86 protein-coding genes and 1 riboswitch (2 of these 87 only partly in view) are annotated in these 115,343 nt (G+C 51.0%); of the genes, 44 read left to right on the top strand and 42 right to left on the bottom strand.

Translation table 11 applies throughout. The annotated features are described in order from the left end of the window. Positions 1–305, bottom strand: the 5' portion of a protein-coding gene (locus CLV60_RS18090) for a 5'-methylthioadenosine/adenosylhomocysteine nucleosidase (protein WP_106596778.1). 502 nt of this gene lie to the left of the window's left edge; 305 of the gene's 807 nt are visible here — the first part of the coding sequence; the start codon lies at positions 303–305; the stop codon falls past the left edge of the window. 7 nt (positions 306–312) lie between these two features. Beyond that, a complete protein-coding gene (locus CLV60_RS18085; RefSeq protein ID WP_106596777.1) occupies positions 313–1,605 on the bottom strand; it encodes an NCS2 family permease in 1,293 nt (430 codons plus the stop codon). 158 nt (positions 1,606–1,763) lie between these two features. Here CLV60_RS18085 and CLV60_RS18080 point away from each other — a divergent pair, with 158 nt between their 5' ends. After that, on the top strand, positions 1,764–4,526 hold the full coding sequence (locus CLV60_RS18080; protein WP_106596776.1) for a DUF6797 domain-containing protein: 2,763 nt from the start codon (positions 1,764–1,766) through the stop codon (positions 4,524–4,526). A 2-nt stretch (positions 4,527–4,528) separates the two neighbouring features. On the opposite strand, the gene CLV60_RS18075 is transcribed toward CLV60_RS18080, so the two are convergent. Both CLV60_RS18075 and CLV60_RS18070 read right to left on the bottom strand, forming a co-directional pair. Next, positions 4,529–6,700: a xanthine dehydrogenase family protein molybdopterin-binding subunit gene (locus CLV60_RS18075; protein WP_106596872.1), complete on the bottom strand. Its 2,172-nt coding sequence runs from the start codon at positions 6,698–6,700 to the stop codon at positions 4,529–4,531. 8 nt (positions 6,701–6,708) lie between these two features. Beyond that, positions 6,709–7,170 (bottom strand): (2Fe-2S)-binding protein, encoded by a 462-nt coding sequence (locus CLV60_RS18070; protein ID WP_106596775.1) that lies wholly within the window; start codon positions 7,168–7,170, stop codon positions 6,709–6,711. A 326-nt stretch (positions 7,171–7,496) separates the two neighbouring features. On the opposite strand from CLV60_RS18070, the gene CLV60_RS18065 reads away from it, so the two are divergent. Further along, positions 7,497–7,937 (top strand): DUF6934 family protein, encoded by a 441-nt coding sequence (locus CLV60_RS18065; protein WP_106596774.1) that lies wholly within the window; start codon positions 7,497–7,499, stop codon positions 7,935–7,937. Positions 7,938–8,213: 276 nt separating this feature from the next. Here CLV60_RS18065 and CLV60_RS18055 read toward each other — a convergent pair whose 3' ends face one another. Continuing rightward, on the bottom strand, positions 8,214–8,654 hold the full coding sequence (locus CLV60_RS18055) for a methyltransferase family protein (protein ID WP_106596772.1): 441 nt from the start codon (positions 8,652–8,654) through the stop codon (positions 8,214–8,216). A gap of 263 nt (positions 8,655–8,917) precedes the next feature. Here CLV60_RS18055 and CLV60_RS18050 point away from each other — a divergent pair, with 263 nt between their 5' ends. From CLV60_RS18050 to CLV60_RS18040, 3 genes are all read left to right on the top strand, one after another. After that, positions 8,918–9,427 carry an RNA polymerase sigma-70 factor gene (locus CLV60_RS18050; protein ID WP_106596771.1) on the top strand — a complete coding sequence of 170 codons (510 nt, stop codon included), beginning with the start codon at positions 8,918–8,920 and terminating at the stop codon, positions 9,425–9,427. 90 nt (positions 9,428–9,517) lie between these two features. Further along, entirely contained in the window at positions 9,518–10,480 is a 963-nt protein-coding gene (locus tag CLV60_RS18045) for a FecR family protein (RefSeq protein WP_106596770.1), read from the top strand. Between the two features lie 159 nt (positions 10,481–10,639). Next, positions 10,640–13,228 carry a TonB-dependent receptor gene (locus CLV60_RS18040; RefSeq protein WP_106596769.1) on the top strand — a complete coding sequence of 863 codons (2,589 nt, stop codon included), beginning with the start codon at positions 10,640–10,642 and terminating at the stop codon, positions 13,226–13,228. Between the two features lie 82 nt (positions 13,229–13,310). Here CLV60_RS18040 and CLV60_RS18035 read toward each other — a convergent pair whose 3' ends face one another. Continuing rightward, positions 13,311–16,520, bottom strand: coding sequence for a TonB-dependent receptor (locus CLV60_RS18035; protein WP_510185972.1), 3,210 nt, complete (start codon positions 16,518–16,520; stop codon positions 13,311–13,313). Between the two features lie 349 nt (positions 16,521–16,869). Between CLV60_RS18035 and CLV60_RS18030 the strand changes: the two genes are divergently transcribed. After that, the gene (locus CLV60_RS18030; RefSeq protein ID WP_106596767.1) at positions 16,870–17,337 is read left to right on the top strand and encodes a carboxymuconolactone decarboxylase family protein; all 468 of its coding nucleotides are present in this window, start codon (positions 16,870–16,872) and stop codon (positions 17,335–17,337) included. 85 nt (positions 17,338–17,422) lie between these two features. Here the strand turns inward: CLV60_RS18030 and CLV60_RS18025 are convergent, their stop codons facing one another. Together CLV60_RS18025 and CLV60_RS18020 are read right to left on the bottom strand one after the other, a co-directional pair. Continuing rightward, positions 17,423–20,674, bottom strand: a complete 3,252-nt coding sequence (locus CLV60_RS18025; protein WP_106596766.1) for a choice-of-anchor tandem repeat GloVer-containing protein — start codon at positions 20,672–20,674, stop codon at positions 17,423–17,425. A gap of 99 nt (positions 20,675–20,773) precedes the next feature. Then, on the bottom strand, positions 20,774–21,808 hold the full coding sequence (locus CLV60_RS18020; protein ID WP_106596765.1) for a GntR family transcriptional regulator: 1,035 nt from the start codon (positions 21,806–21,808) through the stop codon (positions 20,774–20,776). Positions 21,809–22,087: 279 nt separating this feature from the next. On the opposite strand from CLV60_RS18020, the gene CLV60_RS18015 reads away from it, so the two are divergent. Together CLV60_RS18015 and CLV60_RS18010 are read left to right on the top strand one after the other, a co-directional pair. After that, positions 22,088–23,170 carry a sensor histidine kinase gene (locus CLV60_RS18015; RefSeq protein WP_106596764.1) on the top strand — a complete coding sequence of 361 codons (1,083 nt, stop codon included), beginning with the start codon at positions 22,088–22,090 and terminating at the stop codon, positions 23,168–23,170. Beyond that, positions 23,167–23,892: a LytR/AlgR family response regulator transcription factor gene (locus CLV60_RS18010; protein ID WP_106596763.1), complete on the top strand. Its 726-nt coding sequence runs from the start codon at positions 23,167–23,169 to the stop codon at positions 23,890–23,892. Before CLV60_RS18015 ends, CLV60_RS18010 begins: the two co-directional genes overlap by 4 nt. 29 nt (positions 23,893–23,921) lie before the next feature. On the opposite strand, the gene CLV60_RS18005 is transcribed toward CLV60_RS18010, so the two are convergent. Beyond that, positions 23,922–24,785, bottom strand: coding sequence for an NAD(P)-dependent oxidoreductase (locus tag CLV60_RS18005; protein WP_106596762.1), 864 nt, complete (start codon positions 24,783–24,785; stop codon positions 23,922–23,924). Between the two features lie 152 nt (positions 24,786–24,937). Here CLV60_RS18005 and CLV60_RS18000 point away from each other — a divergent pair, with 152 nt between their 5' ends. Further along, entirely contained in the window at positions 24,938–25,297 is a 360-nt protein-coding gene (locus tag CLV60_RS18000; protein ID WP_106596761.1) for a winged helix-turn-helix transcriptional regulator, read from the top strand. On the opposite strand, the gene CLV60_RS17995 is transcribed toward CLV60_RS18000, so the two are convergent. The 3 genes from CLV60_RS17995 to CLV60_RS17985 all read right to left on the bottom strand — a co-directional run bounded on the left by CLV60_RS17995 (position 25,279) and on the right by CLV60_RS17985 (position 28,286). Beyond that, positions 25,279–25,917 carry a response regulator transcription factor gene (locus tag CLV60_RS17995; RefSeq protein WP_106596760.1) on the bottom strand — a complete coding sequence of 213 codons (639 nt, stop codon included), beginning with the start codon at positions 25,915–25,917 and terminating at the stop codon, positions 25,279–25,281. The two genes, CLV60_RS18000 and CLV60_RS17995, sit on opposite strands and share 19 nt — an antisense overlap. Positions 25,918–26,261: 344 nt before the next feature. Next, on the bottom strand, positions 26,262–27,485 hold the full coding sequence (locus CLV60_RS17990) for a sensor histidine kinase (protein WP_106596759.1): 1,224 nt from the start codon (positions 27,483–27,485) through the stop codon (positions 26,262–26,264). Between the two features lie 6 nt (positions 27,486–27,491). After that, on the bottom strand, positions 27,492–28,286 hold the full coding sequence (locus tag CLV60_RS17985) for a LytR/AlgR family response regulator transcription factor (protein WP_106596758.1): 795 nt from the start codon (positions 28,284–28,286) through the stop codon (positions 27,492–27,494). Positions 28,287–29,040: 754 nt separating this feature from the next. On the opposite strand from CLV60_RS17985, the gene CLV60_RS17980 reads away from it, so the two are divergent. Continuing rightward, positions 29,041–30,303 carry a YdcF family protein gene (locus CLV60_RS17980; RefSeq protein ID WP_106596757.1) on the top strand — a complete coding sequence of 421 codons (1,263 nt, stop codon included), beginning with the start codon at positions 29,041–29,043 and terminating at the stop codon, positions 30,301–30,303. A 3-nt stretch (positions 30,304–30,306) separates the two neighbouring features. Here CLV60_RS17980 and CLV60_RS17975 read toward each other — a convergent pair whose 3' ends face one another. After that, entirely contained in the window at positions 30,307–32,751 is a 2,445-nt protein-coding gene (locus CLV60_RS17975) for a TonB-dependent receptor (protein ID WP_106596756.1), read from the bottom strand. A 78-nt stretch (positions 32,752–32,829) separates the two neighbouring features. Continuing rightward, entirely contained in the window at positions 32,830–33,987 is a 1,158-nt protein-coding gene (locus tag CLV60_RS17970; protein ID WP_106596755.1) for a PepSY-associated TM helix domain-containing protein, read from the bottom strand. Positions 33,988–34,181: 194 nt separating this feature from the next. Here CLV60_RS17970 and CLV60_RS17965 point away from each other — a divergent pair, with 194 nt between their 5' ends. Both CLV60_RS17965 and CLV60_RS35195 read left to right on the top strand, forming a co-directional pair. Further along, positions 34,182–35,000: an Rpn family recombination-promoting nuclease/putative transposase gene (locus CLV60_RS17965; RefSeq protein WP_229211026.1), complete on the top strand. Its 819-nt coding sequence runs from the start codon at positions 34,182–34,184 to the stop codon at positions 34,998–35,000. A gap of 1 nt (position 35,001) precedes the next feature. Then, a complete protein-coding gene (locus CLV60_RS35195) occupies positions 35,002–35,079 on the top strand; it encodes a hypothetical protein (protein WP_510185973.1) in 78 nt (25 codons plus the stop codon). A gap of 7 nt (positions 35,080–35,086) precedes the next feature. On the opposite strand, the gene CLV60_RS17960 is transcribed toward CLV60_RS35195, so the two are convergent. The 3 genes from CLV60_RS17960 to CLV60_RS17950 all read right to left on the bottom strand — a co-directional run bounded on the left by CLV60_RS17960 (position 35,087) and on the right by CLV60_RS17950 (position 37,624). After that, complete coding sequence (locus CLV60_RS17960; RefSeq protein WP_106596754.1) at positions 35,087–36,313, bottom strand: DUF4374 domain-containing protein; 1,227 nt, start codon at positions 36,311–36,313, stop codon at positions 35,087–35,089. A gap of 8 nt (positions 36,314–36,321) precedes the next feature. Continuing rightward, on the bottom strand, positions 36,322–36,999 hold the full coding sequence (locus CLV60_RS17955) for a hypothetical protein (RefSeq protein WP_106596753.1): 678 nt from the start codon (positions 36,997–36,999) through the stop codon (positions 36,322–36,324). A gap of 85 nt (positions 37,000–37,084) precedes the next feature. Then, a complete protein-coding gene (locus CLV60_RS17950) occupies positions 37,085–37,624 on the bottom strand; it encodes an RNA polymerase sigma-70 factor (RefSeq protein ID WP_106596752.1) in 540 nt (179 codons plus the stop codon). A 216-nt stretch (positions 37,625–37,840) separates the two neighbouring features. On the opposite strand from CLV60_RS17950, the gene CLV60_RS17945 reads away from it, so the two are divergent. The 4 genes from CLV60_RS17945 (at position 37,841) to CLV60_RS17930 (ending at position 44,388) form a co-directional block, all read left to right on the top strand. Then, complete coding sequence (locus tag CLV60_RS17945; protein ID WP_106596751.1) at positions 37,841–40,216, top strand: TonB-dependent receptor; 2,376 nt, start codon at positions 37,841–37,843, stop codon at positions 40,214–40,216. Between the two features lie 50 nt (positions 40,217–40,266). Continuing rightward, entirely contained in the window at positions 40,267–41,295 is a 1,029-nt protein-coding gene (locus CLV60_RS17940; protein WP_106596750.1) for a sensor histidine kinase, read from the top strand. 35 nt (positions 41,296–41,330) lie between these two features. Then, positions 41,331–42,098: a LytR/AlgR family response regulator transcription factor gene (locus tag CLV60_RS17935; protein WP_106596749.1), complete on the top strand. Its 768-nt coding sequence runs from the start codon at positions 41,331–41,333 to the stop codon at positions 42,096–42,098. Positions 42,099–42,261: 163 nt separating this feature from the next. Then, on the top strand, positions 42,262–44,388 hold the full coding sequence (locus CLV60_RS17930) for a hybrid sensor histidine kinase/response regulator (protein WP_229211025.1): 2,127 nt from the start codon (positions 42,262–42,264) through the stop codon (positions 44,386–44,388). A gap of 3 nt (positions 44,389–44,391) precedes the next feature. On the opposite strand, the gene CLV60_RS17925 is transcribed toward CLV60_RS17930, so the two are convergent. Next, on the bottom strand, positions 44,392–45,774 hold the full coding sequence (locus CLV60_RS17925; protein ID WP_106596747.1) for a hypothetical protein: 1,383 nt from the start codon (positions 45,772–45,774) through the stop codon (positions 44,392–44,394). Between the two features lie 152 nt (positions 45,775–45,926). On the opposite strand from CLV60_RS17925, the gene CLV60_RS17920 reads away from it, so the two are divergent. Together CLV60_RS17920 and CLV60_RS17915 are read left to right on the top strand one after the other, a co-directional pair. After that, positions 45,927–46,322 (top strand): iron chaperone, encoded by a 396-nt coding sequence (locus CLV60_RS17920; RefSeq protein WP_106596746.1) that lies wholly within the window; start codon positions 45,927–45,929, stop codon positions 46,320–46,322. Between the two features lie 108 nt (positions 46,323–46,430). Then, the gene (locus CLV60_RS17915; RefSeq protein ID WP_106596745.1) at positions 46,431–48,203 is read left to right on the top strand and encodes a hypothetical protein; all 1,773 of its coding nucleotides are present in this window, start codon (positions 46,431–46,433) and stop codon (positions 48,201–48,203) included. Here CLV60_RS17915 and CLV60_RS17910 read toward each other — a convergent pair. The 13 genes from CLV60_RS17910 to CLV60_RS17845 form a co-directional block, all read right to left on the bottom strand. After that, entirely contained in the window at positions 48,198–48,707 is a 510-nt protein-coding gene (locus CLV60_RS17910; RefSeq protein WP_106596744.1) for a DUF6169 family protein, read from the bottom strand. The two genes, CLV60_RS17915 and CLV60_RS17910, sit on opposite strands and share 6 nt — an antisense overlap. A gap of 301 nt (positions 48,708–49,008) precedes the next feature. Continuing rightward, a complete protein-coding gene (locus CLV60_RS17900; RefSeq protein WP_106596742.1) occupies positions 49,009–50,073 on the bottom strand; it encodes a response regulator in 1,065 nt (354 codons plus the stop codon). A 17-nt stretch (positions 50,074–50,090) separates the two neighbouring features. Continuing rightward, positions 50,091–51,326 carry a PAS domain-containing sensor histidine kinase gene (locus CLV60_RS17895; RefSeq protein WP_229211024.1) on the bottom strand — a complete coding sequence of 412 codons (1,236 nt, stop codon included), beginning with the start codon at positions 51,324–51,326 and terminating at the stop codon, positions 50,091–50,093. A 78-nt stretch (positions 51,327–51,404) separates the two neighbouring features. Further along, positions 51,405–52,769 (bottom strand): oxygen-independent coproporphyrinogen III oxidase, encoded by a 1,365-nt coding sequence (gene hemN / locus CLV60_RS17890; protein ID WP_106596740.1) that lies wholly within the window; start codon positions 52,767–52,769, stop codon positions 51,405–51,407. An 88-nt stretch (positions 52,770–52,857) separates the two neighbouring features. After that, entirely contained in the window at positions 52,858–53,208 is a 351-nt protein-coding gene (locus CLV60_RS17885; RefSeq protein ID WP_170118810.1) for a DsrE family protein, read from the bottom strand. 40 nt (positions 53,209–53,248) lie between these two features. Beyond that, positions 53,249–53,947, bottom strand: a complete 699-nt coding sequence (locus CLV60_RS17880; protein WP_229211023.1) for a sulfite exporter TauE/SafE family protein — start codon at positions 53,945–53,947, stop codon at positions 53,249–53,251. Positions 53,948–53,950: 3 nt separating this feature from the next. Beyond that, positions 53,951–54,403, bottom strand: coding sequence for a FixH family protein (locus tag CLV60_RS17875; protein WP_106596738.1), 453 nt, complete (start codon positions 54,401–54,403; stop codon positions 53,951–53,953). A gap of 25 nt (positions 54,404–54,428) precedes the next feature. Continuing rightward, a complete protein-coding gene (ccoG, locus tag CLV60_RS17870) occupies positions 54,429–55,778 on the bottom strand; it encodes a cytochrome c oxidase accessory protein CcoG (protein WP_106596737.1) in 1,350 nt (449 codons plus the stop codon). A gap of 6 nt (positions 55,779–55,784) precedes the next feature. Further along, positions 55,785–56,807, bottom strand: a complete 1,023-nt coding sequence (locus tag CLV60_RS17865) for a cbb3-type cytochrome c oxidase N-terminal domain-containing protein (protein ID WP_106596736.1) — start codon at positions 56,805–56,807, stop codon at positions 55,785–55,787. A 156-nt stretch (positions 56,808–56,963) separates the two neighbouring features. Continuing rightward, positions 56,964–59,123, bottom strand: coding sequence for a cytochrome-c oxidase, cbb3-type subunit I (ccoN, locus tag CLV60_RS17860; protein ID WP_106596735.1), 2,160 nt, complete (start codon positions 59,121–59,123; stop codon positions 56,964–56,966). 45 nt (positions 59,124–59,168) lie between these two features. Next, positions 59,169–59,318, bottom strand: a complete 150-nt coding sequence (gene ccoS, locus CLV60_RS17855) for a cbb3-type cytochrome oxidase assembly protein CcoS (protein WP_106596734.1) — start codon at positions 59,316–59,318, stop codon at positions 59,169–59,171. 72 nt (positions 59,319–59,390) lie between these two features. Then, positions 59,391–61,859 carry a heavy metal translocating P-type ATPase gene (locus CLV60_RS17850; protein WP_229211022.1) on the bottom strand — a complete coding sequence of 823 codons (2,469 nt, stop codon included), beginning with the start codon at positions 61,857–61,859 and terminating at the stop codon, positions 59,391–59,393. Between the two features lie 124 nt (positions 61,860–61,983). After that, entirely contained in the window at positions 61,984–62,577 is a 594-nt protein-coding gene (locus CLV60_RS17845) for an OmpH/Skp family outer membrane protein (protein WP_106596732.1), read from the bottom strand. Between the two features lie 186 nt (positions 62,578–62,763). Between CLV60_RS17845 and CLV60_RS17840 the strand changes: the two genes are divergently transcribed. The 8 genes from CLV60_RS17840 to CLV60_RS17805 all read left to right on the top strand — a co-directional run bounded on the left by CLV60_RS17840 (position 62,764) and on the right by CLV60_RS17805 (position 76,523). Beyond that, complete coding sequence (locus CLV60_RS17840) at positions 62,764–63,324, top strand: RNA polymerase sigma-70 factor (protein WP_170118809.1); 561 nt, start codon at positions 62,764–62,766, stop codon at positions 63,322–63,324. A gap of 77 nt (positions 63,325–63,401) precedes the next feature. Next, positions 63,402–64,373 carry a FecR family protein gene (locus tag CLV60_RS17835; protein WP_106596730.1) on the top strand — a complete coding sequence of 324 codons (972 nt, stop codon included), beginning with the start codon at positions 63,402–63,404 and terminating at the stop codon, positions 64,371–64,373. Positions 64,374–64,653: 280 nt separating this feature from the next. After that, positions 64,654–68,220, top strand: a complete 3,567-nt coding sequence (locus CLV60_RS17830; RefSeq protein ID WP_106596729.1) for a SusC/RagA family TonB-linked outer membrane protein — start codon at positions 64,654–64,656, stop codon at positions 68,218–68,220. 10 nt (positions 68,221–68,230) lie between these two features. Then, entirely contained in the window at positions 68,231–69,835 is a 1,605-nt protein-coding gene (locus CLV60_RS17825) for a RagB/SusD family nutrient uptake outer membrane protein (RefSeq protein WP_229211021.1), read from the top strand. Between the two features lie 250 nt (positions 69,836–70,085). After that, positions 70,086–72,803, top strand: a complete 2,718-nt coding sequence (locus CLV60_RS17820) for a PQQ-dependent sugar dehydrogenase (RefSeq protein WP_229211020.1) — start codon at positions 70,086–70,088, stop codon at positions 72,801–72,803. A 44-nt stretch (positions 72,804–72,847) separates the two neighbouring features. Further along, the gene (locus CLV60_RS17815) at positions 72,848–74,050 is read left to right on the top strand and encodes a n-acyl-d-glucosamine 2-epimerase (RefSeq protein ID WP_106596727.1); all 1,203 of its coding nucleotides are present in this window, start codon (positions 72,848–72,850) and stop codon (positions 74,048–74,050) included. Between the two features lie 2 nt (positions 74,051–74,052). Further along, entirely contained in the window at positions 74,053–75,276 is a 1,224-nt protein-coding gene (locus CLV60_RS17810) for a sugar MFS transporter (protein ID WP_106596726.1), read from the top strand. A gap of 41 nt (positions 75,277–75,317) precedes the next feature. Then, positions 75,318–76,523, top strand: coding sequence for an ROK family transcriptional regulator (locus CLV60_RS17805; protein WP_106596725.1), 1,206 nt, complete (start codon positions 75,318–75,320; stop codon positions 76,521–76,523). A gap of 131 nt (positions 76,524–76,654) precedes the next feature. Here the strand turns inward: CLV60_RS17805 and CLV60_RS17800 are convergent, their stop codons facing one another. Beyond that, positions 76,655–79,021, bottom strand: coding sequence for a PDZ domain-containing protein (locus CLV60_RS17800; RefSeq protein WP_106596724.1), 2,367 nt, complete (start codon positions 79,019–79,021; stop codon positions 76,655–76,657). 263 nt (positions 79,022–79,284) lie between these two features. On the opposite strand from CLV60_RS17800, the gene CLV60_RS17795 reads away from it, so the two are divergent. After that, complete coding sequence (locus CLV60_RS17795; RefSeq protein WP_106596723.1) at positions 79,285–80,091, top strand: hypothetical protein; 807 nt, start codon at positions 79,285–79,287, stop codon at positions 80,089–80,091. A 12-nt stretch (positions 80,092–80,103) separates the two neighbouring features. After that, entirely contained in the window at positions 80,104–81,636 is a 1,533-nt protein-coding gene (locus CLV60_RS17790; RefSeq protein WP_106596722.1) for an alkaline phosphatase family protein, read from the top strand. 34 nt (positions 81,637–81,670) lie between these two features. Here the strand turns inward: CLV60_RS17790 and CLV60_RS17785 are convergent, their stop codons facing one another. From CLV60_RS17785 to CLV60_RS17770, 4 genes are all read right to left on the bottom strand, one after another. Beyond that, a complete protein-coding gene (locus CLV60_RS17785; protein WP_310589347.1) occupies positions 81,671–82,027 on the bottom strand; it encodes a molybdopterin-dependent oxidoreductase in 357 nt (118 codons plus the stop codon). After that, the gene (locus CLV60_RS17780; RefSeq protein WP_229211018.1) at positions 82,008–83,318 is read right to left on the bottom strand and encodes a cytochrome-c peroxidase; all 1,311 of its coding nucleotides are present in this window, start codon (positions 83,316–83,318) and stop codon (positions 82,008–82,010) included. The genes CLV60_RS17785 and CLV60_RS17780 overlap by 20 nt, the downstream gene beginning before the upstream one ends. A gap of 3 nt (positions 83,319–83,321) precedes the next feature. Further along, positions 83,322–85,295, bottom strand: coding sequence for a TonB-dependent receptor plug domain-containing protein (locus CLV60_RS17775; protein WP_106596720.1), 1,974 nt, complete (start codon positions 85,293–85,295; stop codon positions 83,322–83,324). A gap of 81 nt (positions 85,296–85,376) precedes the next feature. After that, complete coding sequence (locus CLV60_RS17770) at positions 85,377–85,721, bottom strand: winged helix-turn-helix domain-containing protein (RefSeq protein ID WP_106596719.1); 345 nt, start codon at positions 85,719–85,721, stop codon at positions 85,377–85,379. Between the two features lie 92 nt (positions 85,722–85,813). Beyond that, positions 85,814–86,084: riboswitch (cobalamin riboswitch) on the top strand. Between the two features lie 20 nt (positions 86,085–86,104). Between CLV60_RS17770 and CLV60_RS17765 the strand changes: the two genes are divergently transcribed. The 3 genes from CLV60_RS17765 to CLV60_RS17755 all read left to right on the top strand — a co-directional run bounded on the left by CLV60_RS17765 (position 86,105) and on the right by CLV60_RS17755 (position 91,421). Next, the gene (locus CLV60_RS17765) at positions 86,105–88,306 is read left to right on the top strand and encodes a TonB-dependent receptor (protein ID WP_106596718.1); all 2,202 of its coding nucleotides are present in this window, start codon (positions 86,105–86,107) and stop codon (positions 88,304–88,306) included. A gap of 42 nt (positions 88,307–88,348) precedes the next feature. Continuing rightward, on the top strand, positions 88,349–89,833 hold the full coding sequence (locus CLV60_RS17760) for a PepSY domain-containing protein (RefSeq protein ID WP_106596717.1): 1,485 nt from the start codon (positions 88,349–88,351) through the stop codon (positions 89,831–89,833). A gap of 325 nt (positions 89,834–90,158) precedes the next feature. Beyond that, positions 90,159–91,421 carry a T9SS type A sorting domain-containing protein gene (locus CLV60_RS17755; protein ID WP_106596716.1) on the top strand — a complete coding sequence of 421 codons (1,263 nt, stop codon included), beginning with the start codon at positions 90,159–90,161 and terminating at the stop codon, positions 91,419–91,421. A gap of 2 nt (positions 91,422–91,423) precedes the next feature. On the opposite strand, the gene CLV60_RS17750 is transcribed toward CLV60_RS17755, so the two are convergent. After that, a complete protein-coding gene (locus CLV60_RS17750) occupies positions 91,424–94,213 on the bottom strand; it encodes a TonB-dependent receptor (RefSeq protein ID WP_106596715.1) in 2,790 nt (929 codons plus the stop codon). Continuing rightward, positions 94,200–94,976, bottom strand: coding sequence for a GLPGLI family protein (locus tag CLV60_RS17745; protein ID WP_106596714.1), 777 nt, complete (start codon positions 94,974–94,976; stop codon positions 94,200–94,202). The genes CLV60_RS17750 and CLV60_RS17745 overlap by 14 nt, the downstream gene beginning before the upstream one ends. A gap of 234 nt (positions 94,977–95,210) precedes the next feature. Between CLV60_RS17745 and CLV60_RS17740 the strand changes: the two genes are divergently transcribed. From CLV60_RS17740 to CLV60_RS17725, 4 genes are all read left to right on the top strand, one after another. Then, positions 95,211–96,854, top strand: a complete 1,644-nt coding sequence (locus CLV60_RS17740; RefSeq protein ID WP_106596713.1) for a hypothetical protein — start codon at positions 95,211–95,213, stop codon at positions 96,852–96,854. Positions 96,855–96,938: 84 nt separating this feature from the next. Next, the gene (locus CLV60_RS17735; protein WP_106596712.1) at positions 96,939–98,399 is read left to right on the top strand and encodes a sensor histidine kinase; all 1,461 of its coding nucleotides are present in this window, start codon (positions 96,939–96,941) and stop codon (positions 98,397–98,399) included. Positions 98,400–98,402: 3 nt separating this feature from the next. Then, on the top strand, positions 98,403–99,077 hold the full coding sequence (locus CLV60_RS17730) for a response regulator transcription factor (protein WP_106596711.1): 675 nt from the start codon (positions 98,403–98,405) through the stop codon (positions 99,075–99,077). A gap of 100 nt (positions 99,078–99,177) precedes the next feature. Further along, positions 99,178–100,710, top strand: a complete 1,533-nt coding sequence (locus CLV60_RS17725; RefSeq protein WP_106596710.1) for a carbohydrate-binding domain-containing protein — start codon at positions 99,178–99,180, stop codon at positions 100,708–100,710. Between the two features lie 7 nt (positions 100,711–100,717). Here CLV60_RS17725 and CLV60_RS17720 read toward each other — a convergent pair whose 3' ends face one another. Beyond that, positions 100,718–102,433: an arylsulfatase gene (locus tag CLV60_RS17720; RefSeq protein WP_106596709.1), complete on the bottom strand. Its 1,716-nt coding sequence runs from the start codon at positions 102,431–102,433 to the stop codon at positions 100,718–100,720. A gap of 52 nt (positions 102,434–102,485) precedes the next feature. Between CLV60_RS17720 and CLV60_RS17715 the strand changes: the two genes are divergently transcribed. Beyond that, on the top strand, positions 102,486–102,866 hold the full coding sequence (locus CLV60_RS17715) for an iron chaperone (protein WP_106596708.1): 381 nt from the start codon (positions 102,486–102,488) through the stop codon (positions 102,864–102,866). On the opposite strand, the gene CLV60_RS17710 is transcribed toward CLV60_RS17715, so the two are convergent. Together CLV60_RS17710 and CLV60_RS17705 are read right to left on the bottom strand one after the other, a co-directional pair. After that, positions 102,863–103,345, bottom strand: a complete 483-nt coding sequence (locus CLV60_RS17710) for an RES family NAD+ phosphorylase (protein WP_106596707.1) — start codon at positions 103,343–103,345, stop codon at positions 102,863–102,865. The genes CLV60_RS17715 and CLV60_RS17710 overlap by 4 nt on opposite strands. A gap of 3 nt (positions 103,346–103,348) precedes the next feature. Then, positions 103,349–103,723 (bottom strand): Xre family toxin-antitoxin system antitoxin, encoded by a 375-nt coding sequence (locus tag CLV60_RS17705; RefSeq protein ID WP_211302252.1) that lies wholly within the window; start codon positions 103,721–103,723, stop codon positions 103,349–103,351. A 233-nt stretch (positions 103,724–103,956) separates the two neighbouring features. Between CLV60_RS17705 and CLV60_RS17700 the strand changes: the two genes are divergently transcribed. Both CLV60_RS17700 and CLV60_RS17695 read left to right on the top strand, forming a co-directional pair. Next, complete coding sequence (locus CLV60_RS17700; RefSeq protein ID WP_374755651.1) at positions 103,957–106,770, top strand: PVC-type heme-binding CxxCH protein; 2,814 nt, start codon at positions 103,957–103,959, stop codon at positions 106,768–106,770. 303 nt (positions 106,771–107,073) lie between these two features. Continuing rightward, entirely contained in the window at positions 107,074–107,556 is a 483-nt protein-coding gene (locus CLV60_RS17695; protein ID WP_106596705.1) for a low affinity iron permease family protein, read from the top strand. A gap of 3 nt (positions 107,557–107,559) precedes the next feature. Here the strand turns inward: CLV60_RS17695 and CLV60_RS17690 are convergent, their stop codons facing one another. Beyond that, on the bottom strand, positions 107,560–108,750 hold the full coding sequence (locus CLV60_RS17690) for a DUF748 domain-containing protein (RefSeq protein WP_106596704.1): 1,191 nt from the start codon (positions 108,748–108,750) through the stop codon (positions 107,560–107,562). Between the two features lie 181 nt (positions 108,751–108,931). On the opposite strand from CLV60_RS17690, the gene CLV60_RS17685 reads away from it, so the two are divergent. The 6 genes from CLV60_RS17685 to CLV60_RS17650 all read left to right on the top strand — a co-directional run. Beyond that, the gene (locus CLV60_RS17685; RefSeq protein ID WP_106596703.1) at positions 108,932–109,273 is read left to right on the top strand and encodes a YciI family protein; all 342 of its coding nucleotides are present in this window, start codon (positions 108,932–108,934) and stop codon (positions 109,271–109,273) included. Positions 109,274–109,355: 82 nt separating this feature from the next. After that, positions 109,356–109,697: a YciI family protein gene (locus tag CLV60_RS17680; RefSeq protein ID WP_106596702.1), complete on the top strand. Its 342-nt coding sequence runs from the start codon at positions 109,356–109,358 to the stop codon at positions 109,695–109,697. A gap of 60 nt (positions 109,698–109,757) precedes the next feature. After that, positions 109,758–110,996 carry an RNA polymerase sigma factor gene (locus tag CLV60_RS17675; protein ID WP_106596701.1) on the top strand — a complete coding sequence of 413 codons (1,239 nt, stop codon included), beginning with the start codon at positions 109,758–109,760 and terminating at the stop codon, positions 110,994–110,996. Positions 110,997–111,267: 271 nt separating this feature from the next. Continuing rightward, positions 111,268–111,771 (top strand): DUF6169 family protein, encoded by a 504-nt coding sequence (locus CLV60_RS17665; protein WP_146151569.1) that lies wholly within the window; start codon positions 111,268–111,270, stop codon positions 111,769–111,771. A gap of 222 nt (positions 111,772–111,993) precedes the next feature. Then, positions 111,994–114,471, top strand: a complete 2,478-nt coding sequence (locus CLV60_RS17655; RefSeq protein ID WP_106596697.1) for a glycoside hydrolase family 95 protein — start codon at positions 111,994–111,996, stop codon at positions 114,469–114,471. Positions 114,472–114,496: 25 nt separating this feature from the next. After that, positions 114,497–115,343, top strand: the beginning of a protein-coding gene (locus CLV60_RS17650) for a DUF7133 domain-containing protein (RefSeq protein WP_106596696.1). Its footprint extends 1,385 nt past the window's final position; the window shows 847 of its 2,232 coding nt (coding positions 1–847); its start codon is at positions 114,497–114,499; the stop codon falls past the right edge of the window.

The following is a 115,343-nucleotide window of genomic DNA, read 5'->3' as shown; positions in this document are numbered from 1 at the left end:
TCAACGCCTCCCGCAATCCCGGAAAATACGATTTCGCGCGGTTTGAAATGCTGGATCATCATCACGGTGGTAATGGCCGCATTGACTTTCCCAACGCCGGTTTCGGCAAGGACTACACGCCTGCCGCGCAGTTCTCCGGTGATGAACCGGATCTGGCTGATAATGGTATCTTTTTTCTGGCTCATTTCGCTTTCCAGCAACACCAGTTCAGGCGGGAATGCGCCGAGAATGCCGGTAATGCTTTGGGATTTTACAGAAAGAACGGTGAGTAGAAAGAGGAATGTGAGTAGTGAATTTTTCTTCATGTTGAGTTTAAAAAATCAGCGCCAGAATGGCGAAAATGTCAATGATAATGAGGGCTAAACTAATGTCGCGAGCCCGCCCGGTGAGCAATTTCAGGGCAGTCCAGCTCAGAAATCCCCAGATAATACCCTGGGTAATGGAATAGGTAAATGGGATCAGTACCATTGCCAGGAATGCCGGAAACGCTTCCGAAAGGTCATTCCATTTAATGCGTATCACGGGTTTCATCATAAAAACACCTACCAATACCAACGCAGGTGCCGTGGCGATGGAAGGCACCGCGCTCAGCAATGGCGAAAGAAACAGAAACGGCACGAACAAAATGGCTCCCGTGACAGCCGTCAGGCCTGTTTTTCCACCTTGTTCGATTCCTACGGCCGATTCAATGTAGGCGGTACCCGGACTGCTGCCGGTGAGCCCTGCGATGGTGGTAGAAATGGCGTCCACCATCAGCGAACGGCGGATATTGCGCGGTTCCCCGTTTTCATCCAGCAGGTTGGAAGCCTCGGCTAGCCCGACGAACGTGGAAAGGGAGTCGAACATGTCGGTAAATACAAATGCAAGAATGATCGGCGCGAGGCTCCATTTCAGGGAGTTGACGAAATCGAGCTGGAAAAGCAGGCTGAAATCGGGTTTCGCAACAATGTGATCAATGGTAATGACCGTTTCCGGTCCGCCCCACCACCGTCCGATCGGCCACGCAAGCAGGCTGGTGACGACGATACCGATCAGAATGCTGCCTTTGACATTGCGGATCAGCAGAATGACTGTCACGAGCAATCCCGCAATGAATGTCAGTGCCGGCGCATTAAGATTTCCCAGACTGATCATCGTCGCCGGATTAGGCACGATGAATTTAGCATTCGCAAAGCCGATGAGCGTGATAAACAGCCCGATCCCCGCCGCAATGCCGAAACGCAACGGTTTTGGAATAGCCTTGACAATGTAGGAGCGGATATTGAATGCGGATAGAATCAGAAAGAATACTCCTGACCAGAATACCGTTCCGAGCGCTACTTGCCAGGAAAGTCCGTTGGTAAGCACGGCGGTATAGGTGAAAAATGCATTGAGACCCATTCCGGGAGCGACCAGGATAGGGTTATTCGCATAAAGACCCATCATCAGACTGCTGAAAAATGACACCAGTATCGTAGCCGTGAGCACCGCGGAGAATGGCATGCCGGTTTGGCTGAGGATCGACGGGTTGACGACGATGATATACGCCGTTGCCAGGAATGAGGAAATCCCGGCCAGGATTTCGGTGGAGATTTGCTCTTTGCGAAGCCCGGAGAATAAGGTCATATCGTTCAGGTTTATTTCAAATATATTGATTTAGTTTCAATGGGAAGGCTTTTTCGTCGGGTGTAAGGGATACAGTGCCGAAAATTGGTCATTAGTAATCCAGTAAGTTGCTATTTTGCATTACTTTAAAAATTGTTCTTTTATCACCTGAACCATACATGCTTAACATTTCAAAGTACCAGGGCAAACGGTGGGGCCTCGCTCTGCTGGGCGGCATTACACTGGCGTCCGTGCTGATGACGGGCTACACCTACACCCGCAACACCGCTTCCGATCGTCCCGATTCACTGCAACTGGCTTCATTTGTCGAACCCGGGTTTCCTTACATTTCAACCTCTGTGGACGCCCGTAAACTGGGTGGAGGTTTCCCGAAAGACAATCAGGCTGCGCGCACACTCGCATTGCAGCTGGGCGACAGCGCTTACGCATGCTTCGATACTGATTTGCTGCGCTGGTCGGTGGCGTGGACGGGCAAGTTTCTGCCGATGGTACTGATGGCGCAGGTTTCGTACAAGGATTTTTTTAATAAAAACAATAATATCGCCACCGTCCCCAGCGCACCCGTGCTTGCCACAGGCGCCTATGCGGGCTGGTCGACCGGGAAGCCGCAATACCGCACCGATCAGTCGCTGCCGCCTACCTGGAAGCCGCTTGCGGCAGAACAGGGGCGTTATAATGGCGTGTATGTTTACGGGAAACAATCCATACTCGATTATTCAGTAGGGAAAGCGCGAATTTATGAACTTCCCGGAAGCGCCAAATTCGATGGCGGCGTGGCATTTACCCGTACTATTCAAGCCGGCGAGGTTTCCACCGGTTTGTTTCTGACCGCCGCTGAAATAGACAATGCTACCGGCAGTGAAGTGAAGGGGCGCATTGCCTACGTGTATCAGGGTGCGAATAAGGATACTGTTACCGCCGTAGCGATTTTGGGCAAAGGCAAGCCGAGCTGGCAGCCGGGTGTGGCGGAAGGGAAATACCTGACTGTAAACGTACCGGCATCCGGTGAAGCGACAATTGCTATCTGGAAAGGACTTTCCAAAAATAAAAAGGCATTTGAGAAGTTTGCCAAAACCAAACAGATGCCATTGCCAGATTTCAAAGAGGGCGGACCTGCATTGTGGAAGGAAACGGTGGTGACACAAGGAAAACTTGCCCCCGATACCGCCGCATTCGTGACCGATCAGCTTACATTGCCTCTGAACAATCCATGGAAAAGGAATGTGCGTGTGGCTGATGTCGCTTTTTTTAAGGATGGGAGAGCGGCTGTTGTTACTTTCGAGGGAGACGTTTGGACGGTTGAGGGTATTGACAAAAACCTCCAAAATTTGAAATGGCGGCGCTTTGCCTCGGGGTTGCACGAGCCGATGAGCATCGAGATCGTGAAGGAACAAATTTATGTTTTTGACAGAAACGGCATTGTTCATTTCCATGATCTGAACAACGATGGCGTGGCCGACTACTACGAGAACTTTTCGAACGTCATGGGGCAGTCGGCCGAGTCGCGCGAGTGGGCGGGGGACCTGGTTACCGCGCCGGACGGCCGTTTTTACATTGCGAAGGGCGGTAGTTTGAGTAATGGGCCTGGTATGACGAAGGTTACAGGTAAAGGTTTCCGTGCAGGCTCGGATGAAAACGGTACTGTTATGAAAATTTCATTGGACGGGCGCAGTGCCGAAGTAGTGGCAACCGGTTTACGCGGGCCCTATCTGGGAATGCATCCTACCAAAGGCATTCTTACAGCCTCCGACCAGCAAGGTAACTTCGTGCCCTCCACACCGATTTTTGTAATTCATCAAGGTGATTATTTCGGAGTGGAGCCCACATTGCATCGCAAGGATAATCCGACCGTAACCCCGCCATTGACCTGGATACCTCACAGCGTCGACCGCTCGGCGATCAGCCAGGTTTGGGCTACCAGTTCCAAAATGGGACCATTGAATGGTAACCTGATTCACTTTTCTTTCGGCCGGCCCGGCTTATTCCGCGTGTTGATCGACAGTACTACCAGCGTCGTTCAAGGCGGCGTGTCGGTGATTAATGCGCATTACCCGGCGCCTACTTCGAAAGGAGCAATGAATCCGGTAGATGAGCAACTGTATGTGGCTGGTTTCAATCTCTGGGGTTCGAGCTCGAATGGTATCAGCGCATTACTAAGGCTCCGCTATACCGGCAAGCCGAGCTATCTGCCCAACCATTTCCGGGCTGGTAAGCAGGGGATTGTACTGCGGTTCGATTCGCCGCTGGACAAAGCCGTTGCGAGCGATCCGAAGAACTTTGAAGTGAAGAGATGGAATTACAAGCGCACCGAGGAATATGGCTCAGGGCATTTCAAGCTCGACGGCTCAACGGGGCAGGAAATTATGCATGTGGCGGCCTCTTATTTGTCCGCCGACCGTAAAAGCGTGTTGCTGCTTGTACCCGAAATGACGGAGGTTATGCAAATGGAAGTAACCTACCATTTGCAGGCTGCGGACGGTAAAAAGGTGAACGACCAGTTTTGGTTTACTATCAATCAATCGACTGACGTGGATTTGAAAGGCTTCGACGGTGTCGATCTTGCATTGCTGAATGCCAAACGTCCTGAAACGCCCACCGTTGCCGTGGCGGAAACGGCTGCTTCGGCCGAGAAAGGTCGTGAAATATTCCAGAAAATGGCCTGCGCCGGTTGCCATTCGGAGGGTACCCGCACAAAAGGCATGTACGGCCCGCCGTTCCAGAATTTGTACAAATCGGAGCGCACTTTTGACGACGGTACCAAGGTAATCGCCGACGAGGCATACCTGCGCGAGTCGATCCTGACGCCATCGAAACGCATTATCAAAGGTTACAATGAAGAAATGCCGTCGTTTGTGGGCGTGCTTTCGGATAATGATATAGAATCGGTGATTCTGTATATCAAATCCCTTTCGGGAAAATAGGGTTACGAGATTTCATCGAGGCTGAATGGAAGCCGGCGGATACGCCGGCCCGTGAGGTCGAAAATAGCATTGGCAAGGGCCGGGGCAAACGTAGGCAGCCCCGGCTCACCCACACCGCCGGGTTTCTCGTCGTTCTCCATGATGTGTACCTCAATAGGCGGGATGTCGGCGATGCGTGGCATAGGGTAGGTGTCGAAATTCTGCTGAATGGCCTTCCCATCTTCGAATGTCGTCGCATGCATAGTGGCGGCGCCTAGGGCCATGACAATACTGCCTTCGACCTGCGCACGGATAATGTCGGGGTTTACGTACCACCCGCAGTCTATCAGCGCTATCACTTTTTCAATCCTTACTTTCCCTTCCGTGTTCCGCGTTACTTTCACGGCGTGGCCGCATAGGCCGGTGAAGCATTCTGTAAATGCGACGCCCCATCCCTGGTTTTTGCCCCGGGACTGCCAACTGGTTAACTCCACCATGCGGTCAATCAACGCCTGATACCGCGGGTCGGGCAAATGGGCTCGTCGGAACGCCATGGGATCTTTGCGTGCCAAATGGGCCATTTCATCGATAAAGCTCTCGCACGCGAATCCGTGCGTGGACGCGTACACGGAGCGCCACCACATCACGGGTATAGGCGAGTGTATGCCCGCGCCTCCGAAGCTGTAATGCGGGATTCCCTGCCGGTAGGGATGCAGTAATCCCTCAAAATCACCGGTGTTGTAGCCAGCAGCCTCCGGGGCGGAAGGTGGGCTCGCGGACCATTCCTGTCCGATCCATTGGGTTGCGGTATTAGCCTGGAAAGCGTGGATGTTGCCCCCGGCGTCGAGGCCACCTTTTAATGTGTAAAATGCGCCGGGGCGGAAGGGACCCACTGTCATGTCGTCTTCGCGCGTCCATACCACCTGTACGGGCGCTTGTATTTCTTTCGAAATGAATGCAGCCTCGTAAGGGTAATCCGGGAAAGCCTTTCGGCCGAACCCACCGCCAAGAAATGTCATATGCACAGCCACGCGTTCAGCGGGTATGTTAAATCGTTGGCTTAAATCGGCCTGGATCCAGTTGGCTTCCTGTATCGGCCCCCATATTTCGATGCCGTCGGCGCGTACGTCGGCAATGCAATTGAGCGGCTCCATGCAGCTGTGCGACTGGTAAGGCGTCTCATAGGAGGCTTCCAGTTTTTGCGTGCACTGCTCGTATTCCGTTTCGAATTTGGGGTGGTTACCGATCATCTGAAGATTTTCGCGCATTTGATTTTCGAGCGATGCGGTGTTGGGGAGTACAAAATCAGGATCATTCCAATCTACTTTCAACACTTTTCGCCCCTGCATGGCTGCCCAAAGCGAATCGGCAACGACCGCGACACCTTCGCAGTATTGAGAAAACACGGGCCTTTTTACCTTGAAAACATGCAAGACACCCGGCACTTTTCGCGTTTCCGAATCGTCGAAGCCCTTTACAGTTTCCCTGAACCGCCTGCTGCGCTCGATTACGGCATATCGCATTCCCGGTAGTTTTTTGTCTAATCCAAATAAGGAAGATCCATTGGTTTTCAATGGGATATCCTTTCGGGGGGGAGATTTGCCGATAATTTTATAATCAGATCGCTTTTTAAGAATTACTTCGGCGGGCGGTTTAAGTTTCGCCGCTTTTTCCACCAATGCGCCGTAGGTGAGCTTCTTTTGGGTTTTCCGGCTGATAACCATCCCATTTTCGGCATAACATTCATTTTTCGAAATATTCCATTCTGTTGCAGCCGCTTCGACCAGCATTTCACGTGCGCATGCACCCGCGCGCAGAAGCCGGGGCGCCCATCCGCGGACTGAAAAACTGCCTTCTTGCGGCTGCGGGCCGTATTTTTCGGGATTAGCCGGTGCAAAAACGATCTCAACATCGTCCAGCACTACTTCCAGTTCTTCGGCGAGCATTTGTGGTAATGCCTGAAACGTCCCCTGGCCCATTTCGGAACGATTGCACATCAGTGTTACTTTGCCTGCCGGGCTGATCGAAATCCAGGACATCAGTTCTGTACCTGAAACGAATTCTTCGGCAACGGGATTAATAATCAACGGGTGCGTTTGACCATTCGCAGGCAAATACGCAGCAAGCGTCAGTCCAGCGCCCGACCAGCTGGCCTGGCGAAGGAAATCACGACGGGAAATATCCTGTGGTTTCATAGTGTCGATCAATGCGAATAGCCGGCGGCGGTTTTGATCGCCTTGCGGATGCGGGGATACGTCCCGCACCGGCATATGTTACCATTCATGGCCGCGTTAATGGCTTCGTCATCGGGGTTGGCGTTGTCCGCGAGCAGCGCCACTGCCGACATGATCTGGCCGCTCTGGCAATAGCCGCATTGCGGTACCTGCTCGGCGATCCACGCGCGTTGCACCGGATGTGAATTGTCCTCTGAAAGCCCCTCGATCGTCGTCACCGGTTGCTCACCCACTGCCGATACCGGAAAAGAGCAAGACCGCACCGGTGCCCCACTCAGATGCACCGTACAAGCCCCGCATTGCGCAATGCCGCAGCCGTATTTAGTCCCTGTCAGCCCGATCAAATCGCGGATAACCCAAAGCAGCGGCATTTGCTCTTCGGCTTCGACAGTATAGGTCTTACCGTTCACAGAAAGCTTGTAGGAAGGCATAGGCGATGGATTTGAAGTTTTAAACACTTCGAATGTAAATCAAGCGCTAGCCGTCCGCAAATCAGATTGACGAGGGGCCGGTTTGGAGGGACGAAATGCGGGTTTTGGATCATTCGCCGGTGCCGGTTAGACATTGGATGAGGGAAAAGGGAATTGCTGTTGATAAATTGGTACGAATACCTATGAAGTGCCTCATGATTTTGAGAAAAGGGCTTGGAGATTGCATGTTATAGCGCTTGAGAATCCGTTGCCGCCATTTGGACATTGAATTAGCGGAAGGGCTTTCGGTTGTTACAAATTGAGAGGGAACTAACCCGGTTTTTCCAATGGATAGACTATTGTATCAGTATTTGCTTGACAACTCGGGACGAATGTTTAGCTTTTCCAGCGCGGGAGATAAAGTGATGGATAAGGTTGTGCTTTTTACGCCAATGGAGACCCAGGATTCCTACGCAGTCATTCTTGGCGATCTGCAAAATGATGGAAGTATTGATTTGGATATTACGAGTAGTGATGGCAATACAGAGCTTGTACTAACGACTGTGGCAAAAGATATTATGTTTTTTCTGAGCGACCATCCCAAGGCCGAAGTGCTGATAAAAGGTTCCACACAAGCCCGAACCCGTTTGTATCAGATGGCGATTGTGCGAGAGCTTAGTGACATTGGTCGCTATTTTGATATCCATGGTTTGACGACCGATGGTCTAGAAGTTTTTCAGCAAGGAAGGAACTATTGGGGCTTTACAATATCGATTAAGGATAATTAGTTTAACCAAAACCAAGCTATGATGAAGGAGCCGAATGTTAATAACAGGGTAAATCTTGCAGAGAATTGGATAACAGAGGAGGAATTAAAGGAGCGTTACCCCAAACTTTGGAAGGCTGCAAAAGAGAAAGTACAGCTCATAGAGGCCGACTGGACTCCAGAGTTACGGGAAGAGTTAAGTAGACTTCGAGGGCGCTGAGAACAATCATATGCTCCCTTAAAAAAAGTGCGGGAGTGGTAAAGGCCGCTCCCGGTAATAAGTATAGTTGGTATTCGATCAGGCAACCATGGTGAACAGCCTGTTCAGGTCCCAGGAATTGCGGGCACCCGACTCACTGACCACTTCTTTAAGATTGCCGGCCAGCGGAGATTTTTCGTCATTGACCATTTCGAGCAAGTTACCGAGGTAATCGGGTTTGCGACGATTCAGGAAGGCATTGGCTGCTGGTGAATTGTGGTAAATGGCGGTGAAACCCTTGCCGTGGCGTTCGATGATGCCCCAGTTTACGAGGGCGTCGAGGAAGTCGAGAGAGCTGTGGCTTTCGAGTCTCAGTTTTTGACGAATTTCGGATACAAACAGCGGGCCGGCAGCAAGCTCGGTGAAAAGGCCCAGCCTGATGGCCGTCAGTAATGGCTTAGCAGACCAGAATCCTGTTCCGATCCGGATGATGTTCACTGGAGTGATTTCCTGCTCTTGTTCAATTTCAATTGTACTCATGGCTAAATGAAGTTAATGTTCCGGAGGACGTGCCTCCAACTGATTGAAACATGCTCTAAATTAGTGTTGAAGATTCAACATACAGAACACCATTGTGATGAACTGCCCAAACCAGGGGTTAAAACGGTCCAAAACTGGTGTAGTCTGTTCCCCGTTAACGACCATTTCGCAGAAATCTGTCAATAAGTTGCAGGAAATTTGATTTTAAACGCTTTAAGAATCATTTTTGCATTTAGAATAGGTCTAAATAAGATTACTGTCTAATGCGACTGATTGATGAAAGCGTCTTTGAACGGATTTTCCTGGAACACTGGGAAAGGATGTACAATATATGCTTCCATTTTGTGGGCGACACCGCCGTGGCGGAAGAACTGGTACAAGATATCTTCCGTTCATTGTGGGAGCGCCGCGATAACCTGCTTATAGAGACAGGGGTTGAAAACTACCTGGTGAGGGCCGCACGGCTTAAAGCTTTCGAATATTTACGGAACACCGCCATGGAAGCCCGTAACCTCCGCGAAATTTCCTTCGCTGCACCCGCTCCGGAGAACCACACCGAGAACCTGGTTTATTACAATGCGCTCACCGAGCAGGTGGGCCGCATAGTGGGCGCGTTGCCCGAGCAATGCCAGAAGGTATTCAGGATGAGTCGGGAAAACGGGATGAATAATAAACAGATCGCCCATTCGCTGGCGATTTCTGAAAAGACGGTCGAGAACCAGATCACCAAGGCGCTGCGGGTTTTGAGGCTGCACCTTGGGGTTGACCGTTAATTATTTTCAAAATCTTCTGGGCAGCAATAGGGGATTTACAGGGGCTCTGCAACTGTGAATAGGGAACACTCCCTGTTTTAAACAGATCTTATGCAGGTAACCCCTGAACTCATTCGGAAATATCACCTGGGGCAATGCAGTCCGGAGGAGGAAAATGCCGTGCTGCAATGGCTCGCCGGCGACGGGACCGACCAGGTACCGTCCTATTTGAAGGGCAACGAACGCAAGGCCATCCAGTCACGAATTTGGAATGCGCTTGGCGATGGGCAGCGACATGGGGAAGATTCGGGCAAGGCAACGCGTAATACGGTATGCTGGAAATGGTCGCGTATAGCGGCGGGTGTTGCGATGGTCGCGGGCTTATCGTGGCTGGCCTATGACCGGTTAGCGATGAGGAAAAACGCGATGCAAATCGCACCCATCCATTATCAGGAAATCAGGGCCGCATTCGGTGAAAAGAAGAAGTTTTATCTGCCCGACAGCTCGCTCGTGTACCTGAATGCGGGAAGCCATTTGCGTTTCCCCGACCATTTTACGGATACTTCAAGAAACGTTCAACTCACAGGGGAGGCATTCTTTGAAATCAGCAAAGACCCATCGCGGCCATTTACTATTCATACCCAAAACACTGAAACCCGGGTACTGGGGACTGTTTTTAACCTCAAAGCCTATCCCGGAGAGTTAACGGAATTGGTGGTAACGGAGGGAAAAGTGCGGTTCGGTAAGGCGCAAAAGCAGGTTGTCCTGACGGCGAATCAAATGGCGTCGTTCGACGTGGTTTCGGGTGAATTGTCCAACCGCAATGTGTATGCAGGAGCATATGCCGGCTGGAAACAAAACAGGCTCGTTTTCCGAGATAATCGCTTATCGGAAATAGCCGTGATACTGGAACGCTGGTATCGTATCGATATTGAGATCCGTGGCCCGGGCCTGGAAAGAGTCATTTTTACGGGTACCTACGAAAATCCTTCCTTGCAAACCATCCTGCACGATATGTCGTCGGCTATGAAATTCACCTATACCCAACAAGGAAAGCAACTTATCATTCAATAAATCAATTGTTATCCAGCTTATTATGAAAGTAAATCCTCCCTGATCGCGCGCAGGACAGCATATAAAAAAGGCCAGGGTGTTCCGTCTCGCAAACTTGCACCCAGGCCGGTGTCCAACAACTCTCACTGAAAGAATTAATTAAACATTGAAACAAAATTAATGAAAACCCTATTCAAACTGGCTGTGCTTATGCTGGCCATTCCACTGACGCTGCATGCGCAAGTCAAATCTGTGCTCGAAAAGCGCATTACCATTTCACTCGATCAGATTGCCCTGGGCGATGCCCTGGCTGCCGCAGGGGAGCAAGCGCAATGCACGTTTTCTTACAGTGGTACTTACCTGGATGTCCATCGCAAAGTTTCCCTGAATGTGAAGGATGTTGCTGTGAAAGAGGTGCTTGTGCAGCTGATTGGAGAAGCCGCCGATCGCTTGAAAGTGCAGGGAAATAAAATCCTGATCCTGGCCAAAACCGAAGGACGTGGAAATGTGAAAGGAGCGGTGCGAACATCGGACGGGCAGGCGGCAGAGTTTGTAAATGTTTTGGTAAAACGAACAGGAAAAGGGGCACAAACGGATGCCCGCGGTGAATACCAGGTGAAAAATGTACCTGTCGGGAAGCAGATTGTCGTGATACAACTGCTGGGTTATGAGGCGATTGAGCAGGAGGTAGAAGTACTGCCTGACCAGACGGTCACGTTGCAGGAGGTTTCGCTGCATGAAGACAGCAAAACCTTGCAAGAGCTGGTTGTGACTGGCAGCGCCAACAAATTCGGGAACAAGGAAAGCGATTATGTGGCGCGGCTGCCGCTCAAAAACCTTGAAAACCCACAGGTTTACAGCGTGGTAGGCAAGGATCTGATGAACGAGCAGATGATTACGCGGCTGGAAGAGTCGTTTCGGAATGTGCCTGGTGCGACATCCACGCGTACAGGCGCGGGTATGCCCGTATTCATTTCACGCGGGTTTCAGTCGGGGGATAATTTGCGGAACGGAATGGCGACCTTTTTGAAAACCGGCATCGATCCTGCGATCGTTGAGCGTGTGGAAGTGATCCGCGGTCCTTCGAGCACGTTGTTCGGATCGGCGATGGTGTCGTTCAACGGATTGGTCAACTATGTTACCAAAAAGCCTTTCGAAAAATTGGGGGGCGAGGTGTCCTATTCGACGGGGAGCAATGACCTTAGCCGGTTTACTGTGGATGTGAATACGCCTGTAGACCGGGATAAGACTTTGCTTTTCCGTTTCAATGCGGCGGCGCAGAAAGAGAATTCCTTTCAGGATCAGGGTTTTTCGCATACAATCGCGATTGCGCCAAGTTTTACCTATAAGGCTTCCGACCGTCTGACACTGAACCTGAATGCAGATATTCAGACCGCCAGAGCTACTTCCGCGACATTGCTGACGATCGGCAGCGGAGTGAAGGCCAAGTCATTCAATGATTTGAAAATAGGGTATAAACGCTCGCTGATAGACAACTCCGCAAGCTCGATCCAGGCGTCCAACAACGTGTATTTTCAGGCTGAATATAAATTGTCTGGAAACTGGACTTCGCAAACCAACTATGCATGGTCGCTCGGGACTTATGACCATTTCAACCAGTTCAACTATACCTGGATGACCGATTCGACCGTCCGTCGTCAGGTGAGCGTGTGGTTTCCTGATAAATGGGGCCGGAAGCAGATCCAGCAGAATTTTGTCGGTGATTTCAATGTCGGCCCGATCCGTAACAGACTGCTGCTAGGGGTGGACTACCTGACACAATACCGCCACATGCATTATGGCGTCGTGACGCTCGACACCGTCAATATCAACAAGGCAAGCCGCTCACTGGATAACGATCAGATCCAGACTTTGTTTACCAAACTGAACGCACCGGAATCTATCAACAAGCAATATTCATACAGTGCTTATGCGTCGGACATGATCAATTTCACCCGGCAGCTCATGGTATTGCTTAGCTTGCGTGTCGACCGGTTTGTTAACAGTGGTACATTGAACAGCTTGACCGGGTTAACGACAGGTGATTACAAACAAACAGCGCTTTCACCCAAACTGGGCATTGTGTACCAACCAGTGCCGGACCGCATTTCGCTCTTTGCAAACTATATGAATGGTTTTAAAAACATTCCTGCCGCCAGCCAGCCGGATGGAACCGTCTCTAACTTCAAGCCGCAGCAGGCTAACCAATGGGAAGTGGGGGCGAAGGTTAATCTGTTGGGTAACAGACTAAGCGCTACGATCAGTTATTATGATATTGCTGTCAAAAACTCGACTTATCTGCGAACGGTCAATAATCAGAACTTTACCGTGCAGGACGGGACCCAGCAGAGCAAAGGTATTGAAGCAGAACTGATCGCAAGTCCGGTAAGAGGACTGAACATCGTGGTAGGTTATGGTTATAACGACAACGAATACCGTCGCGCAGCCGAGGCGATTGCGGGCAAACGCGCCATTTCCACACCTAAAAACACGGCTAATCTGTGGGTGAGCTACCAAATTTCAGGCGGAGGTTTGCGAGGTTTCGGGATTGGGGGAGGTGGCTATCGTGTTTCCGAATCTTATTTTAATTCCGCAAACACATTTACAATACCTTCCTACACGCTGGTAAATGCCACATTATTTTATGATCAGCCAAGGTTTCGGATCAGCCTGAAAGGCGATAACCTGTTGAACGAAAAATACTGGCTCAGCGATGGCAGCCCACAGAAACCCGCGAATGTGATGGCGGGTGTGGCGTTGAAGTTCTAAAAAAGTCAATAGCAGTTCAAACGTAAAAAGCCCCTCTTCCATTTTCCGGAAGAGGGGCTTTGATTTTTAACAATGCAAATCATCAGAAGCTATACCGCAAACCAATCTGCACCTGGTAAGGGTTACCCGAAGGTGTCACCACACCGGCGGTATTTACACGGTAAACAAACTGGTTTTTCGTTCTGTCGAATGCGGCTTGCGCAGGTTTGCCGTTGGCGGCAGGGACGCCCAGTGCATAAAGTGCCTGGGTACCGAGCGACTTGTTGCGGCCCCAATCCTTGTTCAGGAAGTTGGCAAAGTTGAAAATGTCGGCAGAAACTTCGATAGCATGTGTGCCGGCGATTCTGATGCGTTTCGACGCACGAACGTCGAACACGCCATAGAAACCATTGATACCGCCGTTTCTTTCAGCGATTTTACCCGAGTTTTTAGTGATGTAATCCTTAATGCTCTGGCTTGCGTCTTTGTTGTCCAGGATTGCCTGAAGGCCTGTACGCACGTTCTCAGGTACGCTTGGATCGTTTCTGTCGAAAACAAATGCGAGGTCGTTCGTACCCACGAAGTCACCGTTGGTGTTACCGCCCGAGAGCAGGGTATAACGCGTACCGCCGATTCCCGAATAGCGAACACCCACATTCACGCCCCAGAAGCTAGGCAGCGAGCCGTAGAATACGATTTTGTGGCGGAACTGGTTGTCGGAATATGACATCAGGCTCAGGTTACGCGGATCGTCCCTTACCGGTAGGGAGAGCGTGGCGCTGTTCGCTACGTTACCATTGAAAGAGGTGTTGTCTTTCACATCATTGTAAGTGTAGCTCAAAGTGATCTCGCCGTCGCGGAAATACTGGTATTTCACATCCGCTACAACCGAGAATGCATTCACTTTCCCTTCGCTGTTCAGTTCCAGTACGCGGCCGAATTGCGTCGATTTACGTCCCTGCAACCAGTCGCCGGCACCGTTGGTAGGCATTTTGTCGCCGCCTGGTACGAACACGCCGCGGTTGCCTTCATTGGCAAGGCGGAAGAATGGCTCATCGACCATGTTTCTGTCCACATACATATAGTTATTGCGGCCAAGGCTCATATAACCCGCGATACCCACTTTCAGTTTGTCAGTCAGGTATTTGTTGTAGGAAATGTTAGCCTTGTAAATGATCGGCACCCGGGCGTCTTTGGCATTGGTATTAATTGTCGGCAACTGGAATTGCGACAAGGTCGGAATGCTGTTGTAATTGGCGCGGTAAGCTGCAAAATCCGGGGTAGGGATGTTCGGGCTGCGTACATCGACTGTCGCGAGGTGTTTTCCATCGAATGTCAGGTTGTTGATCACCACGTAGTTGTTAATATCGGAAGCGAACACACCCGCGCCGAGACGGAAAATATCAGTATGCTTGTCGTTCACATCCCAGGTGAATTGTACGCGCGGCTGTACGACAAACGACTTGATCTTATTGTCGGTGCGGATCTTCAGGGCGTCGTACAAAGTCTGGTTCAGGGGCGAGCTCGGGTAATGTGCGTAGTCGAGGCGCAAACCTGCCACAACGTCCAGGCCGGTAGCCAGGCTTGTTTTTAACTGACCATAAACACCTGCATTCCAGATCGTACCTTTCACTGACCAGTCGTCCATCAAAGGTACTTCGCGGTAGTAGCGGTAAGGTTTCAGGTCATTGAACTGGTCGAGGGACGTTTTCCCCGCAGCAGCGTCCACGTTGTAGTGGAAGCGGCCGTTTACTTCCGAACCATATGTAGAATTCGAATGAGTCATCATGATGTCCGCGCCCAAAGTGTACTCCACCTTATCGGTGTTGTAATACAGGTTATCCACCAGTTGAACCACATGGTTGGTAAAACGCTCCTGCGCGAAACGGTGGCCGCCCATCTGGATGTTGGTCGAACGTGAATTGCCATCGCTCAACACGGAGTTTACATTCTCTACGATCGCTCTCGGGATATTGGCTGCCGGAAGCTGATCGCCGGGCGCACTTTTCTGTTTCACGAACAAATGCTGCACTTTCAACTCATTGGTCACTTTCGAATTGAGTGTCGAGCGGAGCGAGGCCAGCAAGCTATTGTCCTGGTTGAAGTCGTTTCCGTAAGATTCGTAGGCGTTGATCGTCGTGTTATCAGCCAGACCGAGCTTGTTGCGGTCGTTGGTGTAGTTGTTGCGGATCGTCAAAAGGTTCCTGTTGTTCAACTGCCAGTCGAGACGCAGGAATGCTGCATCCGAGCCACGTTTTTTGTCAAATGTTCCAAACTGCTGGGTGTCTGACATGCCGTATTTGCTGCGGGCGATGTTGACGAATTGGTCGAGCGTAGCGCGGGTTACATTAAAACGGTTTTCATCTACCGGGCTGAGGATGTCGGCGATGATCAATGGACGGCTGTCCTGCTGGTGATCCCAGGCTACAAAGAAATGCAGCTTGTCTTTCAGGATCGGTCCGCCCAACGAGAAGCCAAACTGGTTGGTAGCGAATTTGTTATTGATTTTGTTACCGCGAATGTCGTAAGGGCTCGACAACCAGTCGGCGCGCGTATAGTTGAATGCGCTACCGCTCAGCTGGTTGGTTCCCGATTTCGTAACAGCGCTGATCGTACCACCGCCGCTGCGTCCGTAAGTAACGTCATATTGGTTGGTAACCACCTGAAACTCGCGTACTGCTTCAATCGAAATCGAATAGGGAGCGCCGCTTCGGCTGGTGGTGGCACCTGCTGAGGTCGGGTTTTTAGAACTCATACCATCGATGGTATAGCCCGTAGACGAACCCAGCTGACCGGAAATGTTACCTCCGCGGCTCAATGGCGAGAGGTCCATCAACGAGGTGAAGTTACGTCCGTTCACGGGCAGACGCGTAATGTCCCGTGCTGAAATAGCCGTTGAAGCGCCCAGGTTTTCAATTTTGTTCTTGATACCCGATGCTACAACGCTCACAACTTCAAGCGTTTGGCCGGCGTCCTTCATACTCATCTTAACTTTCACCGCATCGCCCTGGTGGAGGAGATAACCGGTCAGTTTTTGTTCGCCAAAACCGACGTAAGTAGCAGTAACCGTGTAAGGACCGCCCAATGGAAGTTCTTTAAAGGCATATTCCCCTTTTGCGTTGGTAATGGTTCCTGTCGTAAAGCCTGTTGATTCGTTTTTCACCTGAACGGTAGCGCCCGCCAGTGATGCATTCTGGTCGTCGGTTACCGTACCGGAGATTGACGCCTGCGTAGTTTGAGCCCTCAACACCACGATGTTACCGAAGCAGCAAAGCAATGTCAGGATAATAGGAAGTAGAAATCTCTTATGCATGAGCATGTTGTTGGTTAAACAAAATTTGCCGCAAAAGAAGAGGATCTACTTGTCCAGGGTATTATTGAAATGTTATGTTATTGTAAAGTCGCGGTAACATCCGGTTCTACCGCCTGTCTGTTCTTAAAAAAGTAAGATTTTTTTATAGCGTTGTCCAATCCATCTGCACTCGTTCGTCATGGATATGAATTTTGAATGAGTGAATGTAGTCATTGGGTCAGAAGTAGTCATGAATTGTCAATATTAAATAAATGCGACTCCCGACCATAACTGACAACACTTGACCACACCTGACCTTTCATGCACTCATTCACTCATTCAATCATTCAATCATTCAAAACTATTATCAATGGAACAACGAATCAATTTTCAGGAGAAGGGACAAAAAGCATTGAAAGCCATGTACGGACTGGGTGGTTACCTGGCTAAATCTCAGGTAGAAAGAGGTCTTTTGAACCTGATTTATCTGCGTGTATCTCAAATCAACGGTTGTGCATTCTGTATCGATATGCATTCCAAAGACCTGCGTTTCGAAGGCGAAACCGAGCAGCGGCTATACCTCCTGAATGCATGGCGGGAGGCACCTTTTTACTCCGAACGCGAGCGTGCCGCGTTGGCCTACGCCGAAGCCGTAACCGTGCTGAAAGACCGGGAAGTTAGCGACGAAGTATTTAATGCCGTCAACGGACAATTCACAGATGAGGAAATCATCGACCTGACGCTCGCGATCACGACCATCAACTCCTACAACCGCTTCAACATCGCATTCCGCACCGAAGCCGGAAGCTATGAGCCGGGGCAGTTTGCAGTTCATTAAGCACTTCATCAATACGCAGCCCAGGGCGCACGTCGGTATTTCGAATACGTGACGTTACGCCTGGGCTCTTGTTTTACTCCAATGTTCATTCTTTGATCAATTTAAAGTTGTCGTGCAGTTGGTCCGAGTTGACTTTCAGGATGTAAAAACCTGGTTTGAGTGACTGTACATCCACTTCAAATTTGCCGGATTCAGCAGTTCCGGAGGAAACAGCATTTCCGTTCGTATCAATGATCTGCCACGTGACAGATGTTTCCCAAGAGAGGTTGATCCGCACGGTTTTATGGGCAGGGTTCGGGTACAAGGCCGAGCCCGATCCATTCAATGGCAGCCGTACTATTTTCGAATAGGCGAAACTTTGATCCAAATCGGTCATTTTCAGTCGATAATAGGTGCTACTGCCGTTTAGAGCGGCCAAACCCTTGTCTATGAAAGTGTACTGCCTGCCTATGCTGTTGGTACTGCCCTGTACCCGGCCAATGGCGGCAAAGTTCTTGCCGTCCGTGCCTCGCTGGATTTCGAAGTGGGAGAAATGCGATTCTTCTGTCGTTTCCCAGCTTAACAGGCCATTGTTGCCCTCTAACCGTGCGCTGAAATCCGCGAGCCTGACGGGCAATGCCACTGTGTTTTTGCTCGCAATGTAGAATGTCGAACCGGTCTCCGCGTCGAATGTGAATACATAGCCTCCCTCATATGGTTCGACCGTCGAAACGATCGGGTGTGCGGTGGCTCCTATCCGCGTGGTGCAGGCTGCTGCGTGGTTTTGGAATACTGTCATATCGGCGGCGCTGGTCATCGGTGGGTTGCCAGGCTTCGCATTGTTGGCTGCGATGAGCGCTTCAACTTCTTCCTTTTTGACGTAAAACCGGGCTGAGGTGGGTGCGTTTGGAACCGTGTTGGAATTGGTCCATGACATCGTCAGGTTCCTGCCCAGGTAAAGTTGGCCGTTCTGGTCTTGCAGCGCACCTCCGTTGTGGACGTGAACGGAAGCGTAAATATTCACAATGGCGTTCTCATTTCCATTCAACTCGGCGATGATATCGCCATTGTCATCGATGACAGGCCGCCATGTGTGCGGAGCGTCGGTACTGTCTGCGAGGGTGAGGCCCGGAGCGCATCCGCCGGGTGTGCCATTGGAAATTGCAGCGGGCGACTTCACCAGCGTAAGCATTGTGTAAACCGGTTTTTGTCCCGTTTCTGAATTGAAAGAACCTGCGGCTTGAAAACTTTTGCTGGCCTCGTTCCATACCACGATTGCCCCTCCGAAATGGCTGCCGCCATTACTGATCAGGGTGTAGAGATTTCCATAGTTAGTAACAGGCGTAGACATGCTGACATCGGAGTACGACGGCATATCGCACTTTTTGGTGAATGCATTCGTGGCCGGATCCCAGGCGAAGAATGTGCCCCAGTTCATGCTTCCGCCCGCGGAGGTAAGCCCGCAAAAGCTGTCTTTCCACCAGGTAAGTCCCCCGAAAGGCTTCGTACCTTTGTTGGAGTCGAAATCAATTTTTTTGGTATAAATGTTGGTTGCAGGCTCCCATTCGAAGATAACACCATCGTTACTGCCCCCGCCGGCGAATGTCATACCGTAAAATTTCCCGTTTCGGAATACCATATCTCCGTGCGGCAGCGCGCCTTCGGACTCCGACAGATCAATGTGTTTGGTGTAAATGTTCTGGTCGGGGTTCCATTCGAAAATGACGCCGAAGTTGTTTGCTCCTCCGTATTGGGTCATTCCGTAGAGTTTCCCGTTTTCCAATGTGAGGCTGCCCGTAGGCGAAGCGCCGTCGGCACCTGTGAAGTCGTGTCTTTTGATGAAAACATTATTGTCAGGATCCCATTCAAACAATGTGCCCAGATCATTGGCGCCGCCTTTTTTGGTCACGCCGTAGAATTTGCCGTCTTTGAGAGTAAGATTGCCTTCCGGATTGATGCCTTTTGCTGAATCGAGGTCTTGCAGGCGTTTGTAGGTTTTAGTATTCATATCGAATTCAAACAGCACGCCCAGGCCTTCCGAACCACCTTTTGAAGTCATACCGTACAGCTTTTCACCTTTCTGCGTAAGACTACCCAGTGCCAGGGTTCCATTGCTTACATTGAAGTCAAAGTATTTGTCGAAATCACCCGTCACCGGGTCCCAGGAATACATAATCCCGCCTGCAAGTTTCCCGCCCGCGTAGGTGGATGAGTAAAATTTGCCGTTGATATAAACAAGCCTGCTGTAAGGGATTCTGCCGCCTTGCGGGTCAAAGTTGTAGCGGATATTGAATGCATTGCTAACCGGCTCCCATTCATAAATATAACCTTCGCCATTTGGCCCACCAATGCCTACGGAGTACAATTTGTCATTCAGTAGAGTCATATGCGGCGCATTCAAACCGTCGCTCTGATTTTTGTAGGCGGGCAGGTCTATCTTCTTGGTATAGACATTATTGGCTGGGTCCCATTCAAAGAGTACACCCGAGTTGTTAGCGCCGCCCCTGCATGTACTGCCGTAAAACTTATCGCCTTTCAAAGTAAGTTCGAAGAGGGGCGTGTAACCATTTAGGCCCTGGGTGAACTGCTTTTTGATCGTGTAAGTATTTGCAGCTACATCCCATTCGAACAGTACGCCATTGCCATTGGCTATGGATGCGCCGATACCGTACAATTTGTTGTTGTAAGGAACCATTGCACGGTAAGCGCCGGGTTTGTTACCGTCGGGGATCAGGAGCGTTTTGGTGAAATTATTGGTTGCAGGATCCCATTCGAAGAACACGGTCTTTTCCGCGTTCTGTATTACGTCCATCACGACGCCGTAGAACTTCCCGTTCATAAAGCTGAGCGCGTGACCAGAGGGATATGACCCTTGCAGCAAAGTGCCTAAATCCTTCTTTTTGGTAAACGACCCTGTTGCCAGGTCCAGCTCGTAGATCATGCCGGAGTCTTTCACGCCACCAAACATAGTGAGCCCATAAAGCTTCCCGTTGCGGAAATAAAGGTTGCCTTCGGGGCCATAGCACGATGCATCGAAATCGTGCAGCTTGGTGAAAACATTGGTGACAGGGTTCCATTTAATGAGCGCACCCCAGTTTCCCTGCCAGGCCGTGGCATAGAGCTCGCCATTGTATTCGAAAAAATCATGACAGCCATTTTCACCGGGCCGGGCGAGGTCGAAACCGTACTCCTGCCTGATGTTCATACCACGAAAGTTGGCGCTGAAAATAGAACCTTTGTAGAAGTTGCCTTGCTCGGAAGTCATGCCCCAAAACCGGTAAATACCCTGGGACCATGCTGCTGGGGAAAGAAGAAGGAAAAGAAAAAGAATCGGGGCGATGCGGAAAGATTGTCTCATAGTAGTGTATCATGTGAATTGGTAAATTGATATAAAAGTAACCAATTGCATACACAAAGAGACCTGGCATTATCGAGCTGATTATTCGCCGGTCTGTTTCTACAACGAACGGCGCAAAATCACCGAAAACGGATTGGCAATGTGCCTGCCTACACCTGTCAGAATCAGATCCGCGGCCGATTTTCCCATAGCCTTCAGGTCCGAGGAAATAGTGGTAATGCCATTCAGCATGGCCTTTTTTGCATCATTATCCTGGTAGGAAACAATGCCCACGTGCCTGCCTGCTACCAGATCGGTGCTGTTGATGATCTCGCGTACGAGGAACATCAGATGCTCGTCGGAAAGGACGATGAATGCCTCTCCGTCGCGGATCATTTCTTTGGGAAGGTCGGCGGAAACGCGGCAGACGAGGTTGCGCTTTGCGCAGGCCCGGGTGAATGCCTCCGCGAGTGTGCCGGGGTAGTAGGTATGCTCGGGGAATATGAGGTTAATGCGCTGGTATTTGCGCAACGCCGGAGCGAGTTCATGAATAGCCTGGTCGATATCGCGACTGAAATGCTCGAAAACGGTGCCGAAGCACTCATGGAGGCCTGGTACTTCCTTGTCGAGGAGGATCAGCTTCTCTTTCGGCAGGCGCAAGATGGCCTGGTAGCCGCTTTCGGGATCGTCGAGGAAATGCGGGATGACGACGATATGCGAGTAGGACGCGTGCTTTCGCTTGACGAGTGTGCGAAAATGCGCGGAGCTGTTATGGTAAATATGAAAGTCGATCCCCGCTTTTTGCCCGATACGCTCTGTTAATGCGTCGTAAACGGCTTTACTGTACTCATTGAGCTGATTGAATAGTACCAGCACTTTGAGTTCCGGTGCCGGATCGAGGCGGCTGATGTAATAGCTCTTGCCGTGTTGCGAGGCCAGGATGCCCATATCCCGCAGGTTGTTGTAGCTCTTTTCGATCGTACTTCTGGATACTGCGTAAAGGCGACTCAGTTCGTTGATGGACGGGAGCCGGTCGCCGCGGTCGATGAGGCCGGTTTTGGTCGCATGCAATACTGCTTCCACGAGTTGCTGATAAACGGGTTCGGAGGAGTCGCGGTCGACGGTGAAGTAGTTTTTGAAATTGATCTTTCTCATGAATATCGGGTCGGCGGGCAATGCGTTTCCGCAAGGTTAAGTTAGGGGGAATCTCAACGCGGGAGGACGAGTGCGGACAGAGAGGAGGAAGTCATCCGCAGACGCCGCTATTTTATCCTTTAAATCGTTTTAGCTCCGACAGCTCCGGGTAGAAGAAATGGTTTTGGCTTGGAGGGGAAATCTTTGGAATTGGACTGCTAAAAAAGGCTTTCCATCGATTTTGTTTGCGGTTTTTGCCAATTGATCTGAACTTGTAAGGTAACACGCCGATCAGCACCCATGGGATCCAGAAATAACTTCACCGTTCTTACCCACGTGACCGTCTGGTCACTGCTGGGATTTATCTTGCTTTTTTACCCTCCATTGAGCTGGAATTTTTCGGTACCGCCCAACTTTTGGGTCAAGCAGGCGCTGAACCTGGTCATTATGATTGGCGTATTTTATGTGAATGCGCTCTATGTTGCACCCCGGCTGCTATTTGAACAAAACGGTAAAGTAATGTTCGGGATTTGGCTGGTGGGTGTTGTGATCTGCTTCCTGGTCGTCGCACGGATAATCGAAGTGAATCTGGGGGTGCTGGCGGATATGTCGAAGGTGGCGAATAAAGGACCGAAAGACCCTTACCGGCTCGATTTTCATTTGTTTATGATCATGCTGCTCGTGATGGTGATCAGTACCAGCCTGGCCATGGCGCGACGTTGGCAGGCCGACGCCCAGACGCGCGAGCGCATCGAAAAGCAGCACATCGCTTCCGAGCTTTCGTTTTTAAAGGCGCAAATCAACCCGCATTTCTTTTTCAATACCCTTAACAATATTTACTCGCTTACCTATTCCGACATTCCGGTGTCAAGGGAAGCAATCCTGAAACTCTCGCGCATGATGCGCTACGTGTTGTACGACACACTGAGCGATTCGGTGCCGCTGCAACAGGAGCTGTCGTTTCTAAAAGACTATATCGCGCTCATGGCGCTCCGCCTGCACGAATGCACGACGCTGGAATTCAACGAGCCGGTATCGGGCAGGGATTACCGGATTGCCCCGATGCTGCTGCTGCCTTTTGTAGAAAATGCATTTAAACATGGGTCAAGCGCAATGCAGCGTTCCCGGATCGTGGTGGACTTGAAAGTTGCAGACGGGACGCTCTCGCTGCGTGTTTTTAATCATATTACGCATGAAAAAGATGACTATCAGCTAGACAAGGGCGGAATTGGTCTCGCAAACACCCGCAAGCGACTGGATCTTTTGTATGTTGACAAGCATACGCTGATGATCCGCGAGGAACCGGAAGAAAAGACCTATGAAGTTTTGCTGACATTGCAGCTCGATCATGAGAAGGTCGGGCAAATTGCCGAACCCGTATGAAATTAAACTGTATTACCGTTGATGACGAGCCTTTGGCGCTGAACCTCATCAGCGCTTTCGTAGAGCAGACTCCGTTCCTGGAACTGAAAGGCCGGTTTGGTAACGCCGTTCAGGCATTACAGGCGCTGCACGAGCAGACGATCCACCTGATATTCCTCGATATCCAGATGCCGGACCTCAATGGTATGGAACTGGCACGGGTACTCAGCCAGTCGGGTGCGTCTGTGCAAACCCGCATCGTCTTTACGACCGCCTATAACCAGTTTGCCGTGGAAGGCTACAAGGTCGATGCACTGGATTACCTCCTGAAACCTTTCGGTTATGATGAATTTCTGCGGGCGGCCTCGAAAGCGAAAAGGTATTTTGAGGTTTTGCAGGACAACGGAGCGGGAGAGGTTTCCGAAAACTATATGTTCGTAAAAGCGGATTACAAACATATTAGAGTCGATTTTGATGCGATTACGCACGTCGAATCGGTGAAAGATTACGTCAAAATTCACCTCATGCCGCCACTCAATCCGGTTGTGACGCTGAGCAGCCTGAAATCCATCGAAGAAAAACTTCCGCAAGCCCGTTTTCTGCGCATTCACCGTTCGTTTATCGTCTCGGTCAGTAAGGTAGATTCGGTCAGCAAAAATGCCGTACAGCTCGGCCCGGTCGAAATTCCGGTAGGCGAGTTGTACAAAGATGCATTCAAAACACTGCTAGCCCGCTGGATCTGAGGAGATCTCAGCGGGCAAACCAGGCAGGGCTATTCGACCACTTTTACCAATGCGGCAAGCTCCTGATCCGCCAAGCCATCAGATTCCGCTTTTTGCAACAGGTCGCTGATCGTTTTGACAAAATCCGGCCGCGTACCCGCATTTCGAAATGCATTGTGAATGCGCTGCGTCGCTGCCATACTGATTGATAGTGGGCTCTGACTGATCGTAAAATCGCCTTTTTCCACCACACCGATCTGATGTTTGAAAAACTCGGTAAAGCCGGGAGTGATTTCAGCCAGGATTTCGCTGAATGCGCCCAGCGACAGACCGGTTTTTTGTGAAAGGACAATACCGTGGATGAGACCGGTATAGGATCCGTACAGCCAGGTCAAGGTAGCGAGGTCCATCGCCGAGGCCAATGCAGCGCGGTCGCCGAGGTATTTGATATTTCCTCCGAAGACGGTCAGGGCGTCGCGGCTGCGTTCGAAATGCTCTGGCTCGCCGGAAACGATGATCGTGGTTTCCGGCAGGCCCATCTGGTCGGGTGCGACCTGGATAGCGCCATTGATAAACCCTGCACCCAGGTGGGTGAGCATTGTTTCCAGCTGTTCGGCTTCCTGAGGATCGGCGGTCGTGAAGTTGATGAGCGTTTTGCCGGTCAGAATGGACTGATCCGTAATACTTTCGAAGATACGATGTACCGCTTCGTAATCCAGGACGCATATTACGACCAGCGGACTCTGACGGATCGCTTCGTCGAGGTTTTCAAATACTTTTACACCGGCAATAGCGTCGGCTTTTGCCCGGGTGCGGTTCCAGACGGAGACCGAATAACCCTGTGTAACCAGCAACTCGGCGAGCCGTGTTCCCATTTGCCCCAGACCTATAACGGTAATTTGTTTTGTGTTCATTTTCTGTTCGTTTTGAATTGATGAACACAAAATTCGGGAGCTGGCGGGCGGCTATCAATTACCGAAAAAAGATTCGGTAACCGAAAAACTATTCGGTATTACGTAAATTGGGCTAAATAAAGCGATATCCCATCAACTCATTCATCAGCATCATGTACCAGCGGAAAACACCGGAAGACCTCGAATGCGGCATTACCATTGCCATGAAAGTTTTCGGGGCAAAATGGAAGCCTTGCCTGCTCGACGCCATCCAGCGCGGGTTTCGCCGGCCCAGCGAAATGCACCGCGAAATCAAAGGTGCTACCCCGCGCGTGCTGGATATGCAGCTGCGTGAGCTGGAAGCGAGCGGGATCGTCGAGAAATGTCAGTCAACAGGTTTTCCGCTTTATACCGAATATACACTGACCGACGTCGGGCGCAGTATCATGCCCGTTATCGACAGGATGAACGAATGGGGCTTAGGGTACAAAGAGCTTCTTGGCGAGCAAAGCCTTCAATCCATATCCTTGTAATGGCTTACCTTCTGGAACATTTCGATCAGCGTGGTTACATGAAGCTTTTCGAAAAGTCGAGCCTTATAGGTGCTGACAGAGCTTTCTGTCAGATCCAGTTTCGAGGCTATTTCCTTGATCCAGAACCCGTCGATCAGCATGTCCATGATCGTTATTTCACGTGCTGAAAGGTCCAGGAGCGGATTGTCGGCCCGGTAGTTATGTTTGTCGAGCTGATTCAGCAGTTCAACCTTGATTCTCGGACTTACATACCTGCCAGTGTCCGCGACGGATAAAATCGCCGTACGAATATCCCCGGTCTCCGAATTTTTGGAAACAAAACCGTTTGCCCCTGCACGCAGGTAATGGATCCCGTAAATCCTTTCCTCAATGGCCGAGAAAATAAGGATACTCACGTTCTTCTGAACGGCACGCATTGCTCCAATCATTTCAAATCCCTGGCCCTCAGGAATCTGAACATCCAGGATGACAAGATCCTGAGGATGTGCGGCAAGTTCGGATAATGCCTCATTAAAAGAGGTAGCCTCGTGTATTACCGCGGCTTTGTACAAATCCTGAACGAGTATTTTGGTTGCAAGTCTGATAATCTGATAATCTTCTACAATTAAAATGTTTTTCATCCGGACATTTTCTAATTCAAAAAATTAAATTTTTTGTGGAAGGTCCAGAGAATGAATGAGTGACTGAGTATGAACATGGTCGATGCTCTTTTCAAAAATCTTTGGATAGCTGAGGGGTAATTTTATGCCGTTTTTCAACTGATGTTTCAATATCCAAAGGAAAATCTGAAAATAAAAGTAAAATAACTTCTAATAAAATAATTTGACAGTAGTTGTACTTTCTTCCTCGATTTATGAAGCGGGTGAAACTTGTTGCCAAGTAATTGAAAAGAAACTTGTTCGGTGATTTCAATGGTGCGGATTCCTGACGCTCGCATATATACGGAGGCGAGGGCGCGCGGGTATCAGGAGCTGAAATACCGGACCACGTTGGCAGAGTCCAGTTCCAGTTCCAGATCGACGCTGAACTCGGATTCGGACTGCTGTACCGACAATTTGTGTCGGTCGGGATAGAGCAATTGGAGTCTTTTCGAGGTGTTGCTCAGCCCGAATCCGCCCACTTTATCTTCCCTGGCTCTGGGCGGGCTTTGGCGGGTATGCTGAGGAATATTGTTTTTTATTTTGAAATACAGCGTGTTTTGATCCAGTACGATGGAAATGTTTACGTAAGATGCATATTTACTTTTGGCCGTACCATGTTTGAATGCATTTTCAACAAACGAAACCAGCAGGAGCGGGGCGATGAGATACTCTTCCGGATTGCCGGTTAATTGGTATTCAATGGTCACTTTATCGGAGAAACGCGCGCGTTCGAGGTCCAGGTAATTTTCGATGTAACTGATTTCCTTGGATAATACTACATTTTCTTTGCTCGATTCGTAAAGACTGTATCGCATCAGATCCGATAATTTAAGAACGAGGTCGGCTGCTTGCTCATCAACATCCACTGTTTTGGTGTAAATAGCATTTAGGGTATTGAACAGGAAATGTGGATTGATCTGCGATTTTAGAAAGCTGAGTTCGAGATTAAGGTTGTTTTTTTGTAATTGTAAACTTTGTGTTTGCAGATTCAGGTTTACTTTTTCGAGTTGGAGCCGTTCCATTTCCAGCTGCATATTTTTTGTGCGGGAATTAATAATGTCACGCATTACTTTGATGGCAAGCAAGGGCGTGATGTAATACAGGCTCCACGCATAGTCGGTATAGGCAATGTCAAAGTCGGTGAAGCAACTCGTCCATCGGCTGCGTGCCTGAAAGAAATCCCATAACTTGGTAACATAGAAACCGTTTTCCCCTGAGCCGTTTGTAAGCGATGCCAGGTGCCTGAACTCATAATAGTTGGTGATATGCACCAGGAGAAACACGATAACCAGGCTTATAACTAACGGCAGTATTTTCCTTGTGTACAAAAATCGGGGGAAGACCACATAGCCCAAGAGATAGAAGACGGAAATGGATTGAAGGAACACCGCTGCCGAAGCATGCCATACCACGGACACGTTGTCTTTGGTAAGTGCTGGAATGCTGTAATAATGCGCGATGCACCAGAGCGCAATCCATGCCAGTATGTGATAAATAATCCTGGTTATTTTTGCGCTTTTTTCAGATGAAATAGGATTGAAACGCATAACCTGTCAGATTCTGTTCTTTTGTAACGCAGCGAGCACATTGGCGCGGTACGTTACGCCAATCGGGATCTTTCGGCCACTGTTCGTGGTGATTTCATTTCCTTCAATTTCCCGTATTACTTTTTTATTGACGATGTAAGAACGGTTTACCCTCAGAAATTGTGCCGAAGGTAATGCTTCTTCGATTTTGGCCATCGTCATATGAATAACTGCAACACGGTCCGACCAATACAATTTCAGGTAATCGCGCATGCCCTCAATAAAATGTATTTCACCGGGGGCTACTTTAATGAGTTTTTTATTCTCTTTTAATAATAGAAAGTCATTTCGCGCACCGGAGAACTCCGTATCCGGCAACTGTTCCTGCGATTCTTTCGTCGATGAAACCATGTTGGACACCGGCTCGGATGCACCCGGAGAATGCTTCGGGAAACGTGCCCCGTCGACCTTGTTGACGGCTTTCAGGAACCTTTCGAACGAGACGGGTTTGAGAAGGTAATCGGTGAGCTCATGCTCGTACCCTTCGAGCGCATAAGAAGGGTCGGCGGTAATCATGATCATAGCCGGACGGGTGGCTGGGAGAAGCTTTAATAGCTCAAATCCGGTCATTTCGGGCATTTCAATGTCCAGAAACACAATGTCCGGCTTCATATCCCTGATCAGGAAGAGGGCATCGGTAGCGGTCTCGGCAATGCCGGCCAATTCGAGAAAGGGAACTTTCTGCACATATTTTTCAATCAATCGGCGTGCATCAGCCTCATCGTCTACTATTATACACCGCAACCTGCCGGGAGACAACATACTCTGACCTTAACTACTGTACTAAATTTCATTCGTCTGCAATAATATAGGTATTGGTCGAAATAAATGCATAATTCGGCGAAATTATTTTAGTTCAACAGCTATTTAGGATTACTTTAAACTCGCTAAGGAATGAATGCTTTGTGAAAGAATAAAAGTTGCTATTGGCCATGACAAAAACACTTACTGGAATTGGATTTAAAGGAGGGTTAAATGGACACCCCGCTCTGTTTCATACAATACACTATTACACTTCATTTGCAACGATCGCCGGTAATCCGGCTCTTCACGGTTTGATTTCGACAGAATTAAACAGGTGACTTCCTGCTTCCAGGTACTCCCGGTCATTGAATAGGTTGTTTAGTTTGGATTTGAACTGGAAAAAAGCAATTTTTATCTAAGAAAACAACGATCCGGGCTGGTACTGGAAAACGATAACTTTTATAAGTAAAATGGGTGCTTAAAAATTGAAAAGCTTCTGGCATTTTGCCAGGGGCTTTTTTGTTTGGAATTACTCCAAACCAAATCAATTAATTGGTTCAATTTTGATGATTGGGTAGAACTGTTTTTGTAGCTGAATATTGACAGGATTGCAAGTGGGATGGGTGTCCTCCTTTGGCACGGATTGTTGATTTGCGTATAGTAATATACGTTCAAGTTGTCGAGTCTGGGTTCTGTTTCTTAACTTTCACTTAACGATCCGGTCAAACGGATTCGCTTAGTTTGCGGGCCTTTTCATACTCCTTTTATTGCTATGACTAAACCTTTGACCTTTTCACTCTTTATGCTGCTCACGCTGACCAGTTTCGCCCAAACCGGCCATGCGCCGAAACAGGATTATCAGCTGATTACCGGCAACTCTTTTGTCCAATCCAAAAATTGGTATTTACTGACGCTGTTCGAGTCACTTCCGGATGTGAAGTCGCTGCTGGAAAAAGATAGTGAATTGGCCACATTGGCGGGGTTGAAGTCCGAAAACCTGGAAAGGTCTGTGAAGGAATGTAAGAGTGATTTTCTGTGCTATACCGGCAAAATGAAGTTCTCGGCCGCTGAAGTCGATGCAGTGGGGGCGAGACTGGAAGCACTTTACAGCGAGAACAACGCGTTAGGCAAGTTGGTAAAGCAGCACCTGATTCCCTCCGGGACCTATATTTTGTTGAAAGAAGCGAGCGAAAAGGCATTATTACGTAAAGCCTGGGAGCAGGATGCCAGAGGCGTTAATCACACCATAGAAGTATACGCAGAGGGGAAAAAGCCCAACTACCCCGCCATCGATTCAATCGAATTTAAAATAACAGCCAAAAGCTACCCGGTACTGGTGTATGATGCCACGGATATTGTGCGTCAGGAGAGGAAAGGCGGAAAGCTGTTTTTTGGGCCTTCCATGCATTATGCGCTCCAATTTCTGGAAGTGAACGAACGCCACGAGGCTGCCGATTATGAGCCGATGGTTTCGACGGTTAACAAAGCGGCAGTCGACCGCGTGAAGAAAATTGATTGGAACAAATTCAAATACACGCTGATACTCGTTCCAGGCGCGGGGCCGGATACCTACGACCGCGCGTTGAGCGAAGGCGGGATGCTGCGCTGCCGGGTGGCGGCGTTGCGGTATTTTGAAGGGCTGGCGCCATACATTCTGGTTTCAGGTGGCCGTGTACACCCTTTCAAAACGAAATACAGCGAGGCATTTGAAATGAAGAAGTTTCTGATGGAAACTCTGAAAGTGCCTGAAAGTGCGATTATTATGGACCCGCACGCGCGCCACACGACCACCAATATGCGCAATGCGGTGAGGTTGCTGTATCGTTATGGCATGCCGGTGGAGAAGCCGTGCCTCGTTTCCACCATGCGGTCGCAAAGCTATTCGATTTCGAGCGATGCTTTTGTGAACCGTTGCATGCGTGAAATGAATCACGTGCCTTATAAGCTGGGTAAGCGGCTCAGCGAAACGGATGTCGAATTCTATCCGGTGCTGGATGCATTGCACATCGATGCCGATGAACCGCTTGATCCCTAGGCATTAGCCGCCCTGTTTCACGTTTTTAAGGTCATCGTTGCTGATCTTGCGTCCCGAGCCCTGCTTGAACAGCCCGCCGAATTCCCAGTTGAGAGAGAGTTTCACGGAGCGCATCAGGTATTGGTTACGCGTGATCGAGTAAAATTCTGGAGAGCTCACCACCTCTTTCTGCGGACGATAGGCACCGAAAGGGCTCACCGTTGTGAGCGTAATCGAGAGCTTGCGTGCAGGAAGCTCCTTCTTGGCTGAAAAACTGTAATACAACCAGGCGCCTTCAAATCCTTGCAGTTCGATACTGCGCGCATCGTAGTCTCCATAGGCCTGTACGCTGTAATTTTTGGGTAGTTTCAGGCTGGTATTGATATTGATTCCCCAGGCCGCACCCTTGTTATCGATACCGAGCGCCCCGCTCTTGAATCGAGCCTGGCGAATGTTGGCGTTGCTGTTGATCTTCCAATCGGGCAGGGGCGAGAACGAGGTCGAAAAGTTGATGCCATATTGTTCATTCGACGCGAGGTTTTGCTTGGTGGTGGTTGCTACGCCTTCTGCGTCCATCGTGACAATGCTTTCGATGGAATTGTCGGTTTTCCTGCCAAATGCCGAGATGTTCAGAAACAGGTCGGAGTTGGTTTGCAATGCATAGGTGAACTCCATCTGGTTTACTTCCTCCGGTTTCAGCGAGGGGTTACCGACTACGATATTCTTCGGATCCTGGCTGTCGCGGTTGGGGTTAAGGTCCCAGATGGATGGCCGCGAAATGCGCTTGGTGTAGCTCAATGTGAGATTGTTGTTCGCATTGAGTTTCTTGAAAACAGTCGCGCTGGGCACGAAATTCCAGAAGTTGCTGGTGAAATGTACCTTGGCATCGCGCTGGTCGCCTTCAAGGAAAGTGCCTTCCATGCGTGCCCCGGCGTGTAAAGCCCAGCCGCTGCTCCATTTGAATTTGAACTGACTGTAAGCCGCGAGCACATCCTGGCGGTAATCGAAGCGGTCGGTACGGGAAGGGACGATGCTGAGTTGATCGGGCATGCCATTCGCGCTGGCCTGCACCTGGTAATCGCTGCCTACATTGCGCAATATCGCTTTTACACCGCTTTCCAAGGCATGCTTGCCCGAAGGCGTGAGTGGCAATATGTAATCGCCCTGGAACGTCCATTCGCGGTTATGCGTGGTGTTGTCGTTGATTTCACGGTAAACGAGGAACTGCTCGTCGTCACGCTGGCGGGCATTATAATTGAAATCGTCGATAGAACGGTTGTGTTGCGCCATCAGGTAGAGTTCTTCGCCCGGTTTTCGGAATTTTTTGGTGTAACCCAAATTCAGGTCGATGCCTTTGTTGGGCGCTTTGGTTTTGACTGACTGGAAAAACTGATCGATAACCTGGCCGTCGGGTGTGAGTCGGCTATTGTGCTGTTCGCTGTTCTGCGGCCAGTTACCGAGCCAGCCATTGACGGAGAAATTGAAAACATTGGCGCTGTCGGCCAGGTATTCTATCTGCAAATCACCCGAGCTGTGGGGCTTGGCGTTGTCGCGCACGATCTCCTGCCGCACTTTGCCGGTTTCCATACCATTTTCATAGGTGGTACGGTCCACATTCGATAGTTCTTTGTTGCGGAACCGGTGCAAATGCAGCGTAGAGCTAACATTCCATTTGTCGCGGTTTACGGCAATGCGCGGGTTAATGGCCTGTTCGAGGTTTCCGCCCACGACTTCGATTGTCCCGCTCGTGCTCTGATTCCCTTTTTTGGTGATGATATTGATAACGCCTGCCGCACCTTCCGCATCGTAACGTGCCGAAGGACTCGTGATCACTTCTACGGATTTGATCGATCCTGCGGGCATCATATTCAGAGCATCGGCAGCATTGCGGGCCATTTGGCCGGAGTATTTGCCATTAATGAGAATACGCAAATTGGAATTCCCACGCATAGTTACATTTCCGGCGGCATCCACATTCAAAATGGGTGCTTTTCTGAGCACATCCGCAGCAGTACCGCCGGTATTGCTGATGTCCTTTTCCGCATTATAAATGAGCATTCCCGGCTGTTGCTCGACGAGCTGCTTCATGCCCGTAACCGTCACCGCGTCTAGCTGTTTTACGTCTGAAATCAGTTTCACAATTCCAAAATCATAGGGCGTTGTGGACGTGATTGTGAAAGCAAGACGCTTCTGTCGGTAGCCTACAAACGAAAGGTTGAGGAAGTAAGAGCCCGTTTTGATATCTGTGGATTTGAAAACACCATTTTCATCCGAGTATGTCAGGGCAACCACCTGCTGCTGTTCATCCAGAATGCTGATTGTCGCAAATTCAATGGCTTTGGAAGAGGTAGAGTCAATAAGCGTTCCTTTAATGAGGTAACCGGGTAATGTTTGAGAAAAGCTGGAATGTACGGTCAGTAAAGCAATCAGAACTGGCAGGAAGAGGCGGCAATTGTATTGAAATTTCATAGCTGTAAAAGGGCTTACCGGCGATACTGCCGGGAAATCAGGAGTTGATGAAATGTAATAGATAATTGAATGTAAATATCAGGCTTTGTTGGTAGAAACCGAAAGGTAGGGGTTCGGTGACAATGCTTTGCCTCGCTTTTTGGTTTTAGTCTTTTTGCCCCACCAGATGTAAAAGCCGGTGATAGGCAAGCTTGTACAGATCAGACTGGCCAGGAAAAACAGGATTTTGGTTGGCATTCCACCGATTGCTCCCACGTGCCAGGCATAGTTTGTCCTGCGAAGCCATTGGGCCACATCCAGTTCGGCAATCTGGGGCTGGCTCGCAGGGAGTTCTTCGAGGGTGTGCTGGTCGAGGTATACGTATCGCCATGAGCCGTTGTGCATATCGGTGCAAAGGTCAATGGGTTCGGAAGGCTTATCGGGAAACGAAACAATGATAGCCTCCTTATTGAGCACCCCGATTTCGGTAACGCCCTTGCGCCACGCCGCGTCGACATTGGACAAGCTCGCGAGGGGCAGATTTTGGGTAGTATCGGAAAACGCCCGCTCATAGCGTGGAGGCTCCTGCCCGCCTGAAACCAGCGAGTAAAAACCTTTATTAAACCATTGAAATCCCATGATCAGCCCGGTAATCGTCAATATCAATGCGACGGTGAGTGAATAGAAACCCAGCACATTGTGCAAATCGTAATTGACCCGTTTGAATTTGGCCTGCCATTTGATTGTCAATGCCTTTTCTCTTTCCGATTTCGTCCACTTTTTGGGCCACCAAAGCACGATTCCCGTGATGAGCAATATGAAAAATATCAAAGTCGCGTAGCTGACGATCCCCGTTCCGATCTTTCCTTCGATCCAGAGGCTTGTGTGGCCGTCGAGAATGAAGTGGAAGAAATCTTCATGGTCCACCATAGCCACAACTTCCGCGGTATAGGGGTTCACGTACACGAGCGAATCGGAGTCAAGACTGAAATGGGCCGTCTGGTTTTTACCATGGTACCAGACACTGTGGATTTCCTTGTCGGGCAGTGCGTGTTTTACTGATTTCCAAAGCACTGATGGCGGCAGCATAGCCTTATTTTGAGTGTTTGGAGCATCGAGATGCTTCATGGTCAGATCTTCCAATTCAGTTTCAAATACGAGAATACAGCCTGTGAAACCTACTATTACCACTACAATTCCGGAAGCCAGTCCGAGCCAGAGGTGGAGCCAGGCATTGATTTTTTTTAGGATGTTCATTGAATATCGATTCTTATTTCGCCAATCTTTCGAAGTTTCCAAAAGGAGGATACCCCTTTTGGAAATGAGTAGCACAATCGCTCGTTTACCGAAGGCCGCTTGGTAAAAAATGACTGCTGTTCGATCATTGTATGATAGCCGCCGGAATGCTTCCCTATAAATTGAACGGTTAACAATCTCTATCCGCACGCACTATGGAAATGCATGAAATGCCTTGCGGCCGGTTCATCGACCCGCTTTCAGACTTTGGTTTCAAACGGATCTTCGGTACGGAAGCCAACAAGGATATCCTGATCGATTTCCTGAATGTCCTTTTCGCGGGAGAAAGGCACGTGGCGGATCTGACATTCAATCAGAATGAAAACAATGGACAGCTTTCGATTTTCCGCAAAGCTGTTTTCGATTTGTGCTGTACCGGGGCCGACGGTGAGCAGTTTATCATTGAAGTGCAGCGCGTGAAGCAGGAATATTTCAAAGACAGATGTTTGTACTATTCGGCTTCCCTCGTCCGAGACCAGGTTACGGCAGAGATTGCGAATTGGAAGTATGACTTGAAACCGGTGTATTTGATTGGTTTGATGGATTTCTGCTTTGAAGATTCCCTAGATGGTCAGTATCTCCATGAAATCAGGTTGGTTAACAGGAGTAGTGGCCAGGTGTTTTACGACAAATTTGGCCTGACATTCATTGAGCTGCCCCGCTTTAAGAAGCATGTTCCTGAGCTTTCGACCGAGCTGGACCGGTGGCTGTATTTATTGAAAAATTTAACTAAATTCGATCAAGTTCCAACGTTTCTCTCGCAGCCTGTTTTTGGCAAGGTTTTTAGAATAGCAGAAGTTTGTAACCTAAATGAACAAGAAAAGATGGCATGGGATGCATATTTAAAAGCTAAATGGGATAATGAAAATTCCATGGAGTACGCGAAAAAAGTAGCAACAAAGGAAGGAAGGGAGGAAGGAATAAAAAGGAATAAAAGAAGGAAGAGAGGAAGAGAAATTGAAGATCGCTCGTAATATGAAAACCAAAGGTTTTGATATCGGGACAATTTCAGAAATCACGGGTCTCACGCCCGAAGAAATCAAGAATGCATAGGGGAGAGCTAATCAGTCAGGGGTTCCAGCCGCAGAATATACTCCGTATCCTCACTGAACTTCAATCCCTTTTTGAGTGCACCTGTTTCGGGGTTAAGCACCCACACATAACACCCTTCATTTCCCGAATTGACGGTAATATACGCCTTTCCATCTTCTACCAGTACGCACTGGCGGGAAGTTCCCTTGTCCAGCGGAAGAGGGAGCCGGCTGGTAGTCTGCTTTTCAAGATCGAGCAGGTAAAAGTCGAAATGGGGGACTTTGTAGTGATCCTTCATCCCCGTATAAAGGCCTTTACGCTCGGTTCTTACGATCGCTTTGCCTTTCCCTACATACCAAAAGCCATAGCCGTGGTTCTTAATCGCTGATGCTGAGATATTGAAGAAATAAGCCGGGTCGATTTCTTCATGCGATTTTTGGATGCGGAAAATCCCGGTTGGTTTTTGCGGGTAATTTCCTGATGCAATTCCAGGGCAGGCGATGAAGTAAAAATCCCCATTCTCTGTCACAAATGAATGGCTTTGACGGGTATTCACACCGCCAGGATATACGGACCGGGTATCTTTGAGTGTTTTTAGTGGTTTCAACTCGGGATAATCCAGTATGGCAGTGTAAATCGTATCGCCGGTCGTGTAGTTGTCGAGCGTGTAGGTGTGGTAGCAGTAGCCAATGTACAATTTGTTTTCCAGGAACTGTGAGAAGCCAATGGAGAGCCAGTTATAGTTGCCGAATGGCGCGGGAACAGGCACGGTACCCTGGGTCACGCTCAGATTTCGGACATCGATTTTGACATAGCGGACCTTACGTGCATCGTCGTCATAACCGAGGATCATCAGCGAATCCTGCGACAGCCAGTTGTAGTTTTCAACAGACGAGAAGCCGGTGATTGCAACAGCTGTATCCCTCACAAATTCGCCATCGGCAATTTTGTACCGCACAAATGCGCTTTTGCGGCGATCGATGCTGTAATACTGGCCATCACGGACGATGAGCTCATAATAAAGCGGCGCTGGCACAACCCGCGCACCTGATTTTTCCGGGTTAATCTCACCCGAATGAAGGGAGTCGGTTTGAAAGATATACTCTTTGCCATTTTTCATCATGGCGTAAATACTGTATTTCTTTCCGGTAATAGGCTCTTTTTCACTGGATTGCTTCCGGCAGCCGGGCAGGAAAGCAACGACAAGCAATGCGAAAATGACGAAGTGGACAGGACCCCGGTAACGATGTATCATGAGTGAGGTCAGATATTGAACTGGTGCATGAGCTGCTTCAAAACGAGCGGCGGAAGGCTTGCCATCGCCCCTTCTTCGACGACGATCACTTCGCCGGTTTGGGCCTTGCCACCATAGTTGAGCGCGATGTAGTTTTGTCCTTTTTTCAGCGAAACCTTTTCCCGGTTCTGAGCAGGGTTTGCACAAGTGCCTTGAAAAGTAAGTTCAATATCTTCCTTCGGGTTAATCAGTACTGCCCCGCAGAAGTCCATAATGCCCGTTTTGCTATTGATGGCCACATTGCTTTTCGGTGCAATGGAAAGGGAAAATTCTTTCTCGTGAAGTGCCTTGTTCTCTGTGCCGGAGCTATTGTTCAGGGAAATAACTTTTTGAGTAGCCGAGTCGTGTTTCAAACTGTAAGCGACCGACCCCAGCACGGCGAGCAGGCACGCAGCCACGGCCGGTTTCCAGAGCGAACGCATAATCGTGCGCTCAACCTTCGGTGCAGGCATTTCGGCGGAAGAAGGGAGGATAGCAGCAATTTCATTCCACATTTCAGATTGCACGGCCGTTTTTTCCTCCGGTAAGCTCCATTCCATCGTTTCGTCGGCATCGTCGTTCAGCAGCCATTCCTCTACTGCGGCCCTTTCTTCGTCGGTGCAGTGGCCATGATGGTATTTTTCAATAAGTTCTTTACTGATCTTCATTCAAGTACTCCACAGTTCGGTTGGTGATGCTTCCTGAAAGTAAAAGTAGCATAAATTGAGTTTAGCCGTAAGCCGCACCGCGATTCTAGTGCATATATTCGGTGAGGTTGGCGCGAAGCGTGGTGAGCGCCCTGGTAATGTGGTATTCGACTGCCCGCTCGGAGATCAGCAGCGCCGACGCGATCTCTTTGTTGCTGAGCCCTTCTTCGCGGCTCATTTTGTAAACGCGCCGGCATTGGCAGGGCAGGGTGTCAACCAGGCCGTCGACTTTGTTTTTGAGGCTATTATAAAGAATGTCGTTTTCGGTACAGTGCGTGCGGTCGCAATAGTCTGCAAATGCGATCTCGTTATGCTCCTTGCGGGACTTCGTGTTCCGCAGGTATTCAAAAACCTTAAATTTGGCCGACCGGAGCAGGTAGCGCTCCACCGAAGTGGTAATTTCAAGCTCGTCCTTCCGTTCCCAGAGTGATTTGAAGATTTCCTGTACCATTCCTTTGGCCGGTTCAGGATCGCGGACGGTGTTGTAGCAAACAGCATACACCTTCTCCCAATGAGCCAGATAGATCTGCTTGAAAGACGTCTCGTCTATCCGGAAAGGGGCGTTGTCGGTTGTATTGACGGTCATGCAATCGTAGGCGCAAGCGGAATGAATAAGACAAATATAGTCACTTGTTTATAATAAGTCCAAATAAGTTTGTCTCCCGGCCGCCGGAAAAGCATTGACGATTCCCCGAACGCTGCCACCGTTTCACCCACGGATCTTTACGGTTGGCCTCTCCCGGCATTTCAAACACAGCATGTTATGCCGTATTTCGGTGCATCAATTCATAAAAATTAGCCAATGAAAGCATTACTATTAGCCATGACATTTCTTTTTGCTGCCAACTTATATGCGCAGGAAGGTACGCAGACAATCCGCGGGACAATCCGCGACGAGGTTTCCAAATCGCCGGTGATCGGGGCGTCGGTATTGCTCATTCGGGATGCAGGCGGCAGCCCGGTGGGGGCCGTTACCGATGTGCGGGGCGATTTCGTGATCGCGGGGGTGCCGATGGGCCGCCAGTCGTTTCAGATTACGATGGTCGGGTATGAATCGCAGCGCTTGTCCAACATCGTCGTGACGGCCGGCAAGGAGGTGGTTTTGAATGTAACGCTGACGGAGTCGGTACAGAACCTCGACGAGGTGGTGGTTATCGCTGATCGCAAAAACGATAAGACCAAAACCAATAACGAGCTGTCGCTGGTGAGCGGCCGGTCGTTTAATGTCGATGATACCAAGCGCTATGCCGGTGCACTGGGCGACCCGTCGCGGATGGCAGCGAACTTTGCCGGGGTGGTGTCGGGCGATGATTCACGCAACGACATCGTGGTCAGAGGGAATTCCCCGTCGGGCACATTATGGCAACTGGAAGGTCTTAATATCCCCAATCCCAACCACTTTGGTTCGTTCGCAGCTACGGGCGGGCCGGTAAGCATGCTGAACAACAACGTGCTCGGCAAATCCGACTTTCTTACGGGTGCCTTTCCCTCCCAGTACGGAAATGCGCTGGCGGCGGTGTTTGACCTGCAACTTCGCGAAGGCAATAATCAGAAACATGAACTGATGGGCCAGGTAGGCTTCAATGGTTTTGAATTGGGTGCCGAAGGTCCCTTTGCAAGAAACTCCAAGGCATCCTTTCTTTTGAATTACCGGTATTCCACGCTAGGGCTGTTCAAAGCCCTGGGATTGCAGTTCGGTACGGGAACAGCCATTCCCGATTACCAGGACCTGAACTTTAAAGTGGCTGTCCCGACTGGCAGCAAAGGAAAGCTGACACTTTTTGGGGTAACAGGAAGCAGCGACGTGAATTTCCAGGGCAATGAGGTGGACACTACGCTTTCAAATATGTATGGCACCGAAAACACCAACACCCGGGTCAAATATGGTACCAACATTTTCGGATTGGCCTATGAACACAATCTTACCCCCAAAACTTTCGCCAAACTCACATTAGGTATGAGCACAACCCGCGAGCGGTTCAGCGGTGATTCCATCAGCAACCCTGCGCGCGAAGCTTTCCTGAGCGGCGAGGCGAAATACAACACTTCCAAATATTCGGCAGTGCTGAATGTAAGGCATAAAATGAATGCGAAAAGTAGTATTTACGGAGGGATTACTGTGGATTTGCTCGACTTCGACCTGTACAGCCGCTCCCTTCACCAGGGTGGGAAAATTGACACCGTTCGCGCAAATGTGAGCGGCGAAAAAACAGTACTTACGCAGGCTTATACGCAATGGAAGTACAGGATTTCACCGGGATTGATCTTTACAACCGGACTCCATTTTCAGCATTATAACCTGAACAACAATGTGGCTGTCGAGCCGAGGGCCGGTTTGCAATACGTATTTGGAAAAGGCCAGTCGGTAAGTGTGGGGTATGGTTTGAATAGTCAGGCCCAGAACATTTACACCTATTTTGTACAAACTCCCGGGGAGTCGGGGCCGGTACGTACCAACAAGGACCTGGGTTTTACCAAAAGCCACCATTTCGTGCTGAGCTATCAGAACAGGTTGACCGAGAATCTCCTGCTGAAAATCGAGCCGTATTATCAGCAACTGTTCGACGTGCCGGTAGAGCGCCGGGCTTCCACTTACTCCGCATTGAATATGGGCGCTGCTTTCGGACCGTCGGACCGCGACAGCCTGGTGAATAGCGGCTCGGGCCGTAATATGGGTTTAGAATTGACTTTGGAAAGGTATTTCAGCAAAGGTTATTACTTCCTGCTCACCACTTCGCTGTTCGATTCGAAATACAAAGGCAGCGATAACGTGGAGCGTAATACCGCGTTCAACACCAAGTATGTGCTGAATGTGCTTGGCGGCAAAGAATTCCGCTTTGGTACCAACAATATCCTGAGTGCGAACATCAAGACGTCGCTGGTCGGCGGCAAGTACATCACGCCACTGAACCTCGCTGCGTCGCGGGCGCGGGGTGCAGCTGTTTATGATGAAAATCGTGCTTACTCGTTGCGGCAAAGTGCCTATTTCAGAACCGATATCCGCTTCTCCTATCGCCGGGAAATGCGCCGGAGCACCATGGAATTTTCAATGGATTTGCAGAACGTAACGGCGCGTAAAAATATCTTCCAGCAAACCTATAACCCGAGAACCAACGAACTGGTGAATCAGTACCAGGCACCGTTTTTCCCTGTGCCGTATTTCAGATACACATTTTAATTGAATATTGGCGGGTAAACGAGTAGTTTGCCCGCCAATATCAACTCGCAATGAAGGAAAAGGCTTACACGCTCAATGACAGGAAATGGCGCATTATTGGCATCCCGCTTATGGGGACCGTCATTGCCATGATGATAGCCTTTGAGGAGTTCCTGAAACTGAGCCAGCATTTTTTCCTGAGTGTGCTTTTTTCCACGTTGCTTACACTCACATTCTGGGAGGGTAACCGGTGCATTATTATTTGGATGCGCCGGATTTTTCCCGAATACGGACAAACCGGCAGGCGGGTAGCTGCGGAGGCTGCGCTGGCTGTGGCCTACGTGTTTCTCGTGTCGTTGTTGCTCGATGAGCTTTACTACAAACCGGTTTACCATGTGAGCGCGCTTGCGATGGGTTTTCGGATTAGCATCGTACCTACGGTGATCGTGTACCTGGTTTATGAAGCCGTTTATTTTTTTGATGCCTGGAAAATGAATGTACGGAAGACGGAGGCGCTGATGCGCGAAAATGTGCAATCTCAGCTGGAAGTGCTTAAAAATCAGTTGGATCCGCATTTTTTGTTTAACAGCATGAACACACTGGCGGCGTTGATCGACGACGAGAATACCGCCGCGCAGGATTACCTCGAAAGGCTGTCGGATGTGTACCGGTACGTGCTCGTGAGCAGGAACAAGAACACGGTATTGCTGAACGAGGAAATAGCGTTCGTGGATGCTTATGTGTATTTGAATAAAATCCGTTTCAGGGAAAATTTGCGGGTAGAAAAGCACCTGTCGACGACGGCATTAGGGCAGTACATTGCTCCGTTGAGCCTTCAAATGCTGATTGAAAATGCGATTAAACACAACGCGGCTTCACGAGAGAACCCGTTGCATATCGTGATCCGTGACGATAGCGATGGGTATCTGGTGGTCGAGAATAATATTTCGGAGAAAACCATCCTCGAAAAATCAACCAGGGTAGGGTTACAGAACATTATCAATCGATACAGCCTGCTGACCGACCGGGAAGTGGAAGTGAAACGCGAGGAAGCACGCTTTGTCGTGAAGATCCCGCTACTAGGCCAATTGACAGCATAAATGATGACACCGGGGCGGCTGCCGTCCTATTTGCTATGAAAATACTGATTATTGAAGACGAATACCCGGCCGCGGAAAGGCTGGAAAAGCTGATTAAAAAACTTGATCCGCGCGTAGAAGTGTGCGCGGTGCTGGAGAGCGTCGAGGCGGGCCGGAAATGGTTCGCGAACGCGGAGCCCGTGGATCTTATCTTTTCGGATATTCAGCTCGCCGATGGCCTGAGTTTCCAGATATTCGAGGAATTTCCCGCACATAGCCCGATCATTTTCACGACTTCCTACGACGAGTACGCGATTAAGGCATTTCGCGTGAAAAGCATTGATTACCTTTTGAAACCCATTAAGGCGCCCGAACTGGCAGAGGCTATCCGCAAATACGAGAACATTCGGGAAGACTTTTCGCCCAAAGCCTACGCAAGAAAGGTCGAAACGCTCCTCGATAGCCTGGAAATGACCAAAAGACCTTTCAAAACTCGTTTTCTCGTTAAAAATGGAGAACAACTGATACCGATCAATCAGGAACACGTCGCCTATTTTTATACAGCCAATGAAATGGCGTGCCTCGTGGCCACGGACGGACGGCAATATCTGGTAGATTATAAGCTGGAAGAGCTGGAATCGCTGGTCGACCCATTGAATTTTTTTCGGCTGAATCGTCAATTTATAACCCGTATCGACGCTATTCAGAAGATTCACACCTATTTCAATGGTAAATTGAAAATAGAACTCCGGCCGCAAACTTCGCAGGAGGTGGTCGTCAGCCGGGATAAGGCCCCGGCGTTCAAAGCATGGCTTGAAACGTAGGCTTTATCAGGGATGTGTAACTCATTCGAGCGGTTTTGTAGACTAAATAATAGGTAGCGGCGCATGGCAGTGTTTTGTGTCCGCTTTTTTACCTTTGTCGTAATTAACCCTCAAAATATCGGTTTTCCAGGGAAGAAGGGAAGAATCGACGGACTTACACATCATGAAAATCCCTTTCCGCACTTTATCCAGGGCGTTTTTTGTCTGGACCATCCTGCTGGTCATCATACTTGGCTCATTCGTTTTTATGCTGTTGCTCACGCGCGGTAAATCGCAGACCATCCGCGAGAATATCCAGGAGCTCCGCAAGGATATGAATGGTTATCAGAAGGTGGATACCTGCATTTCACTCCTTTACGTGGCCGAGAACAATAGCAGGCTCTTTATCATTACGCAGGATTCCACTTATCTTAAGGCATTTGCCGATGAACTGCAGACGGTTTCCCGGATCCTTAACGAATTCGAAAATGAACGTGCGCATCAACCATCGGCGCTGTCGGGCCTGATGGAAAGCAAGCGGGAAAGCAACGAGGAATTTATCCGGATGAAGATCATGGTCGACAGCCTTTTTGCGCTTTCGGTACAACGCAGCGAGCAAATTCAGCAGGAGCAAGCCAAACCCAAACCAGCGCCTATTCGGGTAAAAAAGACATCCAAGGTGGATTCGGTGGTATTGGCGGATCCTCAAAAGAAGAAGCGCGGACTTTTCAAAAGGTTGGCCGATGCCATCGCAAACAAGCGGGGTGACGAGGTGGTACAGGAGAAAACGAAGGTAATCACGCAGCGCGATTCGCTGGTCATGCCGTATCTGATGGCACGTGAGCTCGATCTGAGCCGTTACGACGAGTATAACCGGGTAAAAAGGCAATTGAACGAGGCGGAGCAAAGGTTGTTATTTCTGAATGGGGAATTGTTTGCCAATCTGCAACTGACCCTGAAATCACTGAAAGCTGCCGAGGAAGAAAAAGCCAGGAAGTTCAGAGGATTGCTGCTTACCGAAACATCCGACAAGTTTGAGGAAGTGAATCACCTTTTTTGGGCGGGGGCCATGGTGGTATTGCTCATGACGATCATCATCATCCGGAACCTCGTTAAGTTGTACCGCAACGACGTGACGATCGTCAAATATGCGTCGATGGCGACGGAGGCTGCGAGAATGAAGGGGGAATTTCTGGCGCAGGTGACACATGAAATCAGGACGCCGTTGAATGCGATCATCGGTTTTTCCCAACTTATGGATTCCGACCGCCTTGAAGGCCAGATGAAGGAAAGTGTTGATGCTATTCAAAGTTCTTCCCGCATTTTGCTTACCCTGGTAAACGACCTGCTCGATTTTTCCAAATTGGAAAGGGGCAAGCTAACGCTGCAATATCAGGTTTTTAACCCGGTGGAGCTCGTGAATGAGGTAATGGCCCTGATGAGCGTGCTGGCAGGTGAGAAGGACATTGAAATTGTATCCAAAATCAACATCGGGCAACCGGTATACCTGTCGGGCGATGAGTTCCGGATTAAGCAGGTGCTCATTAATTTGCTGAGTAATGCGGTCAAATTTACGCCGGCTCATGGCAAGGTGCTGGTAGAAGCTAGCCTGGAAAGTGCCGATGGGCAGAAAAAGCAGCTGAAAATCCGGGTTAAAGACTCGGGGATTGGTATTGCGCCAGAGCATTTGAAAGAGATTTTTGAAGATTTTAGTCAGATAGACAGCGCTTCGGTAGGTAAGCAGGGGACCGGGCTCGGGCTGGCGATATGCAAGCGGATCGTGGAACTGCACGGAGGGAAAATTTCGGTCGAAAGCGTGTTAGGGAAAGGCTCCGAGTTCAAAATAGCGATTCCGATGCAGGTGGCCGAAAAGCAGAAAGTTACCCCAAGCGGGTCGCAGGCAGCTACGCAGGTGGAGTTGCGGGGTAAAAAAGTGCTCGTAGCCGACGACACCAAACTGAACCTCGTGCTCATGAGCAGGTTGCTCGAAAAGCACGGGCTTACTTACGATCTCGTCGGCTCGGGCGACGATGCGCTCGAACTGTTCGAGAAGCAGCCTTACGACCTGGTGATTACCGACATCAATATGCCCGGCATGGACGGTTCCGAGCTGACTCGCCAAATCCGCACCAGCCCTGACCCGATCAAAGGTGCGACGCCGGTAATAGGCTTTACGGGCGACTTGTCCGACCGCGACAAAGACTTCTACGCCGATCTGGGCATCAATGGCGTGTTGGGCAAGCCATTTTCTGAGAAGGAGTTTCTGTCCGTATTGGCAGCCGTTTTCAGTTCGGGCAGGACGAGCAGCTAGGTACTACCGGATTTCAACCCGGCTCCAATAGGGGAGCGAGTATTGCTTGTTATCGAGTACCATCCTTGCTTCGTACTGTCCCGGCGGTAAATCGGCCGGAATGCGATAGGCGCCGTAATAGATCCTTATCGAGTTATCTGCATATTTCGTGTCTTCTTTTACGGCCCCTTTCAGAACCGTGACTTTCCCATTTAGCTTTAATGCCAGATCCGGGATTTTTTTCTTGTCGTCGAATGGCTTGGACGAAGCATCTATTATTGCCGGGAAAGGGTTTGCGAAAAGCTCCTGCCCGCGCGAGATGGCAATGGGTAGGGATTTCCATATTTCGTCCCATTGAAGGCCCGGGCCTCCGGTCCACATTTGTCCGATTGCCTTCACAGTCGAATCCCTGGCGATCACGATTGAGGCTTCGGTAATCAATTGCGTATTTTCGAAAAAGGATACCTTATACTGGCCATCGGGAATGGTGGCCGGAAATTGTGTTTTCAGCGTCGAAAGGTCGGTGACCGTAGCGGGAAGGGTTACTTCCGGGGAACTCGCGTCGTTGTGCAGTTTCAATGAATACTTTTGAGCATTCAGAAATATACCGCCATCGAATGTAATGCTTTTGCCTGTTTGAAAAACCCTGAAAAGGCGATCGGGTTGAACGACGTACAAAACGACCTTCCCTCTCTTTAATTTCAGCTTTTCAGGGAAGGAAAAGGCCTTTTCGCCGTACTCAATACTTAGAACTGTGCCTTCCGTTTCCATCAAACTAAAAATGTCTTCAAAATAGATCTGGCCGAGGCCGTTGTCGAAATATCCCTTTACATTGGCATTCTTGGAGCTGTTTTTGAGAAATGGAAGTATTTGTTGGGACGCATCCGGACGCGCTGGCAATGACCCTACACCGGATTTGAAGCGGATGTTAGCAACCCCAGTGGCCGTATTTGCGCCGCCGATCCGAATATCTAAATCGGAAAGTAACTCGGCAGTGAGAGGCCCTTCCTGTTCTACAAAAACTTTGTACGATTTGGTTTGATTATTGCTCTTGTTAGTAATGGTGAAATTCTCGGGGTATGTAGCCCTGAAATGGTATTTTACATGGCCTGGACTGTAAAGCGGTGTCCATGAATTTAAAACGAGCTCTGCTCCGGGCGCGGCATTCAATTGCAGGTCAATGATATCATTCGTGTATGCTTCGGGAAGGATAATCTGAATGTAATTGCGGGCCGTGTCTATTGTTACCTCCCGTGCGCCGGCGACCTTTATCGATCTCAGAAATGAATTTTCTTTCAAAGTTTCTTCCGGATCAAGTTCCTTTTCCTTTTTACAACCTGCTCCAAGGCAGATCATCGAGGCGAAGAGGAAATAGCAGACTTTTTTCATGGTATAAAACTTGTTCATTGGTAATCAGTGTGTTAATATTTTGTTTGAAAATAAATAAAATGCAATGTAGTAAGAATTCGACAACTTGAATAAAAAGACCAAACCGGTTAAATCCCGCTGCCTGTATGCTTTTTAGTAACGGAAACACTCATCAAAAAGACACAATCGGCATGGCAAAAACAGATTTTAAATCCATAGACGAGTACCACGACACGTTCCAGGGAGAAAAGAAGGAGCGGCTGGCGGCGGTCCGCAAAGCGATCAGAGAGATGGCGCCGGATGCAGAGGAAGTGATCAGTTATCAGATCCCTGCTTACAAGCATTTCGGTTTTCTAATCTACTATTCGGCAGCTACCAATCACATTTCGCTATCGTATCCTTACAGTCAGGCGCTGCTGGATGAATTCAAATCGGAGCTTTCGAAGTACAAAATGAGTAAATCTGCGCTCCAACTGCCCGATAAGGATCCATTGCCGCTCGACCTCATTAAACGCATTGTCGCATATCGAATGAAGGAAAATGAGCTGGCCGAGGCTTCGAAGCCGCAGAAGACCAAAAAGAAATGACCTGATCCCAATGGCATGACGTTTCTCAGTATCGCAGCTAAGCAGCGTCAGTTTTCGGGCGGGGGTGGCCACGTACTTTTGGATGAATTATCAAGACCTCATCCAGATATGATGCCGCATACTTTTCATATCCCGGTCCTCGGGCTGGGATACTCCATAGATACCCCCATTAAGGTCGCCAAATACGGCATTTCCTCGGTCGCATCCATTGTCGACGACGAGTTGATCGAGCGCATGCGCGTGCATTACGCCCGCCAGCGCGGCGAAGACGACAGGCCCATTACGAAAGCCGAGCCCGATTACCGCAGCCGCCGGATCACCTCGTACCTCGACCTGATGCAACGCATTGTGGAAGAAGAATTTGAAAATCTGAAAGGGCAGCCCTTCGGTGTGGGTAGTGATATAGATCGTTATTTCAGCCTGTTGCCAGCGGATTCGGAGCTGAAAGTCAGGTATGAAGCAATGATCGCGATGCCCGAAGGCATGGAAAAGGACGCAGAAGCGTTCGGGCTCCGTGCACAGATCGTGCCGGGCAGTATCGATGTGAACATCATGTCGAAGGTGGATAAAATGAATACCGATTCGGAGGGTAACCTGCTCGACGATATTTATACGGATGCGTTGGCAGCGCTGCGCGGCTTCGCGCTAAGCCGGTTGTCGTCGTCCATTATTCTTTCCGCGGGCATGAACCCGCATTTGTACAGCTATCTGGAAGCTTTTGCCGATTTTCTTCCGGACGAGGATGGCAATTTTCGGAAAAAAGTGATCCTGAAAGTGAGTGACTATCGATCCGCATTGATCCAGGCGAAGTTCCTGGCCAAGAAGGGTATCTGGGTTTCTGAATTTCGCATTGAATCGGGGCTTAATTGCGGCGGACACGCATTTGCGACGGAAGGTAATCTGCTCGGGCCGGTGTTGGAAGAATTCAAAAACCGGCGTGACGAAATGTTTACCGAGTTGCTTGCGCTATATGAACCTGCGCTCAAAGGCAAGGGCATTACGTTCGCACATGCGCCACACACCCGCATATCCGTGCAGGGCGGCATTGGTACCGCAGCCGAGAATGCCTTTTTGCTGGAACATTACGGCATAGAAGCCACGGGGTGGGGGAGTCCTTTTCTGCTGGTACCAGAGGTTACCAATGTAGATAAGGCCACGTTGAATGAGCTGGCGAATGCGGATGGTGATGCCTATTACGTGAGTGATTCATCGCCGTTGGGCGTGCTTTTCAATAATTTCAAGAAGAGCACCGCCGAAAAGCAGCGTCTCGAACGCATTGCAAAAGGCCGTCCCGGCAGTCCGTGCAACAAGCGTTACCTGGTTTCAAACACCGAATTCACCAGTGAGCCAGTCTGCACTGCTTCACGCGAGTATCAAAACCTGAAAATTAAACAGTTGCTCGCACTCGATCCGCAACCGGCCGACCTGCAAATGCAAATAAACGCAGTCACCGAGAAGCTATGCCTTTGCGAAGGACTAAGTACCGCGGCACTCATCAAAAACAACCTGATTAAACCGCGGGAGAATAGTGCGGTAGCCATTTGTCCCGGACCCAATCTGGCTTGGTTCTCCGGCATCTACTCATTGGACGAAATGGTGGGACATATCTATGGGAAAATAGACCTGCTCGCAAAGCACTTGCGGCCCAATATGTTCATCAACGAACTGAATTTGTATGTGGATTATCTCAAAAAGGACGTTGAGCGGCATGCAGCTGCGCTGAACGATAAGAAAGCCAAGTATTTCTCGAAATTCCGCGCTAACCTGATCGAAGGCATTAATTACTACAAAAAGCTGATCCCTGAAATTACCAATCAAACGGTGGCTTACCGGCAGGAGATGATGGCGCAGTTGGAAGCGATTGAGGCCAGGCTTTCATAGTTTGCCTGTTTTATCCATATCACCCGAATGGAAGAGACTGATCGCGGCGTCATAATCAGGATGGGTCTTCGGGAGCAGGATGGAGGCATATACGGTTAATTCTGATCTGGTTAAGTGACCATTTTCGTCGACCTTCAAATCTGTTACTGTGAACGCCCCGTCTTGCTTTTCGATTGACGGGTCATTGATCAGATCAAACCATCTGTTGAATTTGAGGAACCGCTTGTATCCTTTGCCGTCAAATGGGTCGCAATAGTAGACGATTATCGCGTCGTTCTCTCTCAGAAAATTGGTCAGGATGTCCAGCACAGTATTTCTGAGCCGGACATCCAGGCCGATGGACGGTTTGTTTGTTTTAATGACGAAACTGTGAACCCCCGCTATCTCCGGATTCAGAGGAAACCATCTTCCGTCGAGAGATAAGTGAACGGAAACGACGATGTCTTGTTTCGTAATAAACTGATAGACATCCCCAAAGTGGCGGTAGTTATAGATGTCCAGCAAATCTTACGCCCAATGCATGTAGTTCCTCCAATGTCATTTCGCCTCTTTGGTACGCGTCGATGTCCCGATGTGTTTGCATCATTCTGGCAAGCAGAATTTCCATCGTGAGTTTCTCCGGACGTTGTTCGGTTGTAGATACTTCGGCAGTATCCGACGCGTTTGTAGGTGTTGTTTGTTCCATAGTTTGAAAGATTTATATGAAGTTCTTGTCAAAACTAGGAAATGCAAATGAAGTATTTCTGCCCCAAAACCAGGGAATGATCAACCGGAACCGATGAGTTATCAACGGTGAAAAAAGATGCTAATTTCGCATCCGCGCCAGCTTCTCATACTCCAAAACCGTGATCTGGCTGCCTTTCATGTCCACCAGGCGCTCGTCCTTGAAATCTGAAAGTGTACGGATGACCGTCTCCGTGGCGGTTCCTACCATAGAGGCAATATCCTCCCGGGTAACGGCCATGGAGAAGGGCTTCGAGCGGTCTTCCTGATAACGTTGTACCAACATTACCAGCGCCTGCGCCACGCGCTTCCGCACCGAGTTGTAGGCGAGTTGTAAAAGCCGCTCTTCCCGCTCCTTGATCTCATTGGAAAGCATCCGAATGAACTTGGAGGCCACTTCGCGGTTGCCTTGCAGGAGGTTGAAGAAATCGTCTTTCGGGATCATAGCCACTTCCGACTTCTCCAATGCGATAGCGGTTTCTTCGTAAGGAGCGCCTTGCAGGAGGTCGAGGTAGCCGAAAAACTCGCCCTCTTTCAGCAGGTCGGTAATGTATTCTTTACCGTTTTCGTTGGATTTATAGGCCTTAACCTTCCCTTTTTGAAGAAAAAACACATGCGACGGGAAGCTGCCTTCGGTGTAGATCGTCTCTTTTTTTCTTAACATCTTCACCTTCTTGTCTTCCGCAAGCTTCACGATCGGATCGAATGCCTGTGCTTCCTTAATGAACTGGTCGAAGCCATCGGCGGAGCGTTCGAACTGCTTTTTGAGCCGGTCGCTCTTTTTGAGGCGCATTTCAACGGCATTCAGCAATTCTACATCGTCGTAAGGTTTGGTAAGGTAATCGTCGGCCCCCATGGTCATTCCTTTGCGGTAATCCTCCTTTTCGGCTTTGGCGGTCAGGAAAATGAAGGGAATGGCTGCCGTACGTTCGTCCTTGCCGAGCATATGCAGCACACCGTAGCCGTCAAGCTCGGGCATCATAATGTCGCAAATGATCAGGTCGGGATTGTGCTGGTTTGCCTGTTGCACGCCTTCCTTGCCATTTTGAGCAGTGATTACTTCAAAGTTGGCGAGTTCGAGGATCTCTGCCGTATTTTCCCGCATTTCGGGATTATCTTCTATCAAAAGTATTTTTCTCGCTTCCAATTGGGATACTGTTTGTGTCAGGATTCGATTTTAACGGATGCCGGCTCGCGGTTGGGCAGTTCCACGAAAAATGTAGTGCCTACGCCGATTTCGCTTTGAAAGCGGACAGTGCCGCCCATGAGTTCGATATAGTTTTGTACGATATTGAGACCGAGACCCGTTCCCTGCGCATTGCCGGCATTGTTGGCGCGGAAGAACCGGTCGAAAATATGACCCTGGTCTTGCTGCGGGATACCGATACCCTGATCCTGCACTTCGATGCGGATTAGCCCGCTCCAATTTTTGACCCTTAAAAAGATCGATTTACCGGGCTCCGAATATTTGATCGCATTCGAAAGCAGGTTAAAAAGCACGTTGCGTAAAAGCTGCTTGTCGAGCCAGGCCTGGGCTTCCCCGTCATAGGTCACAAACATCTCCTGACCATCCTTGCAAAGCCCGCGGATCTCTTCAATCAGGTTTTTACAAAATGCGCTCAGATCGGTAAGCACCGGAATGCAGTGAATGCGGCCTTCTTCGAGCTTGCCGATCGAGAGAAAGTCATTAAGGATCTCCGTCAGGTTGGTAACGGTCGATTTGATACGCTGGACGTGTTTCTGACGCTTGTCTTCTTCCTCCGTGCGCGGGTACCTGCCTATAAGCGAGGCCGACGACAGAATGGTTGCGAGAGGTGTCCTGAACTCATGCGACGCGATGGTTACGAACTGGCTTTTCATATTGTTCAGCTCGCGCTCTTTCGTCAGTGCACGTACCACCTCTTCCTGCGACTGCTCGATGCGCCTGATCGCCGCAGCCAGCTCCTCCGTACGTTGCTGCACACGGATTTCCAGTTCGGCATTCAGTTTTTGAATTTCAAGGTTAGCCTCTATAATGCGGCTTTCCTGCTTTTTGCGCTCTGTAATGTCGATCACAAAGCTGACGACGAACTCGCCGTCGCTGGTTTTGAAAGGGCTGAGGCTGACCTCCACGGGAAACTCGCTGCCATCCTTGCGCCGGGCGAAAAGATCCATCATATGCCCCATACCACGTGCGCGGGGCGCTTCGAGGTACTCGTCGCGATAGCCCACATGGTTTCTGTTGAACCGTTGGGGAATCAGCGTTTCGACTTTCTTGCCGATCAGCTCACGATCGGAGTAGCCAAAAAGTTCTTTGGCCTTGGGGTTAAGCATTACAATGTTCGCCTGCTTGTCCACCACCACGATCCCTTCGGTCGCGTGTTTGAACAGGGCATCCAGCATCTCGATGTGCCGTGTCATCACTTGCGTATGAATTAAAATATCCGTATCAAACATACCAAAGTACAGGACACAGGTGAACACCGCAAGAATTCATCATTAAACTGTTTGACTAAAAAGAGTCGTTTGGGGTAAATCGGCCCATAGGCGCGCATCAAAGGCCATACACACATTGCGTACGAAGGCCTTGCCTTTCTCGGTGATTCTCAGGCGGAAAGGTTCCACTTCAACCAGGCCGTCGAATTCCATTTCGGAAAGCCTTTCCAGCGCCTGATACAGTTCCATACAAACTTCCGAGGTGCTGCCCCAGGAAGTTTCGAAATTGGTCATCAGCCGTAGAATATGCTTTCTCAGGATCAGGTCTTCGCGGCTCAGCTCGTGGCCGCGGAATATAGGCAGCTCATTTGCAGCGAGCTTTTTGTAATAATCTTCCACTTTCTTCTCGTTCTGGGCATATCCCCACCACGAATCGGAAATAGACGATGCACCGAGGCCGATCAACAATTGGGTTCGGGTATCGGTATACCCCATGAAGTTTCGGTGCAGCCGTTCTTGCGTGGCCGCTTTGTAAAGCTCGTCGGACCGGAGCGCGAAATGGTCCATGCCGATGTCTTCATAGCCGGCAAGTTCCAGTGCATTCCTTCCGGTTTCATAAATCGCAATTTTATGGTCCGCATCGGGCAGGTCGTTTTCGGTATAGCTGCGCTGGCCGGGTTTGATCCATGGTACGTGAGCATAGCTGTAAAATGCGATACGGTCGGGTTTTAGCCGGATTACACGCAGCATGGTCTCCATCATAGAGCAGTTTTTTTGCTGCGGCAGGCCGTACACGATATCGTAATTCACCGAAGTGTACCCGATTTCGCGGGCTTTCAGGGTGAGGTGTTTAACCTGCTCAAAAGTCTGGTGCCGGTTGATGATGGCCAATACGACCGGATTGAAATCCTGTACACCAATGCTGATGCGGCGGAATCCGACCGAATATAGTGCTTCCAGGTGGGCATCGGTGGTATTCCCCGGATGCGCCTCGAAACCGAAGCGGGCATCATCGTGTATCAGAGCATTGGCAAGCAGGCCGTTTACCAGTTTCACCAGGTTGGCCGGACTGAAAAATGTAGGTGTGCCACCACCCAGGTGCAATTCCCGGATCACCGGTTTTTCAGTCCCGAACAGTTCACAATACATTTTCCATTCCTTCAAAACGGCCTGGATATATTTGCTTTCCACCGCATGATTGATCGTAATGCGCGTGTTGCAGCCGCAATAGGTACAAAGACTCTCGCAGAATGGCAGGTGAATGTACAGGCTGATACCTTCCTTCTGGTTTGAAACCGAGAAGGCGTCCTGTACCAGTTCTTTCCATTTGCTGACGGCGGGAGGTGTTTTCTGCCAGTAAGGAACGGTCGGGTAGCTGGTATAGCGTGGCCCCGGAATGTTGTATTTAAAGAGCAGGTCCTTGTCCATTGGTCAAAGTTTTGATGTAGATCATTGATCAAAACTACCGAGGACGGGAGGGGAAAAACATGATTTTGATCATGCAAAAAACAGACTTCTAACCGGCTTTTACGTAGCTCCAACCTTCCTGTTGCAAGATGACGAGCTCAGCTATTCCCGACGGAATAACTTCAATGCCCTCTATCAAGTCGGTGGGGGCCGCGCCATTGGCAACTAACATATTGCGGCATGCCGCAATTGTAACATGTTGGTTGAGCAATGCCGTGATATCGCCGGCGAACGTATTCCCGGCCGAAATGCAAAATGGCATGGAAGCACCGTGGCAAACGATACGGACATCGACTGTTTTGCCCAAGTGCGCCAGCAGATTGCCGATTTGCCGGATCATGCTGCGATGGACTTTGGGGTCGTCGGAAGTGAGTTGGATAATGGCTTTGTACGTTTTCATGCCGGCAAGGTAAGTCATCCGGCGCGCTGGTTCAAGCCGTTCAGCGGCAGATTGTGATTCCGGCAGCTGGTTTGGAATGATCGGAGTAGGAGGTCGTGACTCCGCGTGCTACGAGCCAGATCCCTGCAATGGCCATCAGCAGCGGTGTGAGTTTGCGGATGCGCGTTCTCAGCGCGGGAGTGAACTGTTGGTTTGCAATACCCAATGCGAGCATGGCAGGCATGGTGCCCAGTCCGAATAGAGCCATAAAAGCACCGCCTCCCCAGGTACTGCCCGTGGCGACCGAGCTGACGAGCGCCATATACACCATTCCGCAAGGGACGGCGCCATTGAGCATGCCGAGCAGCAGCAAGCCCGGTAAGTCGGCTCTTTTGAGATAAAAGCCCATTCTTTGCTTTAAGCGATGGATTGTTTTTTGCCAGAACAACGGCATATGCAGCCGCTGTTCCAACCCCGGAGGCCAGAGTACATAAGCCAGCATCGCCGCACCGACGGCTATGGAAGCGTACCGAAGCACACCCAGCCATGCCAGTGAAGCGCCCAAAGTACCTATGACCATACCGAACGTCGCGTACGTAAGCGCGCGCCCTGCATTGTACGCCAGCACGCCCGCGATCTGGCGCGCATGCGTGCCCTTGTGAACAGGCAATGCGAGCGCGATAGGCCCGCACATGCCTACGCAATGGAAGCTGCTGATGAGCCCCATCGAAATGGCGAGGTACGGCAGGACGGTGATCATGGGTTAAAGATTGTTGTGGTCAACCACCACCACGCCCTCGCTCCAGTAGGTTTCATTTCCGCCTTTCCAGTCGACCTGGATTTTGTAGCGTCCTGCCGGGATTTGCGACAATGCCACGGTCTGTCCGTTACCGTTCGAGTCGATTGCAAACTGTCGGTCGTTTCGGTTGTCGGACGGGCAATACATGCGGATCTGGCCCGAAATGCTCGAATCGGCAAAGGTTGCCGGGTATCGGATTTGTAAGGCATTATCCTTGATTTGCCAGGATAATGGCTCTGCAAGCTCCGCAGCGCGTTGCAGCTTGTCGATCTTCCCCTGGAATTTCAGCTCTTCCTCGTAGTAATGATCCGTGACAAGATCGATTTTCTGCCCGGCGCTCATTCCGACCAGCAGCAGTATCATCGATACAAAGCTGATATAAACGGCGGCAATAAGTGCTTTCCAATTGACTTTCATGGTGATTTATAAATAGGTTAATACATTATTCTTCCGGTGCGATGAAGGTGGTCTCGAAGGTCTCCAACTGCTGGTTACCCTGTGAAACCGAAAGTTTTAGTACCGTTTTTCGGCTTTTTAATTCAGATTTTGGAATAATCACAAACACGGTTCCCTCGGACATCCCCGCAGCTTCGAGCGTCAGATCGGGTGATCCGGCGAAAAGAAGCTTGCCGTGCGGGGAGTCGAGGTGGAGGGAGGGCTTGATGATATGATTCGTTTTGTTGAATATTTTGAAGGTGTACAGGTTGCTGATCGTGCCGTCGCTGTTCTCGATGTAACGGCTGCCCGGCGCACGGAAAAGGGTGGTTTGCGTGTCGGTGCGCGTGGCCACCACGAACCCCAATGCCGACCAGAGCAATAACAGCACCGCCGCATAACCCCAGGTTCGCGGGGTGATTACCTTGGCGGTTTTCCTCTCGATCACATTTTCGGAAGTGTATCGGATGAGGCCCCTGTCAAATCCCACTTTTTCCATAATCGCATCGCAGGCATCAATGCAGGCCGTACAGTTCACGCATTCCATTTGGGTACCATTCCGGATATCGATGCCGGTAGGGCATACCGCCACGCATTGGAAGCAATTGATACAATCGCCTTCGGTACGGTCGGAGCCTTTGTGCAATTTCCCTCTCGGCTCACCGCGCCCGTGGTCGTATGCGACATTGATGGAGTTCCTGTCCAGCAGCACGCTTTGCAGGCGGCCGTACGGGCATACCACCGTGCAGGCCTGCTCCCGCAGCCATGCAAAGTTCCAGTAGAATACCCCTGTGAAAATGACAATGCCGGAAAAGAGGCCGATATGGTCTTCAATGGGCTCGGAAATGATCTTGTAGAGCTCGTCGGTACCCAGCACATAGGCCAGTAGCAGGTTGGCGATGGCAAAGGAGATGATCAGAAAAATGGTGTATTTCAAACCCTTTTTCAGGACTTTCTCCGAAGTCCATGGCGCTTTGTCCAGCAGCTTTTGTTTCCCGGCGTCGCCTTCAATGGCATATTCGATTTTACGGAAAACCATTTCCATGAAAACGGTTTGCGGACAAGCCCAGCCGCACCATAACCGCCCGAAAACGGTGGTGAACAACACGATGAACACAAAAAATGAAAGCATCGTAAGCCCGAAGAGCCAGTAATCCTGCGGCCCGATAAAGATCCCGAAGAGGATGATTTTCCTTTCGAGTACATTCAACAGCACCAGCGGCTGCCCATCCATCCGGACGAACGGCGTAACGAACAGCAATGCGATAATCACAATGCTGAACACTACACGGCGGTTATGCCATTTACCTTCCGGGCGTTGGGGGTAAAGCGGACGACTTTCCGGGCTCGTTTTCATGGGTACTTACTTTTTGGCCACTGTTTCGTCGTTGAAAAGCTCGCCTTGCGGCTCTTTGGCGTTGGCTGGTTTAGTGCCTTTGAGGGACAATACGAAGCTCGCTACCTTCTGAATGTCGGTAGGGGAAAGCTGTTTCTCCCAGGAGATCATCCCCTTTTCAGGCACACCATATTTGATTACCTTGAACACATTGTGAATACCGCCGCCGTGCAGCCAGTAATCATCCGTGAGGTTGGGCCCTACGGCACCGCCACCTTCGGTTCCGTGGCAGGCAGTACATTTTTCCTGGAAGATTTTCATCCCTGCGTCCACTCCGGCCTTGTCGGTGAGCAGCGTGACGGAGTTTTCGTCCATGCTCGCACCTACTTTTTCCATGTAAGCCTTTTTCTCGGCTTCGGCAGTGGCAATTTCCTTTTCCAGCTCGGCAATTTGAAGGTCACCGAGTCCGCTGAAATAGTAAGCGGAGTAAACCACGGCAATGAAAATGGTGGTGTAGAATAGGAATTGCAGCCAGGGGGGCATGCGGTTGTCGAGTTCCTGAATGCCGTCGTAATCATGACCGTCGATCAGGATATCTTTTTCGTCCTTCAATGCCACGCTGATACCCCTGAATTTCTTCCACCAATGCGCGCTGAAAATGTGGGTAGGTTCCTGGTTCGATGCGTGGGCGGTTTTATTGAGCAACCGCATGGCCGATGCCAGCAATACCGCCAGCTGAATCATCAGGAAAACCAATCCGGCGAGCACCACGCACAGGATCAGGTCGAGCCCCGAAATCGCGCGGGTTGGCTCAGTGGTCTCCTGCGCGGAGGCAGGCAATGCAATACAGGCGAGCAAAAGCAGAGATAGTAGTGTCTTTGTCGCCACGCCGTCGTTCAGCGGAATGCTGCGCATTTTGTCGAGCTTCCTTTTATCCAGCCCCCACACATAAATGAGCAGGCCGACGAAGAAAACAAAGAAGATCAGGAGGGATATGAGGGGATAAATGCCTACCCCTGCGATGGTTTCGAGATAATTCCGGAATTTCATATAGTCCGATGGGTTGAATGAATGGGTGGTCGGGTGGGGTTAGGATTTGTCATGTGTGGTCATGTGTGGTCATGTGTGGTTAAGAAGTCTTTGGTTATTCCTTGACAATTCTTGACAAAACCTGACCATACTTGACTACACATGACTAAACTTGACTTACTGACTGTTGCCGTTTTGCTTGATATCCGTCCCAAGTCGCTGCATGTAGGCGATCAGCGCGATGATCTCTTTATTCGCCGCGGTTTTGATGCCGCTTTGTTTCAGGCGTTCCTGGATTTCCTGTTCCTGCTTCACGAGATCCGTATTAGCCTGGTGTTCGTATCCTTTTTCATAAGGCACACCGAGTGTTTGCATGGCTTTGATCTTCGCTTTGGTTGTGGTCGTATCCAGGTCGTTTTCGAGCAGCCAGCCGTAGCGCGGCATAATGGAGCCCGGCGACATTGATGTCGGATCTTCCATGTGGTTGTAGTGCCAGGAATCGGGGTATTTACCGCCTACGCGCTGCAAATCAGGTCCGGTGCGTTTGGAGCCCCATTGGTGCGGGTGATCATATACAAACTCCCCGGATTTGGAATACTCCCCGAACCGCTCGATCTCGGACCGGAACGGACGGATCATCTGCGTATGGCACACATAGCAACCCTCGCGGACATAAATGTCGCGCCCCTGCAATTCCAGCGGTGTGTAGGGTTTTACACTTGCGATGGTAGGCACGTTGGATTCGACGAGGAACGTAGGGATCATCTCGATCATCCCGCCGATTGCGACGGCTATCAGGGAGAATATGGTCAATGCCAAAGGCTTGCGCTCCATTAAGCGGCGGTGCCAGTATTCGCTCTTTTCGGCGTGCCAGATTGCGCTCAATGGCATGGCTTTGGCGGTTTCAGTGGCCACAAGTTTGCCTTTCAGGGCGGTCATCCAGAGGTTGTAGATCATCACTACGAAACCTACGAGGTACAATGAGCCACCTACACCACGGAGGAAATACAGCGGTTTGAGTGCCGTTACGGTTTCAAGGAAGTTGGGGTATTTCAAAAGACCTTCCTGTGTAAACTCTTTCCACATAGAGCTTTGTACCCAACCAGCCCAGTACATGGGGATGGTATAGAATATGATACCCAGCGTACCGATCCAGAAGTGGAAATTGGCGGCTTTGGTAGAGTACAGCGGGCGGTTGTACAGACGGGGGAAAAGCCAGTAGAGGATACCGAATGTCAGGAAGCCGTTCCATCCGAGTGCGCCCACGTGTACGTGTGCCACGATCCAGTCGGTGTAGTGGGCAATGGCGTTTACATTTTTCAATGACAGCATCGGGCCTTCGAAAGTGGCCATACCGTAAGCGGTAATCGCTACCACCATGAATTTGAGCACTACATCTTCACGAACCTTGTCCCATGCACCGCGGAGCGTCATCAACCCGTTCATCATACCACCCCATGACGGCGCGATAAGCATTACCGAGAACACCGTACCCAGCGTTTGCGCCCATTCGGGCAATGCGGTGTAGAGCAAGTGGTGCGGCCCGGCCCATATGTACAGGAATATCAGCGCCCAGAAGTGTACGATCGAAAGCCGGTAGGAGTAAATAGGCCGGTTGGCTGCTTTGGGCAGGAAGTAGTACATCAAACCCAGGTAAGGAGTGGTCAGGAAGAATGCCACCGCATTATGCCCGTACCACCATTGCACCAATGCATCCTGCACACCCGCATACACGGAGTAGCTTTTCATGAACGAGATAGGAAGCTCTATGCTGTTCACCACGTGCAGCATCGCGACGGTCACAAAGGACGCAATGTAGAACCACACCGCGGCATAAATATGTTCCACACGGCGGTTAATGGTGGTCATGATGATATTGACCAATGCGGAAACCCACACCACGGCAATCGCAATGTCGAAGGGCCATTCCAGCTCGGCGTATTCTTTGGAAGTGGTAAAACCCATCGGCAGCGAGATAGCCGCGCCGAGGATGATGGCCTGCCAGGCCCAGAAATGGAAGCGGCTCAGCACGGGGCTCCATATGGGTGTCCGCAACACGCGCGGAACGGAATAGTAAAGCCCGGTAAAGAAACCGTTTCCGACAAATGCGAAAATCACCGCATTGGTATGCAGCGGCCGGATGCGGCTGAATGTCAGGAAAGGCAGGTCAAAATTCAGGTTCGGGAAAACCAGCTGTAAGGCAGCGAGTAAGCCCACGAGCATGCCTATGAGCCCGAACAGGATGGTGGCGATGGCGAAGTCCCGGACAATGCGGTTGTCGTATTGAAATTCATCCAACTCAACGGAGGCGAGGCCGGGATGGGGAACGTTTGACATAACTTGGTGGTGATAAATGGTAAAAATCAGTTCAGGTTCTGGTGGTTATGGCTTTTCGGAATCGTCGAGCAGGATGCGTACGGAAGGCGTGTAGTCGTCGTCGTAGTGGCCCTTCCGCACCGACCAGATGAATGCGCCCAGGAATCCCAGCGCCACCAGCAAACTGGCGATGATCAATAGATACAATGCACTCATGATGAGGATTGGTTAGGTGTTTTTTGATAGGTCAAAACTACCGGCGGCGCGGCCGGCAAAGGATGATGCTTCCTACGTCGTTTTTATGACATTGGTCAGTTTTTTGAGATATCGCCGTGCCGCGGCATTGCTTGCAAGCGTCGTGAACGCGACAATCGTAATGGAACTGACCGGCATCAGTATGGCGGCGATGACGGGCGAAAGGTGACCTGTTACCGCAAAGGAGAGCCCGACTATATTGTAGATCAATGAAATAGCGAAGCTCTGGCGGATGATCCGCTGCCCGCTGCGGGCGAGGGCAATGTAACCGGGCAGCAAGCTGAGCTGGTTGCCTTCCACGATCGCGTCGCAGGAAGGAGAGAAGTTGTTGATATCATCCGAAACCGCCAGCCCCACGTCGCTCTGGCGTAACGCACCGGCGTCATTCAGCCCGTCGCCCACCATGAGCACATGGCGGCCTTCGCGCTGCAGTCCGCGCACGAAGTCCAGTTTTTGTTCGGGTTTCTGGTTGAAAAGCAGCAACGCATCCTCCCCGAAAAGCGGTGCGAGCCAATCGCGGTCGGTGGGACGGTCGCCGGAGAGGAGGTAGGTACGGATACCCGCCTGGCGCAATGCGGAAAGCGTTTCGGGCAGTTCGGGCCGGTACTTGCTGCGGATCGTGAAATAACCCTTTACGACCTCGTCGATAGCCACATACACCCGGCTCGACTGCCCGGTACTTTCCTCATTGCTTACAGCCCCCACCCAGCCGGCAGAGCCGACCTTCACCATTCGTGCACCCCATTGCGCGGCCATTCCCTTGCCGCTCGTTTCCGAAAAGCCTGTCAGAACACGCCGGCTGGCGGGAATATCGGCCAAATGCTTCGAAATGAGCCTGCTCAGCGGGTGAGAGGATTGTCCCACCAGGGTTTTGATCATCACCAGTTCATCCCGCGTCGATGGCTCACCGGTAAAGTCGATTTCCGCGTCGTCGGGGAGAGTAATGGTGCCTGTTTTATCAAAAACGACCGCGTCGGTTTTCGCCAGCCGTTCGATACTGTGTGCATTTTTGGGGTAAAAGCGGTTGCGGCTGAAAACGCTCAGCAAGTTACCATTTGTGAAAGTCGACGAAAGCAGCAATGCGCAAGGGCAAGCTACCAGCAGCGTGGTCGTGAAGGCAAGGAACGCAGTTTCCGGATTTTTGTTGACAAAAAACCAGAACGCAAAAGTGACTGCCGCAATGCCCAGTACGATCAGCGAAAAGTAGCGGTTAATGCGCGCCGCCAGCGATTTATTGGCATCGTCCTTCTCGCGGGTAAATGCTTCGTTGTTCCAAAGCTGCGTCAGGTAGCTTTGTGAAACTTCGCGCAATACTTCCAACTCGATGGCCGCACCTTTCTGCTTGCCTCCGGCGTAAATGGTATCTCCTTTTCGCCTTTCGACCGGCTGCGATTCACCGGAAACAAAGCTGTAATCGACCATCGCCACCGGGCTTTGCAGCACCGCGTCGGCGGGGATCAGCTCCTCGTTTCTGACGAGCATATGGTCGCCCTTTTGGAGGTCGGTAATGGGTTTGCGGGTTTCAATGCCGTCATTCAACACGGAAATGGCGATCGGGAAGTAGGATTTATAGTCACGGTCGAACGAAACGCCTGCGTAGGTTTTGTCCTGAAAATAGCGTCCAACCAGCATGAAGAACACGGCTCCCGCGAATGAATCCAGGTATCCGGGCCCGGTTTGCGTGGCGAGCTGGTAAATGCTGATCAGGAAAACGCAGCTCAATGCAAGGGCGATCGGCGCATCGATGTTCAGATAGCGCCCTTTCAACGCCGACCAGGCCGATTTGTAAAAATCCGCCGCGCAGTAAAACAGCACCGGCAAGCTCAAAGCCAGGTTCAGAATGCCGAAAAGCGTGCGCAGGTTTTGGTCCGAAGTGTTTTGCCCCAGATGAAAATATTCGGGGAAGCTCAGCATCATAATATTCCCGAATGCAAAACCGGCAATGCCGATTTTGTAGAGCCGGGTACGGTTCCATTTACCGGCTTTCTTACCCGAGAGGTCATCCATGCTCAGGTAAGGCTCATAGCCGATGCGCGTGAGCAGCGCAGCCAGTTCGCTTAGCCGTAATGCGGGAGTGTCGAATGTAATCCTGACCTTTTTCTCGGGAAAATTCACCACCGAGCTCCGCACCGCGGGGTTGAGCCGGTAGAGGTGTTCGAGCAGCCATATGCAAGAGCTGCAATGCATTTTCGGAAGGTACCAGTAAACGGTGGTCAGGCGCCCGTCCGTGAACTCGATCATCTTGTCGTGTACTTCGGGCTGATCGAGGTGGTCGTATTTGCCTTTGTAAAATGCAGGGTCGGGCGAAATGCCTTGCGCGCCTTCGATCGCATAATACTGACAAAGATCACTTTCTTTCAGAACGCTGTAAACGGTCAGACAGCCGTCGCAGCAAAAATCGTGGTCGTCTGCATGCAGGACTTCATCGCGGCAATCCTCGCCGCAGTGGTAGCAGGCATGCCGTGTATCGGAAATGGCCTCCGGGGCCGTCAATATGCTCATGGTCATGGTCTGGATTAAACCTTATCCAAAATTGGAGCATACGACCAGCCTAACGGATGACGGAAGGGAGTGAGAAAAACTGACTTTGGTCAGGAATTTACCAATGAGTTAGCTCAACAAGTATCTACGGCTTCAAAACCTGGGGAATCCCGATTTTCCGTGTCGATGCTGCGGCGGCGTTGATGCCCAGATTCTTCATGATGTCGGATGTCAGGTTGGAAGTAGAATCGCGGGCGTAGAGGACGACGGGCCAGAGGTCGCCGCCATCCGGGTTGAGGTCCATTCGGAGAAGGAATGCGTAACCCTTCTGGCGACCGGCAAAGATGATTGCTTCATTGACTTTTTGCTTGATAGGCTCGAATTTCTTTGCGTAGTAGTCGCGCAGCTGCGCCATGGAGTTCGACTGGAAATCTTCGTAAGACTTTTTCAGGTTTTCGAGCTCGATGGCCTTGTCACGGAGAATGGCCTGATCGGCCTTGCTGGCGACGAGTTTGTCGAAAGCGTCCGATTTTAGTTTGAATTCCTCGTATTTCCCTTTCAGAATCTTGTCGTACTGATCGCTCTTCACAACGATCTCTTCATTCAGCTTCTTGAACTCGGGCATGTTTTCAAGAATGTGCTGCTGGTCGACGTAGCCGATCTTCTGGTCGGAAGTTTGTGCAAAACTGGCCGCAGTGCAGCACAGTACCATCAGAAAAAGTACAGATAATGCTCTCATTTCGAAAGGTTTGTTTGAGGTTTACAATACTCATTTAACGGTTACATAGGCATCCTGTTGTCTTAAAGATTGTTAAAATTCTCGTAAGATACCGTCGGTTTTAACCGACGGATCAGCGAACTTGCGGGCTCCAAACCCTTTCTGACAACCATCGCTTCCGAAAACCCAAATAGCACCGACGATATTTTGCTCGCCCGCATGCAAACGGGCGACAGTGAGGCTTTTGCCGCATTGTACCGTAAATACTGGCGCCGGCTTTTCGATGCTGCATACCGGCGGATCCTGTTACGCGAAGAAAGTGAGGAGATTATCCAGGAAATTTTTGTCGACCTATGGGCCAAGCGCGAAACGCTGCTGATATCGGTTTCGCTGGAAGCTTACCTGTTTGGCGCATTGCGGTACAGCATTTATAACCTGATCCGTTCCCGCAAAATCAGGGAAGCTTATCTCGAACATTTGCTGCAGACGCCCGGCGAGGAGGGTAACTACATTGAAGATCGCCTGCATTACGACGAGCTCGCACGGGCGCTGGAAAGTAGTGTCCAAAACCTGCCGGAGAAATTGAGGAAAGTGTATATGCTCAGCAGAAAGGAGCATCTTACCTATAAGGAGATTTCGGAGCGGGAGCAAATTCCGGTGGATACGGTCGAAAAGCAGATGGGTCGTGCGCTGAAAATCCTGCGGGAAAACCTGAAAGAGTTTGCCTGGGCGTGGATCGTGCTGGAAATGTGGGATTTGTATCCATAGAAAAAAAAACTGCGCCGGTCGTGGCGGTAACCGCGCCGGAATGTTACTATATCAAAAGCGGAGAAGTATATCGACGAATGGACAAAGATCGCTTGCTGTATTTACTGGAAAATGACAAGAGCGGACAAAACTCGCCCGCGGAGGCCGATGAGCTGGAAGCCTGGTACCGTTCCGCGGAAACGCGTCCGGCATTGACGGATGGGCTGTCTGCCGATGGCTTGTCGGCGTTGGAAAACAAGATCTTCGCGCGGATAGAAAGGGCAAATATTGAGTCGCAGGAGTCGGTGGAAGAACTGCCGGTTGGTAAGCCCGGCTGGTTTGCCTGGGGCAAAGTTGCGGCCGCAGTATTGTTCCTGATCGTCGCGGGGATCGGCTTGTATATGTTTCAGCGGCAAAGCGGCCGCATTACCGAACGCACCGCCTTTGGGGAAACCCGTGTGCTGACGCTGCCCGATGGTTCCGAAGTGACCCTGAATGGCAACTCGGTGCTTTCGTATGATGCCGAATGGTCGGATTTGCGCGAGGTACTGCTGGAAGGCGAGGGGTATTTCAATGTCGTTCATACCAAAGACCACCGGAAGTTTCGCGTGCGCACAGGAGCAGATTTCAGCCTCGACGTGCTCGGTACCCAGTTCAATGTCAGCAAACGCGAAAGCGGCACGCGGATAGTGCTCGACGAAGGGAAGGTCCGTTGTAACCTGGGCGACTCCGAAAAGGATACGCTGGTTCTACGGCCGGGCGAGATGGTGCAGTTCCGCAAGAAGCCATCGGACTACCAGCGCGAACGCGTAGAAACCGGCCTTTACTCTGCCTGGAAAGACCACAAGCTGGTTTTCAAAAACACTTCACTTCGGGAGGTTGCCGGGATATTGCGGGATACCTATGGCCTGGAAACGGAAGCCAGCCGCCCCGAACTGCTCGATCGCCAGATTTCCGGCTCCGTTCCGACGGATAATGTAGACCTCCTTCTTCAAGGCCTCGCCGAGGCATCAGCAGTAACCATCACGCGTGACGGCGACCTGTTGACGATCGAATCCAAATCAAGATAATCCCAGAACTTACATACACCGGTAAGGATAGCTTTTGATTTTCTAGTTAATAATTTAATTTAGTAATTATTAAAATTTACTAAGTATGTATTTTAAATGGAAGTAATATGATGCTTTTGTACTGCTTAGAAACGGACATTTAAAAAATTTTCAAAAAAAGTTAGACCCAGCATGGCGGTAGGCCAAATGAAACGGTACTCTATGTTTAGAATCGCGAAATAATGTGGTACGCGTTCGGAATTTGGCCATTTAAACAAACCCTGTTAAAGCGCTTTCGCCTATGAAACGACTGTTCACTACTCTTAACCTGATCGCCATTTGCTGTTGTGCCGTGTTTGCGGCGCACGCGCAAGACGTTGCGCTGTCGAAGGCGACCCCGTCGAAGGCGACCCCTTCGCGGCTTGCCTCCGTCAGTTCCGGGGGCGACGCCCGGCCCCGCCAGGCGGTAACCCTGGAATCGAAACTTCGTGAGCTGGAAAAACAATTCAATGTATCCTTCCTGTACAACTCGGGCTATGTCAACGGTAAAACCGTGAAGGAATCCGGCAAGGCTGGCTCGCTGGAACACTCGCTGCGTAAAATTCTGGAACCTAATAATTTGTCTTTCAAGAAGCTGCGCGACAATTTCTATGTGATCTATATTAAAGACGAATCCACCGAAAAGACCGGTGACCGGCCCGATGCAGAGCGGAAAACATCGTTGGAGCAGCAGCCGACCAGTCAGTTGCAATCGACGCAGCCGGTGAATACCCTGGCCTCCCTGTTTAAGGGTGCGGCGGAACGTAAGGTCGCGAATGTAGCGCTGACTGTCTCCGGTGTGGTAGCCGACGCCGTTTCGGGCGAGCCGTTACCTGGTGCCAGCGTGATTGTAAAAGGCTCGGGTACAGGTACAACCACAAATGGGGAGGGGCGGTATGAGCTACCTAACGTGCCAGAGAATGCGACGTTGGTCTTCTCGTTTATCGGCTACCTGTCGGCTGAGACACCCGTGGAAAACCGTTCGGTGATCGATATGAAGCTTTCGACGGACTCGAAGTCGCTTTCGGAGGTGGTGGTCGTGGGATACGGTACTGTTTCCAAAAAGGATGTGACGGGCTCGGTGGCCTCGATTGGGGGTGACGAGATTCGGAATATGCCTGTGCGCTCTGCTACGGATGCGTTGCAAGGCAAGGCTGCGGGCGTGATGGTGATGCAGTCGAGCGGGAGCCCGGGCTCTGCGGGTATCGTGCGTATACGCGGGATCGGTTCGATCAATAACTCCAATGAGCCGCTCTACATTGTCGACGGACTACCTCAAACGGGGATCGGATGGTTGAATCCGAACGATATCGAGACGATGGATATTCATAAGGATGCATCCGCCGCTGCCATTTACGGTTCGCGTGCTTCGAATGGTCTGGTGATCATCACCACCAAAAAGGGTTCCAAATCAGAGTCGATGAGCGTTTCGTTCGATAGCTATTACGGCTTGCAATCGCCCTGGAAGCGCCCGCATATGCTGAATGCGGAGGAGTTTATCGATTATAAAAACCGTGCAGCCCAAGCGGTAGGCGTTACTCCGCCGATTTCTCCGGATATGAAAACACAGGCGCTCAACTTTGTACGTACGAATACAGGTCCCAATGGTACCGACTGGTGGAAGCAGATTATTCATGAAAATGCGCCGGTACAGAGTTACAACATCACGGTTTCGGGTGGTAGTAAAAAGGTCGATTTTGCTTCGGCATTGGGTTACATGGACCAGAAAGGGATCGTTCGCGGTTCGGATTACCGTCGCATTTCGTGGCGGAACAATGTGAATGCGGACATCAACGAGCGGGTGCGCCTGGGTAGCAATATTGCCGTGGTTTACGAAAGTCGCCGCAATATCGATGAGAACAATCCTTATTCCGGGACGATTTTCAGCGCGATGACGGCCGATCCGATCACGCCCGTTTACCGCGATAATCTGCGCGATGTTCCATCTTTTTACCAGACGATTATGCAGGGGTATGATGCCAGCAACCCGTTTTCGCGGTACGCAGGGATATTGTATTCCAATAAACCGAACCCGGTAGGGCAGATCGAGCGGATGCGGCAGAGTATCTGGGAGGGTATCAGCATGAAAGGCGGTGCCAATCTGGAAGTTAAAATTTTCGAGCCGCTCAAATTCCGCAGCAATTTTGGCCTCGATATTCACAGGGGCCTATCCAAGGGCTTTACGCCGCAATATTACCTCAATGGGTATGATTACGCGACTTACAACACGATCAGTAACTATTCTTATTGGTCCAACTATTTCGTTTGGGAGAATACGCTGGCATTTGATCAGGTATGGGGGCAGCATCGCCTGAATGTGCTCGCTGGTACTTCGGCGGAGCTCACGAAAGGATTGGAGTACGGTGCTTCCAAGCAGGGGGCTGTGAATAACGAGGAAGATATGCGGATTATCAATGCCGCAACGATCAATCCGGGAGCCTCAGGTTACACTTATTCCAATGCACTGAACTCCTATTTCGGAAGGGTAAGCTATTCATTTGGAGGTAAATATGTATTAACAGCTAATGTGCGCCGTGACGGTACTTCCCGCTTTGCGAAGGATTACCGCTGGGGTACATTCCCTTCGGTGTCGGCAGCGTGGAATTTCACCAATGAGGAGTTTTTCAAAGATGCCGGGCTGAAATGGCTTTCGGAAGGTAAGCTGCGTGCCAGCTACGGGCAAATCGGTAACCAGAACATCGCGAATGGTGCTTACCTGTCGACTTACGGTAATAACAGCCGTTACCTTTTTGGGGATAACAAGACCTGGTACATGGGCGCGGGTCGCGGCAGCATCGGGAACCCAATGCTGCAATGGGAGACTTCCAACCAGACCGATATCGGTATAGATCTCGCGTTTTTGAATAACAAACTGATACTCACCGCGGATTACTTCAAAAAGGCAGTTGATAATATGCTGCTTATCGTGCCTCTGCCGACTACATTGGGCTACCCCAATTTTCCCTGGTCGAATGCTGGTAAGATGGTGAACAAGGGCTGGGACTTTGCGATCGGATATGATGATGAAGTGGCTGGTTTTCAGTATGGTATCAAGGCTACGCTCTCTACTTTCAGCAACAAGGTTACCACACTCGGCGGCGGTGAGCCGATCTATTCGACGGCGCATTTGGGTGAAACCATTACCAAAACTGAGGAGGGGATGCCTGTGGGTTACTATTTCGGATGGCAGACCGACGGTATTTTCCAGACGCAGGATGAGGTTAATGCCAGTGCACAGAAAGGCCTTTCGACGGCAGGAGATATTCGTTTCAAAAACATCAATGGCGATCAGTTGATCAATGCTGATGACCGGACGAAAATTGGTAACCCATGGCCGGACTTCATTTACGGGCTTACCGTGAATGCGGCTTACAAAGGATTTGATATCAGCGCATTTGTGCAGGGCTCGCAGGGTAACGATGTGATGAATATCCTTCGTTACGACACCGAATCGGGTACGGGCTGGTACAATGCGCCGAAAGGTTTCCTCGAAAAGGCCTGGAATGGCCCCGGTAGCACCAACCAATACTATAAAATCTCGCAGAATGCCGGGTTGAACACCAATGTGTCCCAGTATTTCGTGGAGGACGGCTCGTACCTGCGCATGAAGAATGTTCAGCTAGGTTACAGCTTGCCGGAAGGTTTGTTGCAAAAAGCAAAAATTAAGCAGGTGAGGTTGTATGTAGGCGCGCAAAACCTCTTTACGATCACCAAATACAGCGGCCTCGATCCGGAAATGGGCTCGGCGGATCCCAAGCTGACGGGGATCGATCAGGGGTACTTCCCGCAGGCGCGTACATGGATGTTTGGTATCAATGCAAAATTCTAAAATATTCACTATGAAAAAGTTATCAATCATAATGCTCGCGTCGTGCCTGGTGCTGGGCGGGACGTCCTGTTCCGAAGAATTCCTCGACCGCACGCCTCCGGGCAACCTTACCGACGAAACATTTTATAAATCGCCCGATGCGGGATTTAAATCGCTGGTGACCTGTTACCGGGGTTTTGTGGGCAACTTCTGGGGCTATGAGGCGGCCCGGGCCGAACTGGGTAATATGGCTACGGACGATGCCGACAAGGGTGGTTCCGACGCCGGCGACCGCCCGTTCGTAACCGACCTCGGTTTTGGGCGCGCGCTTTCGTCCAACGAAACGCTTGCGGGTTACTGGACAGCGCGTTACAGCGCCATCGGGAACTGTAATGTGTCATTGGAGCGCCTGCCCGAGGCAAATCTCATCGACGCGAGCGGCGCACCGCTCGATCCTGTTCAGAAGAGTCGTTACCTGGCAGAAATCCGGTTTTTGAGGGCATTTTTCTACTTTGAACTCGCCGAGGTTTTTGGCGGTGTACCCCTGGTGACGAAAACACTCACTGTGGACGACCGTACCAAACTGAATCGCGCATCGGCCAAGGAGGTGTTTCAGTTCATTGAAGCCGAACTTACGGCTGCGGCGAATGATCCGGCCATGCTTTCGGCCGCCAAGTTGCAGGCTTCCGAAGTCGGGAGGGTTACCAAAGAGGCTACCTGGGCATTGCTGGCGAGGGCTTACTTGTTTTTTGCCAAAGATGATCCCGCACTTTTTGCCAAGGCGCGTGACGCCGCAAAGAAGGTGATCGACTCGGGTGCATTTGCTTTGCATCCCCAGTACCAGGAGATATTCCTGGAAAATGGGTATAAGACTAAGGAAGCCGTGTTTTCAATCATCATGGGCGATGATCCGGCGATACCGATTTATGGTAGCACCATTAATGTGTACTGTTCACCGCGTGGAGCAACCGGCGGCTGGGGTTTCGATTTGCCGACGCAAGACCTTGTCAATGAGTTCGAAGAGGGTGATCCGCGGCTGTTGTATACGGTGCTGCAATCGGGCGACCAGTTTCCGAAGGCGAATGGTACGAAAGAGGTGCTGGATTTTTCGACCTACCCGAATACCGGTTACCACAGCCGGAAAGTGTATCTGCCGGAATCGCGCCGCGGGCAAGGTTGGGGGAATGATGCCTGGACTTACCACCCGATCCGCTACGCCGACGTGCTGCTGATGTATGCGGAGGCATTGATCGAGAGCGGAGGGGATAAGAGCGAAGCGGCCGGCTACATTAACCAGGTACGTAAACGCGCTTCTACTTCGGCAAGGAAGGATATGGAAGCGGCATCGCGGGTTTTGAAAGTGGCTGAAAAACAGTTGCCTGACGTGAAAGCGGGCGATGACCTGCGGAAAGCCGTACGGCACGAACGCCGTGTAGAGCTGGCCATGGAGTATCATCGCCTGTATGACCTGATGCGCTGGAACACCCTCGTGCCGACCATGAAGGCCTATGCCGCCAAACCGTTCTCGAATGGTAAAGGCGGGAATTTCACGGCAGGGAAAAACGAGGTATTCCCTATTCCGCAGGTGGAGATCGACCGCTCGGGAGGCTCGATTGTGCAGAATCCGAACTATTAGACTAATGAGTGAATAGCCAAATGTGGTCAGGGGTTGTCAGGTTTGGCCATGTGTTTTCAGGTGTAGTCGTGGGCGAGGAATAGTTAGATAGCCCTTGGTGATCCCTGACCAGGCGCTATGACAATTCTTGACAACACGTGACAACACCTGACCATTCTTGACAACACCTGGCAATTCGTGATAATTACTAATTCAGAATTAATTACAATATATCGCCATATTTCATAAATCATTTTATTAAGTTTATTGGGTGAAAAAACTGAAATCTTCCATAGGTCTTTTGTTTGCCGGAGGGCTGTGCCTGGCTTCGGTGGGCCGGAACGACAAACCGTTGTTCCGGGATGTAGAGAATGCACGGCCGGTTCGCATGGCCGGTGTTTCGGAAGGGCCGGATTCGAGCCGGTTTACATACACCAAACTCGTGTCGGGCCTCGATGAGCCGATGGAAATGGCGATCCTGCCGAACTACGACATGGTGGTGGCTGAACGGAAAGGGGCGGTACGCTATTTCAACAATGCCACCAAAGAGCTTTCGACGATAGCGCAGTTCAATGTTTTCAGCGGTATCGAAGACGGGCTGCTCGGCGTCGCCGTTGACCCGGATTTCAAGCAGAATAACTGGATTTATTTCTACTACGGCGTTGGCGGCGAGAAGAGCGTCAGCCATTTGGCGCGCTTCGAGCTGAAAGGGCAGAACCTGATCCAGGAGTCTAAAAAAGTCCTTTTGGAGGTGCCTACCCAGCGCAAATATTGCTGCCATTCGGCGGGGTACCTCACGTTTTCGGGCGGGTTGCTCTATCTCTCGATCGGCGATAATACCAATGCCGAGGAAATCGAGGGGCATACACCGATCGACGAGCGGCCAGGTCGCGAGCTATCGGACGATCAGGCTGCTACGGCCAACAGCAATGACTACCGGGGTAAAATCCTGCGGATCAAGCCGGAAGCGGATGGTACTTACACCATTCCCGATGGTAATCTTTTTCCCAGAGATGGTTCGCAGGGCAAGCCTGAAATTTATGCGATGGGTGTGCGGAATCCGTTCCGCATTTCCGTCGATCCGAAGACTAAATACCTCTATTGGGGCGATGTAGGCCCTGATACCGAGGTGCCCGGTAGCGAGGGCAAAATGAGTTACGATGAAATCAACCAGGCCCGCAAGCCCGGCTTCTTCGGCTATCCTTATTTTTTGGGTGATAATGAGGTGTTTCCCGATTACGATTTCGCAACAAAAAAGGAAGGTCCGGGGAAGGACCCGCAAAAGCCGATCAACGATTCGCCGCATAACACGGGAATCCGCGAGCTGCCTCCTGCCCAGCCTGCGTTCATCTGGTACGGAAAAGGACCGTCTAAGAAATACCCGTTGGTAGGCAAAGGTGGCGCCAGCGCGATGGCCGGCCCGGTGTATTACAGTGATTTATATCCTAATGCGCCTTACAAGCTGCCGGAATACTACAATGGTAAGCTCTTCATCTTTGAATGGATACGGAAATGGATCATGGCCGTGACTATGGATGCGAATGGCAACTACGTAAGCATGGAGCCGTTCCTTCCTCAATTGAAGGTTGTCGCACCGATTGACATGCAAATCGCGCCCGACGGGGCCATTTACCTGCTCGCTTACGGTACCAATTGGTTTGCACGTAATACCGATTCGGGCATTATCCGGGTGGAGTATGCCGAGGGTAACCGCAATCCGATAGCGGCAGTGACGACAGGCAAGACCATCGGGGCCGCACCATTTACAGCTACGCTTTCGGCCAAAGGTTCGAAAGATTACGATGCCGCCGATAAGCTGACCTACGAGTGGAAGATCGGGACTAAAAAACTCGCGGGCGAAGAGATCAAATACACCTTTACCAAACCCGGCACTTATAATGTGGTATTGACCGTCTCCGACCAGAACGGGGGAAAGGGAACCGCTACCACCGAATTCAAGATCGGGAACACGCCGCCGGATGTAAAAATCGAGACGAAGGCGAACCGCAGTTTTTACTGGGATAATGCTCCGTTTGATTACAGTATCAAGGTTACGGACAAGGAAGACGGCAATATCCAGCGTGCCAAAATTCATGCGGGCTTCACCTACCTCGCTTTCGGAAAAGACCTTGCCGGAGCGTTGTCGGGCTCGGAAGCGGAGAATATCCGGTATGCAGCGACGGCGAAATTGTACGCTTCGCTCGATTGCAAGGCTTGCCACACGCTGGAAACCAAGTCGATTGGCCCGGCATTGAAGGATATTTCCAAAAAATACACGGGTAATGCAGGCGCTGCGGATATGCTTGCGCGCAAGATCATTACCGGCGGGAGCGGAAACTGGGGTTCTTACCCAATGCCGCCTCATGCCGATCTGCCCGAGAAAGATGCGAAGGAAATAGCGGGTTATATTCTTTCATTGGGCAAAAATGCGGAGCAGACGCCGCTTTCAGCCCAGCTGAAACTGACGGAGCATATTGGTAAGGGCAACGAGGGCGCTTACGTGTTGCAGGCTTCCTACACCGATAAGGGCGCGAATGGTATCGGTCCGCAAAAGACAGCCAGCCATATTGTGCTGCGTAATCCGCTGGTGCAAATGGAGGATTACCAGGAAGGGAATGTGGGTGTGGTGATCGCGACTCAAAACACCGGCTACGTTTCCTATATCGCGAACATTACCAATGGAAAATATACGCGGTTCAACCAGATTGACCTCACGCACATCCGCAATATCCGTCTGCGCATTCAGGAACACGGCGCCGGCGGTACGATCGAGTTGCGCCAGGGAGGTCGTGAAGGCCAGCTGCTGGGCAAAGTAGAGATTCCCGGCGGGCGGCTGGACGACCTCAAAGCCGGTTGGAAAGAAGTATTGTTGCCGGTAAGCGGTAGCAAGGGCGTGCAGGACCTTTACCTGGTTTTCAGGAATGAAAAGGCCAAAGGGGCGCTGTTCCATATCGATTGGATGTACTTCGAAAACGATTTTAATCCCTAACCTTTAAAATGCAGGACTATTCCTGAACCTTAACCTAACCTTTCATGCAACCCGAAAAGTATATTGACCAGTACCGTCACGCACTGCTGAACGATGTGATTCCTTTCTGGATGAAAAATTCCCCCGACCGCGAATCGGGTGGATTTTTCACCTGCCTCGACCGCGAGGGGAAGGTGTTCGACACCGATAAATTTCTTTGGCTCCAATGCCGGCAGGTATGGTGCTTTGCCATGCTGTACAATCAGGTGGAGGCACGGCAGGAGTGGCTGGATATGGCGCTTTCGGGTGCGAAATTTTTGCAGGAGCATGGGCGTGAGCATGGGCACGGGCGAGACGTCCGCGCCAGCTGGTATTTTTCGCTGGACCGCTATGGGAATCCGCTTATGCAGCCGCATAGTATTTTTTCGGATTGCTTTGCTACCATGGCATTCGGCCAGCTGTATAAGGCTACGGGCAATGCGGAATTCAAAACCATTGCCACGGACACTTTTTACAATATTTTGAAAAGGCAGGGCAACCCGAAAGGGATTTACAGCAAGGCTGTGCCCGGTGCGCGGCCGCTGGAAAGTTTCGCCCTGCCGATGATCCTGTGTAACCTGGTATTGGAAATCGAGTCGTTGCTGGAACCGGCCTTGGTGAGCGAAGTGATCGAACGCGGTATCGACACCGTGATGAACAAGTTTTATAAGCCCGAGCTGGGTGTAATCCTGGAAAATGTCAGTCCGGACGGTTCTTTTTCGGATTCGTTCGAGGGTCGGCTGGTTAACCCCGGCCATGGCCTGGAATCGATGTGGTTTATGATGGACCTGGCCGAACGTACTTCCGACGAGCAGCTGGCACAGCGGGCGGTCGATATCGCGATTCAGCTGGTGGAATACGGCTGGGACCATGAACATGGCGGGATCTTCTATTTTATGGATGTAAAAGGGAACCCGCCCCAACAGCTCGAATGGGACCAGAAGCTCTGGTGGGTGCATATGGAAACGCTTATCACGCTGCTCAAAGGCTACCTGCACACGGGCGACGAGCGCTGCGCACACTGGTTTGAGCGCATGCATGAATACACGTGGAGCCATTTCCCGGATCCCGAATACGGCGAATGGTTCGGTTACCTCAACCGCCAGGGCGAGCCGCTGCTGACATTGAAAGGCGGTAAATGGAAGGGTTGCTTCCACGTGCCGCGCGGATTGTACCAATGCTGGAAAACGTTGGAAGCCATTCAATCGAAAGTGTCCTTAAACGTCTGACTATGGCCCAGGTTCCAGTTGCCGCCACCCAGCCTGCAGGCATTGCCGACGGGCAAAGTTACCGGCCCGCGTTGGTGACGCTCGCCGTTTTGTATTTCATGATGGGGCTCATTACTTGCCTCAACGATACCCTCGTGCCGTTTTTTAAGAGCAGTTTCCAGCTGAATTATACGCAATCGGCGCTAGTGCAATTTTACTTCTTTGTGACCTACGGGGTGATGTCGATTCCCGCCGGGGTTATTGTCAGTAAATTTGGTTTTAAACAGAGTATGGTAGCCGGTTTCGCGATCGCGGCGGTGGGAACGTTCCTATTTTTCCCGGCGTCGCTGATGCACCAGTATTACCTGTTTCTGGCGGCGCTCTTTATACTCGCGATCGGCATTGTACTCTTGCAGGTGGCCGCGAACCCCTATATTACCTTGCTCGGACCGCCGGAAACCGCATCTTCCCGGTTCAACCTCATTCAGGCACTGGGTTCACTCGGAACTACCGTGGCGCCGCTGCTGGGGGCATCTTATATTCTTTCGGAGGTTCGCGATGGTATGCAATCCAGCGAAGCTGTGCGGCTGCCTTACCTGTGCATTACCGCCCTGGTGATTGTGATTGCCTTTGTGATCAGCCAGCTGAAATTACCTTCTCCGGTCTCGCAGGCAGCTGATAGCGGAGATGAGCAATCAGGAATTTTCGGTTTCCGGAACTTGCGGTTCGGTCTGGTGGCGTTGTTCTGCTATGTAGGTGCGGAGGTTTCCATTGGCTCTTTTCTAACCAATTATATTGCCGATACGGCGGGCATTGTGGAGAATGAGGCTGTCACCTACGTCGCATTATACTGGGGGAGCATGCTGGTGGGCCGGTTTGCAGGAGCCGGCGTGCTGAAAATCGTGCGGGCACCGCTGGTACTGAGCATTTGTGCCATTGCGGCCGTCGTGTTGATCCTCGTCTCCATTACAAGCACCGGAATGCTGGCCGCCTGGACCATGGTAGCCGTCGGGTTGTGCAATTCCATCATGTTCGCGACGATCTTTTCCTTGTCCGTAGCAGGGCTGGAAGAACATGCGACCAGGGCTTCCGGCTGGCTGTCCACCGCCATCGTCGGCGGGGCGATCATATCATTTTTGCAGGGCGTCCTGATTGACCATTTCAATTGGCAGGTCGCTTTTATGCTGCCGTTGCTGTGCTATGTTTTCATCCTCTTTTTTGGCTTGAACGGATATAAAACAAAGTAAATATGTCCTTAATTTAGCCGCCCCATTTGTTTTTACACCCTATGAGCAGACCCCTTCGCGTTGCAGCCAACTATAAAACCAAAGACCCCGCGGGAATCATCCTCGGGTATCTGGCCAATCATGGCAGTATGACGCTGCCTGAGCTGGGGAAGCGGTTGAATATCAGCGTTCCCAAGGTGACGGTGCTGGTGAACGAGCTGCGAAATGAGGGTCTGGTGAGCGATTACGGAAAAGTTGATTCGTCCGGGGGGCGCAAGCCCAATTTATACGGCGTTGCCGCGGAGGCTGCCTATTTTATCGGCGTGGATGTGAAGCAAAGCCACATTACGATCGGTTTGCTGAATCTGGACAAAACATTGGTCAGGAACTCTGGTAAAATGGACTATGAGCTGACCAATGCCGTCGAATCGCGGGACACGCTGTGTGGTCATATCCTCGATTTTATCAACGGACTTTCTGTTCCGAAAGACCGGGTCAAAGGGGTGGGTATCAATCTCTCGGGTCGGGTTAATTATCGCACCGGGCACAGTTACAGTTACTTCCATTTCGACGATCGTCCGCTGAGCGAGATTGTCGAGGAGAAAATAGGCTTTCCCGTATTTCTCGAAAACGATTCCCGGGCGATGGCTTACGGCGAGTTTTGTCTCGGAGCCGTTGAAAATGAAAAAGACGTGCTTTTCCTGAACCTGGACTACGGCATCGCAGTGGGAATCCTGATGGGCGGCGAGTTGTATTATGGGAAATCGGGTTACGCCGGGGAGTTTGGGCATATGCCGGTTTTCCAGAACGAATACATTTGCCGATGCGGTAAAAAAGGCTGCCTGGAAACCGAAGCCGCCGGCTGGGCATTGGAAAGAATGTTCCGTGATAAGATCCGGGAAGGCTCTTCTTCACTCATTACGACCAAAATAGCCGAGCCCGACCGCATTACCATGGACGATATCATCGAGGCAGCCATTGCGGACGACGTGCTTGCCATCGAACTTATCGCGCAATTGGGCGACAATATCGGCCGGGGTATCGCTTCGCTGATCAACGTTTTCAATCCTGAACTGGTCATCCTTGGAGGCGGCCTGCTTGCTACCGGTGATTATATAGGTTTGCCTATTAAAACAGCCATTAATAAATACTCGCTGAGCCTGGTTAATAATGACACCAGGCTGATGCATTCCAGACTAGGCGAGGATGCTGGATTGTTGGGAGCTTGCCTGCTCGTCAGGAACCGGTTCTTAGGTATTCACGACTAGCCACAGAGTGGCTTCCTGTTTATAGCAAGATTGGCCACGAATACCGTTCGGACTCCGTAGGAGTCTCCTCCGGAGACGTCAAATATAACCGACCTTCAATTTCTATAAACAGGATGCTCCTCCGGAGCACGTTACGGCTGCTTCAACAACCATACATCCGAAATCTTCGATTGCTTCCGCCAGTTCAGCTGCGATTCTTCCGGGCCATCGAAGGTGACCGAAATCTTGCCGTCCTGGGTGAGGCTTAGCGGCACAATCCATTCTTTGAATGTTTCCGACTCTTTGTTGTAAACGATAGGTGAGAGCCTTCGCCCATCCACACGCAGGAGTGCGTCGCCTTCGCCCGCTACGCGTATGATGTAGCGTGCGCGAGGATCGAGGTTTTCATAATCCAGTTCCGGCTCGCGTTGGAAAAGTTGGGTCGACAGCCTTTTGCGGCTCATGCCATTATCCCACCATGCCACATCGGTTGCATCCTCCGAAATTGTTTTGACGCGAGGCCCTTTCGCTACACTGGAAATATCATCGTAATAACTTCCCGGTCCCGGATTTTCCCAAGATGCGATCGTTTTCAATCTCGCTAACTGCTGGTCGGGATCAGTCATTTTTTTGATTTTCTCGAATTCATCGGCCAGCCACCAGCGGTTGTTAAGCGGGTAATCCACAAAATCCATCACCACGCCGCGTTCCGGGTTTCTTGGCTTGTGTTTTTCGGTGCTGGTTTGCAGGCCGATGGAGGTATAGAGGGCATCGCTTTGCTTTTCGAGCCACTTGCGAAGGTCTTTTGCCAGCAGGTTGGGAGTTGGTCTGTTCACGATTTCCAGCGATGAATCCATGGCCTGGCGGAGATTGCCTTGGTTGGCCGCTGCAAGAACCTTGTTCGCATCACGTTCCATTTTTTGCTCATGAATCAAACGGAGACGGGTATACTGATCATAGTAGGCCCGGAACACCAGCATTTGCCAACGCCAGTTATCTTTTAAACTCGGTTCCGAACTTTCGAGCCCTTTCCAGTTCAGATAAGTCATTTCCACGCCCCCGTTTTCGGTCAATGGCCCTTTCCAGTTCTGTTCCAGTCCTTCGATACCGCTTGCGGCAGCCGACGCCACCGTGTGATTAAAGAAAAAGGCCGAATACTCCTCCATGATCCCGTGCACATCCGCCTGCGGATCCCATGAGCGCATGCTCCAAAGCACCTTGTTTACATCGTCGTGGCTGCCGTCGGAATAGGAAACAAAACCATCCGTGAAGGGGGCATATTTCTCCTGGATTTTGGCAAATGCAAAAGGCCGCGGATTGACGGACTCCCTGCCGAGCGTCAATGCAAACGCCTGATCGAACTTTTCGACCGGGAATTCGCAGCGCACGGAATGCGTAATATCGGGGTACTGGCGGTGCTGGTATTGCTTCGGTAACCGGTAGCGGGTTTCGGCCATGGGCGGGCTGCCGGGGCCGGATACCACGCCTTGCAGCCAGGCCGGTTTTTCTGTTTCAAGGTATTTGTAAAAATAATCGATCTGTTCGGTGTCGAAGCCTTGCAGCGAAATCCACATTTTGGCTTTCGGGTGGTATTTCACCAGTATGGTTTGCAGTTCTTTCAGGAAAGGCAACACTTCGGATGGGTGGTTGTCGCCTGGATCGCCGCCGGGGAAGAAAATATGGTCGAGGCGGGGGCATTCTTTATAAAATTGCTCATGCAGGGCCAGCTCAGCCTGACGCTTTGTTTTGTCCGTCAGTTCGAATGTCGCGGGCGTCCATACCCAGTAATCCATGTCGTATTTACGGCATATTTCACTCATTTTAATGCGCATTTCCCTGGCCGGAATCTTGAAATGCGGGCTTGGTTTGTCGTCCTCATGGAACGGAATACCTTCCACCGCATTGCTGCCGAAAACAGCGAGTTCGCGGATGTACTGGTCAAACTGCGCGACGGTCCAGGCATCATATGTATTTGCAGTGGACCGGTAGCCGAGCTGGTGCCCACGGATCGGATAGGCAGGCGAGGATGCGACCTTGGTCGGCCCGGCGAGTTCCAGAAGCGGTTTCCCCATAAATGCCTTGCTCATTTTCAGATGCCGCAACAAATATCCTGTACCGAAAAGCACGCCGCGCGCATCGGCGCCGATGATCCAGACGGTCTTGTTCGCGCCTGCCGTTTCAGTCACAATCCGGTAGCCTTCCGGCTTGAATTCCGCGCTGTTTTCGTCGCTTGCTGGCACATTACGCGATAGCAAGGTTTTGTCCGATGCCAATGCAAATGCAATAACCGGAGCATTACCCTTGGGCCATGCCGCGGCACTTTTAAGCGTTATACCCGTCCGTTTCGCGATTTCCTCTGTTAACACCGCCGGTGCCGTTTCTTTCATAGGTGAAGTAATGCCCGGCGAAATGATCCACGTCGCATTTTTCAGGTCAATGGACTGTGCAACGCTTTGAAAATAGATCGCCAGGAAAAGCAGGATGGTAATAAATGCCTTGAAGCGGGTTTGGGAATGCATGACAAATGGAAATCGATGTTGTTGTATTTGCATTACTGTGTTTGAAGTATTTCAGGCTAATTGATAAAAGTATGGTTTGAAGATCAACCTTCAAACAAACTATTCGCAGGCCTCGGGCCGATCGGACATGCAGGACCGGCCCGAGGCCTGCAAATAGCGCGTCCGAACGTTTACGTTCGAACGATTTTGTGCTCGTAACATTCTCATAAAGTAGAAAAAGCCTCCTTTCGCTACTTTTAGGATTTGAAAACATGTATACCCTTATGGCATTTTTTAAAACGCTGTTATCCTGCACCTTTCCATTGTTTTGGCTCACGCTCGTTCCGGCGTTTTCGCAGACGCTCATGCCCGCGAAGACATTTGATGTAAAGGAAGCCAAGCAGGCGGTGGCGGTCGACGCCCTGCATTTCTACGTGATCAATAACAGCACCATTACGAAGCATTCCAAAACCGACGGCAAGCTTGTCGCGACGTGGGATGGGACGAAAGAAGGGATAGTCCATTTGAATAGCGGGGTCGTAATCAAAGGGCGGCTGTATTGCGCGAACTCCAATTATCCCGAAATCCCGATGACGAGTTCGGTCGAAATATTCGACGTGAAAACGCTGACGCACGTTGATACCCACAGTTTCGGCATTGCGCAGCACGGTTCGCTCACCTGGCTGGATCAGAAGGACGGGCACTGGTTTATCGGTTTCGCGCATTATGCGGGAAAAGAAGCGAGTGAGGGGCGGGATGTGCGGTGGACGTCGCTGGTGAAATGTGACCTGGAATGGCGGCAGGTGGAGGCGTGGGTTTTTCCGAAGAACCTGGTCGATTTGTTTACGCCTAAAAGCAATTCGGGAGGAGCCTGGGGCGCGGACGGCTTGCTGTACTGCACCGGCCATGACCGCGCGGAGGTATACGTCCTGAAACTGCCGAAATCGGGCTATACTTTGCAGCATATCACTACATTGCCGGCACCTATTGAAGGGCAGGGCATTGCCATTGACCGCTCGGTGGCGGGAAAAACGTCGCTGTACGGCATTCAACGCAGCAAACACACCGTTACCGTTTCTGAAATCCGATAATCCAATGCATTGATGAAGCTACATTTCCGTTACCTGCTCTGCCTTTTTCTGTTAACTACGCTCCAAGCGGCGTATGCACAGGGTACGGCTCGCGGCCGTTTCGAAGTGAAAACACTGATCGTGTTTTTCGACGGCTTGCGCCCGGACTATATCACGGAAGCACAAATGCCCAACCTGTTTGCATTCAGGCAGTCGGCGGCGTGGGGCAAGCAGCATCACAGCGTGTTCCCGACCGTTACGAGGGTGAATTCGGCTTCCTATGCGACGGGCTCGTATCCCGGGACGCACGGCTTGCTGGGTAACTCCATTTACATTCCCGAAGTCGCAGCGAATAAGCCCATCGGGACTACTTACGAGGATCTGAGTAAAATTCCTGCCGCTACATCAGGGCCGTTGCTCACAGCGAAATCATTGGGGGAAGTACTGGCCGATGCGGGCCAGAAAATGATGGTTTTCAGCTCGGGGACAACCGGGCAGGCTTTTTTGCAAAACCATACGGTGAATGGGGCGGTCATTAACCCGGGGCTCATATTGCCGGAAAGCTTCAAAGCGCAGGTGTTGAATGATATCGGCGCATTGCCGGAGACCGGGCATGAGGGAATGGAGCGCCACAAATGGATAACGGATGCATTGTTGAAATATGGCCTGGTTAAAAATGGGCCGCTCGTGAGCGCGATCTGGTTTTCGGACCCCGACGGCGCGGCGCACGAACACGGTATCGGTTCGGAGCAGGCTGTGCAGGCGATCCGGTACGTCGACGCGCAATTCGGGCGGATCATGGAGGCATTGCGGGCGAAAGGAACCGACGAGCAGTATAACATCATTATTTCAACCGATCACGGATTTGTGACGCATGTCGCCAGGCAGGGACTGGCCGATTTTCTTATTAAGGAGGGTTTTAAAAAAGATAAGGAATCGGATGATGTCGTCGTGGCAGAAGGTGCTATTTATGTTAAAAACCATGACGAAAAGGTCATTAGCAACATTGTAGCAGCGCTGCATAAGCAGGAGTGGGCAGGCGCTGTTTTTACGAAAGGCCTTAAAAAAGGGGATACTCACGGAAAAGTGAAGGGAACGCTCTCCTTCGATCTGATCCATTACGATCATCCGAAACGCTCGGGCGACATTCTCGTAGCTCCGAATTGGAACGACGCAAAGAACGATAACGGATATGCAGGTACCGACTTTGCAGGCGGTGTCGCGGGGCACGGCGGGGCAAGTCCCTACGAGATCAATATCGCATTGTTCGCTTCCGGGCCGGATTTTAAGCATCCCGCGACCACCGAGTTGCCGACTTCCAATGCCGATATCGTTCCGACAGTTCTTGCCATTTACAACCTGCCTAAGCCAGCTGGAATGGATGGAAGAGCGGTGGGCGAGCTGCTGCAAAAGTCCCGGAAAGTGAATGGCACTTCCAAGAAGAAACTTGTAAAAACGGAGGCAGCCTATCCGTGGGGTACCTACAAATTGTCGGCCGAAATGTCTGTTTTCGGCGATTACCAATATTTCAATTATGCCAAAACAGAACGAACGCCAGCCCGCTGACCGGACCGGCGTTCGTTATAGGCTTACCTGAATATCAGTTTTTAGCAAAAGCGATTTTAATGCTCCTTACCTCGCGGATCCAGCGCGCGGGCTTTTTGTCTTTCGGGGTGATAATGCGGAATGGCCCTTCGCCGGCAGGCAGCGGCTGGCCGTCTTTTTCGGTAGCCAGCAAAATCAGCTGATCCGCAAACTCAGGGTCGATTTCCGCCAGGGCGTAAAGTACTTCATAGCCGTCGGCGGCAGTAATGAGCACGTATTTGACCAGATTTTCACCCCGGAGTTTCGCGCCGGTCGTTACTCCGGCTTTTTCGAGGATTTCAATCAGTGCCACGCCTTTGAACTCATGCTCTTTGCCATCGCGGTCTTTCACTTTATGGCTGACTTGCTTCATGGATGCCAAGTCCTGCGCTTTGAGTTCGAGCGGCGTGGCTACTTCGCCGGAGACAGTTAGTGTAGCCGCGGTTTGCGCGTACGTATGCGTTATGAGGGCGCACAGGAGTGCTGCGCACAGGAAAAATTTGCTGTTGAATGTCTTGATTCCTTGCATGTTGTTGGGCTTTTGAAATGGAATGCGGATTGGTAAATGCGGGATTGGTCATAAATGCCGAGTCGGTGAGCATACCCAGGAATGCGATGATATCCTGCTTTTCCTGCGGTGCGAGGCTGAGGCTTTTTCCACCTTCTTCATTGGAAATATCCTGTAAAAAACTGCTGAGCGTTGCGCTTTGCTGAATGTGTTCGCTGTAATGGTCGAGGACAGATTCGATGGTTTTGAAGCGGCCATCGTGCATGTAAGGCGCTGTAAGCAGAATATTACGGAGTGTCGGCACGCGGAAACGGCCTTTGTCCATGGACTGAGCGGTAACCTTTTCGCGGCCGGGATCGGTAAATGCGCTGTCGAGGCCGTTGTTGTGGAATAGTTCCTTGAAAGTTTTCGGGCCGCCATGGCAATGCCCGCAGTTGGCGCCGCGGATGCCGCGCCGGGGATCAGGGCCGTTCTCGAAGAGCTGCATTCCCCGTAATTCTGTTTCTGTGGGCTGGTACCGGCCTGCCATGTAGCGATCATAGGGTGAGTCGGCCGAAATCAATGTCCTTTCAAACTGCGCGAGCGCTTTCAGGATGTTTTGCTCGGTAATGCCGGTTTCGCCGAATGCGCCCTGGAAAAGGGCGGGATAGGGAGCGGTTTTTTGCAGCTTTTTCACGGACTCGGCCAGTGTTTGCCCCATTTCATGCGGATCGGTGAGCGGAAACGCCGCCTGTGCTTCGAGGCTCTGGGAGCGGCCGTCCCAAAAGAAGTTGCGTACCCAGAGCAGGTTGGCCAGGGACATCGAACTGCGCGGAGTGAAACTGCCGTCGACTCCCATGCTTACCGGGCGGCCGTCGGTGAATGCGCGCTTTTGCTCGTGGCAGCTTTCGCACGATAGCTTGTTATTGGCCGAAAGCCGCTTTTCGTAAAAAAGCATTCTGCCTAGGTACACGCCTTCCTGTGTGGTTGGATTGTCGGCGGGAATGGTGAAACGCGAGCCGAAGTTGGCCGGGTATTTCAGCTCGTAAGGAACCGGTGCTTTGTGCGTAACGGAAACCATACCGGCGAAGACGCAGAAAGTGGCGCTCAGGATGGTGACAATCCACCCTGAGCCCCCCAACTTGTACTTCGTCAATACCTTGCGACGTCCCGACATTGTTTAAAAATAATTGAATACCAGGTTCACGAAGAAATTCCTGCCTGCTTCCGGGAAGCCTTCCACGAGGCTGTAATTCTTGTCAAAAATGTTGTTGACACCGGCTTCGGCCGAAATGAATTTATACAATTTTACCGAGGCTTTTGCATTCACCAGCGTGTAGGCACCTGCTTTTGTACCATAACTGGTGCTGTAACGGCTGCTGTTGTTCTCGACGCTGGCGAGCAGGTTGGCTACTTTCAGGAACGAGAAATCGGCGTAGGTAAATACCTTGTGTTCCGGTACATTGGTGAACAGAATGGCCGGGTTCGTTTTGTTTTTCCGTTTGATAAACGAATAGTTCGAGCCGAGCTTCAAGCCGTTGATGATCCGGTAATCAAAACCGGCTTCTGCACCATAGAAACGGGCTTTTCCGGCATTCTGCAACTGGAAGCGGTTGGGCTGCACGTTGTCCACTTGCTGGATAATATCGTCGATATTACTTTGGAAGACGCTGGCTTGCAATGCAAGCTTTTCGGCTATTTTGCCGGAATAGCTCAGATCGTAATTCAATGCTACCTCGGCATGCAGGTCGGGATTGGGAATGGCCTGGCCCATGCGGTAAGAGTAGCGGTCCTTGATCGTGGCGAAGCGGGTTTTGCGTGCCACGCTCCCGCGGAGCGAGTGACTGTCATTAATGTCCCAGAAAAGCCCTATTTGCGCATTGACGGCGTTGTTTTTACTGTCGGCAAAGTCGCTCAGTTCTTTGGTAGTGGCATTGTATTCCTGCGCCTTGCCGGCATTGCGGGCATTGAAACTAATGCCGGGCACAACGGCCAGCGACGGGATGATCTGATAGGTGTTTTCGATGCCGATTGAAATGGTATTGTCGATGTAGGATTGCACTGGCTCGCCTTTGTCGTGCTCGCGGTGGATGTCGCGCTTGTATTGCACGTTGAATTTGAACACATTGTTATCCCAGGCCCGCGATTCGAACTCGGCATTGCCGCCCAGGGTATAGTCGTCGTAGAAGCTCTGGAATGCGTAGCCTTTGGTTTGAGCCGTGTAGGTAGTGTCGTCGTAGCTGAACAGCGAGTTCACGAAAGTATCGTAGTAGAGTCGCGTTTTGACTTTGTTTTTCTCGCCGATGGCGGTATTCGAGATAAAATACAGGCTCTGCTTGTTCCATTTCGGCCATTTCCAGAAGCGGGTGGTGATTTTGGAGTCATCTCCGACATAAGGCGGCGTCCCTTTTTCGCCGCGCTGATTGACATACCCAATCACATATTCGTCTGTCGCATTGGGGGTGAAACCGGCTTTGACGCTGAACTTGAGATCGTCACGATAGGCATTCTCCCGGTCGGTTGTCTGCTGGTATTTCCGGGGTTTGAAATCATCGGAAAGCGGGTAAGTGTCCTGTTTGAGCTGCGAAGCGCCGATCTGGTAGAAGAATTTGCCCAGCCTCGAACCCGCATTCACGTTCCACCGGTAACCATCGCCGCTGAAAATGCCGGCCCGGCCATTGATCTCAAACTTGTTCACCGGCTTCCGCGAAACGAGGTTGATCGCCCCGCCCATGGTATTGGCACCGTATAAAATAGAAGCGAAACCTTTGGAAACATTCACCTCGGCCAGATCGAACGTGGTGAAACGGCCCATGTCCACGTAACCGTCGTAAGGCACATACACGGGCACGCCGTCGATGTACACAGGCACCTGGCGCAGGTCGAAGCCGCGCACGTACACGACCGATTCATTGCGCGGCCCCACGTTGGCAATGCTCACGCCGGGCAGGATATTCAATGCATTGGAAAGGTCATTACGGTTGAATTGCTCGATGGTACGGTAGGAGAGGCGGGAAGCGATGCTGTCGCGGTTGCTGATGCCCGACACCCGGACTTCGCCCAGCTGGAAGGTACGATCGGTGGAAGAGGGAGTTTCCTGTGCCAGTGCGGCAAATGCAAGATGAGTGAGTAGTGGTAATAGCAGTTTTCTCATTCGAAAGCGATATGTATAAACGGATATATCGCAAATATAACGAGTCCCTGCCAATAGAGGGGAAAAAATTGACGAGTTGCGTCAGATGAGTGACAACAGTGCCTGTTCTTCTGCCAATGCGGCGAGGAGCTTGTCGTTGAGTCGTTTGTAGGCGGCCATCACATCCCGGGCCGTGTCGGTGAGGACAGTACCGCCGCCTTTGGTACCGCCTTTTTGGGTGACCACATACGGGCCTTTACCCAGCGTATTGAGCGCGTCGACCATCGCCCATGCTTTTTTGTAGGATAGCCCCATCTCTTTGGCGGCCTGCGCGATGGAGCCCGTTTCGGCGATGCGTTCGAGCAACTCGTAGCGTCCGGGACCGAAAAATTTGACCTCGTCCACAAACACCCAATGCCGGACCCGAATCTCGACATGTCTTTCCATATGATCTTTTGTTGCAGTGACTATTCTTTCCGATTTGATGCCGCAAACTAGGACTAAATAGTAACTTTGCGCCCCAAACAAGTTCTTTAATTTATTTTCCAACAGGAAAAGGTTTCACATTCAGTGAATTAATAGGGAATCGTGTGCAAATCACGAACTGTCGCGCAACTGTAAGTAACGAATGCAGTTTATGCCAGATGATGTCCACTGGTACTGTAATGTTGAATGACCGAATGATTGAATGATTGAATAGAAATCTATTCGGTCATTCGGTCATTCAGTCATTCAATCATTCAACATTGTACCGGGAAGGACGGCATAAATGTTACAAGTCAGGAGACCTGCCTTTTTCGGATCATTACTCACCTTAAACGGTTAAAAGTATGTTCAGTTTTACGACCCGCTGCCCGCGGTATGGCAGAATCGGGGAGGCCTCTCTGTGTGCCCTGCTGGCAGTGGCACTGGTATCTCCTTGGAGTAGTGCATTGGCACAAACCGCACCTGTAAATCCTGCCGACAGCGTGGCCCGACCAAGCGTGGCCCGACCAGACGTGGCCCGTACCCATCACTTGTCGGAAGTGACGGTTTCCGGTACGCACCGCAATGCGTTTTCGGGCATTAATAAAATTGACGTGCCTTTACGGGACATGCCGCTGACGACCTCGGCCGTTTCGGCGCGCACGATCGAGCAGCGGGGCATCGACGATTTGCAGGAAGCCATGAAAAACACTACCGGCGTGCGTGCCAACAACACTTACGGCGGCTTTCAGCATTTCACGATCCGTGGTTTTTCCAATTTTGTACTGATGGTCGATGGCGTGCGCGATGAGCGGCATAACATTTCTACCAGCGCACCTAACACCAACCTCGCCAATGTGGAAAGCGTGGAGGTACTGAAAGGACCGGCTTCGGTGCTGTTTGGGCATTCGGCTTTGGGAGGGATTATTAATATTGCCCGAAAACGGCCTTCGGCGGATTTCAAAGCTGATTTTTCGGTGGCTTATGGCAGCTTCAATACGCGGCGCATCCGTGCGGGCGCGGGCGGGCCGATCAACGACAAGCTGCGTTACCGAATCGACTTCGGGATGTCGGATACAGACGGCTACCGCCACTCGGGCTCGAATACCAACAACGGTTACCTGGCATTGGAATACACGCCCACAGAGCGCGACCTGTTTTACCTCACTATCGGTGCTAATAAGGACATTTACGACACCGATACCGGCCTGCCGATGCTCGAAGGCAGCCGACTCGCACCGGGTATGGACCGCGGGACGCGCTACAACGACCCCGCTGATTTCCTGAAACACACGCGCTACGATTATCAGCTCAAATATGTGCACCGTTTCAATTCCGGCCTGACGCTTTCGGACCAGCTTTCCTATTACGACGATAACATCGACTATTTCTCGACCGAGGAGCTGTCGTTCAATACCACATTGGATTCATTAAACCGATCGTTTCCGTTCTATTTCAATCACCTCACCAAGCCGTTACAAAATCAGTTGGAACTGACTTACGAGTTTGATACCAAAGGGATTTCACACAAGCTGCTGGCCGGCTATTCGCTGAGCTTGCTCGATCGTAAGACCTATAACGGCGACGTTTTCGGGCCGGGGAAGAATGCAACCGTAGCCGTGCGTAACCCCATTCTGAATCAGGGTTATATTGATTTTAAGGATACCTACTACCGGGCTACGATGGAGAATGTGCACGGAATTTATGTGCAAGACTGGATCAAAATCAGCGAGAAACTGAAAGGTTTGATCGGCTTGCGCTACGATATCTTCCGCGGCACTTATTACACGGATCAGGTCGATACGGATCGGCATGTGACATCGCAAGGCCCCGAATCGAAGATTTCAAAATCGGCATTGACCTACCGCGCCGGACTGGTTTACCAGCCTGTGGAAGTGCTTTCGGTGTACGGCTCTTACTCGACCTATTTCAAACCAGCCCGCCGTGTAGCGCCGAATGGCGAGACGTTCGATCCGGAAACCGGGTATCAGGGAGAAGTGGGATCGAGGCTGGAAATGAGTGCGAAATGGACGGCTAACCTGGCATTCTACTACATGCGTAAAAACAACCAGCTCGAAGCGCTGCCCGGCGGCATTTACAAGCGTATTGGATCTGCCGAGTCGAAAGGGTTTGAGGCCGAGGTGAACGGAAGCCTGGCGCGTGGCCTGGACGTGACGGCAGGCTACACCTTTTCCAAAGCGAAATACCTGCCTTTTGACGGCGCGGAACTCAATCCGGTGGCCGGGAAGCAGGTAGCATTTGCACCGGCGAATATGGTGAATGTGTGGCTGAACTACGAGGTACAGAACGGCGCGTGGAAAGGGGCGAGCTTAGGCGCGGGTGTCAACTACATGGACGAGACATTTACCAACAGCACCAACACATTCGTGATGCCGGCTTACACACTGGCTGATCTGGCATTGGGGTACCGCATTGGGCGCGTGGGTATTCGGTTGAACATTAATAACCTGTTCAATGAGCGGTATTATGCCAATGCGATCTATGCGAACCAGTTCTCGCCGGGAACCACGCGGAATTTTCTGGTTAGTTTGAGGTATAGTTTATAGCAAATGGTTTCCACAAATCAAGAGATTTGTACGGGCTGAATAATGAAAAAGCTGGTAAAACTAACTCTGCTTGTCCATCGCTACCTGGGCTTCGCGTTAAGCCTGCTCTTCGTAGTCTGGTTTCTCTCGGGCTTCGCGATGATGTACGTGAAATACCCGACCATGCGGTACCATGAGCGGCTTCAACGCCTTCCGGCTCCCGATTTCAGTAAAGCAAACCTTACAATTGCACAGGCACTCGACAGCGCGGGAGTCAAAGATACTTTGCGCTCCATTCGGTTGGGAATGCTGCTCGATCGTCCGGTATACCGCCTCACCACGACCAAGGGCAGGTATCAGGCTGTTTTTGCAGATGATGGGGCATTATTTGAAGGTGCGGATTCCGCTTTGGCCGTGCAGCTGGCTGTTCGTTTCATGAGAGGAGGGAGCATCGAAAGAGTCGAATTCCTGACGGAAATAGATCAATGGATGGCCGCTGCGCGTTCGCAGGGGTACGCCACGCCGGTGTACCGCGTGCATATGGCCGACCGCGCGCGCACCTACGTGTATGTGGCTGCGCAGGCGGGCGAAGTGGTGCAAATGGTGAATGCCAAACAAAGGTTCCTGGCCTGGCTGGGACCGATTCCGCATTGGATTTACCCGACAGTACTGCTCAGAAATCGCCCGCTTTGGAATGATATCATCGTATGGTCATCCACAATCGGCTGCCTGATGTGCATTACGGGTATGGTGATGGGCTTCGTGCGGTACAAGCGCAATCGCGGGGTGGCATTCAGCCCTTACAAGAAGAAATGGTTTCGCTGGCACCATTACACCGGCTTCGCATTTGGGTTGTTCGTTTTTACATGGGTATTCAGCGGGCTGCTTTCCATGACTCCCTGGGATTGGGCGCCGTTTACGCGGCTCGAACCGGAAGAGTCTTTCATGTGGACGGGAGGTGTACTGGATGCGAAAAAGTTCAGCATTTCATCGGTCGTCGCAGCGGAAAAACTAGGTTCGGTGCTGGATACCAGGGAGATCCATCTGACGCAATGGAATGGGAAGCCTTATTATACCGCATATGCCGACGAGCATCATACGCAACTGCTCGCAGCGAACGACATACACGCAGCACCGCTTGCCCGACTGCCATTGGAACCACTTGTTTCAAAATTGCAAGAAATGAACGCAGGTGTGCCATTGAAGGAAGCAGTTATGCTGTATGCATACGACGATTATTACTACGCTAAAAACCATGAAAAACGCCTGCCGGTGCTTCGGGTGAAAATGGCGTTGGAGGACGAAAAGTGGTATTACGTCGATCCCGCTACGGCACAGGTTGTTTTGAAACACCAGGACCTGAGCCGGCTGGAACGCTGGCTGTACCACGGCTTGCACTGCTTTGATTTCAGTTTTCTGGTTTACAAGCGACCGCTGTGGGACATTGTGGTGATGGTGCTGATGATCGGCGGAACGCTTGTGAGTATTACCGGGCTGGTTTTGACGTGGAAATGGGGAGCGAGGAAGGTTAGCAAGGCACGTAATTGATAGCTCTACCTTTTGGTAAAAAAATAACATGGAAGTATTTGTTATTTCCATTATAGAACTAATTTTACGTCGTGTGAGAGCGCGAAATTATTAGTTATCTGATGGTCAGGATAATGGGTAAAAAACAGCTCGTAACAGCACAGATTTTCAGATCCAAGAAAGAATAATAAGCCGATAAACGAACAGTAATGTAGAAGCGTGTCATGGAGCTACCATAGCACGCTTTTTGTCATTTTAAGGGCGGGAATCTGGACCGTTCACTCAATCCTTACAAACCATTTTTGTGGTATTTACGACATCATGTTTTCAACAACATTTGTTAGCCATGAAAATCATTTGCTTCCTTCTCAGTTTACTTTCTTTTCAATACGCATGGGCACAGTCCGATGCGACATCCGGCGACCTGACAAGCGCTGCACGCATCGTCTGGCGTGCGGAGACGCAGGTGCCGACCAGCGACATATACGCGATACGCAATCTTGGCGGGAAACTTTATGCGGCCGGCGCCAGCCAGGTATATGTGGCCGATCGGTGGGGAACGTCGTGGACGGCATCCTCGGAATTCAATCCGGCACCCTCGGGAATCGACGACCTTGCCGCCTTCAAAGGCAAGCTGTACGCTACCGGCTATGGAAAGGGCATTTATGAAAGTACCGACAATGGCAAAAGCTGGCGCTTCGCCTCCCAGGGGCTTTCCGGGACTGCACCGGTCCGGTTTGCCGAAAGAAAAGGTACCTTATATGTAGCCACCGACGACCAGGGTGTACAGCAGCTCAATGCGGCTGGTACCGCCTGGGCGGCATTTAACAACGGTCTCGATTTCAGGAGTAGTTACAGTTTCAATGCAATTATCAACACCGACAGTTGCCTGATCGGCGGCATGGGTGCGAATGGTACGCTTGCCGTTTTGGATGATAAAACCGGCCGGTGGGACATCCGCTACCATGGCGGTCGCATTCTTCCCGGGCTCATTACCTTCGATTTTGTACAAACGGGCAAGCATATCTGGGCATTTACCAATTCCAAGGCTTTTGCGAGTGCCGACAACGGCGCTACCTGGACACACGTACCCGCGGGCATGCGGAGCGGAAGCGTTTCGCGGGCAACAGCTACTGCCACACATATTTATGCGGCAGTGAATTTTGGGGATAACCATACAATCCTTTACAGCCGGCGCATTGGCGCCCCGCTTTCGGAAGCCTGGACGGCGGTGGATACTTTGGCAGGGTACTACACCTATGGCTTGGCGTATGCGAACGGGCGTTTGTATGTGGCTACGCAAAGGGGGCTCATCAGCACTTTTACCGGCCCTTCCGTGGAGATGCCCCGGCAGAAGATCCCGCTAAAAGATTTCATTGTGTATCCTAATCCATCCAATAGTCAGGTTACGCTGGCGAATGGGCTGGCTGTCGGAGGGGGCGAGTTCCAGCTGAGCGATAGTAACGGAAAAGCCGCATTATCGCTCAGCATTACTTCCGACAGCCAGCTGCTGGATATTTCGAAACTGGCACCAGGTACCTACTATTATACACTCACAGGCAGAGGGGCAGGAGAGTCCAAAGGCCGGTTGGTGGTGGGAGAACCATAACTTCACACCCCGAATTTCCTGAGATTGTACACAAGGCTGATCAGGAAATACCGCTTCAATATCCGGCTGCGGACGTCTTCGATATAGGCGTCGCCGGTGTTCCGGATAAGGCTGCGATTCTGGTTGAGGAGGTCGAAGACCTGCAACCGGACCTCAGCTTGCTTCGTACGTAAAAACTGTTTGGAAACGGAGGCATTCCAGAGGAGGAAACGCTGGTTGTATCCCTCGGCGCGGCCGGTGTTACCGGTGTAGGTAAGGTCCGACGCGATAACAATGTTACCGGGAAGCTGCCAATGCACGTCTCCCGTCGCATATTGCGACCAGTATTGCATATTTTGTTGGGATAAAAGGGAATACCGAGCCTGCTGATACGTAATGCGTGCACTCAGGCCATAATCGATCCGGCCGTTGTAATCGGATTGCAGCCGGATACCCTGTCCGATGGAGGTAGAAGTGGTTACGTTGTCCGATTCATTGATAACATTCGTATTGCGGGCAACGCTTCCCTGCGTACTGAGGTTAACCGAAAGCCGTAACGGCTCTATCTTTTTACTTAATCCCACAAATCCATTGCCCGATATAAACCCTCTCGTATTGATCGGCGTTGTAACCTGCGCCCCCGAACTGTTGGTGGCAGTGGAAACGCCGATGCGGTTGTTGCTTTGATTGAAACTGCTGAAAATAAAGAGGTTGTCCGTGCCGCCCCGCGACGAGGTGCTGAATGTGAGCGTGAGGTTGTGGTAGTATTCAGGCCGCAATGCAGGGTTTCCAATGCTGATATTGAGTGGATTGGAATTGTCTGCAACGGGAATGAGCTGTGTGATGCCCGGCGAGACGACGCGCGTCCGGTATTGCAGCCGCAGGTTCTTGTTTCCTCTGAATGTGTATGAAAAAAGCGCATTAGGCATAAAGTACCCGTAACGCGAGCGGTAACCGGCGTCGCTGGACCGGTCGACAGGCCGCAGGGATGCCAGCTGCGCGTCTGCACCCAATGCGATGGTGTAGCGCAACCGCCGGGTTTGGAAAGTGGCGCCCAGCCGGTTGGTTTCAAAGGTATTCACAAAGTTTCTGCTCAATGAAGCGTCGGGCCGGTCATACTCGTCGGTTTCCTCGGTTTTATTGGCCACATTTCGGAATAGCTTTCCGAAATTGTTGCTATATGCATACCTGAATTCCAGTTTTTTGGTAAAAGAAATGGGCTCGGTGAAAGAAACGGTCATGGTGTTCTGGAAAGCCGATTGCTCTTGTGCGTTACGCTGGTCGATGTTTTGCCGGGCGCCGGTCGTCAGTGTGTCGAAGAAGGTGTTCTCCGACCGGTTGTAGGCCGTCGTATTGCTCGTGGTCAATATGGTGTTCAGGTTTGCAGACAAGGACCGGCCTTCTTTCCGGAGCTTCCGCATCAGCAACAGATTATTATAGCCATTCAATCCGGTTCCATGGAGGTCGTAATGGGTGAGGCCTCTATTTAGGGAATCTGTTATCGACCGGTACGAATAACTGTTGCTTTGGCTTAGCAAATCTTTCGTTTGGAAACTGACATTGGGCGTGAGCCGCAGACTGGTCAGCGAGTCGATCGGCAGGTCGAAGCGGCCATTGATACGGTGCGTAAGCTGCGTGTTTTTGGAATAATTGCTTTGGTCGGTCAGGAACGACTGGCCGGGCAGTATGTTTTCCCGATGACTTTGCTGATCGGTGATGGTGACTGCGCGGTTGGCGAAATAGCTGGCGGCCATTTCAGAGCGCTTGCCCCATTTGACTGCGCTACTCTCGGTCCGGTAGTTAGCGCCCAAAGCGGCTACCTCGGTGATATTGGATGGCGCGGCTGGTCCATCGTCACCGCCATCGCCGGGCTGGCCTATTAATTGCGGACCGCCGCCTCCCGCCGACATCGTGAAATTCTGCTGGTTCAGGTTATTGGCCTGCCCAATGACCGAAATCTGCCGGTTAGGCCCGCCATTGTGGTTGTTGAAGCGGTTCACGTTCAGCTTTGCCTCGTAGCGCGCCGACTGCTCGCCGTTTTTGGTACCTGCACCCAATGCATTTTGCCCGAAATAGCCTTTCCCTTTATCCTTCTTAATGGTAATGTTGATCGTCCGCTCGCGGTCGCCGTCGTCCACACCCGAAAACTGCGATTGATCGGATGATTGATCGAACATCTGGACCTTGTCGACAATGTCGGCTGGCAAGTTGCGGGTCGCCATTTTAGGATCGTTACCAAAAAACGGCTTGCCATCCACGAGCACCTTGTTCACAGCCTGGCCGTTGGCCTTAATGGAACCGTCGCGTGCTACCTCCACGCCCGGCAACTTGCGGAGCAACTCCTCCACCTGCGCATTGGGTTGCGTTTTGAATGAACCCGCATTGAATTCGATTGTATCCTGTTTGATCGTCACCGGTGCGCGTTCCTGTTTGATCACCACCTCATTGAGCTGCGTGCCCTGCTCGGTCATGAGCAGCGTTCCTACGTTCAAGGAGGCGTCACGCGTTACAGTAATGGGTAGGGATATATTTTTATACCCCATAAAAGTGACGAGCAGTCGGTAGGAGCCTGGCGCGACTTTCCGGAACAGGAAATCACCATCGCCGCCGGTAGTCGTCGCGGTTACGTATGCGGAGTCCCGTGCGTGCAGAAGGGAGACGGACGCAATCCTCAGGGGCTTGCGCGAAGCCGAGTCGAGCACGATGCCGCTGATTCCACCTGCCTGAGGGCTGCCTCCCGGGGTAACCTTTTGTGCAAACAGGGGCGAGAGCGAAAGCAGCAGCAAGCAGCAAATCAGTTTAAATGCCTCCACCGCCAGGTCCCATTTTTTGGTGAAAATCTGCCATTGCTTTCTGACGGATGTCGGTCATTTGCTCCGTACTCACATTCTCGGCCTGAACATCGGGCATGACAGCCTTATCGTCGACTTTGCCCAGGCTCACTTTCGTAGCCCTGAACTGCTCCTTGCTTCCTTCCACAAGCAGCACCACTCCTTTTTCGGGTGTGAGGTTGGGGACCGGCGAGTACCGGAACGGCAATTCGGTTGTAAACCATACCGCATAGGGTTCTTTGTGGTAATTAACCACCGCTTTCTGGCACAAATAGCCTGCGATTTTCCTGGTCTGTTGCGTGAGCTGCCACCCGGCTGTTGTTTCAATCGGCGCTTCGGTTTTGTAGGTGCGCGCCTCTTTATCTTTTCCTACGGTCACAAACGTCAGCACTTTCTGGCCGGCAATGTCGATCACCGCATATTCTTCAAACGGGCGACCTGCATTAGTCACCTGCGGCATACCGCCGGGTTCTTGTATGACCCTTTTCATCGTGTTTTCCTCATCGCGGTTTTCGCGCACAAGGTTTCCCGCGAACAGCACTTTCTGGCCGATCGTGCGGGTGTCGGGCACGTCCGTCGGGAAGTTGGGGTCGCCCTGCTTCACCTCTTCGCCGTTTACCATAAAGCGTAACCGCGATTGGTCGATTTTCCGGACGACTTCGTAATTGATTTGTCCGGAGGTTTGTGCGAGCATGTCAGGAGCTGCGGCCAGGAGCAGCGCAATGATTGTCAGGAGCTTTTTCATAATGTCACCGTGTTTTTGATTTGATGGATCAAAGGTCAGGCGACGGTTTGTAAGGTTCTGCTATTTAATGTTAAGTAGTGTTAATACGAAATCCTGAAAGAGTTCAATAAAAAGCGCTCTTGGTACCAATTCCAGACCGGAAACTAAGAAAAGTTACATTCCATAGCGCATTATCAGGGGGCCTGCCTTATATTGGTTTATCGAACTCAACCTTAAGCAACCCTCTGTTAACTAATGATTTATAATCTCTACTTCAAACTATTCCTGTTTGTTGTTTTTTTTCTATCGACTTTGTGGATTTATAAGGTGTATATCAATGACCCCAAACGCAAGGTTTCCGGAAAAGACGCAGCAGCAATAATCGCCATCATGCTGGTGCTGGTATGGGCTGTAAGATTCCCGTTTTTGCGGGATAGGGAGTATGATATCGATACAAGCACCTGGCTCAGCGCGGTGATAGCCATCAATCATTACCCCGATAAGCTCTGGACATTACTGAACTACACCGACGCGCGTCCGCTGACGGTATTTCCGTTGCTCGCGGGCTCATGGGCAGGGATGCCGGTTAGTTACAGCAGCGCTGAAATCATCGGTTTGCTGCTATGGACGGGGACGGTACTGCTTCTGTATCAGATATGTAAGTTGTTTGCTGGGAAAAGTCTCAGCTTGGTACTCACTTGGAGCCTTGCGCTGTTTCTGGGCACAATCTGCCATATTTTCGCCGCCTACAATTCCGAGCATAGCAGCATTTTCATGGTGACTGCGGGCGTCGCATTGTTCTTTTTGTACTTCTACCGCCGATGGACGAGCCCTGTGGTTGCCACTTTTGGGGGTGTATTGCTGGGAAGTCTTGTTTATGCCAAATTTCAAAATGCCCCGATGGGATTGCTCACCGGAGCATTTTTACTACTCGCCATGGCGCAAAGGAAGGATTGGCGAAATATGGCGGCATTAGTAGTTGGGTGCCTTTTGCCCACCGTGCTGATCAACGTGTTTTATGGTTTACGCGGCAAGCTGGACGTTTTCTGGAACAACTATTTCTGGAACTACTTTTATTATTCCTTTACGACACAGTTTTCTTCCATGCCCATAGCCGAACGGTTCAGTCCCGGCCGTGTTGTGCGGTTTATTTTTTATGCGACCAGCTCGGGTATTTACGTGCTCACGCTGGCTATGCTGGCTGTTGTATTACCCGTTTTGTCGTTCAAAAAGTGGCGTTCAGAGTTCAAACCCAATTGGATGCCGTTTGTTTTTACCTTTTTGCTCTTACTGCTAAGCATTTACGCGGTGCTGCAATCGGGCAATAATTTCGAGCACTATAAGCTCTTCCTCTTCGTTCCCTTGCTGATTTTTAATGCACTATTCCTGTCGGTAACCCAGCCGGAGGTTCGGAAATATGCCGTGGGCCTGCTGCTGCTCGGCGGCGTTGCACAAACGCTTGTAAGCCTTAAATACCTCGATAAGGATGTTGCTTACGATAAACGCGACGATATCGACAAAAAGGTGGTGGGCCATATCGTACAGAATAGCCGCTCTTCGGACCCGGTGGTGGTATGGGGCTGGCGCGACGGGCTGCTCGTGGAAGCGCAGCGTCCCATGGGATACCGCGATGTGCATACCTTTCATTTTTCGATGAAATCACCGCTCGTTCCAAACTGGACGCGTGATTTTGTGGAAGATATGGAAGAAAACAAACCGAAAATCTTCATTGAAGCGATGATCCGCGACTATTCGGAGCGTGGGGATCTTTTTCTACCCCACGACAAAGTGCCGGTCGTGCGCGAGTATGTGCGGCGCCATTACCGGCTGGTGAGGGAGCTGAACGGCGTTCGGATATTTCACCGCAGGGAAGCGCCGGCGATTTCACTCCTGCGCTAAAAGGCCTTATTAATCAATGCTATTTTGTGTTAAATAGTGTTAAGGTTCCGGAAATCATCCGTCGGGAAAGCGTAGCTTTGCGGTATGACGAACCGCCGTATCCGATCGATTTTCTGGCTCATGACCGCCTGCATTGTCGCGATCAATGCATTCCAGGGATATTGGCTTCTGACGACCTACCGACTCAACAGGCAGCAATTCGCTAATGTGGTTCAGGACGCATTGTTTCAGGTTGTGGAGGGACAGCAGCTTGACAATGCACGCGTTTTAATGAGAGAGCAAAATGCCCCTTCCAAGCCGCCCGGCGGTGATGTCCCTAATGAACCTCCCCGCGGCGATGTTACAAAAAAGGCGCCGGGCAGTGTTGCCCGCGATGCGCGTGTGGTGGTCAGGCGCCTGGGCGTTCGCAGCGGCGAAGCATCCCGGTTTTATTACCAGTTCAACAACGATAGCGTTATAGTCGCACCGGCTGATACGCTTGCGCGCCGCATTTCCAGATTTGTGGTGCAGGAATGGAGGGAAGGCGGCAGGGTAGATCTCAAGAAAATTTATGCAGCTTATCAGGCCGAATTGGCAAGAAGGGATATTCAGGCGGCTTTTTTGCTGGATACCTTGTACATTCATCCGAAGGCGGGAGCTAATAACGTGATCATTTTTAATGGTTTGAGGAGGCAAAGTGATGACCGATTCAGGACTTTACCCTTGCCCATCAATCCGGTGCGACATCTGTTCGTCCAGGCCACTTTTGAAACGCCTGTCCCATACCTGTTGAAACGTATGGCGTGGTTGTTGGGCTGCTCCCTGATGCTCCTGCTCCTCACGACAGGCTGTTTTGTGTTTATGCTTCGGACGATCCTGCGCCAAAAGAAGCTCTCCGACATCAAAAACGACTTCATCAACAATATGACTCACGAACTCAAAACACCCATCGCGACCGTCAATGCGGCTGTGGATGCGCTATTGAATTTCGGTGTGTTGAATGATCCGCGCAAAACGGAAGAATACCTGCAAATTTCCCAAACCAACCTTCAAAGGCTGTCGGACCTGGTGGAAAAAGTGTTGAACCTGGCCGTGGAAGAGAAGCAGGAATTCGAATTCCGCACAGAGCCGGTGAGCCTGGCCGAAATCTTGTGTGAGCTGGCCGCCAGTCACCGCATCAAAGCCGCGAAAACGGTGGTTTTTAATATGCATATCCCATTCGGTACCATGGTGCAGGTGGACAGGATGCATTTTGGAAATGTCATTAATAACCTCATCGACAACGCGATCAAATACTCCTATGACCGCGTGACCATTTCCTTCAACTATGAGCAGGAGCCGCATGGCTGGCAACTCACCGTTGCCGACAATGGGATCGGTATCCCGAAGGCTTACCAGGCATCGGTTTTCGATCGTTTCTTCCGCGTCCCGACGGGCGATTTGCATCAGGTGAAAGGTTTCGGCCTCGGCCTGGCGTACGTGCGGCAGGTAGTAGAGAAACATGGCGGTAGCATCAGTCTGGCCAGTGAGCCGGGCAAGGGGAGTGCATTTGTTTTAAAATTTTGAAAAATGGCTACCGTACTATTCATCGAGGATGAGCCCGCGCTGGGAATGATTGTGAAAGATAGTCTGGTTTACAGAGGGTTCGATGTGCTGTATGCCGCCAACGGTACGGACGGCCTCGCCCAATACCGCGAGCATCATCCCGATATTGTCGTCGCCGATATCATGATGCCCGATATGGACGGATTCACGATGGCTGAACAAATCCGCCGCGACGACCCGCATACACCGATCATGTTCCTGACCGCCCGTTCCCAAACATCGGATGTCGTTCGTGGTTTTGAGTTGGGAGGAAATGATTATTTGAAAAAGCCATTCAGCCTCGACGAACTCGTCGCACGCATCAACGCACTCCTGCGTACAGGAGCGCAGCGCATGAATGCGAACGGAACGCTCAAAATAGGCCGCTACATTTTCGATCCTGCCAAACAAAAACTCTCCGTCGACGACCACGAGGTGACATTATCCCACCGCGAAGCCGAACTCCTCCGGCGCCTTTACCAGCAACGCAACGAGGTCCTGGGCCGCAGCGAAGTCCTCACCGAACTCTGGGGCGACGATTCGTTCTTCAACGGCCGCAGCCTCGACGTCTTCATCACCAAACTTCGCCGGTATTTACGGGAAGATCCTAAAATTCAGATTATTAATATCCGGGGAAGAGGGTATAAGCTGGTGCTTTGAGATGTGCGGTAAAGCAAAAATTTGTAACACTGCGTCACACACAGATGCAACCGCGTACTGAGGCGTAGTTAACAATTCTGCGCACCAATCATAACTCAGTATGAACCTCCGAATTTCACAGTTTACAAGGGCCGCATTCGCGGCGCTGCTCGTGGCGACATGTCTCGCTTGTTCCAAAGACGACGATAGTACGGTAGATCCGGGCAATACCAATGCCGATGGCTCGATTAATATCGATAGCGTCAGTTTTGTCTCCGCCGCGCCGGAAGGTGACACGGGCACAGCCGCCGATGAGGATGACCTTTTGGCTAACTCTGCTTTTTCATCGGTTGTATCCATCCAGTTTGGAAGTGCTGTCACTATCACCAATCCACTGGCGGGCAGTGGGGTGACGGTAACGGAGTCGAACGGTGATGTGATAATCAATGCCACGGTAGCGGAAGTAGAATACGTATTGTCGGGAACTACAACGAATGGTTCTGTCAAGATTTACAGCGATAAGAAGTTCAAGCTTACGCTCAATGGCGTTAGCATTACCAATGCCGATGGTCCGGCAATTAATATCCAGTCGGAGAAACGTGCCTTTATTGTTTTGAATGATAATACGACGAATTCGTTGACCGACGGAGCGAGCTATACCGCCAGCGGGGAGGAAGATATGAAAGCGACGCTATTCAGCGAGGGGCAAATGATTTTCAGCGGGGCAGGCGCGCTGAGCCTGAAAGCCAATTACAAGCACGCCATTTGCAGCGACGATTACGTACGAATAATTAGTGGTAATATCACGGTCACCGGAGCGGCGTCCGATGGTATTCACACCAACGACGCGTTCATCGCCGATGGCGGCACGGTAAGCATCACCGCAGCAGGTGACGGCATTCAGTGCGAGGAAGGTTACATTGTGATCAACAATGGCAACTTCACCGTCAATGTGGCCGATAAAGCCATTACAGCGAGCTACGACACCGACACCAGCATCGATCCGTTCGTGACGATCAACGGCGGAACATTCAATATCAAATCATCGGCAGGCGAGGGGATCGAAAGCAAAAGCGTACTGACGATCAACAACGGCGACTTCAATATCCAAACTGCCGACGATGGGTTGAATGCAGGCAGCTTCATTTACATCAATGGAGGCAATATTTATGTGTACAGCACCTCCAACGACGGTATCGATTCGAATGGCCCGATGACGATCACGGGAGGAAGGATCATATCCATAGCAGCGGGCGGCCCGGAAGAAGGTTTCGATTGCGACCGGAATACCTTTAAAATTACCGGGGGCATACTCATCGGTACCGGTGGAGCAACCAGCTCACCGACAGCAAATGTCAGTACCCAGCCTTCGGTAATTCTGGGTTCCGGCTCTGCAAACCAGTTGATGCACATTCGCTCTTCGGATGGGGAAGCGATGACATTCACCATCCCGAGGGCCTACAACACAATGCTGTTTTCAAGCCCGAAATTGAAACAGGGAACAACCTATCAGGTGTACACGGGCGGTACGACAGCAGGTACGACCGACTTTTTCGGACTATACACATCAGGTACTTACACGGCCGGTACCGCCGGCACCAGTTTCACCACGAGTTCCATGGTGACCAATGCAGGCGGCAGTTCGGGACGTTAGTAGATTGCTATTTTGAAGGGGCCTGTTTGCCCGGTTTTGGAAATACCTGGTGGGTATTGGCCCATTGGTGCCAAAGGCCTGCCAGGTGTTTTACCTTTTCGGGATGGGCAGCCGCCAGGTTTCTGGTTTCCGAATGATCGGTGGAAAGGTCGTAAAGCTGCCAGGTGGGATCGGCGGCAGGCGACACGAGTTTCCAATTTCCCTCCCGTGCATAGCGGGCACCAAAATGCTCGTTGAACAGCTCTGAATGGCCTTTGGAAGCCTTGCTGGAAAATGAACTGACCAGACTTGCGCCGGTAGTGGGCTTGATGTCGTTGTTTTTGAACTGTGTGGGATATTTCGCGCCGGAAAGTTCACAGAATGTAGCCATCAGGTCCATCACATGGCCGGTATGGTCGCTGTAACTTCCTTTTTTGGCCGTAATACCACTAGGCCAGAAGGCGATCACCGGCGTATTAATGCCACCCTCGAACGACTCGGCCTTCGCATAGCGGTAAGGGGTGTTGGCTACACTCGCCCAGCGCGCACCGATCGATGCGTAGCTGGTCTGAGGCCCGGGCATTACCTGTTTTTCGGTAGCGTAGACGATCTTGCGGCCGTCGCGCGTTTCGCTCGGGCGGTCGAAACCCGGGCCATATTTGGCACAGTTTTCAGGGCTGGCGCCATTGTCGGTCAGGAAGAGGATCAATGTATTATCCAATTCGCCGGTCTGTTTCAATGCCTGGATAATGCGGCCGATTCCCTGATCCATGCGGTCGATCATCGCAGCGTGGACGGCCATGGCCCTGGCATCCCATTCGCGATCAGGATTTTCTTCCCACTTCATAGCGCCAGCCGGTGTTTCCGGTAACGGCGTAACTTTCGGGTCAACCAGACCCATTTTCACCATTCTTTCATAACGCGCCTTGCGCACGGCTTCCCAGCCACCTTTGTAAGTATCCTTGTATTTTTCGATGTCTTCCGGTTTTGCCTGCAAGGGCCAATGAGGCGCATTCTGCGCTACATAGAGGAAAAATGGCTTGTCGGATATTGCAAATTCGCGGATATACGCGACCGTCGTATCGTTGATGGCGTCGGTATGGTAATAGTCTTTGGGAACGCTTTTGACCGGCTCCTGGCCATTCACCAGGCTGAAAGGATCGAAAAAATCGATGACACCCCAGATGGTCCCGAAATACTTATCGAAACCACGGCTGGTGGGGTATTGCTCAATGGGAGAAAAAGGGCCTGCTTCCTTCTGGTGATTCAGCCAGGCGAGCTGCTCCTGCGGTGTTTTTTGGGTAAAAGTGTTGGAAACGTGCCATTTGCCGGTCATTCCCGTCTGGTATCCCGCGGTTTTGAGAACCTCTGCGAGCGTTACGGTATTTTCGGTAATATGTCCCTGGTAGCCCGGCTGGTTTTCAGCCTCGGTCATTTTTCCGATTCCGGCCTGCTGGTTGTAGAGGCCCGTAAGCAGGGATGCGCGCGTAGGGCAACAGCGCGAGGTATTGTAAAACTGCCGGTAACGCAGGCCGTTTTGAGCGAGGTAGTCGAGGTTAGGCGTATGCACTTCGCCGCCGTAGGAGCCCATATCCGAATAACCCATATCATCGGCAAGTATCACGATGATGTTAGGCCGTTTGGCAGCATTTGGTTTTGCCGGAGCATTCCGGCTTTTGAGGGCAACAAGGCCCAGGCCCGCTATCAACGCGAGCGAGATCAAGGATAGTTTGGTTTTAGTCATTTCCGAAAGTAGAAATTTTTGCTAACTTCTCGACTCATTTATACTAAGGAACATGGCCGCAAAATCCCACTCGATAGATGAATACATCGCTACCTTTCCGGATGAGGTGCGGAAGGCATTGCAAGAAATTCGGGGCGTAATCAGGAGCGCTGCACCTGAGGCTGTGGAGACGATTTCCTACAATATGCCCACATTCAATTTAAACGGTACATATCTCATTTATTTTGCCGGATGGAAAAAGCATATTGCGCTTTACCCGGTTACAGGAAGAATTGCCGAGGTGCTTGCAACGGAACTTTCAGGATACAAGGGAACAAAAGGCTCGGTGCATTTCCCGTTGAACAAACCCATGCCGCTGGATCTGATTAGGAAGATTACGGAATTGAGGATTGTCGAAAATCAGGAGGCTGCGGGCAAGCATGTAGCGGATTAACTGCCCGCTTTAAAACCATATTTCTTTAAAATGTCGTCAATCCGCGGATCGGGAACGAGGTCCGTAACATCCACAAGCGTCACGCTTGAATAGTCGGGATGGAGGGTGTTGATGACAAAATTGGCTGAAAGAGGCATCACTGCCGAAGGTACTTTCAGCACAAGCGCCTTACCCGTGCCGAACCAACGGTCCCCTAACGGCTGGCATTGCGAGTAATCGTTCGGGTCATGCCAACCGGCTTCCAGGTCGCTTTCGGTGATCGATTCGGTCACGGCATCATCGGGTATTTCAATAAACATAATCTTGAAATCGCTGTTGAACCCGACGCCCTGCCTTCTTACCATATTTTCGAGCAATGCGAGTGTGACCGTCTCCGACGCGTAAATTACTTTGTTGCCTGGGCTGTTCCATCTCCCCCGCATACCGGAAGCGAACAAAGAATGGGCATATAGTTTGTGGACGATCCGGAATACTAGCATCTTTTACGCCGGATAACCTTCTGCCATTTTATCGAGCTCCTCGCTTAGGAAATCCACACCGCCGCCGGTCGTCAGCCAGTCAGCAGGCTTTTCCGTCGAATTCCAGAAGGGCTTTTGCAGCCAATAGTTGAACTCGTCGATCGTCCCGAAGAATTCCTCCCCTTTTTCAAAAAGTGCGATTAGTTTCAAAAGATGCTCGCCGTAAAGCGGTTCCAACGGCTTTTGAGCCTCCTTGTAGTTGCTGATAGTGCGGGCAGAGACGTTCATGATGGCTGCCAATCTCCGTTCGGGCATTTTGATAGCCTCCGCGAAATCATAGAAAACTTTCGTGTGCAGGCCTTTTCGAGCGGAGAGCACAATTGAAAAATTGCTGTTCATGTCAATGTGATTGAATTTAGATTTCAAATTTGACCCGGGCTGAGCAACGGTTTTCATAACAAAGGAGATTGAGTACTCAAATGTATGAATTTTTTCAAAAGCAAAAATGAATTTTTTCAAATAAGTATAAACATAGTGCCGCCCTCCTTTATTCCTCAACTTTTAAAACAGAAATTCCTAAACAGTTCAATATGATCAGGTTGACACACATGCTCGTCCCGCTGGCATTAGCCATGGTGACTGTACCCGCGCAGGACTCCCTCGCGCAAAAAACGACTACCACACAACCCACTGAGAAGTTTGATCGGGACTATGCACTGGAAGCTACCATGCTCGGCTTTTTTGCCAAAGATGGTTCCCGCAACCCCACGTTGAAAGCCAACAAAGGCGACCGCGTGAGGATCACCATTACAAATGGCGAGCTCATGACACACGACATCGCGCTCGAAAAGCTGGGTATCAAAAGCAAAGTGATCATTGAAAAGGGTACCAGCACCAGCATTACCTTCAAAGCCGAGCAGAGCGATACCTATTTCTGTTCTGTGCCCGGGCACCGCGCCGCGGGTATGGTCGGCAGTTTTGAGGTAGTGGAAGGGGTTATCTCCAACGAAACGGTGGCTGGGCAGCTTCCTTTGAAGGACGGGCAGCCGCTGAATCTGGGTTTTGAAACAGGTGACCTGAAAAACTGGACGGCAACGGGCGATGCATTTACCAATGCGCTTTTCAGTTCCGATCCTTCTCCCGTGCACGAAAAGGACATGAATATCGGCTACGAAGGGAAGTATTTCCTCAGCAGCGGGGGGACGCTCAATTACAAGCAAACGGGTACGCTCACCTCAGTGCCATTTCAGGTAACGCAGCCGTTTGCGGCATTCAGGGTGTCGGGCGGGGCGTTGCAGGATACGCGCGTGGAAATTGTGACAGCCGCCGATAACAAGGTTGTGTACCACATTACCGGCCAGGGCAGGGCAACATTGCAGCCGGCCGTGGTGGATTTGCAGCCGTACCTGAACAAGGAGATTTTTATCCGTATCGTCGATAACGAAACGGGCATTTCGCAGATCCCCTACATTCCTAACGACAAATGGGCGCACATCAATTTCGATGATTTCCGCTTTTACCCCAGCCGTCCTGACTTTCCCAATGAGTTGAAACAGAAGGATATTATCATTCTTCCGCCATTGGATCCCGTTTTGAACGCGGGCTTGTCCGGCAAGGATGCAGCTAAGGCCATGACCCCTCCGCCGGGCTTCAAGATTACGCTTGCCGCTGCGGAGCCGGATATTATCAGGCCCATCAGCTTCACGGTAGATTACCGCGGCAGGCTTTGGGTGGTAGAAGGACATACCTACCCGGTACGCGCCCAGGAAGGACAAGGCAGGGACAAGATCCTGATTTTTGAAGACACCAACGGCGACGGCACCCTCGACAAACGCAAGGTATTTGCCGAAAACCTGAACCTCATCAGCGGTATCGAAGTGGGCATGGGTGGAGTGTGGCTGGGTTCGGCGCCTAATCTGCTGTTTATTCCCGCCGATTTTAAAAATGACAAACCCGCCGGGCCGCCTCAGATACTACTCGATGGCTGGGGCCTGGAAGATACCCACGAAGTTCTCAACAACCTACGCTGGGGGCCCGACGGCTGGCTTTACGGCACGCACGGGGTATTTACGCATTCCAATGTGGGCAAGCCCGGCGCACCGGATTCGGAACGGACCAAAATCAATGCCGGCGTGTGGCGCTACCACCCGACTACCCATAAATTCGAGGTTTTTGCAGAGGGATCGAGCAATCCGTGGGGCATCGATTTCAATGACTACGGGCATCCGTTCATCACCGTGTGTGTGATCCCGCACATGTACCACGTGATCCAGGGTGCGCGTTACCAGCGGCAGGCAGGGAAGCATTTCAATCCTTATACTTACGACGACATTAAAACTATCGCCGATCACGTGCATTGGGTAGGTGAGCGTGGGCCGCACGCTGGCAACTTTCGCTCGGCATCCGCGGGTGGCGGGCACGCGCATGCGGGGGCGATGATTTACCTCGGCAACAGCTGGCCCAAGGAGTACCGTAACGATATTTTTATGAACAATATCAACGGCGCGCGTCTCAATATGGATCATCTTACCCGCTCGGGATCTGGTTATGAAGCAACCCACAAGAACGACTTCATGGCAATGAACGACTCCTGGTCACAATGGCTGAACTTCAAATATGATGCGAGCGGGTCGGTATGGGCGATCGACTGGTACGACAAAAACCAGTGCCACAGCCCGAATCCGGACGTGCACAACAAAACCATGGGCCGCATTTTCAAAATAACCCATGACAACGACAAATGGGTGCAGGTGGATTTGTCGAAGGCATCAGATATGGAGCTGGTCAACTACCAGCTGAATCCGAATGAATGGTACGTCCGCCAGGCGCGCACCATTTTGCAGGAACGAGGTCCCAACAAAAAGGTACACAAGGCATTGAAAGAGATACTTGCGAAGAATCCGGACGAGACCCGGAAGCTCCGTGCGCTATGGACGCTCCACGTGACGAAAGGGCTCACTGAGAAGGAGCTTGCGGATTTGCTTTCAAATGACAGCGAATACATTCGCAGCTGGTCGGTACAGCTTCTCACCGAAGGGAAATCGGTATCGCCGGAAACACTGAAAAAATTTGCGGAAATGGCACAGAAAGATAATTCCAAACTGGTAAGGCTATATCTGACCTCGGGAATGCTTCGCCTCGATCCTTCCCAACGCTGGGATGTGCTGGATGCATTGGTGCAGAAAGCCGACGACAAGGACGATCATAACCTGCCGCTCATGGAATGGTATGCCGCCGAACCTCTGGCGCCGATTGACGCGAAGCGCGCATTGCAGCTGGCCGAAAAATCCAAGTTTCCGAAGATGCTGCCTTACATGATCCAGCGTGTGGAAGCGATTGGTAGTGAGGAATCTAAAAAGGTCCTGAAAGACTATCAAAAGGTGGGCAAAGTCGAAAACCCCCACCAACACGGTGACCATGCGACCGGAACCGCAATGAAACATTGAAAATCAAAAGGGCTTCACGAAGAAGCCCTTTTTTTAATAACGTTGAGTAAAATTGATTGAAGTACTTCTACAAATATATGCGAAGAAATTTATTTCAAAACATGACAAAAGTCATGTTTCTGATTTTGGTGCTGTTTTGAGTCGATGGTAGCGCATTGCTTTTGGAAAGGAATAGTTGCTTTGCGATAATGCGGATGTTGCCGCCGCTCATCGGAATGGCATATTTTTTATCTGAAAATCAGGCACAGAAATAGAATTTCAGGCCAAAAGGTTCGAGATTGCTTTTATCAACAACATTTATTTATGGAAAGGGGAAAAATTAATTTTTTTGAGAAAATGGCTACCCGTATTACGGCCTGGACGGGTAGTTCAATGGCATTCGGCGTGGCATTCGGTATCATACTGGTTTGGGGGATTACCGGACCGATCTTCGGGTATTCCGATACGTGGCAGCTGGTGATCAATACCGGTACGACGATCGTCACTTTTCTGATGGTTTTCCTCATTCAGAAATCGCAGAACAAAGATTCAAAAGCCATTCAATTGAAATTGAACGAACTCATTGCTGCCAGCCGTTTCGCAAGCAATCGAATGGTGGATATCGAGGACCTGAGCGAGACGGAACTCGATGTACTGCGCAGATTTTATCAGAAACTGGCCGAAATGTCGGAGGCGGACAACGACATCCACACTTCGCATTCCATCGATGCAGCTCAACGGCTGCACAAGCACAAGAAAGGAGTTGTTTCCGGGTTGACAAACGGTGATACCGGTTCACAGGAATAGCTATTACTCTTTCTTCTCGCTCTTTTTGTCCTTCTTGTTCTTGTCATCGCCTCCCGAGAAGATCTTTTGAAAAAAGGTCTTCTTCTCTTTTTTATCCTCCTTCACCGACGCAATACTGATCTCATTGTCGATGGAAGGCTGAATGGCGTGGATAAATGCATTTTGCAGGATGTTGGTAATAGCCACCCATATATTTGTTTTGGGATCGTCGAGCCGGCCTTCAAAAGGCACTTTGGTCGCTACCTGGTCCTTGTTTTTGTTCTCGAACAGCTTGCCTGCTCCGCCCGCAACGGCTTCCCATAGTTTTTGGAGCAGATTGTCCTTCCGGTCTTCTTTACCCAAAATATCCAGGTTTTTGACTACCGGCTTTACATATCCCTTGAATTGTTCGTCTTTTGCCGCCACCTCGGTGTATAATCCGAAGCGTCCGTCGTTGACATCGACCTTGGCATATGCCTGGAAAAAGTCGTTCAGCTTCACCAGGTTGGTGTTGTTGAGCTCGGCGCTCATATCGAAGGTGGGGGAGTCGGCGAGCGGATTCAGCCTGGCGTCGAAGCGCATTTTCCCCTCGTACACATCCGCCGTCGCGTGGATGCTCGCGGGCAGAACAGCCGATGAATCGTAACTGTTTCGGAGGTTTTCAGCGAGCAGGTTCACGTTGGTCATGGCAATATCGACATGGGGTCTGGAACTGAAATCCTTGTATTGGATTGCTCCTCCCCGAAGTTCGCAGCGGTTGATGTTCAGGGGCATGAACTTGTCCAGTATCTTGCGAAAGTCGGCGGAGTCCTTCACCACCTCTTTCGGCTCGACTTTGTCTTTGGTAAAGAGCAGGTAAGGCCGCTGAAATACCAGTTCACCGACGATCGAGCCTTTGAACAATGCCTTCCATTCAATCGATAGGTCGATCTCTCTGGAAGCGAAAAAAGGTGTTTGCTTCGCTCTGATATTATCTTCCGAGCCGCGGTCGACTTTGTTAATGTAGATGCTGTCGATCTGGTAAGCCCCACGTATAATGGCCAGGTCAATGTCGTCGATATGCCCGTAATAGCCGTTCATGCCGGCGAGGCTCTTATTGGCAAAATGCAGGATTACATAAGGTAGGATCAGCCGGATTACCACGATGCCGACCACAATCCCGATCAGTATTTTAGCCGTACGTCTTTTGGTTGAATGCGTGCGTGTGATGGTCATTCCAAAGTCTGTTTTGCGATGGTATGCGCTTGATTTTACGCCGTTTATTGAAACAATCGTACCAGGGTGAATGACCGATTCTGCTATTCGGTGATTTTTTTCAAGAAAAAGAATTAAACTTTTGTCCAGTTCCGCACGGGTTGCTCGTCAACAGATTTTAAAATTTAAACCTTTTATGCTAATGAAAGACTTCATGTTTGTTTTCAGAAATGATCCCGCAGTAATGGCTGGCATGTCGCCCGGAGAACTACAAACCAGCATGCAGAAATGGATGGACTGGATTGGTGGTATCGCAGCCCACGGCAAGCTCGTGGATAGGGGAAACCAACTGGCGAATGAGGGCAATGTGGTGAGGCCGGCCAAGGTTGTCACAGACGGGCCTTACATCGAAACGAAGGAATCTATCGGGGGCTTCATTATGGTGCGTGCCGAGTCGTTGGACGAAGCAACCGAAATGGCCAAAGGCTGTCCGATTCTGTTTGCCGGTGGCAATGTGGAAGTAAGACCTATCATCAGAATGTAGTTTTTCAAAAAAAGCTAAGCTTTTGTCCAGTCCGGTGCGGGCTGTTCGTCAACAGATTTTAAAACTTAAACCTTATATCAAAATGAAAGACTTCATGTTTGTTTTCAGAAATGATCCATCTACTTTGGCCGACCGTTCACCCGAGGACATGCAGGCCAGCATGCAAAAATGGATGGACTGGATCGGGGGAATCGCCGCACAAGGCAAGCTGATCGACCGGGGCAACCGGTTGAACGCGGCGGGCAAGGTGGTAAAGCCCTCGCAGGCAATCGTCGACGGTCCGTATATCGAAACGAAGGAGTCGGTAGGCGGCTACACGATGGTGCGGGCGGAGTCGCTGGATGAAGCGGCCGAAATGGCTAAGGGCTGTCCGATCCTGCTCTTCGGCGGTAATGTCGAAGTGAGAGAAATAGACCGTATGTAGCCGGGAACCCGAATGTTCATAAGCCTTTGTAACCAGCAAAGGCTTTTTTAATTTAAGGCGATGGAAAACCAGGAATTGATACCACACTTGTTCAGGACAGAATACCGCAAGATCACGGCGGTGTTGAGTAAGACCTTCGGCTTGGGACACATCGAAATTGCCCAGGACATTGCCAGCGATACCTTTTTGCTTGCTTCCGAAATGTGGGGGATCAAAGGGGCTCCCGATAATCCCGTGGCGTGGCTTTACACTGTTGCACGCAATAAAACGCTCGATTACCTTCGGCGCGACAAGCTGTTTAAAGAAAAAGTCAGCGGTCAGGTGGCCAAAAATAGCCGGGAAAGTGACGAGATCGACATCGATTTGTCCGCCAGGAACATTACCGACAGCCAGTTGCAGATGATGTTCGCCATTTGCCATCCGTCACTTCCCGTTGAATCGCAGATCGGCCTTGCGTTGAATGTGCTTTGCGGGTTAGGGATCAACGAAATCGCCAGCGCATTCCTGACGAACAAAGAAACCATCAATAAGCGACTTTATCGCGCCCGGGAAAAACTGCGTACCGAGCAAGTGAAAATGGAGTTTCCCGAAGAGGCCGAAATCGGGTTGCGTCTGGACGCGGTTTTGAAGACTTTGTATTTGCTTTTCAATGAAGGCTTCTACGCAGCCGGAAAGGATGTCACGCTGAGAAAGGACGTCTGCATTGAGGCCATGTGGCTCACAAAAATGCTGACGGAAAACCCAGGTACCGACAGACCGCCCGTCAACGCGCTGCTTGCGCTGATGTGCTTTCACGCTTCCCGCTTCGAAGCGCGCACCAATCCGGAAGGCGAAACCGTGCTTTATCAGGACCAGGACGACAGCCTCTGGGACAAGGAGTTGATCTGCCGTGGCGAATACTACCTCAACCGTGCCTCTAGCGGGCAGCAGCTTTCCCGCTACCACCTCGAGGCGGCGATCGGCTATTGGCACACCATCAAGGCTGATACACCTGAAAAGTGGGAGCGCATCCTTCAATATTACAACGAACTGCTGATCCTCGAATATTCGCCCATCGCGGCTCTGAACCGAACCTATGCCCTTGCCAAGGCCCGTTCCAAAGCCGATGCCATCCGCGAAGCCGAAAAACTGAATCTTGCCGACAACCATTTATACCACTCGCTACTTGGAGAGCTGTATTTAGGGATTAATGACGGCAGAGCTTTGGAATATTTTAATGCAGCGCTAGGATTGGCGAAATCGCGCGCGGATCGGCAGCTGCTGACAGAGAAGATTAGGAAGGTAAGTGAGGTGGGATAATGCCTCGTTTTACCGCTTGATTTTTATTCGTAACAGTTGGGTGGTTTAGATGAGCTGTTGGGAAAGCTGGTATTTTAGATCTATCCAAAATTTCGGTATATTTGGATATAGGGATTGGTTATCATGAAAGATTCACAAGCAGCAACTACGGACGTTCCTCAAAAGGCAGATGCGGCGAAAGTTCAATTTCGACGCATTATTGGTCAGGCTCTAAGCACGAAAGAGTCGATCAATGCCTATTTCAAGGGCGAGATTACAATTCAGGAGTTGAATGCACGAGGAATCAAATTTGTTAAGACCATATAGCTATTTTCACAATCCTGCTTCGGGGACTTACCACTTTGACACTGATCATAATGTAGATTTTACCGTCTATTTTGTGCTCGACTCCTCGTGGTTCCCGCTGTTCCCGGAGCTTTCAGATGACATCTACACATTTGGATTTTGGTCAAGTTGTGCTGGCCGGCGCGACAGGCGCGTGATGCATACTTTGGCAAAAATCATCAAAGAGCATTTCCAATTGAACCGCGATAGCATTCTCACATTTGTATGCGACGATGATGACAAAAAGCAAATGAGTCGTCGCCGTAAGTTTAATGGTTGGTATCTGCTACAACGAGGTACTGGTGTAATCAAGCTGGATAAGGATGTGGTGTTCGACGGAAAAACCAAACATACATCTATTTTAATGCACGAAGATAACCTTTTTTTTTCGGTGGTGAGCGAAGCATATTTGAATGCAGATCCCGATGTTACCAGCAAAATATTGGATTAGGTCAACCTTTTTCACAATTCCGCGCTCCATTAAGCTTTTATTAATATCCCTGTTAATCCTGCCCACTTAATTTGCCCATCGTTTTCCCTGCTGGCCAGCAGCGACATTCTCCGAACTGAGTTTGATAGACAACCATCGCCGATTAACCAAACTTTAACAATCCAAAGCATTAAAAATCCCCGTTTGTGTCCTCTTAACGCAAAGGACCACAAGACATTTTTCATGAAACACCTATTCCTAAGCCTGACTCTTTTTGCTTTTGCCAATCCAACTTTTGCTCAAACGCGGGGAGCGTTGAAACTCTGGTATAAAAAACCGGCCGGAAATACCTGGACCGACGCATTGCCCGTTGGAAACGGCCGGTTGGGTGCCATGGTGTATGGTAACCCCGAAAGAGAGATCCTAAAACTCAACGAATCGACGGTGTGGGCGGGCGGCCCCAACCGCAACGACAATCCCAATGCCCTGGCCGCATTGCCCGAAGTACGCAAACTGATTTTCGAAGGAAAAAATGACGACGCCGCTAAACTGGCTGCCGAAAAAATAGAGTCGAAAACGACGAACGGGATGATGTACCAGCCCGTAGGCAACCTAAATCTCGACTTTCCCGGTCATGAGAAGTTTACGGATTACTATCGTGAACTGGACATCGAGAAAGCCGTAACCATCACTTCCTACACGGTCGACGGCGTGAAATATACCCGACAGGTCATTGCATCGGTGCCGGATCAGGTCATTGCGATCCGCCTCACGGCCGATCAGCCCGGTAAACTGACATTCACTTCGTTTCTGAACAGTCCGCAGAAAGGAGAAAGGAAAATGGAGAAGGGCGGAAGGATGATTTTTGCAGGAATCAGCGGAGATAAGGAAGGTATCAAGGGCCAGGTGGCGTTTCGCGCGCATGTGCTCGTAGCACCTGAGGGCGGGCAAATGAGCGCAGGAGACACCTCGCTGACGGTTAGCAAGGCAAATGCGGCTACGATTTACATTTCTATTGCCACCAATTTTGTGAATTACAAAACCCTGACGGCCAACCCGCAAGCCAAAGCGGACCAGTACCTCAGCGAAGCGGCCGCCAAGCCGTTCAACACAATCCTGAAAAGCCACATTGCGGCCTATCAGCATTATTTCAACCGGGTAAAGCTCGATTTGGGGACTTCGGAGGCTGCTCAATGGCCTACGGATGAGCGTATTGTGAAATTCGCTTCGGGTTATGATCCGCAATTGGTCGCGCTATACTTCCAGTTCGGGCGGTATTTGCTGATCTCTTCTTCGCAGCCGGGCGGTAACGGAATGCCGGTCGGACAGCCCGCCAATTTGCAAGGCATCTGGAACCATCAAATGAACCCGCCGTGGGGCAGCAAGTATACCATCAATATCAACACCGAAATGAACTACTGGCCCGCGGAGGTCACCAACCTGACCGAACTGCACGAACCGCTGGTACAAATGGTGAAGGAACTCTCGGTAACGGGGCAGGAAACGGCCAGGGTTATGTACGGGGCGAAGGGCTGGCTGGCACACCACAACACCGATTTGTGGCGCATTACCGGCCCGGTGGACCCGATTTTTTACGCGATGTGGCCGATGGGCGGAGCCTGGCTGAGCACGCATTTGTGGGAAAAATACTGCTATTCGGGCGATAAGGAATACCTCCGATCGGTGTACCCGGCTTTGAAGGGCTCGGCGCAGTTTTTTGTCGATTTCCTGGTGCCGGAGCCAACACACCAATGGCTGGTAGTAGTGCCGGGCATGTCGCCGGAAAATGCACCTTCGATCCGTCCGAAAACGACGATCGGGGCGGGCAACACGATGGATAATCAGATCGTGTACGACATTTTTACCGCCACGATCCGTGCAGCGGAGGCGCTTGGAACGGATGCCGATTTTGTCAAAACATTAAAAAACAAGCGCGCGCAACTGCCTCCGATGCAGGTAGGGAAATTCGGACAGTTGCAGGAATGGCTCGAAGACCTCGACAGTCCGGAGGACAAGCACCGCCACATTTCGCATTTGTACGGACTGTACCCGTCGCATCAGCTTTCGGCCTATCGCACGCCGGAGTTGTTCAGTGCTGCAAGAACTTCGCTGGAACACCGCGGGGACGTTTCTACCGGTTGGTCGATGGGGTGGAAAGTGAACTGGTGGGCCCGGCTGCTCGACGGAAACCGCGCTTACAAGCTTATCACCGACCAGCTTTCGCCGGTGAATGCACCCGGCAAAAAGGGTGGAGGCGGCACTTATACCAACCTTTTCGATGCGCATCCTCCGTTTCAGATCGACGGTAACTTCGGATGTACGGCCGGCATAGCCGAGATGCTCATGCAAAGTCACGACGGCGCCATTCACCTGCTTCCGGCCATTCCCGACAGTTGGAAAAACGGGTCGATCAGCGGCTTGCGGGCACGCGGCGGTTTTGAAATCGTGACATTGGAATGGAAAGAAGGAGAGGTTTCGAAGCTGGTGATCAAGTCCAATCTGGGTGGAAATTGCCGGCTACGACTTCCGAATGTATTGAAAGGCCATTCCTTGTCGCTTGCCGCCGATGGCAGCGCAAACAGCAATCCTTTTTATCAATTGCTTGATATTCCAAAGCCGATAGTTTCGCCCGCTGCGAAAATGACCGCTTCGACGCTGCCCGAAACGGCTTTGTATGATTTCAAAACAGAGAAAGGAAAGACCTACACATTTACCCGCTGACCTAACCCTTATTAAACCTATCACCATGAACAAGAAAATCTGGATCGCCGGAGTGCTGGCGGCCACACTGGTTACCTGCCAGGTATCGCGGCAAAACGGTTTCAAAAGCGATATGCTTCGTACCACGGATGCATCGGTCGGCGCTATTCCCGCATTTACGGATAATCCTTCGCCTACGCACCTGACGCCCGAGCAGAGTATTAAAACATTCAAATTACCCAAAGGCTACCACCTCGAACTGGTGGCCAGTGAGCCCATGATCCACGAACCCGTGGCTATCGCCTGGGACGGCAATGCGCGCATGTACGTGGCCGAGCTCAACACGTATATGCAGGATGTGGAGGGCACCGACGAGCATGCGCCTACCAGCCGGGTAATGCTGCTGGAAGACACCGATAATGACGGTAAAATGGATAAAAGCTCGGTCTTTATCGACAAAATGCTTTTGCCCAGAATGCTGCTTTGTGTGGGGAATGAATTGCTTGTGAATGAGACGGATACTTATAATGTTTACAGTTATAAGGATACCAACAAGGACGGTGTAGCCGACGAAAAACGGCCTGTGTACACGCCCGATAAAAAAGCACCCGGAAACCTCGAACACCAGCGCAGCGGTCTCGACTGGAATGTCGATAACTGGATTTACATGGCCGTGGACGCGGTGCGTTTCCGCTATGCCAACGGTGTTTTGAAACCCGACTCCATTCCCAGCGGTTCGAACGGGCAATGGGGGCTTACGCACGACAACTATGGTCGCTTGTACTTCTCGTCGGCTGGCGGTGAAACGCCCGCGTTGGGTTTCCAGATCAACCCGGTTTACGGGCGGATGGAGTTTGCAGACCAATACAAAGAGGAATTCAATGAGGTATGGC

It is taken from the genome of Dyadobacter jiangsuensis (genome assembly GCF_003014695.1).
GTDB classification, from domain to species: domain Bacteria; phylum Bacteroidota; class Bacteroidia; order Cytophagales; family Spirosomataceae; genus Dyadobacter; species Dyadobacter jiangsuensis.
The sequence above is the reverse complement of the archived record's forward strand: the minus strand, read 5'-3'. Positions and strand labels throughout refer to the sequence as shown.

Excerpts from the sequence above, each read along its gene's own strand:
- CLV60_RS35195 (WP_510185973.1), top strand. The coding sequence starts at position 35,002 with ATGAAAACCAAAGGTTTTGATATCGGGACAATTTCAGAAATCACGGGT.
- CLV60_RS17980 (WP_106596757.1), top strand. The coding sequence starts at position 29,041 with ATGACTAAACCTTTGACCTTTTCACTCTTTATGCTGCTCACGCTGACC.
- CLV60_RS17825 (WP_229211021.1), top strand. The coding sequence starts at position 68,231 with ATGAAAAAGTTATCAATCATAATGCTCGCGTCGTGCCTGGTGCTGGGC.
- CLV60_RS17730 (WP_106596711.1), top strand. The coding sequence starts at position 98,403 with ATGGCTACCGTACTATTCATCGAGGATGAGCCCGCGCTGGGAATGATT.
- CLV60_RS17880 (WP_229211023.1), bottom strand. The coding sequence starts at position 53,947 with ATGATCACCGTCCTGCCGTACCTCGCCATTTCGATGGGGCTCATCAGC.
- CLV60_RS17865 (WP_106596736.1), bottom strand. The coding sequence starts at position 56,807 with ATGAAATTCCGGAATTATCTCGAAACCATCGCAGGGGTAGGCATTTAT.
- CLV60_RS17960 (WP_106596754.1), bottom strand. The coding sequence starts at position 36,313 with ATGATACATCGTTACCGGGGTCCTGTCCACTTCGTCATTTTCGCATTG.
- CLV60_RS18080 (WP_106596776.1), top strand. The coding sequence starts at position 1,764 with ATGCTTAACATTTCAAAGTACCAGGGCAAACGGTGGGGCCTCGCTCTG.
- CLV60_RS17755 (WP_106596716.1), top strand. The coding sequence starts at position 90,159 with ATGAAAATCATTTGCTTCCTTCTCAGTTTACTTTCTTTTCAATACGCA.
- CLV60_RS17930 (WP_229211025.1), top strand. The coding sequence starts at position 42,262 with ATGAAAATCCCTTTCCGCACTTTATCCAGGGCGTTTTTTGTCTGGACC.
- CLV60_RS17995 (WP_106596760.1), bottom strand. The coding sequence starts at position 25,917 with ATGAAAAACATTTTAATTGTAGAAGATTATCAGATTATCAGACTTGCA.
- ccoG (WP_106596737.1), bottom strand. The coding sequence starts at position 55,778 with ATGAAAACGAGCCCGGAAAGTCGTCCGCTTTACCCCCAACGCCCGGAA.
- CLV60_RS18020 (WP_106596765.1), bottom strand. The coding sequence starts at position 21,808 with ATGAGAAAGATCAATTTCAAAAACTACTTCACCGTCGACCGCGACTCC.
- CLV60_RS17810 (WP_106596726.1), top strand. The coding sequence starts at position 74,053 with ATGGCCCAGGTTCCAGTTGCCGCCACCCAGCCTGCAGGCATTGCCGAC.
- CLV60_RS18015 (WP_106596764.1), top strand. The coding sequence starts at position 22,088 with ATGGGATCCAGAAATAACTTCACCGTTCTTACCCACGTGACCGTCTGG.
- CLV60_RS17695 (WP_106596705.1), top strand. The coding sequence starts at position 107,074 with ATGGAAAGGGGAAAAATTAATTTTTTTGAGAAAATGGCTACCCGTATT.
- CLV60_RS18055 (WP_106596772.1), bottom strand. The coding sequence starts at position 8,654 with ATGAGTACAATTGAAATTGAACAAGAGCAGGAAATCACTCCAGTGAAC.
- CLV60_RS17675 (WP_106596701.1), top strand. The coding sequence starts at position 109,758 with ATGGAAAACCAGGAATTGATACCACACTTGTTCAGGACAGAATACCGC.
- CLV60_RS17935 (WP_106596749.1), top strand. The coding sequence starts at position 41,331 with ATGAAAATACTGATTATTGAAGACGAATACCCGGCCGCGGAAAGGCTG.
- CLV60_RS17830 (WP_106596729.1), top strand. The coding sequence starts at position 64,654 with ATGAAACGACTGTTCACTACTCTTAACCTGATCGCCATTTGCTGTTGT.
- CLV60_RS18065 (WP_106596774.1), top strand. The coding sequence starts at position 7,497 with ATGGATAGACTATTGTATCAGTATTTGCTTGACAACTCGGGACGAATG.
- CLV60_RS18025 (WP_106596766.1), bottom strand. The coding sequence starts at position 20,674 with ATGAGACAATCTTTCCGCATCGCCCCGATTCTTTTTCTTTTCCTTCTT.
- CLV60_RS17785 (WP_310589347.1), bottom strand. The coding sequence starts at position 82,027 with ATGAAGCAAGTCAGCCATAAAGTGAAAGACCGCGATGGCAAAGAGCAT.
- CLV60_RS17955 (WP_106596753.1), bottom strand. The coding sequence starts at position 36,999 with ATGAAGATCAGTAAAGAACTTATTGAAAAATACCATCATGGCCACTGC.
- ccoS (WP_106596734.1), bottom strand. The coding sequence starts at position 59,318 with ATGAGTGCATTGTATCTATTGATCATCGCCAGTTTGCTGGTGGCGCTG.
- CLV60_RS18045 (WP_106596770.1), top strand. The coding sequence starts at position 9,518 with ATGCAGGTAACCCCTGAACTCATTCGGAAATATCACCTGGGGCAATGC.
- CLV60_RS18000 (WP_106596761.1), top strand. The coding sequence starts at position 24,938 with ATGTACCAGCGGAAAACACCGGAAGACCTCGAATGCGGCATTACCATT.
- CLV60_RS17735 (WP_106596712.1), top strand. The coding sequence starts at position 96,939 with ATGACGAACCGCCGTATCCGATCGATTTTCTGGCTCATGACCGCCTGC.
- CLV60_RS17790 (WP_106596722.1), top strand. The coding sequence starts at position 80,104 with ATGAAGCTACATTTCCGTTACCTGCTCTGCCTTTTTCTGTTAACTACG.
- CLV60_RS17965 (WP_229211026.1), top strand. The coding sequence starts at position 34,182 with ATGGAAATGCATGAAATGCCTTGCGGCCGGTTCATCGACCCGCTTTCA.
- CLV60_RS17920 (WP_106596746.1), top strand. The coding sequence starts at position 45,927 with ATGGCAAAAACAGATTTTAAATCCATAGACGAGTACCACGACACGTTC.
- CLV60_RS17705 (WP_211302252.1), bottom strand. The coding sequence starts at position 103,723 with ATGAACAGCAATTTTTCAATTGTGCTCTCCGCTCGAAAAGGCCTGCAC.
- CLV60_RS17745 (WP_106596714.1), bottom strand. The coding sequence starts at position 94,976 with ATGAAAAAGCTCCTGACAATCATTGCGCTGCTCCTGGCCGCAGCTCCT.
- CLV60_RS17665 (WP_146151569.1), top strand. The coding sequence starts at position 111,268 with ATGCACGAGGAATCAAATTTGTTAAGACCATATAGCTATTTTCACAAT.
- CLV60_RS17780 (WP_229211018.1), bottom strand. The coding sequence starts at position 83,318 with ATGTCGGGACGTCGCAAGGTATTGACGAAGTACAAGTTGGGGGGCTCA.
- CLV60_RS17845 (WP_106596732.1), bottom strand. The coding sequence starts at position 62,577 with ATGAGAGCATTATCTGTACTTTTTCTGATGGTACTGTGCTGCACTGCG.
- CLV60_RS18070 (WP_106596775.1), bottom strand. The coding sequence starts at position 7,170 with ATGCCTTCCTACAAGCTTTCTGTGAACGGTAAGACCTATACTGTCGAA.
- CLV60_RS17795 (WP_106596723.1), top strand. The coding sequence starts at position 79,285 with ATGGCATTTTTTAAAACGCTGTTATCCTGCACCTTTCCATTGTTTTGG.
- CLV60_RS17805 (WP_106596725.1), top strand. The coding sequence starts at position 75,318 with ATGAGCAGACCCCTTCGCGTTGCAGCCAACTATAAAACCAAAGACCCC.
- CLV60_RS17685 (WP_106596703.1), top strand. The coding sequence starts at position 108,932 with ATGAAAGACTTCATGTTTGTTTTCAGAAATGATCCCGCAGTAATGGCT.
- CLV60_RS18075 (WP_106596872.1), bottom strand. The coding sequence starts at position 6,700 with ATGAAACCACAGGATATTTCCCGTCGTGATTTCCTTCGCCAGGCCAGC.
- CLV60_RS17800 (WP_106596724.1), bottom strand. The coding sequence starts at position 79,021 with ATGCATTCCCAAACCCGCTTCAAGGCATTTATTACCATCCTGCTTTTC.
- CLV60_RS17775 (WP_106596720.1), bottom strand. The coding sequence starts at position 85,295 with ATGAGAAAACTGCTATTACCACTACTCACTCATCTTGCATTTGCCGCA.
- CLV60_RS17945 (WP_106596751.1), top strand. The coding sequence starts at position 37,841 with ATGAAAGCATTACTATTAGCCATGACATTTCTTTTTGCTGCCAACTTA.
- CLV60_RS17815 (WP_106596727.1), top strand. The coding sequence starts at position 72,848 with ATGCAACCCGAAAAGTATATTGACCAGTACCGTCACGCACTGCTGAAC.
- CLV60_RS17925 (WP_106596747.1), bottom strand. The coding sequence starts at position 45,774 with ATGAACAAGTTTTATACCATGAAAAAAGTCTGCTATTTCCTCTTCGCC.
- CLV60_RS18005 (WP_106596762.1), bottom strand. The coding sequence starts at position 24,785 with ATGAACACAAAACAAATTACCGTTATAGGTCTGGGGCAAATGGGAACA.
- CLV60_RS17915 (WP_106596745.1), top strand. The coding sequence starts at position 46,431 with ATGATGCCGCATACTTTTCATATCCCGGTCCTCGGGCTGGGATACTCC.
- CLV60_RS17655 (WP_106596697.1), top strand. The coding sequence starts at position 111,994 with ATGAAACACCTATTCCTAAGCCTGACTCTTTTTGCTTTTGCCAATCCA.
- CLV60_RS18035 (WP_510185972.1), bottom strand. The coding sequence starts at position 16,520 with ATGCATAAGAGATTTCTACTTCCTATTATCCTGACATTGCTTTGCTGC.
- CLV60_RS17725 (WP_106596710.1), top strand. The coding sequence starts at position 99,178 with ATGAACCTCCGAATTTCACAGTTTACAAGGGCCGCATTCGCGGCGCTG.
- CLV60_RS17770 (WP_106596719.1), bottom strand. The coding sequence starts at position 85,721 with ATGGAAAGACATGTCGAGATTCGGGTCCGGCATTGGGTGTTTGTGGAC.
- CLV60_RS17760 (WP_106596717.1), top strand. The coding sequence starts at position 88,349 with ATGAAAAAGCTGGTAAAACTAACTCTGCTTGTCCATCGCTACCTGGGC.
- CLV60_RS17715 (WP_106596708.1), top strand. The coding sequence starts at position 102,486 with ATGGCCGCAAAATCCCACTCGATAGATGAATACATCGCTACCTTTCCG.
- CLV60_RS18085 (WP_106596777.1), bottom strand. The coding sequence starts at position 1,605 with ATGACCTTATTCTCCGGGCTTCGCAAAGAGCAAATCTCCACCGAAATC.
- CLV60_RS17690 (WP_106596704.1), bottom strand. The coding sequence starts at position 108,750 with ATGACCATCACACGCACGCATTCAACCAAAAGACGTACGGCTAAAATA.
- CLV60_RS18040 (WP_106596769.1), top strand. The coding sequence starts at position 10,640 with ATGAAAACCCTATTCAAACTGGCTGTGCTTATGCTGGCCATTCCACTG.
- CLV60_RS17895 (WP_229211024.1), bottom strand. The coding sequence starts at position 51,326 with ATGACACGGCACATCGAGATGCTGGATGCCCTGTTCAAACACGCGACC.
- CLV60_RS17710 (WP_106596707.1), bottom strand. The coding sequence starts at position 103,345 with ATGCTAGTATTCCGGATCGTCCACAAACTATATGCCCATTCTTTGTTC.
- CLV60_RS17950 (WP_106596752.1), bottom strand. The coding sequence starts at position 37,624 with ATGACCGTCAATACAACCGACAACGCCCCTTTCCGGATAGACGAGACG.
- ccoN (WP_106596735.1), bottom strand. The coding sequence starts at position 59,123 with ATGTCAAACGTTCCCCATCCCGGCCTCGCCTCCGTTGAGTTGGATGAA.
- CLV60_RS18030 (WP_106596767.1), top strand. The coding sequence starts at position 16,870 with ATGGAACAACGAATCAATTTTCAGGAGAAGGGACAAAAAGCATTGAAA.
- CLV60_RS17990 (WP_106596759.1), bottom strand. The coding sequence starts at position 27,485 with ATGCGTTTCAATCCTATTTCATCTGAAAAAAGCGCAAAAATAACCAGG.
- CLV60_RS17885 (WP_170118810.1), bottom strand. The coding sequence starts at position 53,208 with ATGAAAACGTACAAAGCCATTATCCAACTCACTTCCGACGACCCCAAA.
- CLV60_RS17720 (WP_106596709.1), bottom strand. The coding sequence starts at position 102,433 with ATGACTAAAACCAAACTATCCTTGATCTCGCTCGCGTTGATAGCGGGC.
- CLV60_RS17850 (WP_229211022.1), bottom strand. The coding sequence starts at position 61,859 with ATGAGCATATTGACGGCCCCGGAGGCCATTTCCGATACACGGCATGCC.
- CLV60_RS17740 (WP_106596713.1), top strand. The coding sequence starts at position 95,211 with ATGATTTATAATCTCTACTTCAAACTATTCCTGTTTGTTGTTTTTTTT.
- CLV60_RS17940 (WP_106596750.1), top strand. The coding sequence starts at position 40,267 with ATGAAGGAAAAGGCTTACACGCTCAATGACAGGAAATGGCGCATTATT.
- CLV60_RS17985 (WP_106596758.1), bottom strand. The coding sequence starts at position 28,286 with ATGTTGTCTCCCGGCAGGTTGCGGTGTATAATAGTAGACGATGAGGCT.
- CLV60_RS18050 (WP_106596771.1), top strand. The coding sequence starts at position 8,918 with ATGCGACTGATTGATGAAAGCGTCTTTGAACGGATTTTCCTGGAACAC.
- CLV60_RS17975 (WP_106596756.1), bottom strand. The coding sequence starts at position 32,751 with ATGAAATTTCAATACAATTGCCGCCTCTTCCTGCCAGTTCTGATTGCT.
- CLV60_RS17875 (WP_106596738.1), bottom strand. The coding sequence starts at position 54,403 with ATGAAAGTCAATTGGAAAGCACTTATTGCCGCCGTTTATATCAGCTTT.
- CLV60_RS17680 (WP_106596702.1), top strand. The coding sequence starts at position 109,356 with ATGAAAGACTTCATGTTTGTTTTCAGAAATGATCCATCTACTTTGGCC.
- CLV60_RS17765 (WP_106596718.1), top strand. The coding sequence starts at position 86,105 with ATGTTCAGTTTTACGACCCGCTGCCCGCGGTATGGCAGAATCGGGGAG.
- CLV60_RS17700 (WP_374755651.1), top strand. The coding sequence starts at position 103,957 with ATGGTGACTGTACCCGCGCAGGACTCCCTCGCGCAAAAAACGACTACC.
- hemN (WP_106596740.1), bottom strand. The coding sequence starts at position 52,769 with ATGGACAAGGACCTGCTCTTTAAATACAACATTCCGGGGCCACGCTAT.
- CLV60_RS18010 (WP_106596763.1), top strand. The coding sequence starts at position 23,167 with ATGAAATTAAACTGTATTACCGTTGATGACGAGCCTTTGGCGCTGAAC.
- CLV60_RS17835 (WP_106596730.1), top strand. The coding sequence starts at position 63,402 with ATGGACAAAGATCGCTTGCTGTATTTACTGGAAAATGACAAGAGCGGA.
- CLV60_RS17970 (WP_106596755.1), bottom strand. The coding sequence starts at position 33,987 with ATGAACATCCTAAAAAAAATCAATGCCTGGCTCCACCTCTGGCTCGGA.